The 113102-nt window shown below is 72.0% G+C and carries 109 protein-coding genes and 3 tRNA genes (1 of these 112 running past the window's edge); 45 read left to right on the forward strand and 67 right to left on the reverse strand.

What is annotated here, in order from left to right:
• Positions 1-739, forward strand: the final stretch of a protein-coding gene (locus FBY23_RS23580; protein ID WP_141800362.1) for a sigma-70 family RNA polymerase sigma factor. It extends 965 nt beyond the left edge of the window; only the last 739 of its 1704 coding nucleotides appear in the window; the start codon falls outside the window, past its left edge; it ends in the stop codon at positions 737-739.
• A gap of 165 nt (positions 740-904) precedes the next feature.
• Here FBY23_RS23580 and FBY23_RS23585 read toward each other — a convergent pair whose 3' ends face one another.
• On the reverse strand, positions 905-2104 hold the full coding sequence (locus tag FBY23_RS23585; RefSeq protein WP_141800363.1) for a trans-acting enoyl reductase family protein: 1200 nt from the start codon (positions 2102-2104) through the stop codon (positions 905-907).
• Positions 2105-2171: 67 nt separating this feature from the next.
• Here FBY23_RS23585 and FBY23_RS23590 point away from each other — a divergent pair, with 67 nt between their 5' ends.
• The 5 genes from FBY23_RS23590 (at position 2172) to FBY23_RS23610 (ending at position 6509) form a co-directional block, all read left to right on the forward strand.
• Positions 2172-2690: a SigE family RNA polymerase sigma factor gene (locus FBY23_RS23590; protein WP_141800364.1), complete on the forward strand. Its 519-nt coding sequence runs from the start codon at positions 2172-2174 to the stop codon at positions 2688-2690.
• Positions 2687-4681, forward strand: coding sequence for a beta-propeller domain-containing protein (locus FBY23_RS23595; protein WP_141800365.1), 1995 nt, complete (start codon positions 2687-2689; stop codon positions 4679-4681). Before FBY23_RS23590 ends, FBY23_RS23595 begins: the two co-directional genes overlap by 4 nt.
• Before the next feature lie 32 nt (positions 4682-4713).
• Positions 4714-4980: a DUF2277 domain-containing protein gene (locus FBY23_RS23600; RefSeq protein ID WP_141800366.1), complete on the forward strand. Its 267-nt coding sequence runs from the start codon at positions 4714-4716 to the stop codon at positions 4978-4980.
• Positions 4958-5521 carry a protein-L-isoaspartate O-methyltransferase gene (locus tag FBY23_RS23605; RefSeq protein WP_141800367.1) on the forward strand — a complete coding sequence of 188 codons (564 nt, stop codon included), beginning with the start codon at positions 4958-4960 and terminating at the stop codon, positions 5519-5521. Before FBY23_RS23600 ends, FBY23_RS23605 begins: the two co-directional genes overlap by 23 nt.
• A gap of 157 nt (positions 5522-5678) precedes the next feature.
• A complete protein-coding gene (locus tag FBY23_RS23610) occupies positions 5679-6509 on the forward strand; it encodes a Sir2 family NAD-dependent protein deacetylase (RefSeq protein WP_260806523.1) in 831 nt (276 codons plus the stop codon).
• Here FBY23_RS23610 and FBY23_RS23615 read toward each other — a convergent pair.
• Complete coding sequence (locus tag FBY23_RS23615; protein ID WP_141800369.1) at positions 6496-7182, reverse strand: metal-dependent transcriptional regulator; 687 nt, start codon at positions 7180-7182, stop codon at positions 6496-6498. The two genes, FBY23_RS23610 and FBY23_RS23615, sit on opposite strands and share 14 nt — an antisense overlap.
• A gap of 60 nt (positions 7183-7242) precedes the next feature.
• Between FBY23_RS23615 and FBY23_RS23620 the strand changes: the two genes are divergently transcribed.
• Positions 7243-7971: a hypothetical protein gene (locus FBY23_RS23620; protein WP_141800370.1), complete on the forward strand. Its 729-nt coding sequence runs from the start codon at positions 7243-7245 to the stop codon at positions 7969-7971.
• Positions 7968-9557, forward strand: coding sequence for a glycoside hydrolase family 13 protein (locus FBY23_RS23625; protein WP_313901103.1), 1590 nt, complete (start codon positions 7968-7970; stop codon positions 9555-9557). Before FBY23_RS23620 ends, FBY23_RS23625 begins: the two co-directional genes overlap by 4 nt.
• A gap of 21 nt (positions 9558-9578) precedes the next feature.
• Here FBY23_RS23625 and FBY23_RS23630 read toward each other — a convergent pair whose 3' ends face one another.
• The 3 genes from FBY23_RS23630 to FBY23_RS23640 all read right to left on the reverse strand — a co-directional run bounded on the left by FBY23_RS23630 (position 9579) and on the right by FBY23_RS23640 (position 13031).
• Positions 9579-10040, reverse strand: coding sequence for a MarR family winged helix-turn-helix transcriptional regulator (locus tag FBY23_RS23630; RefSeq protein WP_141800371.1), 462 nt, complete (start codon positions 10038-10040; stop codon positions 9579-9581).
• On the reverse strand, positions 10037-11701 hold the full coding sequence (locus tag FBY23_RS23635) for an MDR family MFS transporter (protein WP_260806524.1): 1665 nt from the start codon (positions 11699-11701) through the stop codon (positions 10037-10039). Before FBY23_RS23635 ends, FBY23_RS23630 begins: the two co-directional genes overlap by 4 nt.
• A 334-nt stretch (positions 11702-12035) precedes the next feature.
• Positions 12036-13031: a LacI family DNA-binding transcriptional regulator gene (locus FBY23_RS23640; protein WP_141800372.1), complete on the reverse strand. Its 996-nt coding sequence runs from the start codon at positions 13029-13031 to the stop codon at positions 12036-12038.
• A 112-nt stretch (positions 13032-13143) separates the two neighbouring features.
• Here FBY23_RS23640 and FBY23_RS23645 point away from each other — a divergent pair, with 112 nt between their 5' ends.
• From FBY23_RS23645 to FBY23_RS23680, 8 genes are all read left to right on the forward strand, one after another.
• The gene (locus FBY23_RS23645; protein ID WP_141800373.1) at positions 13144-14499 is read left to right on the forward strand and encodes an MFS transporter; all 1356 of its coding nucleotides are present in this window, start codon (positions 13144-13146) and stop codon (positions 14497-14499) included.
• Positions 14496-14960, forward strand: a complete 465-nt coding sequence (aroQ, locus tag FBY23_RS23650) for a type II 3-dehydroquinate dehydratase (RefSeq protein ID WP_141800374.1) — start codon at positions 14496-14498, stop codon at positions 14958-14960. The genes FBY23_RS23645 and aroQ overlap by 4 nt, the downstream gene beginning before the upstream one ends.
• Positions 14957-15805 (forward strand): shikimate dehydrogenase, encoded by an 849-nt coding sequence (locus FBY23_RS23655; RefSeq protein WP_141800375.1) that lies wholly within the window; start codon positions 14957-14959, stop codon positions 15803-15805. The genes aroQ and FBY23_RS23655 overlap by 4 nt, the downstream gene beginning before the upstream one ends.
• The gene (locus FBY23_RS26870; protein ID WP_141800376.1) at positions 15802-17616 is read left to right on the forward strand and encodes a sugar phosphate isomerase/epimerase and 4-hydroxyphenylpyruvate domain-containing protein; all 1815 of its coding nucleotides are present in this window, start codon (positions 15802-15804) and stop codon (positions 17614-17616) included. The genes FBY23_RS23655 and FBY23_RS26870 overlap by 4 nt, the downstream gene beginning before the upstream one ends.
• Before the next feature lie 24 nt (positions 17617-17640).
• The gene (locus FBY23_RS23665; RefSeq protein WP_141800377.1) at positions 17641-18609 is read left to right on the forward strand and encodes a MetQ/NlpA family ABC transporter substrate-binding protein; all 969 of its coding nucleotides are present in this window, start codon (positions 17641-17643) and stop codon (positions 18607-18609) included.
• Positions 18606-19652, forward strand: a complete 1047-nt coding sequence (locus FBY23_RS23670) for a methionine ABC transporter ATP-binding protein (protein WP_141800378.1) — start codon at positions 18606-18608, stop codon at positions 19650-19652. Before FBY23_RS23665 ends, FBY23_RS23670 begins: the two co-directional genes overlap by 4 nt.
• A complete protein-coding gene (locus FBY23_RS23675; RefSeq protein ID WP_141800379.1) occupies positions 19652-20329 on the forward strand; it encodes a methionine ABC transporter permease in 678 nt (225 codons plus the stop codon). The genes FBY23_RS23670 and FBY23_RS23675 overlap by 1 nt, the downstream gene beginning before the upstream one ends.
• Before the next feature lie 91 nt (positions 20330-20420).
• On the forward strand, positions 20421-21056 hold the full coding sequence (locus tag FBY23_RS23680) for a hypothetical protein (RefSeq protein WP_141800380.1): 636 nt from the start codon (positions 20421-20423) through the stop codon (positions 21054-21056).
• A 16-nt stretch (positions 21057-21072) separates the two neighbouring features.
• Here FBY23_RS23680 and FBY23_RS23685 read toward each other — a convergent pair whose 3' ends face one another.
• The 5 genes from FBY23_RS23685 to FBY23_RS23705 form a co-directional block, all read right to left on the reverse strand.
• Positions 21073-22209 (reverse strand): hypothetical protein, encoded by a 1137-nt coding sequence (locus FBY23_RS23685; protein WP_141800381.1) that lies wholly within the window; start codon positions 22207-22209, stop codon positions 21073-21075.
• Positions 22210-22213: 4 nt separating this feature from the next.
• On the reverse strand, positions 22214-24187 hold the full coding sequence (locus FBY23_RS23690; protein WP_141800382.1) for an ABC transporter ATP-binding protein: 1974 nt from the start codon (positions 24185-24187) through the stop codon (positions 22214-22216).
• Positions 24184-25923, reverse strand: coding sequence for an ABC transporter ATP-binding protein (locus tag FBY23_RS23695; protein WP_141800383.1), 1740 nt, complete (start codon positions 25921-25923; stop codon positions 24184-24186). The genes FBY23_RS23690 and FBY23_RS23695 overlap by 4 nt, the downstream gene beginning before the upstream one ends.
• On the reverse strand, positions 25923-26507 hold the full coding sequence (locus FBY23_RS23700) for a TetR/AcrR family transcriptional regulator (protein ID WP_141800384.1): 585 nt from the start codon (positions 26505-26507) through the stop codon (positions 25923-25925). The genes FBY23_RS23695 and FBY23_RS23700 overlap by 1 nt, the downstream gene beginning before the upstream one ends.
• Before the next feature lie 150 nt (positions 26508-26657).
• On the reverse strand, positions 26658-28364 hold the full coding sequence (locus tag FBY23_RS23705; RefSeq protein WP_160158348.1) for a CocE/NonD family hydrolase: 1707 nt from the start codon (positions 28362-28364) through the stop codon (positions 26658-26660).
• Between the two features lie 61 nt (positions 28365-28425).
• Here FBY23_RS23705 and FBY23_RS23710 point away from each other — a divergent pair, with 61 nt between their 5' ends.
• From FBY23_RS23710 to FBY23_RS26275, 9 genes are read left to right on the forward strand one after another with little or no spacing between them, the layout of a single operon-like run.
• Positions 28426-29346 carry a patatin-like phospholipase family protein gene (locus tag FBY23_RS23710; protein WP_141800386.1) on the forward strand — a complete coding sequence of 307 codons (921 nt, stop codon included), beginning with the start codon at positions 28426-28428 and terminating at the stop codon, positions 29344-29346.
• A 14-nt stretch (positions 29347-29360) separates the two neighbouring features.
• Complete coding sequence (locus FBY23_RS23715; protein WP_141800387.1) at positions 29361-30359, forward strand: 3-oxoacyl-[acyl-carrier-protein] synthase III C-terminal domain-containing protein; 999 nt, start codon at positions 29361-29363, stop codon at positions 30357-30359.
• The gene (locus tag FBY23_RS23720; protein ID WP_141800388.1) at positions 30350-31189 is read left to right on the forward strand and encodes an MBL fold metallo-hydrolase; all 840 of its coding nucleotides are present in this window, start codon (positions 30350-30352) and stop codon (positions 31187-31189) included. The genes FBY23_RS23715 and FBY23_RS23720 overlap by 10 nt, the downstream gene beginning before the upstream one ends.
• Positions 31189-32442: a F390 synthetase-related protein gene (locus FBY23_RS23725; RefSeq protein ID WP_141800389.1), complete on the forward strand. Its 1254-nt coding sequence runs from the start codon at positions 31189-31191 to the stop codon at positions 32440-32442. The genes FBY23_RS23720 and FBY23_RS23725 overlap by 1 nt, the downstream gene beginning before the upstream one ends.
• Positions 32439-33413: an NAD(P)-dependent oxidoreductase gene (locus FBY23_RS23730; protein WP_141800390.1), complete on the forward strand. Its 975-nt coding sequence runs from the start codon at positions 32439-32441 to the stop codon at positions 33411-33413. Before FBY23_RS23725 ends, FBY23_RS23730 begins: the two co-directional genes overlap by 4 nt.
• The gene (locus tag FBY23_RS23735) at positions 33410-34609 is read left to right on the forward strand and encodes a glycosyltransferase (protein WP_160158349.1); all 1200 of its coding nucleotides are present in this window, start codon (positions 33410-33412) and stop codon (positions 34607-34609) included. The genes FBY23_RS23730 and FBY23_RS23735 overlap by 4 nt, the downstream gene beginning before the upstream one ends.
• The gene (locus FBY23_RS23740; protein ID WP_141800392.1) at positions 34606-35169 is read left to right on the forward strand and encodes a hypothetical protein; all 564 of its coding nucleotides are present in this window, start codon (positions 34606-34608) and stop codon (positions 35167-35169) included. Before FBY23_RS23735 ends, FBY23_RS23740 begins: the two co-directional genes overlap by 4 nt.
• Positions 35169-36413, forward strand: coding sequence for a glycosyltransferase (locus FBY23_RS23745; RefSeq protein WP_141800393.1), 1245 nt, complete (start codon positions 35169-35171; stop codon positions 36411-36413). Before FBY23_RS23740 ends, FBY23_RS23745 begins: the two co-directional genes overlap by 1 nt.
• Before the next feature lie 55 nt (positions 36414-36468).
• Entirely contained in the window at positions 36469-37146 is a 678-nt protein-coding gene (locus tag FBY23_RS26275; protein ID WP_174245164.1) for a hypothetical protein, read from the forward strand.
• Here the strand turns inward: FBY23_RS26275 and pdxH are convergent.
• A complete protein-coding gene (gene pdxH / locus FBY23_RS23750) occupies positions 37098-37757 on the reverse strand; it encodes a pyridoxamine 5'-phosphate oxidase (RefSeq protein WP_141800394.1) in 660 nt (219 codons plus the stop codon). The two genes, FBY23_RS26275 and pdxH, sit on opposite strands and share 49 nt — an antisense overlap.
• 117 nt (positions 37758-37874) lie before the next feature.
• Here pdxH and FBY23_RS23755 point away from each other — a divergent pair, with 117 nt between their 5' ends.
• Positions 37875-38978 carry a citrate synthase 2 gene (locus tag FBY23_RS23755; RefSeq protein ID WP_141800395.1) on the forward strand — a complete coding sequence of 368 codons (1104 nt, stop codon included), beginning with the start codon at positions 37875-37877 and terminating at the stop codon, positions 38976-38978.
• Between the two features lie 95 nt (positions 38979-39073).
• Here the strand turns inward: FBY23_RS23755 and FBY23_RS23760 are convergent, their stop codons facing one another.
• Both FBY23_RS23760 and FBY23_RS23765 read right to left on the reverse strand, forming a co-directional pair.
• Positions 39074-39640, reverse strand: coding sequence for a hypothetical protein (locus tag FBY23_RS23760; RefSeq protein WP_141800396.1), 567 nt, complete (start codon positions 39638-39640; stop codon positions 39074-39076).
• 36 nt (positions 39641-39676) lie between these two features.
• Positions 39677-40549, reverse strand: coding sequence for a LysR family transcriptional regulator (locus FBY23_RS23765; protein WP_141800397.1), 873 nt, complete (start codon positions 40547-40549; stop codon positions 39677-39679).
• A gap of 78 nt (positions 40550-40627) precedes the next feature.
• Here FBY23_RS23765 and FBY23_RS23770 point away from each other — a divergent pair, with 78 nt between their 5' ends.
• Positions 40628-41530 carry an EamA family transporter gene (locus tag FBY23_RS23770; protein WP_141800398.1) on the forward strand — a complete coding sequence of 301 codons (903 nt, stop codon included), beginning with the start codon at positions 40628-40630 and terminating at the stop codon, positions 41528-41530.
• On the opposite strand, the gene FBY23_RS23775 is transcribed toward FBY23_RS23770, so the two are convergent.
• Positions 41517-42182: a FadR/GntR family transcriptional regulator gene (locus FBY23_RS23775; RefSeq protein ID WP_141800399.1), complete on the reverse strand. Its 666-nt coding sequence runs from the start codon at positions 42180-42182 to the stop codon at positions 41517-41519. The two genes, FBY23_RS23770 and FBY23_RS23775, sit on opposite strands and share 14 nt — an antisense overlap.
• Positions 42183-42237: 55 nt before the next feature.
• Between FBY23_RS23775 and FBY23_RS23780 the strand changes: the two genes are divergently transcribed.
• Positions 42238-43449 carry an MFS transporter gene (locus FBY23_RS23780; protein ID WP_160158350.1) on the forward strand — a complete coding sequence of 404 codons (1212 nt, stop codon included), beginning with the start codon at positions 42238-42240 and terminating at the stop codon, positions 43447-43449.
• A gap of 69 nt (positions 43450-43518) precedes the next feature.
• Here the strand turns inward: FBY23_RS23780 and FBY23_RS23785 are convergent, their stop codons facing one another.
• On the reverse strand, positions 43519-44850 hold the full coding sequence (locus FBY23_RS23785) for a PLP-dependent aminotransferase family protein (RefSeq protein ID WP_260806525.1): 1332 nt from the start codon (positions 44848-44850) through the stop codon (positions 43519-43521).
• 71 nt (positions 44851-44921) lie between these two features.
• Here FBY23_RS23785 and FBY23_RS23790 point away from each other — a divergent pair, with 71 nt between their 5' ends.
• On the forward strand, positions 44922-45590 hold the full coding sequence (locus tag FBY23_RS23790) for a pyridoxamine 5'-phosphate oxidase family protein (RefSeq protein WP_141800401.1): 669 nt from the start codon (positions 44922-44924) through the stop codon (positions 45588-45590).
• A gap of 183 nt (positions 45591-45773) precedes the next feature.
• Here FBY23_RS23790 and FBY23_RS23795 read toward each other — a convergent pair whose 3' ends face one another.
• The gene (locus FBY23_RS23795) at positions 45774-46445 is read right to left on the reverse strand and encodes a response regulator transcription factor (RefSeq protein ID WP_141800402.1); all 672 of its coding nucleotides are present in this window, start codon (positions 46443-46445) and stop codon (positions 45774-45776) included.
• A complete protein-coding gene (locus tag FBY23_RS23800) occupies positions 46442-47539 on the reverse strand; it encodes a sensor histidine kinase (RefSeq protein ID WP_141800403.1) in 1098 nt (365 codons plus the stop codon). Before FBY23_RS23800 ends, FBY23_RS23795 begins: the two co-directional genes overlap by 4 nt.
• 131 nt (positions 47540-47670) lie before the next feature.
• Here FBY23_RS23800 and FBY23_RS23805 point away from each other — a divergent pair, with 131 nt between their 5' ends.
• Both FBY23_RS23805 and FBY23_RS23810 read left to right on the forward strand, forming a co-directional pair.
• Positions 47671-48558 (forward strand): ABC transporter ATP-binding protein, encoded by an 888-nt coding sequence (locus FBY23_RS23805; protein ID WP_141800404.1) that lies wholly within the window; start codon positions 47671-47673, stop codon positions 48556-48558.
• On the forward strand, positions 48555-49415 hold the full coding sequence (locus FBY23_RS23810; protein ID WP_141800405.1) for an ABC transporter permease subunit: 861 nt from the start codon (positions 48555-48557) through the stop codon (positions 49413-49415). The genes FBY23_RS23805 and FBY23_RS23810 overlap by 4 nt, the downstream gene beginning before the upstream one ends.
• Before the next feature lie 163 nt (positions 49416-49578).
• On the opposite strand, the gene FBY23_RS23815 is transcribed toward FBY23_RS23810, so the two are convergent.
• Entirely contained in the window at positions 49579-51210 is a 1632-nt protein-coding gene (locus FBY23_RS23815; protein WP_141800406.1) for a helix-turn-helix domain-containing protein, read from the reverse strand.
• Between the two features lie 125 nt (positions 51211-51335).
• Between FBY23_RS23815 and FBY23_RS23820 the strand changes: the two genes are divergently transcribed.
• The 4 genes from FBY23_RS23820 to FBY23_RS23835 are packed head-to-tail and all read left to right on the forward strand — an operon-like array spanning position 51336 to position 55445.
• Positions 51336-52190, forward strand: coding sequence for a transporter substrate-binding domain-containing protein (locus tag FBY23_RS23820; protein WP_141800407.1), 855 nt, complete (start codon positions 51336-51338; stop codon positions 52188-52190).
• On the forward strand, positions 52187-53119 hold the full coding sequence (locus FBY23_RS23825) for an amino acid ABC transporter permease (protein ID WP_141800408.1): 933 nt from the start codon (positions 52187-52189) through the stop codon (positions 53117-53119). The genes FBY23_RS23820 and FBY23_RS23825 overlap by 4 nt, the downstream gene beginning before the upstream one ends.
• Positions 53116-53916: an amino acid ABC transporter ATP-binding protein gene (locus FBY23_RS23830; protein ID WP_141800409.1), complete on the forward strand. Its 801-nt coding sequence runs from the start codon at positions 53116-53118 to the stop codon at positions 53914-53916. The genes FBY23_RS23825 and FBY23_RS23830 overlap by 4 nt, the downstream gene beginning before the upstream one ends.
• Positions 53917-53969: 53 nt before the next feature.
• Positions 53970-55445 (forward strand): NAD(P)/FAD-dependent oxidoreductase, encoded by a 1476-nt coding sequence (locus tag FBY23_RS23835; RefSeq protein ID WP_160158351.1) that lies wholly within the window; start codon positions 53970-53972, stop codon positions 55443-55445.
• A gap of 10 nt (positions 55446-55455) precedes the next feature.
• Here FBY23_RS23835 and FBY23_RS23840 read toward each other — a convergent pair whose 3' ends face one another.
• Positions 55456-55938, reverse strand: a complete 483-nt coding sequence (locus FBY23_RS23840) for a GNAT family N-acetyltransferase (protein ID WP_141800411.1) — start codon at positions 55936-55938, stop codon at positions 55456-55458.
• Positions 55939-56041: 103 nt separating this feature from the next.
• On the opposite strand from FBY23_RS23840, the gene serC reads away from it, so the two are divergent.
• Positions 56042-57157, forward strand: a complete 1116-nt coding sequence (serC, locus tag FBY23_RS23845) for a phosphoserine transaminase (RefSeq protein WP_141800412.1) — start codon at positions 56042-56044, stop codon at positions 57155-57157.
• Between the two features lie 4 nt (positions 57158-57161).
• Here the strand turns inward: serC and FBY23_RS23850 are convergent, their stop codons facing one another.
• Positions 57162-57437 carry a hypothetical protein gene (locus tag FBY23_RS23850; RefSeq protein ID WP_141800413.1) on the reverse strand — a complete coding sequence of 92 codons (276 nt, stop codon included), beginning with the start codon at positions 57435-57437 and terminating at the stop codon, positions 57162-57164.
• 62 nt (positions 57438-57499) lie between these two features.
• Here FBY23_RS23850 and FBY23_RS23855 point away from each other — a divergent pair, with 62 nt between their 5' ends.
• Positions 57500-58006, forward strand: a complete 507-nt coding sequence (locus FBY23_RS23855; RefSeq protein ID WP_141801248.1) for a GNAT family N-acetyltransferase — start codon at positions 57500-57502, stop codon at positions 58004-58006.
• On the opposite strand, the gene FBY23_RS23860 is transcribed toward FBY23_RS23855, so the two are convergent.
• From FBY23_RS23860 to rplJ, 24 genes are all read right to left on the reverse strand, one after another.
• On the reverse strand, positions 57987-58478 hold the full coding sequence (locus tag FBY23_RS23860; RefSeq protein WP_174245241.1) for an O-acetyl-ADP-ribose deacetylase: 492 nt from the start codon (positions 58476-58478) through the stop codon (positions 57987-57989). The two genes, FBY23_RS23855 and FBY23_RS23860, sit on opposite strands and share 20 nt — an antisense overlap.
• On the reverse strand, positions 58478-58783 hold the full coding sequence (locus tag FBY23_RS23865) for a DUF1905 domain-containing protein (RefSeq protein ID WP_141800415.1): 306 nt from the start codon (positions 58781-58783) through the stop codon (positions 58478-58480). The genes FBY23_RS23860 and FBY23_RS23865 overlap by 1 nt, the downstream gene beginning before the upstream one ends.
• Positions 58784-58795: 12 nt before the next feature.
• A complete protein-coding gene (locus tag FBY23_RS23870; protein WP_141800416.1) occupies positions 58796-59749 on the reverse strand; it encodes a DNA topoisomerase IB in 954 nt (317 codons plus the stop codon).
• A 38-nt stretch (positions 59750-59787) separates the two neighbouring features.
• Positions 59788-60738: a hypothetical protein gene (locus FBY23_RS23875; RefSeq protein WP_141800417.1), complete on the reverse strand. Its 951-nt coding sequence runs from the start codon at positions 60736-60738 to the stop codon at positions 59788-59790.
• Positions 60735-61928, reverse strand: a complete 1194-nt coding sequence (locus FBY23_RS23880) for an SAM-dependent methyltransferase (RefSeq protein WP_141800418.1) — start codon at positions 61926-61928, stop codon at positions 60735-60737. The genes FBY23_RS23875 and FBY23_RS23880 overlap by 4 nt, the downstream gene beginning before the upstream one ends.
• Positions 61929-62048: 120 nt before the next feature.
• Entirely contained in the window at positions 62049-63323 is a 1275-nt protein-coding gene (locus FBY23_RS23885; RefSeq protein ID WP_141800419.1) for a hydroxyacid-oxoacid transhydrogenase, read from the reverse strand.
• Positions 63320-64204, reverse strand: a complete 885-nt coding sequence (locus FBY23_RS23890; protein WP_260806526.1) for an NUDIX domain-containing protein — start codon at positions 64202-64204, stop codon at positions 63320-63322. Before FBY23_RS23890 ends, FBY23_RS23885 begins: the two co-directional genes overlap by 4 nt.
• A gap of 189 nt (positions 64205-64393) precedes the next feature.
• On the reverse strand, positions 64394-65632 hold the full coding sequence (locus FBY23_RS23895; RefSeq protein ID WP_141800421.1) for a geranylgeranyl reductase family protein: 1239 nt from the start codon (positions 65630-65632) through the stop codon (positions 64394-64396).
• Positions 65633-65658: 26 nt separating this feature from the next.
• Entirely contained in the window at positions 65659-66123 is a 465-nt protein-coding gene (locus tag FBY23_RS23900; RefSeq protein WP_160158352.1) for a DUF4232 domain-containing protein, read from the reverse strand.
• A 154-nt stretch (positions 66124-66277) separates the two neighbouring features.
• Positions 66278-70156, reverse strand: a complete 3879-nt coding sequence (locus tag FBY23_RS23905; RefSeq protein ID WP_141800423.1) for a DNA-directed RNA polymerase subunit beta' — start codon at positions 70154-70156, stop codon at positions 66278-66280.
• 110 nt (positions 70157-70266) lie between these two features.
• Positions 70267-73776 (reverse strand): DNA-directed RNA polymerase subunit beta, encoded by a 3510-nt coding sequence (gene rpoB, locus FBY23_RS23910; RefSeq protein WP_141800424.1) that lies wholly within the window; start codon positions 73774-73776, stop codon positions 70267-70269.
• A gap of 433 nt (positions 73777-74209) precedes the next feature.
• Positions 74210-75082: a J domain-containing protein gene (locus tag FBY23_RS23915; protein ID WP_141800425.1), complete on the reverse strand. Its 873-nt coding sequence runs from the start codon at positions 75080-75082 to the stop codon at positions 74210-74212.
• Positions 75079-75786, reverse strand: a complete 708-nt coding sequence (locus FBY23_RS23920; RefSeq protein WP_141800426.1) for a hypothetical protein — start codon at positions 75784-75786, stop codon at positions 75079-75081. The genes FBY23_RS23915 and FBY23_RS23920 overlap by 4 nt, the downstream gene beginning before the upstream one ends.
• Before the next feature lie 19 nt (positions 75787-75805).
• Positions 75806-77113 (reverse strand): MCE family protein, encoded by a 1308-nt coding sequence (locus FBY23_RS23925; protein ID WP_141800427.1) that lies wholly within the window; start codon positions 77111-77113, stop codon positions 75806-75808.
• A complete protein-coding gene (locus FBY23_RS23930; protein WP_141800428.1) occupies positions 77110-78576 on the reverse strand; it encodes an MCE family protein in 1467 nt (488 codons plus the stop codon). The genes FBY23_RS23925 and FBY23_RS23930 overlap by 4 nt, the downstream gene beginning before the upstream one ends.
• Entirely contained in the window at positions 78573-79709 is a 1137-nt protein-coding gene (locus FBY23_RS23935) for an MCE family protein (protein ID WP_260806527.1), read from the reverse strand. The genes FBY23_RS23930 and FBY23_RS23935 overlap by 4 nt, the downstream gene beginning before the upstream one ends.
• Positions 79706-80674, reverse strand: a complete 969-nt coding sequence (locus tag FBY23_RS23940) for an MCE family protein (protein ID WP_141800429.1) — start codon at positions 80672-80674, stop codon at positions 79706-79708. Before FBY23_RS23940 ends, FBY23_RS23935 begins: the two co-directional genes overlap by 4 nt.
• Before the next feature lie 16 nt (positions 80675-80690).
• Positions 80691-81734, reverse strand: coding sequence for an MCE family protein (locus tag FBY23_RS23945; RefSeq protein WP_141800430.1), 1044 nt, complete (start codon positions 81732-81734; stop codon positions 80691-80693).
• Positions 81731-82978, reverse strand: coding sequence for an MCE family protein (locus tag FBY23_RS23950; RefSeq protein WP_141800431.1), 1248 nt, complete (start codon positions 82976-82978; stop codon positions 81731-81733). Before FBY23_RS23950 ends, FBY23_RS23945 begins: the two co-directional genes overlap by 4 nt.
• Positions 82979-82985: 7 nt before the next feature.
• Positions 82986-83813 carry an ABC transporter permease gene (locus tag FBY23_RS23955; RefSeq protein ID WP_141800432.1) on the reverse strand — a complete coding sequence of 276 codons (828 nt, stop codon included), beginning with the start codon at positions 83811-83813 and terminating at the stop codon, positions 82986-82988.
• Between the two features lie 9 nt (positions 83814-83822).
• Positions 83823-84605 carry an ABC transporter permease gene (locus tag FBY23_RS23960; RefSeq protein WP_141800433.1) on the reverse strand — a complete coding sequence of 261 codons (783 nt, stop codon included), beginning with the start codon at positions 84603-84605 and terminating at the stop codon, positions 83823-83825.
• Between the two features lie 53 nt (positions 84606-84658).
• On the reverse strand, positions 84659-85621 hold the full coding sequence (locus FBY23_RS23965) for an ABC transporter ATP-binding protein (protein ID WP_141800434.1): 963 nt from the start codon (positions 85619-85621) through the stop codon (positions 84659-84661).
• A 262-nt stretch (positions 85622-85883) separates the two neighbouring features.
• Complete coding sequence (gene rplL / locus FBY23_RS23970) at positions 85884-86276, reverse strand: 50S ribosomal protein L7/L12 (RefSeq protein ID WP_038676935.1); 393 nt, start codon at positions 86274-86276, stop codon at positions 85884-85886.
• An 80-nt stretch (positions 86277-86356) separates the two neighbouring features.
• The gene (gene rplJ, locus FBY23_RS23975; RefSeq protein ID WP_141800435.1) at positions 86357-87034 is read right to left on the reverse strand and encodes a 50S ribosomal protein L10; all 678 of its coding nucleotides are present in this window, start codon (positions 87032-87034) and stop codon (positions 86357-86359) included.
• Positions 87035-87335: 301 nt separating this feature from the next.
• Here rplJ and FBY23_RS23980 point away from each other — a divergent pair, with 301 nt between their 5' ends.
• Both FBY23_RS23980 and FBY23_RS23985 read left to right on the forward strand, forming a co-directional pair.
• Complete coding sequence (locus FBY23_RS23980) at positions 87336-87707, forward strand: nuclear transport factor 2 family protein (RefSeq protein WP_141800436.1); 372 nt, start codon at positions 87336-87338, stop codon at positions 87705-87707.
• 49 nt (positions 87708-87756) lie between these two features.
• Positions 87757-89037 (forward strand): aminotransferase, encoded by a 1281-nt coding sequence (locus FBY23_RS23985; protein WP_141800437.1) that lies wholly within the window; start codon positions 87757-87759, stop codon positions 89035-89037.
• Here the strand turns inward: FBY23_RS23985 and FBY23_RS23990 are convergent.
• From FBY23_RS23990 to FBY23_RS24025, 8 genes are all read right to left on the reverse strand, one after another.
• The gene (locus FBY23_RS23990; protein WP_160158353.1) at positions 89027-89725 is read right to left on the reverse strand and encodes a DUF4232 domain-containing protein; all 699 of its coding nucleotides are present in this window, start codon (positions 89723-89725) and stop codon (positions 89027-89029) included. The two genes, FBY23_RS23985 and FBY23_RS23990, sit on opposite strands and share 11 nt — an antisense overlap.
• A 122-nt stretch (positions 89726-89847) precedes the next feature.
• Positions 89848-90561, reverse strand: a complete 714-nt coding sequence (rplA, locus tag FBY23_RS23995) for a 50S ribosomal protein L1 (protein ID WP_141800439.1) — start codon at positions 90559-90561, stop codon at positions 89848-89850.
• Between the two features lie 63 nt (positions 90562-90624).
• Positions 90625-91053: a 50S ribosomal protein L11 gene (gene rplK, locus FBY23_RS24000; protein ID WP_141004427.1), complete on the reverse strand. Its 429-nt coding sequence runs from the start codon at positions 91051-91053 to the stop codon at positions 90625-90627.
• Positions 91054-91178: 125 nt separating this feature from the next.
• Positions 91179-92096, reverse strand: coding sequence for a transcription termination/antitermination protein NusG (gene nusG / locus FBY23_RS24005; protein WP_260806603.1), 918 nt, complete (start codon positions 92094-92096; stop codon positions 91179-91181).
• A 44-nt stretch (positions 92097-92140) separates the two neighbouring features.
• A complete protein-coding gene (gene secE / locus FBY23_RS24010) occupies positions 92141-92404 on the reverse strand; it encodes a preprotein translocase subunit SecE (RefSeq protein WP_160158354.1) in 264 nt (87 codons plus the stop codon).
• Between the two features lie 59 nt (positions 92405-92463).
• Positions 92464-92536: transfer RNA gene (locus tag FBY23_RS24015), tRNA-Trp, on the reverse strand.
• A gap of 118 nt (positions 92537-92654) precedes the next feature.
• Positions 92655-93338 carry a TetR/AcrR family transcriptional regulator gene (locus FBY23_RS24020; protein WP_260806529.1) on the reverse strand — a complete coding sequence of 228 codons (684 nt, stop codon included), beginning with the start codon at positions 93336-93338 and terminating at the stop codon, positions 92655-92657.
• Positions 93339-93357: 19 nt separating this feature from the next.
• Positions 93358-93768, reverse strand: a complete 411-nt coding sequence (locus FBY23_RS24025) for a hypothetical protein (RefSeq protein WP_141800443.1) — start codon at positions 93766-93768, stop codon at positions 93358-93360.
• A gap of 120 nt (positions 93769-93888) precedes the next feature.
• Between FBY23_RS24025 and FBY23_RS24030 the strand changes: the two genes are divergently transcribed.
• The gene (locus FBY23_RS24030; RefSeq protein WP_141800444.1) at positions 93889-94911 is read left to right on the forward strand and encodes an adenosine deaminase; all 1023 of its coding nucleotides are present in this window, start codon (positions 93889-93891) and stop codon (positions 94909-94911) included.
• Positions 94912-94968: 57 nt separating this feature from the next.
• On the opposite strand, the gene FBY23_RS24035 is transcribed toward FBY23_RS24030, so the two are convergent.
• The 14 genes from FBY23_RS24035 to FBY23_RS24100 form a co-directional block, all read right to left on the reverse strand.
• The gene (locus FBY23_RS24035; RefSeq protein WP_141800445.1) at positions 94969-95970 is read right to left on the reverse strand and encodes a hypothetical protein; all 1002 of its coding nucleotides are present in this window, start codon (positions 95968-95970) and stop codon (positions 94969-94971) included.
• Positions 95971-96131: 161 nt separating this feature from the next.
• Positions 96132-97118, reverse strand: a complete 987-nt coding sequence (locus FBY23_RS24040) for a hypothetical protein (protein ID WP_141800446.1) — start codon at positions 97116-97118, stop codon at positions 96132-96134.
• A gap of 106 nt (positions 97119-97224) precedes the next feature.
• Positions 97225-98307 carry a hypothetical protein gene (locus tag FBY23_RS24045; RefSeq protein WP_141800447.1) on the reverse strand — a complete coding sequence of 361 codons (1083 nt, stop codon included), beginning with the start codon at positions 98305-98307 and terminating at the stop codon, positions 97225-97227.
• Between the two features lie 127 nt (positions 98308-98434).
• On the reverse strand, positions 98435-99463 hold the full coding sequence (locus tag FBY23_RS24050) for a UDP-N-acetylmuramate dehydrogenase (protein ID WP_141800448.1): 1029 nt from the start codon (positions 99461-99463) through the stop codon (positions 98435-98437).
• Positions 99456-99854, reverse strand: a complete 399-nt coding sequence (locus tag FBY23_RS24055) for a MaoC/PaaZ C-terminal domain-containing protein (protein WP_141800449.1) — start codon at positions 99852-99854, stop codon at positions 99456-99458. The genes FBY23_RS24050 and FBY23_RS24055 overlap by 8 nt, the downstream gene beginning before the upstream one ends.
• Positions 99851-100249 carry a MaoC family dehydratase N-terminal domain-containing protein gene (locus FBY23_RS24060; protein WP_141800450.1) on the reverse strand — a complete coding sequence of 133 codons (399 nt, stop codon included), beginning with the start codon at positions 100247-100249 and terminating at the stop codon, positions 99851-99853. Before FBY23_RS24060 ends, FBY23_RS24055 begins: the two co-directional genes overlap by 4 nt.
• Positions 100250-100326: 77 nt before the next feature.
• Entirely contained in the window at positions 100327-100497 is a 171-nt protein-coding gene (gene rpmG / locus FBY23_RS24065) for a 50S ribosomal protein L33 (protein ID WP_028654832.1), read from the reverse strand.
• A 42-nt stretch (positions 100498-100539) separates the two neighbouring features.
• Positions 100540-100613: transfer RNA gene (locus tag FBY23_RS24070), tRNA-Met, on the reverse strand.
• Positions 100614-100663: 50 nt separating this feature from the next.
• Positions 100664-100736, reverse strand: a tRNA-Thr gene (locus tag FBY23_RS24075).
• A 73-nt stretch (positions 100737-100809) separates the two neighbouring features.
• Complete coding sequence (locus tag FBY23_RS24080) at positions 100810-102207, reverse strand: amidase (RefSeq protein ID WP_141800451.1); 1398 nt, start codon at positions 102205-102207, stop codon at positions 100810-100812.
• Between the two features lie 57 nt (positions 102208-102264).
• A complete protein-coding gene (locus tag FBY23_RS24085) occupies positions 102265-103317 on the reverse strand; it encodes a hypothetical protein (protein ID WP_141800452.1) in 1053 nt (350 codons plus the stop codon).
• Positions 103317-104024, reverse strand: coding sequence for an LrgB family protein (locus FBY23_RS24090; RefSeq protein WP_141800453.1), 708 nt, complete (start codon positions 104022-104024; stop codon positions 103317-103319). Before FBY23_RS24090 ends, FBY23_RS24085 begins: the two co-directional genes overlap by 1 nt.
• Positions 104021-104416 carry a CidA/LrgA family protein gene (locus tag FBY23_RS24095; protein ID WP_141800454.1) on the reverse strand — a complete coding sequence of 132 codons (396 nt, stop codon included), beginning with the start codon at positions 104414-104416 and terminating at the stop codon, positions 104021-104023. Before FBY23_RS24095 ends, FBY23_RS24090 begins: the two co-directional genes overlap by 4 nt.
• On the reverse strand, positions 104413-105411 hold the full coding sequence (locus FBY23_RS24100; protein WP_141800455.1) for a pirin family protein: 999 nt from the start codon (positions 105409-105411) through the stop codon (positions 104413-104415). The genes FBY23_RS24095 and FBY23_RS24100 overlap by 4 nt, the downstream gene beginning before the upstream one ends.
• 70 nt (positions 105412-105481) lie before the next feature.
• On the opposite strand from FBY23_RS24100, the gene FBY23_RS24105 reads away from it, so the two are divergent.
• Positions 105482-106597 (forward strand): glycosyltransferase, encoded by a 1116-nt coding sequence (locus FBY23_RS24105; protein WP_141800456.1) that lies wholly within the window; start codon positions 105482-105484, stop codon positions 106595-106597.
• Here the strand turns inward: FBY23_RS24105 and mptB are convergent.
• Positions 106587-108113 (reverse strand): polyprenol phosphomannose-dependent alpha 1,6 mannosyltransferase MptB, encoded by a 1527-nt coding sequence (mptB, locus tag FBY23_RS24110; protein WP_160158355.1) that lies wholly within the window; start codon positions 108111-108113, stop codon positions 106587-106589. The genes FBY23_RS24105 and mptB overlap by 11 nt on opposite strands.
• Before the next feature lie 151 nt (positions 108114-108264).
• Between mptB and FBY23_RS24115 the strand changes: the two genes are divergently transcribed.
• Genes FBY23_RS24115 through FBY23_RS24130 form a run of 4 tightly spaced genes read left to right on the forward strand, consistent with a single transcriptional unit; the run spans position 108265 to position 112990 of the window.
• The gene (locus tag FBY23_RS24115; protein ID WP_141800458.1) at positions 108265-108867 is read left to right on the forward strand and encodes an RDD family protein; all 603 of its coding nucleotides are present in this window, start codon (positions 108265-108267) and stop codon (positions 108865-108867) included.
• Positions 108868-108910: 43 nt separating this feature from the next.
• Entirely contained in the window at positions 108911-109381 is a 471-nt protein-coding gene (locus tag FBY23_RS24120; protein WP_141800459.1) for a nitroreductase family deazaflavin-dependent oxidoreductase, read from the forward strand.
• Positions 109382-109427: 46 nt separating this feature from the next.
• Positions 109428-111980, forward strand: a complete 2553-nt coding sequence (locus FBY23_RS24125; RefSeq protein WP_141800460.1) for an AMP-binding protein — start codon at positions 109428-109430, stop codon at positions 111978-111980.
• The gene (locus FBY23_RS24130) at positions 111977-112990 is read left to right on the forward strand and encodes an iron ABC transporter substrate-binding protein (protein ID WP_141800461.1); all 1014 of its coding nucleotides are present in this window, start codon (positions 111977-111979) and stop codon (positions 112988-112990) included. Before FBY23_RS24125 ends, FBY23_RS24130 begins: the two co-directional genes overlap by 4 nt.
• The last annotated feature ends 112 nt before the right edge of the window (positions 112991-113102 follow it).

Here is a 113102-nt window from a genome sequence, read left to right on the forward strand (position 1 = left end):
CCCGGCGACGAGCAGCTCGCTCCCGACCACGCAGGCGAGCGAGACGACGGCGATCGCCACGGCGACCCCGACGACCGTCGTACCCGCGGATCCGTCGGTTCCTGCGACCACCGACGCGACCCCCACCGATCCCACCAGCGCCACCACCGACGCCACCGTGGCCGCCCCGGGCGACCTCCGCGTCTCGACCCGCACCCTGCGCCTCGGCGCCAGGTCCGGCGGCACCGTGCAGCTGCGCAACGCCGGCGGTACCGCGCTCGACTACACCGCGAAGTCGCGCGTCGCGTGGCTGTCGGTGTCGCGGTCGAAGGGGTCCCTGCAGCCCGGCGCGGGCTCCGGCCTGTCCGTCACGGCCGACCGCGCCACCCTCGCCGAGGGCAGCAGCACCGGCACCGTCGCGATCGCGTGGTCCGGCGGCACGGTCCTGGTGTCCGTGCACGTCACGGTCGACAACCCGCCCGTGATCGGCGCGATCCAGGTCAGCCACGCCGACGACTGCTCGCCGCGTACGGTCACCACCACGGTCGGCGACGCGACGCTCCGGTCGGTCCGGGTCGCCTGGAGCGGACCGAGCGGCAACGGCCAGAAGGCGATGACCGGCTCCGGCGGCGGCTGGACGGCGAGCATCGGCCCGTTCCCGATCGGCGGCACCGTCACCGCGACCGTCACCGCGGTCGACGGGGCCGGCCACACCACAACCCGCTCGACGGGGTTCACCACGCTCCCCTGCCCCGGCTGACCAGCCTGCCCCGGCCGTTCCACCACTGCAGTAACACGCTGTCCACCCGACTACCCGAGCGTTGTCAGCAGCAGCCACGGCGTGTCGTCGGCGTGTCGTGCTGAGAACCGGCGGCCAGTGCGGTGGACAGCGTGTTGCAGCGGGCCGGATCAGCGACGTCGCGGCTCAGCGCCGCTCGAATGTGATCCCCGCCCGCTGCAGCCGACCGAGCAACGCGTCCCCCATCGCGGTGGCGGTGGTGACCTGGCCGGCCACGTTCGGGTTCTCGTCGAGGGCCAGGCACAGCGCGGACTCGGCCAGCATCTTGGCCGTCTCGGTGTAGCCCGGGTCGCCACCCGACACCCTCGTGCGGACCTTCACACCGTCCGTCTCGGCGACGAAGTCGACGGTGAACCAGGACTTCTCCCGCCGGCTCGGCGACGGGCCCTCGCCCTGCGGGACCCGCTTGAGCAGGGCGTTGCGCAGCGGCGGTACCTGGGCGGCGAGGGTCAGGCCGGTGACGCCGACCGCGCCGCCGGCGGCGTACCGCAGGGTCTTGGTGCCGGCGAAGTGGGAGTAGCTGAACGCGGGACCGTACGACGCCAGGTGGGCGCCGCTGCGGGCCACGACGAACGGGTCGATGGTGGGCAGCGGCAGCAGCCAGTAGCCGAGGTCGTGGTCGCGGCGCGGACGTCCGGCGACCGCACGGGAGCGGCGCCCCTCGGGGCGCGGCTCGAGGCGGCGGCGTGCGGTCGAGGCCTCCTTCATCTGCCGGGCACGGGAGAACGCGGTGAGGGCGGAGTGGAAGGTGCCGCCGGAGAAGCCCGCCCCCGCGCGGACGACGCCGCGCATCGTGACCGGGGTCGTGATCTCGCCACCGACCTCCTTGCTCAGCTCCTTGATCGTGAAGTAGGCGCCCAGGTCGTGCGGGATCGAGTCGAAGCCGCACGAGTGCACGAGGCGCGCACCGGAGCCCTCGGCGGCGGCGTTGTGCTCCACGTAGGTGCGGTCGACGAACTCCGGCTCGCCGGTCAGGTCGACGTAGTCCGTGCCGGCGTTGGCGCACGCGGCGACCAGCGGGCCGCCGTACTCGAGGTAGGGGCCGACCGTGGTCGCCACCACCTTCGTCGTCGCCACCACCTCGGCCAGCGCGTCCGCGTCGGCGGCGTCCGCGACCAGCAGCGGCAGGTCGGCGAGCGCGGCGTTCGCCGGGTTGGCGGCGACGAGGTGGTCGCGGACGGCGGCGAGCTTCTGCTCGTTGCGTCCGGCCAGCGCCCAGCGCAGCCCGGCGGGGGCGTGCTCGGCGAGGTAGTCGGCGGTGAGTCCCCCGGTGAAGCCGGTGGCTCCGAACAGGACGACGTCGTACGGGCGCGTGCTGTCAGCCATGCCCCCACTCTTCCATCGCCCCCGAACCCGATGGAACCCTCCCGGTCCCCTCGCCCGTCATAGGCACGTGGAACCCGACACCGAGGCGACGTACGCCGAGTACGTCCGGCAGAGCTGGCCGAGCCTGGTCCGCGCCGCGGTCTTCCTCGGCGCCCGCCCGCACGAGGCCGAGGACCTCGCCCAGACCACGCTGGTGCGCTGCTACACCGGTTGGGGGAAGGTCAGCAGCGCGGACAACCGCGATGCGTACGTCTACCGGATGCTGCTCAACTGCCTGCGCGACGTGCGTCGTACCCGCTGGTGGAAGGACCGGCAGTACGACGCCCCCCTCGACGGGCCGCGCACCGCGGAGCCCGACGCCACCGACCGGGTGGCCGTCGCCGACGCAGTGCACCGCGCCCTCGGCGCGCTGAGCAAGCCCAACCGCGAGGTGGTCGTGCTGCGGTACTTCGTCCAGCTCACCGAGCGCCAGACCGCAGACGCGCTCGGCATCCCCGCCGGCACGGTCAAGAGCCGGCTGTCCCGCGCGCTGGCGCACCTCGCCGCCGACGACCACCTCCTCGACCTCACCGGAGGCACCTGGTGACCGACCTCGAACGACTCTGGGACGACTACCCCACCGACCCCGCGCCGGTGGGCGCGATCCTCGCCGCCACGGCCTCGCGACCGCACCGCCGGCTGCTGGTGCGCCCGGTGCTGACCGCCGCCGCGGTGACGGCCCTCGCCGGCGCGTTCGTCGCCGGCACGCTCGTCGACGGGGGCGACGGGCCGGCCGCGGGACCGGGAGGCCCGGGCACCCTGCCCCGCCACGTCGCCTTCCAGGCCGACCTGGAGCCGGCGACGTCGTGCGAGGACCTGCGGACGTCGTACGTCGACCGGGCACTGCAGGTCGTCGGCCCGTGGGGCTGGGGCGGCCCGATCATGTACGCCGAGGGCGGCGACCTCCTGCGCAAGCAGGTGGAGGTGCCCGAGGTGGCGGACTCGGCTGCCTCGGGCGCTGCCCGGACCCCGCAGACCGAGCGGCAGACCAGCAGCGAGACCGGCACCAACGTGCAGGAGGCGGGCGTCGACGAGCCCGACACGGTCAAGACCGACGGCAAGATCATGGTCGTGGTGCGCCACGAGCGCCTCGACGTGTACGACGTCGCCGGCTCCTCGACCGCGAAGGTCTCCTCGGTCTCCCTCCCCCGCGTCGACGACACCGAGATCCTGCTGGCCGGCGACACCGTCGTCGCCCTCGGCCGTGACGCCGGCAGCACCCCCGAGACATCCGGGACCCGGGTGCTGACGGTCTCCCTCGCCGACCCGGCCGCGCCGAAGGTCGTCGACGACGTCAGCTACGACGCCGACCGGCTCTCGGTGCGCCAGCACGGCGACGCGGTCCGCCTGGTCCTCGCCAGCGGCCTGCCCGACCTCGACTTCGTCGAGCCGACCGGCAAGCGCAGCGAGGACGAGGCGCTCGCCCACAACCGCGAGGCGGTCGAGGACAGCACCCTCGAGGACTGGCTGCCCACCGTCACCGCCGGCGACGCCAAGCCCCGCCAGCTGCTCGACTGCCGCGACGTCGCGCTCGCGCCCGACGAGCTGGCCCTCGGCACCACCAGCGTCGTCGGCTTCGACGCCGGCTCCGCGGACCGGCTCGACGCGATCGGGCTGAGTGGCCTCACCGACATCGCCTACGAGTCGGCCGACCACCTCTACCTCGCCAGCGCGGGCGCCGGCGCGTGGGGCTGCACCGACTGGTGCGGTGCCGCGGTGGACCGGACGATGCGGGTGTTCCCCGGCGGCGGGACCGGCGGGTCGTCGTACCTCTTCGACTTCGCGCTCGACGGCACCCGCGCCACCCACGTCGCCTCCGGCGAGGTCGAGGGCGCGATCCGCGACCGGTGGTCGCTGGACGAGGCCGGCGGCGTGCTCCGGGTCGCCGTCGGGCCGACCAGCGAGACCGGCAACTTCAGCTCGGTGCTCACCTTGGCCCGGCAGGGCAAGGAGCTGGTCGAGCGCGGCCGCCTCGACGGCCTTGGCCGCAACGAGGAGATCCAGTCGGTGCGCTGGTTCGACGACCTCGCCATCGTGGTGACCTTCCGCCGCCGGGACCCGCTGTACGCCGTCGACCTCACCGACACCGCCGCTCCCCGCCTGCTCGGCGCGCTCAAGATCCCCGGCTTCTCGTCGTACCTCCACCCGCTGGGGCGGGCCCGCCTGATCGGCGTCGGCGAGGGCCCTGGCCCCGGCGGCTGGGGCGCCCAGGTCGGCCTCTTCGACGTCCGCGACACCACCCGGGTCTCCCGCCTCGACGTGCTGTCGTACGGCCGCAACACCTCGGCCCTCGCCGGCGCCGACCCCCGCGCCTTCACCTGGCTGCCCGACCACCGCACCGTGCTGACGGTCGTCGAGAAGTGGAGCAGCCGTCGCGTGGGCTACGTGTCGGTGCTCAAGCTCGCCGGCGGGAAGCTGCACGAGCGTCGGATCAAGGTGGAGTACGGCGACGACGTCGACCAGGTGCGGACGGTCCCCCTGCCCGACGGGCGGGTCGTGCTGGTCACCGGGGAGGACGCGCAGTTCCTCGAGCTGTGATCCCCGGCCAGGCCTCGGCGTACGGTGGAGCCATGTGCCGCAACATCCGCCCGCTCAACAACTTCGAGCCTCCGGCCACCCGCGACGAGGTGACCGCGGCGGCGCTGCAGTTCGTCCGCAAGGTGAGCGGTACGACGAAGCCCAGCCAGGTCAACCAGGCGGCGTTCGACCAGGCGGTCGCGGAGATCGCCCACATCACCCAGCACCTCCTCGACGACCTGGTGACGACGGCGCCGCCGAAGAACCGGGAGGTCGAGGCCGAGAAGGCGCGTGCGCGTGCCCGGCTCCGCTACGCCTGATCGCCGTATCGACGACGCGTTCGCGGCGGTCCCGCGCGAGCGCTTCCTGCCGCCCGACCAACGACGGTTCGCGGCGGTCGACCGGGCCCTGCCGCTGGGGTACGACGTCACGAACTCCCAGCCGACCACGGTCCGCGACATGCTCACGCTGCTCGGCGTCGAGCCCGGGGACCGGGTGCTCGACGTGGGGTGCGGGTCCGGATGGTCGACGGCGCTGCTCGCCCACCTGACCGGGCCGACGGGGTACGTCGTCGGGGTCGAGCTGGTGCCCGAGGTGCTGGCCATGGCGCTCGGCAACCTGCGTCCCCGTCGCCCGAACGTCGAGCTGCACCTCGCCGACCCCGCGGTGCTCGGCTGGCCCGCGCAGGCGCCGTACGACCGGGTCCTGGTGTCGGCCGACGCCGCCACCCTCCCCAACGCGCTGGTCCGCCAGGTCCGGCCGGGTGGGGTCCTGGTCGGACCGGTCGCGGGCGAGATGCTGCGGGTGGAGCGGCACGGCCGCTACGTGTTCGTGCCGCTCCTGCAGAGACCACCCGGGTGAAGCCCGACTGCTGCGCGCCGCGATGCAGGCACGCTGGCTACGTTGACGTCGCTCGATGGGCGGCCGAGCACGTCTTCGCTCCGCCGCCTTGCCATCGCACGCGCCTCGCGACGCTCGCGACGCCGCCCTTCACCCGGGTGGTCTCTACGATGGAGCGGTGACGCTCGTCGGCCGACGCGACCCCGCGCTCGAGCGCTGCGCCTCTGGCCCCCTCGTCGTGCTGACCGGTGCCGGCCTGTCCACCGACTCCGGCATCCCCGACTACCGCGGCCCGGGCGCGCCGGCGCGGATGCCGATGACCTACCAGGAGTTCGTGTCCGGGCCGGCGGCACAGCAGCGGTACTGGGCGCGCAGCCACCTCGGCTGGTCCCGGATGCGCCGCGCCGAGCCCAATGCCGGGCACCGCGCCGTCGCTGCGCTCGGCGCCGGCCTGGTCGTCACCCAGAACGTCGACGGCCTCCACGAGGCGGCCGGCACCCGTGACCTCGTCGCGCTGCACGGCCGGATCGCCGACGTGGTCTGCCTGGCGTGCCGTCGTACGACGCCCCGGGCCACGCTCCAGCAGCGGCTCGAGGACGCCAATCCCGGCTGGGCGGCCCGGCACGCGGACGTCGCCGTGCGCCCCGACGGCGACGTCGACCTCGAGGAGACCGCGGACTTCGTCGTTCCCGCCTGCGCGGACTGCGGCGGCCCGCTCAAGCCGGACGTCGTGTTCTTCGGCGAGAACGTCCCGAAGCCGCGGGTCGAGCGCTGCTACGCCGCGGTCGAGGCCCTCGCCGCGACCGGCGGCACGCTGCTCGTCGCCGGGTCGAGCCTGACCGTGATGAGCGGGCTGCGGTTCGTGCGCCGGGCCGCACAGCGCGGCATCGACATCGTCATCCTCAACCGCGGCGCGACGCGCGGCGACGACCTCGCCACCCACAGGGTGGAGGCGGGGACGAGCGAGTGGCTGACCGCGCTCGCCGACGTGCGGCTCAGAGCTTCTTGACGAAGATGTGGTCGGCCGCCTCCGGGAAGATCTCGGCGGTCTCTCCGCCGGCACCCACGAGCACGCCGTCGGCGGTGGCCTGGATCGTGATCGTCTTGTCGGGCAGCGCGCCGACCCGGCGCATCGCACTCATCAGCGAGTCGTCCTTCTGCATCTCCTCGGAGATGCGGCGTACGACGGCGCGGGCGGTCTCGGGCCCGGCAGCCTTGGAGAGCGGCTCGACGTCGGCCATGAAGTTCTCGCCGAGGGCGTCCTGGCCGAGCTCGCCGAGGCCCGGGATCGGGTTGCCGTAGGGCGACTCGGTCGGATGGCCGAGCAGCTCGATCAGGCGGCGCTCGACGGTCTCGGACATGACGTGCTCCCAGCGGCACGCCTCCTCGTGGACCAGCTCCCAGTCGAGGCCGATCACGTCGGTGAGCAGGCGCTCGGCCAGGCGGTGCTTGCGCATCACGCGGGTCGCGAGGCGGGTGCCCTCGTCGGTGAGCTCCAGGTGCCGGTCGCCCTCGACGGTCAGCAGGCCGTCACGCTCCATGCGGGCCACCGTCTGCGACACCGTCGGCCCGCTCTGGTGCAGGCGCTCGGCGATGCGCGCCCGCAGCGGGACGATGCCCTCCTCGATCAGCTCGTAGATCGTGCGGAGGTACATCTCGGTGGTGTCGATGAGATCGCTCACCCGCCTATTCTGACCCATTAAGAGAAAGGCCGCGAACCAGCGGCCTGCAATGCTGGACCGGTGACCGCGTCCTCCTCGCTGCCGCCCCTGATCGTCCCCCACCGCTTCAACGGACCGCCCCGCTCCGGCAACGGCGGCTGGACCTGCGGAGCCCTCGCCGCCACGCTGCCGGCCCAGGGCATCGGCACGGCGGTCACCGTCACGTTGCGCCTGCCCCCACCGCTCGACGTACCGATGCCGGTGCTCGCGACCGCGGCCGGGGCGACGCTCACCCGCGACGGGCAGGCCGTCGCCGAGGCGGTGTACGCCGAGACCCGGCCGGTCCCGGTCGCGCCGGTCTCGGCCGCGGCCGCCGCGGAGGCCGAGACCCGCTACCTGGGCCACCGCTCGCACCCCTTCCCGACCTGCTTCGCCTGCGGGCCGGACCGCCGGGTCGGCGACGGGCTGCGGATCTTCGCCGGAACGGTCGCCCCGGGCGACGCCGACGACCAGCGGGTCGCGGCCACCTGGACGCCGTACGAGAGCGCGGTGCCGATCGCCTGGGCCGCGCTCGACTGCCCGGGCGGCTGGGCCAGCGACCTCGAGGGCCGCCCGTCCGTGCTCGGCCAGATGACCGCCGAGCTGCTCAGCCTGCCGCGGACCTCGGAGCGGTACGTCGTCGTCGGCGAGCTGCGCGGCATCGACGGCCGCAGGACGTTCACCGCGGCGACCATCTACGGCCCCCACGACGAGGTGGTCGCGACCGCCGAGCACACCTGGATCACCGTCGACCCGGAGGCCTTCCGGTGAGCGGCGCCGAGCGGAGCCACCCGTGGTGGTACGACGCCGTCGTCTACCAGGTGTACGTCCGCAGCTTCGCCGACGCGATGCCGGCACCCGGCGACGGGATCGGCGACCTGCCCGGCATCACCTCGCGGTTGCCGTACCTGCGCGAGCTCGGCGTCGACGCGCTGTGGATCACGCCGTTCTACACCTCACCGCAGAAGGACCACGGCTACGATGTCGCCGACTACACCGACGTCGACCCGCTCTTCGGCACCCTCGATGACATCGACCGGCTGCTGGAGACCGCCCACGGGCTCGGCCTGCGGGTGATCGTCGACCTGGTCCCGAACCACACCTCCGACCAGCACGCCTGGTTCCGAGCCGCGCTGGCCGCGGCTCCGGGATCGAAGGAGCGGGCCCGCTACATCTTCCGCCCGGGACGGGGGAAGGACGGCGCCGAGCCGCCCAACAACTGGGACTCGATCTTCGGCGGGCCCGCGTGGACGCGGGTGCCGGACGGCGAGTGGTACCTCCACCTCTTCGACACCTCCCAGCCCGACCTCGACTGGCGCAACCCGGAGGTCGGCGACATGTTCGAGGGGGTGCTGCGGTTCTGGCTCGACCGCGGGGTCGACGGGTTCCGGGTCGATGTCGCGCACGGGCTCTACAAGGAGGCCTCGCTGCGCGACCAGGTCCGGCCGAAGAAGGCGAAGAAGTCGGCTGAGTCCATGGTCGAGCGGGTCCTCAACGACGAGCCGATGTGGGACCAGCCCGAGGTGCACGACGTCTACCGGCGCTGGCGCGAGGTGCTCGACTCCTACCCCGGCGACCGGATGGCCGTCGCCGAGGCGTGGACCCAGACCGCCGCGTCGATGGCGATGTTCATCCGTCCCGACGAGCTGCACCAGGCGTTCAACTTCGGCTGGCTCGGCACCCCGTGGTCGGCCGAGGCGTTCGCCGAGGTCGTCAACGACTCGATCGCCGCCGTCGCCGCGGCCGCATCGGCGCCCACCTGGGTGCTGTCGAACCACGACGTGGAGCGGCACCCGACCCGGTACGGCGGCGGTCCGGTCGGCCTCGCCCGCGGCCGCGCGGCCACGCTGGCGATGCTGGCGCTGCCCGGATCGGCGTACCTCTACCAGGGGGAGGAGCTCGGCCTCGAGCAGGTCGACGTGCCGCCCGAGGCGCGGCAGGACCCGTCCTGGTTCCGCACCGGCAAGCCCGGCCGCGACGGCTGTCGGGTGCCGCTGCCGTGGTCGGGCGACGCGCCGCCGTACGGCTTCGGCGGGCCGGCCGGCACCCAGCCGTGGATCCCCCAGCCCGCCGACTGGGCGCCGCTGACGGTCGCGGCCCAGGACGCCGACCCCGACTCGACCCTGGCGTTCTACAAGCGCGCACTCACCGCGCGACGCGAGGTCTTCGCCGGCGCCGACGAGGAGACGGTCGCGCACGTGGACGGCGACGTGCTCGTCGTACGACGGGCGGGGGTGAGCGTCGTCCTCAACGCCGGGACCTACCCCGCCGCCCTGCCCGAGGGCGAGGTGCTCATCAGCAGCGGGCCGCTGCCCGGCGGCGTGCTGCCGCCGGACACCGCCGCCTGGATCCGCTGAGCCCGCCGCGGGCCTGGAAGGTCAGCGATCGGCGGGGATGCCGAGCGCGTCGTTGTAGCGCCGCAGGGACACCGCGAACTCCTGGAGCTCCTCGACCGGCCAGTCCCCCAACCGCTCGGCGAGCTGCTCGCGGCGCTGCTCGGCGACCGCCTCGAGGCGTCGTACGCCCTCCTCGCTGACGCTGAGCAGCGTCGCCCGGCCGTCCTCCGGGTCGGGCGCCCGGTCGACCAGGCCGAGGTCGATCAGGTGCTGCACCTGCCGGCTGATCGCGCCCTTGTCGATCTCGAAGACCGCGCACATCGCCGAGGCGCGCAGCGGCCCGTGGTCACGGACGTAGCTGAGCATGAGGTACGACGACGGCAGCAGGTCGGGATGGACCGCCCGGGCCCGCTCGCCGATCACCCGGCGTACCCGGCGGATCAGCACGCCGACCTCGATCTCGAGGTCCTTGAGCGCCTCGCCGCGGGCGAGCGTCGCGGTCATCGCCGCTCGCCCTTCGCGGCCGCACCCTCCACCTCGTAGCCCGGGTAGTCGACCGGCTCGCCGCTGGCGACCAGGGCGGCCTCGACCTCCGACTCGGCGACGCTCGGGCCGGTGGAGGTCCGCAGCGGGACCTCCTTGATGAACAGGATGCACAGGAAGGCGACCACGGCGAACGGCACGGCGACCAGGAACAGGTGACCGACCGCGTCGCCGAAGGAGGCCTCGTAGAGGGACCGGATCGGGGCCGGGAGGTCGGCCAGCTTGGGGATGTCGCCGGTGGAGTGCTGCATCGCGGCGAGCTGCTCCTGGCTGATCTTCCCGGCCCGGACGAGTGCCTCGATGCCGTTCGTGACGCCGCTGGTGACCTGGTGGGCGAGCACCGCGCCGAGGGCCGCGACACCGGCGGAACCGCCGATGGAGCGGAACATCGCGACGACCGAGCTGGCCGCGCCGAGGTCCTCGACGGCGACGTTGTTCTGCACCGACAGGACCAGGTTCTGCATGGTGGCGCCGAGGCCGATGCCGACCAGCGCCATGTAGCTGCCGACGACGACCAGCGGGGTGTCGACGTCGATGGTGCCGAGCAGGGCGATGCCGGCGATGACGAAGATCATGCCGCCGACCAGCCAGCGCTTCCACAGACCGGTCTGGGTGATGATCCGGCCGCTGACGATGCTGGAGACGAGCAGGCCGCCGACCATGCAGACCGACATCAGACCGGCCTCGGTGGGGCTCATGCCGCGGGCGAGCTGGAAGTACTGGCTCAGGTAGACGGTCGCGCCGAACATCGCGACACCGATCATCACCGAGGCGGCGGTGGCCAGCGCGGTGGTGCGGTCACGGAACAGGCGCAGCGGGATCACGGGCTCGCTGGCGACCTTGGCCTCGACCCACAGCGCGCCGCCGATCAGGGCCAGGCTGCCGACGACGAGCCCCGCGGACATCCCGGAGATCCAGTCGAAGTTGGTGCCGGCGAGGCTGACCCAGACCAGGATCAGGCTGATGCCGGCCATGATCAGGGTGGCTCCGAGGTAGTCGATCTTGACGTCGCGCTTGATGGTCGGCAGGTGCAGGGTCTTCTGGAGGACGACGAAGGCGATCGCGGCGATCGGGATGCCGACGATGAAGCAGCCGCGCCAGCCCATCGGGCTGTCCACGATCAGGCCGCCGAGCAGCGGGCCGCTGACCGTCGCGGTCGCGAAGACGGCGCCGATGTAGCCGCTGTAGCGGCCGCGCTCACGCGGCGAGACCATCGAGGCGATGACGACCTGGACCAGTGCGGTCAGACCGCCGACGCCGAGTCCCTGGAAGGCGCGCGCGCCGATCAGCACGCCCATGCTGGGCGCCACCGCGGCGACGACCGAGCCGGCCGAGAAGATCACCAGTGCGACCTGCACCAGCAGCTTCTTGCTGAACAGGTCGGCGAGCTTGCCCCAGATCGGGGTGGTCGCCGTCATGGTCAGCAGCGTCGCGACCACGACCCACGTGTAGCCGGTCTGGCTGCCGTGCAGGTCGGTCACGATCGCGGGGAGGGCATTGCTCACCACGGTGCTGGAGAGCATCGCCACGAACATCGCGAGCAGCAGCCCGGTCAGGGCCTCCAGGATCTCGCGGTGGGTCATCTGGCCCGGTTCGGCGGTGGCCGACGGAGCGTTCGTCATCGAGTCGTCATCTCTTCTCGTCATCACCCAAATGGTTGTCGTAGATCAACCATATGCCAGATGGTTGACGACGGCAACTTTCTGTGACGCTGGAGACATCGAGGGCGACGAAATGCAGCGACCCGCAGGTGCGGTCCTCGGACCGGGCCGGGGGACGATCCCGGTTTCACCTGCGGGTCGGGTGGCTGCGTTGGTTTCGCGCGCAGCCCGTCGGAACTGCATGGGCTGCTAGCGGGCAGCCACCTCACGCGTCCTGGAAGAACTCATTCTTCGGACCACCTCCTTTCCCGTGTGCGACAACGGTAGGTCGCCGATCCGCCGCGCACAACGGCATTTACGAAGGCGATCCAGGGCGCGTGCCGGTCGACTCGCGCACCCGCAGCTGCGTGGGTACGACGACCGAGGCCGGCGTACCGGAGGGCGGGCGGAGCAGCAGCTCGACGGCGCAGGCGCCGGCGTCCTCGGTGCGCTCGGCGAGCGTGGTGAGCGCGGGCTGGCAGAAGTCGGCGCCGAACATGTCGTCGAAGCCGACCACGCTGACCTCCTCGGGCACGCGCACACCACGCGCAGCCAGCCGCCGGAGCACGCCGATGGCGAGCATGTCGTTGTGGCACACGACGGCGTGCGCGCCGGCGGCGAGGGCCGCGTCCGCGGCGGCGGGACCACCCTGGAGCGTGGGCAGGTACGGGCCCAGCCGGCGCGCGCCGACGCCCGCGTCCGCGGCGGCGGCCTGCAGGCCGGCCCAGCGCCGGGCGCCGGACCAGGACTCGTGCGGCCCGCCGAGGAACACCAGGGACCGGTGCCCCAGCGAGACCAGGTGATCGACGATCTGCCGGGTGCCGGCGTCGTAGTCGGCGACGACCGAGGGCACCCCAGGGAGGGTGCGGTTCACCAGAGCGAGGCGGTTTCGCGCCCCCGCCGCGGCGAGGTCGTCGTCGGTGCCACGGGCGGCCGCGACCACGATCCCGTCGACCGCCGGCCCCAGCCGGGCGATCAGCTCGCCCTCCTTGGCCGCGCTCTCCTGGGTGTCGCCGAGAACCAGCGTCTTGCCGGCCGCCGCGGCCGCGCGCTCCGCACCCTTGATCGCGCCGGCGAAGTAGGGGTTGGTGATGTCGGGGACGAGCAGTGCGTAGGTGTGGGTGCGGCCCGAGCTCATCGCACGGGCGCTCGGGTTCGGCACGTAGCCGAGCCGGGCGGCGACCTCGAGGATGTGCTCGCGCGTGGTCGCGTTGACGCGGCCCGGGGTGCTCAGCGCGCGCGACACGGTGGAGGTCGCGACACCCGCGGACTCGGCGACGTCGGTGATGGTGACCCGCTTCGGAACTGCCACGGCAGCAGTCTATGGCAAGAAATGGCAACCGATTGCCATGTGACCGGCGCCACTCGTAGCGTCCTGCGCAGTTCGCGTCCACAGTGGAGGCGACGGAGAAAGGCAGTTCGAGATGGCCCAGGACCTCGCCCCGGTCCGCACCCCGCGGAAGGCCGCACTCGCGGCATGGTGCGGCAGCGCGCTCGAGTACTACGACTTCGCGATCTACGGCGCCGCCGCCGCCCTGGTGTTCCCCAAGATCTTCTTCCCCGAGGGCAACGAGACCGCGGCCAGCATCGCCTCCTTCGCGACCTTCGGCGTCGCGTACGTCGCCCGCCCGATCGGCTCGTTCTTCATGGGCCATGTCGGCGACCGGCTCGGTCGCAAGCGGATCCTGATCGGGACGCTGCTGCTGATGGGCGTCTCCACCTTCCTGGTCGGCTGCCTGCCGACGTACGGCCAGGTCGGGATGCTCGCCCCGGCGCTGCTCGTCGTGCTCCGCCTGCTGCAGGGCCTCTCCGCCGCGGGCGAGCAGGCCGGCGCCAACTCGATGTCCTTCGAGCACGCACCCGACGACCGGCGCGGGTTCTTCACGAGCTTCACATTGAGCGGCACCCAGGGCGGACAGATCCTCGCCCCGGCCGTGTTCCTGCCGCTGGCCGCCGTGCTCCCCGAGGACGCGCTGCTCAGCTGGGGCTGGCGGGTGCCGTTCTGGCTGAGCGCCGCGGTCGTGCTGATCGGCTTCCTGATCCGCCGCACCCTCGACGAGACGCCCGAGTTCCACCGCGAGGCCGCCCGAGAGGAGACGCCCAAGGCGCCGCTCGGCGTGCTCTTCCGCGACCACTGGGCCGGTGTCGTCCGGGTCTTCTTCGCGGCGTTCGTCGCGGTCGTGAACACCATGTTCGCCGTCCTCGCGCTCAACCTCGCGACCTCCGAGGACTACGGCATCGAGATCAGCAAGACCACCATGCTGTGGCTCGCGATCGTCGCCAACGTCGTCGCCGTCGGCACCATCCCGCTGTGGGCCTCGGTCTCCGACCGGATCGGCCGCAAGCCGGTCTTCGTCACCGGTCTGATCGGCAGCAGCGTCCTGGTGACGCTCTTCCTCTGGTCGATCACGCAGCACGACGTGCCGCTCGTCCTGATCAGCGGCATCGCGCTGGCCGGCGTCGTCTACAGCATGCCCAACGCCGTGTGGCCCGCGACGTACGCCGAGTACTTCCCCACGTCGGTCCGCCTGTCCGGCATGGCGATCGGCACCCAGTTCGGCTTCGCCCTCGCCGGGTTCACACCCACGATCGCCGGCTGGCTGCTCGACGGCGACGCCGACAACTGGTACCGCGTCGCCGGCTTCGTGGTCGCCGCCTGCACCATCTCCGCGATCGCCGTGCTCACCGGCCCGTCCGGCACGCACCGCGTCCCCACCGCCGAGGTCGGCCGTACGACGACCCGCGGCGCCGCCCTCCCGGTGCCGGAGCCGGCCCGATGAGCGCACGACCCGTGATCGCCGTCCTCAACGGCCCCAACCTCAACCTGCTCGGCGAGCGGGACCCGAGGGCCTACGGCACGACCACCCTCCCCGAGATCGAGAACCTCTGCCACGCGGTCGCCGACCGGCTCGGCTACGACCTCGACTTCCGCCAGACCAACCACGAGGGCGTGCTCGTCGACGCGATCCACGAGCTGCGCCACAGCGCGGCCGGCGTCGTCGTCAACGCGGCCGCCCTCTCCCACACCTCGGTCGGGGTCCGCGACGCGCTCGCCGTGGTCGACGGCCCGGTCGTGGAGGTGCACCTGAGCAACATCCACCGCCGCGAGGCCTTCCGGCACCACTCGTACGTCGCCGAGGTGGCCGACGGGATCGTCACCGGCTGCGGTGCCCGCGGCTACGCGATGGCGGTCGAGCACGTGGCGCACCTGGCCGACGACCGCCTGGCGGAGCAGCGATGAGCGCGTCGTACTGCCTCGGCCTGGTCGGCGCCGGCATCGGCGGCTCGCTGACCCCGGCGATGCAGGAGCGCGAGGGCCGGGCGCACGGCGTGGCGCTGACCTACCGGCGCATCGACGCGGAGGTGCGCGGGTTCGGCGTCGAGGACCTGCCCGAGCTGATCCGGTGGGCGCATGCGTTCGGCTTCGACGGGCTCAACTTCACCCACCCCTTCAAGCAGGCGGTGCTGCCGCTGCTGGACGACATCTCGCAGGCTGCCGACGACCTCGGCGCGGTGAACACCGTCCAGATCCGCGACGGCCGGCTCGTCGGCCACAACACCGACTGGTCCGGCTGGGGGCGGGCGTTCCGCTCGGCCCTGCCCGACGCGGTCACCGACCACGCCGTCGTCGTCGGCGCCGGGGGCGCCGGCCTCGCCGTCGCCTACGCGTTGCTCGACCAGGGTGCCGCGCACGTCGCGATCCACGACGCCGACGCCGAGCGGGCCGAGACGGCCGCGATCCGGCTCGGCAAGAGGTTCGCGGCCGAGCGGATCACGCCGGTCGACGACGTCGCCACGGCCCTCACCGAGGCGCAGGGCCTGGTCAACGCGACCCCGATCGGGATGCACGGCCACGCCGGGCTGCCCGTCGCGCCGGCGCTGGTGAACCCGCGCTTGTGGGTGGCCGATGTCGTCTACTTCCCGCTCGAGACCGAGCTGATCGCGCTCGCCCGCTCGCGTGGCTGCCGGGTCGTCCCCGGTGGTGGGATGGCGGTCGGCCAGGCCGTCGACGCCTTCGAGCTGTTCACCGGCAGGCAGGCCGACGCGGACCGGATGGCCCGCCACTTCGCGGACCTGACGTCATGACCAAGCGCCGCAGCATCGCAACGGTCTCCCTGTCCGGCCTGCTCGCCGACAAGCTCGAGACCATCGCGGCGGCGGGTTTCGACGGTGTCGAGATCTTCGACAACGACCTGGTCGCCTCGCCGTTGGGTCCCGAGGACGTGGCGAGGAGGTGCGCCGACCTCGGCCTGCGGATCGAGCTGTTCCAGCCGGTGCGCGACGTCGAGGGCGTGCGGCCTGCGGACTTCCCGGCCGTCGTACGACGCGTCGCCCGCAAGCTCGACGTCGCCGCTGCCCTGGGCGCACCGGTCGTGCTGCTGTGCTCCAACGTCCAGCCGGACGCGATCGACGACCCCGCCCTGTCGGCCGCCCAGCTGGCGGTCCTGGGCGACCTGGCCGCCGAGCGCGGGCTGGTCCTCGCCTTCGAGGCGCTCGCCTGGGGCCGTCACGTCGACCGGGTCGGCCGGGCCTGGGACATCGTCGAGCGGGCCGGCCACCCCGCCGTCACCCTCGCGGTCGACACCTTCCACCTGCTCTCGCGCGGCGACGACGCCGGCGCGCTGGCCGGCGTACCCGGCGCCCGGATCGGCTTCCTCCAGGTCGCCGACGCCCCGCTGCTCGACATGGACGTGCTCGAGTGGAGCCGGCACCACCGCTGCTTCCCGGGCCAGGGGACGATGGACGTGACCGGAGTGGTCGAGGCCGTCCTCGCCGCGGGGTACGACGGCCCGCTGTCCCTCGAGGTCTTCAGCGACGTCGTGCGGGAGTCCCCTGCGGCCACCACCGCCCGCGACGCGCTGCGCTCGCTGGTCCACCTCGAGGACGACCTGGCCCGCCGCGACCCGACCGCCGTACCCGTCGCGCCGCCGGCACCCGAGCGTGCCGACGCCGCCTTCCTCGAGCTCCCCGCCGGCCCCGCGACCGACGACCTGCTCGCCCGGCTCGGCTTCACGCTGGCCGGCTGGCACCACCACAAGCCGGTCGCCCGCTGGCGCCACGGCGCCGCCGAGGTGCTGGTCGACGCGGGCGCCACCGGCCCCGCGCTCGGCATCGCCACAGCACCGGTCGCCCAGGTGGCCGAGCGCGCGGCCGCCCTGCTCTGGCCGAGCGTCTCCGTGGCGCGGACCACCGGCGACACCCGCCTGCCCGGCATCACCTCCCCGGCGGGTGTGCCCGTCTTCGTCAGCGGCCCCGCGGGCGAGGCCGACGACTGGCGCCACGACTTCGGCGCGGCCCCGCCGGAGGAGCGCGGCTGGCTCGGCATCGACCACGTCGGGGTCGCCGTACCCGCCCGCGCGCTGAACGAAGAGGTCGCCTTCCTGCGCACCCTGCTCGGCCTCGAACCGGCGGCCCTCGAGGAGTTCATCGACCCGCACGGCCGGGTCCGCAGCCGCGCCTTCCGACCCGCGACAGGCGACCTGCGACTGGTCGTCAACGTGCCCGACGTCGCCGCCCCCCGGCTCCCGTCGGGCGTCGTCCAGGTCGCCTTCCGGTGCGCCGACCTGCTGGCGGAGGTACGCCGGCTGCGGGCGGCCGGCGTACCCCTCATGCCGGTACCGGACAACTACTACGCCGACCTCGGCGCCCGCTTCGACCTGGATCCCGCGCTGCTCGCGGAGCTGCGGGAGCACGGCGTCCTCTACGACCGCGCCGGCGACGGCGAGCTGCTGCACGCCTACACACCCGTGCTCCCCCAGGGCTTCTGCGTCGAGCTGCTCGAGCGCCGGGGCGGGTACGACGGCTACGGCGCCGCCAACACCCACGTCCGGCTGGCGGCCCAGGCCGCCTCCCGACCGAGCTGTGACGGAGGCAACGCCCGCCCCGGGAATGTCTAGCAGTTTGGTTGCATTAAGGCAGGCATGTCCGACCAGACTCCCCTCATCGAGGCCCCGAAGTCCCGGCTACCGCTGGTGATCGGTGCGGCCGTGGCCGTGCTCGCCGTCATCGCGGCGGCGATCTTCCTCCTCACCCGCGACGGTGACGACACCCGGCGCGCGACCGGCGGTGACGGCACTGCCGAGCTGTCGAAGAGCGACCCGGTGAAGGTGGTGCTCGGCACCGTCGGCGCGAGCGACCCGTACTGGAAGACGTTCGAGAAGGCCGCGAAGGAGGCGGGCATCGAGCTGGAGATCCGCGACTTCGCGGAGTACCCGCTGCCGAACCCGGCGCTGGCCGAGGGCGAGCTGGACGCCAACCAGTTTCAGCACATCGTCTACCTCGCCGAGTACAACGTCGCCAACGACGACGACCTGGTGCCGCTCGGCGCGACCGCGATCTACCCCCTCGGCCTCTACTCGCAGAAGTACGACGACGTCGCGGACATCCCCGACGGCGAGACCGTGATCGTCCCCGACGACGACTCCAACCAGGCCCGCGGCCTGCTCGTGCTGCAGTCGGCCGGCCTGATCAAGCTCAAGGACGGCGGCTCGATCTTCTCGACCGTCGCCGACGTCGACGAGTCCGCCTCGCGGGTCAAGGTCAAGGCGCTGCAGGCCGACCTGACGCCGACCTCCCTGCCCGACGTCGCGGCCGCGATCGTCAACAACGACTTCGTCGAGGACGCCGGGCTGCAGTTCGACGACGCCATCGCCGTGGACGACGCGAGCGACCCCAAGGCGATCCCGTACGTCAACATCTTCGCCGTGCGCGCCGAGGACAAGGACAACCCGGCGCTGAAGAAGCTGGTCGAGGTCTACCAGCAGACGCAAGGAGTGCTCGACGGCGTCGACGAGGCCGCCGGCGGCACCGCCGAGTTCGTCACGATCGGCCAGGCCGACCTCGAGAAGAGCCTGCACGACGTCGAGAAGCAGATCCGCGAGCAGAAGTGAGCGAGCCGCAGGTCGAGCCGCTCGTCGAGCTGCGCGGCGTCGTCAAGGAGTTCCCCGGCGCCCGCCGCGGCGACCCGGCGCACCGTGCGGTCGACGGCGTCGACCTGCGGGTCGAGGCGGGCGAGATCTTCGCGATCATCGGCTACTCCGGCGCCGGCAAGTCGACGCTGGTCCGCCTCGTCAACGCGCTGGAGCCGGTGACCTCGGGCAGCGTGGTGGTCGACGGCGTCGACGTCACCACGCTTCCCGAGAAGGGCCTGCGCGACCTGCGCCGCGGCATCGGCATGGTGTTCCAGCAGTTCAACCTGATGGAGTCGCGCACGGTGTGGGGCAACCTCGCGTTCCCGCTGACCGTCGCCGGGATCCCCCGCAAGGACCAGCAGCGGCGGATCTCCGAGCTGCTCCACTTCGTCGGCCTCGCCGACAAGGCGCACGCCCGGGTCAGCGAGCTGTCCGGCGGCCAGAAGCAGCGGGTCGGCATCGCCCGTGCGCTCGCGACCGAGCCGCGGCTGCTGCTCGCCGACGAGGCCACCAGTGCCCTCGACCCCGACACCACCCGCGACGTTCTCGACCTGCTCGCGCGGGTCAACCGCGAGCTCGGCATCACGATCCTGCTGATCACCCACGAGATGGACGTCGTACGACGCATCGCGCACCGGGTCGCGGTGATGGAGGACGGCAGGGTGGTCGAGCAGGGCCGCGCGGTCGACCTGTTCGCCGACCCGCAGCACCCGGTGACGAAGCGCTTCGTCGGCACCGTCGTCGACGACCTGCCCGCCCCCGACGTGGTCGCGGCGCTGCGCGAGCGCCACGACGGCCGGTTCGTCCGGCTTGCGTTCCGGCAGCAGGACGTGCGCCAGTCCGAGGTGTTCGCGACCTTCCTGCGCCACGACGTGGCCTTCGAGCTGGTCTACGGCGGCATCGAGGAGGTCCAGGGCACCACCTTCGGCAACCTGACCCTGGCCCTGTCCGGCGAGCCCGCCGCGGTCGACCGGGCGCTGGCCGAGGTCGCTCCCCTCGTCGAGTGGACGGAGGTCGCCTGATGACGACGTACGCGATCGACACCCGCCTCGGCGACCTGCAGCCGGAGTTCTGGCAGGCGGCCGGGGAGACCCTGGTCATGGCCACCACCGCGCTCCTGCTCGGCGGCCTGCTCGGGCTCGCGCTCGGTCTCGGTCTCTACCTCACCCGCAAGGGCGGCCTCTACGCCAACCGCCCGCTGCAGGTCGTGCTCAACGTGGCGGTCAACTTCTTCCGCCCGATCCCGTTCGTCATCTTCGTGGCCGCGCTGCAGCCCTTGGCGCGGGTGGTCGTCGGCACCGGCATCGGTACGCCGGCCGCCACCTTCGCGATCGTCGTCGCCGCGACCTTCGGGATCAGCCGGATCGTCGAGCAGAACCTGGTCACCGTGAACCCCGGCGTCATCGAGGCCGCCCGCGCCATGGGCGCCAGCCGCTCGCGGATCACGTTCACGGTCCTCGTCCCGGAGGCCCTCGGGCCGCTGGTCCTGGGCTTCACCTTCGCGTTCGTCGCGATCGTCGACATGACCGCCATCGCCGGTGTCGTGGCCGGCGGGGGCCTGGGCTCGTTCGCCCAGCGATTCGGCTTCCGCCAGTTCGACGACGTGGTGATGTGGGCCTCGATCCTGGTCCTCGTCGCGTTCGTGATGGTCATCCAGCTCGGCGGGAACCTGCTGGCACGCAAGGTGCTGCGCCGCTGACTGTTGGCGCACCCCATACGTCTTGGTCGCCGATCCGGCGGATTCTCCGCCAGATCGCATGGGGCGCCGTCCACGCGGGTAGGCACGAAGCATGGTCCGCCTGCTCATCGCCGCCGCCGCCCTGCTGATCGCCCTCACCGGGTGCTCGTCCGACGATCCCCCGCTGGACACGACGCCGACGCGGAAGAGCACCCCGACCGCGACGCCGACCACCCCGGCGCCCACCACCCCGGCGCCGACCACCCCGGCGCCCAGCACCGCGCTCCCGGCCCTGGTGATCCGGCCGGGCGCGATCGGCGACGCGCAGGTGGGGATGACCCGCGAGGAGTGGGCGGCCACCGGACTGTTCGCCGACGGTGCGGCGATCTGCGAGGGCGAGCTGATCCACTGGAAGGACGACCCGGACGGCGCGGGGCTGCGGGTGCTCACCGACGAGGACGCGACGATCACCCAGCTCTGGGTGACCGCGCCCGGCCCGGCGACCGAGCACGGCGGGATCCAGGTCGGCTCGACGTACGGCGACCTCAAGGCCGCGTTCTCGCCCCTCACCAAGCCGGTCGAGGACGGCTACGACCAGTCGTCGGTCTACCCGCCGGGCGAGGAGGACGGGCTCCCCTACTTCGGCTTCTTGCTCGACGCGCCCGCCGCCGAGGTCACCGACGACACCCCGATCAGTGCCATCGCCGTCACCGGCGGTGAGCCTGCCTATTTCCAGTTCGACTGCTGAGCCGAGGCAGAGCCCGTCACTCGAGCGGCAACAGCGAACCGGGCAGCGAGACGGTCGGGCAGGCCGTCCAGTCCGTGTCGTCGGTCGGGCACGGGGTCGCCCGGTCGCGGATCACCTCGGCCGGCCCCGAGGACGGGTGCCAGACCAGGTCGTAGGGCTGGTTCGGCTCACCGGTGTCGCCGGCCCAGGTGAGCGTCCCGCCGGCCTGGAACCGGGTGCGGGTGTCTCCCGAGGCGGCCTGGCGGTGCCACGAGCCGTCGTACGTCCAGGTCTGGTAGCGACCGCCGGACTCGCCCTCGCGCACGACGTACTGCACCGCCAGGACCCGGCCGACCTTGTCGAGGGAGCTGATCCGCCAGTCCCGGGTGTAGCCGGGCGGCGTGCCGTAGTCGGCGGCGATCCCCCCGGTGTCCGGGTCGAGCTCGACGACCTTCTGCTCGACCTGGCAGCCGCCGCAGTCCTCGTCCTCGCCGTTGTCCTGCATGACCGCGAGCAGCGCCGACCCGTCGAGGCTGGGCCACAGCCGCACCAGCGGCTCGTTGCGCAGCGCCTGGGTGATCCGCTCCCCCTCGACCCGGAACAGCCCGTGGTCGGTCACGGTGTCGGACTCGCTGTTGACGCCCCACTCGACGAAGGTGACGCCGCCCAGCGTGTACGGCCTCCCGTGCAGCTGGAACTCCGCGTCGGGGCCGTCGATCTGGTCGGACTCGGCCGCCGACTCCGGGATCACGATCTTGCGGGAGGCGGCGAGTGCCGCGTCGTGAACGACGACCCGGCCCTCCCCGCGGCGACGGCCGCCGAGCGTGGTCAGCGCCTCCGGGGTGATGCCGTACTCGCCGATCCGGACGCGTCCCGAGCGCCACTCCCCGGTCGCCGGGTCCAGCACGCGGGCCCAGCGTGAGCCGAGCACGACCACCGAGCCGTCGGGACGCCACACCGCCTCCCAGCCGCCGTCGACCCTGGTGGTGTGGCCGGGCACGTGGATCAGCAGGTGCTGGCGGCCGAGCAGCACCTGCTCGGCGTACGACGGCCCCGGGACCGCCCGCACCTCGACGGCCGGGAGGTCCGGGTCGAGCACCGGTTCCGAGCCACTGCACCCCACCAGCAGCGGGACGAGGAGCGCCGCCCCGAGAAGGGCTCCCCGCGGGCTCACCGGGTCATACCGTCGCGGCCGCGAACTGCGCGGCGTGCAGCCGGGCGAACGCGCCGTCGCGCTCGAGGAGCTCGGCGTGCGAGCCCTGCTCGACGATCCGGCCGTGCTCCATGACCAGGATCAGGTCGGCATCGCGGATGGTGGAGAGCCGGTGCGCGATGACGAACGACGTCCGGTCGGTGCGCAGCGCCGCCATCGCCTGCTGCAGCAGCAGCTCCGTGCGGGTGTCCACCGACGAGGTCGCCTCGTCGAGGATCAGCAGCGCCGGCTGGGCCAGGAAGGCGCGGGCGATGGTGATCAGCTGCCGCTCGCCGGCCGACAGGTTGGAGCCCTCGTCGTCGACCGAGGTGTCGTAGCCCTCGGGCAGGGAGTGCACGAACCGGTCGACGTACGTCGCACGCGCCGCCTCCCGGATCTCCTCCTCCGTCGCGTCCGGCCGTCCGTAGGCGATGTTGTCGCGGATGGTGCCCTCGAACAGCCAGGTGTCCTGGAGCACCATCCCGATCCGGCTGCGCAGCTCGCCGCGGGTCATCGTGGCGATGTCGGTGCCGTCGAGCGTGATCCGGCCGCTGTCGAGCTCGTAGAAGCGCATGATCAGGTTGACCAGGGTGGTCTTGCCCGCGCCGGTCGGCCCCACGATCGCGACCATCTGCCCGGGGTGCGCGACCAGCGAGAGGTCCTCGATCAGCGGCTCGTCAGGGTCGTAGGAGAACGACACGTCGTCGAAGGCGACCTCGCCGCGGGTGTCGACCCGCTCGGGCGTCGCGGAGAGCGACGACGGCGCGACCTCCTCGTCGGCGTCGAGGAGCTCGAAGACCCGCTCGGCCGAGGCGACGCCGGACTGGAGCAGGTTGGCCATCGACGCGATCTGGGTGATCGGCTGGGTGAACATCCGGGAGTACTGGATGAAGGCCTGCACGTCACCGAGCGACAGCGCGCCCGAGGTGACCCGGAGCCCGCCGACGACCGCGATCACGACGTAGTTGAGGTTGCCGACCAGCATCATCAGCGGCATCACGAGACCGCTGATGAACTGGGCACGGTACGACGACTGGTACAGCTCCTCGTTGGCGGAGTCGAACTCGTCCTCCACGGCACTGCGGCGGCCGAACACGGTCACCAGAGCGTGACCCGAGATGGACTCCTCGACCTGAGCGTTGAGCCGGCCGGTCTGGCGCCACTGGTTGATGAACTGGCTCTGCGAGCGCTTCATGATCCGCCCGGTCACGAACATCGCGATCGGGACCGACACCAGCGCGATCACCGCGAGCAGCGGGGAGACCCAGAACATCGCGCCGAGCACGCCGACGACCATCAGCAGCGAGGTGAGCAGCTGGCTCATCGTCTGCTGCAGGTTCTGCGCGACGTTGTCGATGTCGTTGGTGACCCGGCTGAGCAGCTCGCCGCGCGGCTGCTTGTCGAAGTACGCGAGCGGCAGCCGGTGGATCTTCTCCTCCACGTCGGTGCGCATCTGCTTGACCGTCGCCTGGACGATGTCGTTGACCAGGTAGCCCTGCAGCCAGCCGAGCACCTGCCCGCCGACGTACACCAGCAGCGTGATGAGCAGGAGGTGGCCGACCTTGTCGAAGTCGACGCCCTGGCCCGGTGTGATGTCGAGGCCGCGCAGGAAGTCGGCGAGGCCGTCGTTGCCGGACGCCTCCGCCCGGGCGACGGCGTCGGCCTTGGTGCTGCCCTCGGGCAGCCGGCCGCCGATGAAGCCGTTGAACACCGCGTCCGTCGCCTTGCCGAGGAGGTAGGGGCCGACGACGACCGAGGCGACGCTGCCGATGCCGAGCAGGAGTACGGCGATCGCCCGGCCGCGGGCCGGTCGCAGGCGTGCGAGCAGGCGGCGTGCGGAGCTGCCGAAGTCGTCGGCCTTCTGGCCGACCATGCCTCCCATCGGGCCCCGGCCGGGCCCGCCCTGCTGGACGATCCGCTCGGTCTGCTTCATGGTGCCGTTCTTCGGGGTCTCGCTCATGCCATGACCTCCTCTCCCTTGATGCCCTGCGAGGCGGCGATCTCCTGGTACGTCGGGTTGTCCCGCAACAGCTCGTCGTGGGTGCCCTGCCCGACGACCTCGCCGTCCTCGAGCACGAGGATCACGTCGGCGTCGCGGATGGTGGCGATGCGCTGCGCGACGATGAGCACCGTCGCGTCGCGGGTCACCGGCTTCAGCGCGGCCCGCAGCCGGGCGTCGGTGGCGACGTCCAGCGCCGAGAAGGCGTCGTCGAAGAGGTAGATCTCGGGTCGTCGTACCAAGGCCCGGGCGATGGCCAGGCGCTGGCGCTGGCCGCCGGAGACCGTCGTACCGCCCTGGGCGACGGCCGTCTCGAGCTGCTCGGGCATCTGGCGCACGAAGTCGGCGCCCTGGGCGATCTCGAGGGCCTCCCACAGCTCGTCGTCGGTCGCGTCGGGCCGTCCGTAGCGCAGGTTGGAGGCGACGGTGCCGGAGAACAGGAAGGCGCGCTGCGGCACCAGCCCGATCCGGGACCAGAGCAGCTCGGGGTCGAGCTCGCGGACGTCGACGCCGTCGACGCGCACCACCCCGGCGGTGGCGTCGAGCAGGCGCGGCACCAGGTTGACCAGCGTGGTCTTGCCGGCGCCGGTGGAGCCGATCACCGCGATGGTCTGGCCGGGGCGTGCCGAGAAGGTGACGTCGCGCAGCACCGGCGCCTCGGCGCCGGGGTAGGTGAGGCCGACACCCTCGAGGTCGAGGTGGCCCGCGACCGAGACCTCGGTGATCGGGTTCGTGGGCGGTACGACGCTGGTGCCGGTGTCGAGCACCTCGCCGATCCGGTCCGCGCTGACCGAGGCCCGCGGGATCATCATCAGCATGAAGGTGCCCATCATCACCGACATCAGGATCTGCATCAGGTAGGACAGGAACGCCGTCAGCGCACCTACCTCCATCTGACCGCCGTCGACGCGGTGGCCGCCGAACCAGATCACGCCGACGCTGGCGACGTTCGAGACGCCCATGACGAGCGGGAACATGACCGCCATCCAGCGGCCCGCGCGCAGCGAGACGACGGTGAGGTCCTCGTTGGACCGCTCGAAGCGGCGCACCTCCTGCGGCTCGCGGACGAAGGCCCGCACCACCCGGATGCCGGTGATCTGCTCGCGCAGAACGCGGTTGACGTCGTCGAGCCGCTCCTGGACCTGCCGGAAGGCCGGCACCATCTGCGAGACGACGACGCCGATGCAGACGAAGAGGACCGGCACGACCGCGACCACCAGCCAGGACAGCCCGAAGTCCTCGCGCATCGCCATGATGATGCCGCCGACCATCATGATCGGGATCGTCACCGCCATCAGGCAGGTCATCATCGCCAGCATCTGCACCTGCTGGACGTCGTTGGTGGCGCGGGTGATCAGCGACGGGGCCCCGAAGGTGGAGACCTCACGCGCCGAGAAGCTGCCGATCCGGCCGAACACGGCCTTGCGCAGGTCGCGGCCGAAGGCCATCGCGGCCTGGCCACCGAACCAGGCCGAGGTCATCGAGCAGGCGGCCTGCACGAGCGCCACGGCGAGCATGATGGCGCCGAGCTGGACGACCTTGCCGGTGTCGCCGCGGGCGACGCCCTGGTCGATGATGTCGGCGTTGAGGCTGGGCAGGTAGAGCATCGCGGCGGTGCCGGTGAACTGGAGCACGACGATCGCCGAGAGCCAGCCCTTGTAGGGGCGCAGGTAGCTGCGCAGCAGCTGTCGGAGCATCAGGACTCCCTCCTCTCGACACCGTGGAGCACGGTGTCGACGATCCGGGTGGGGGTGAGCAGGTCGTTGTCGGCGATCTCCCGGTGGGAGCCGGCGAAGGTCAGCAGGCGCCACACGTGCAGCACCTGCTCGGGCGGCAGGGTGAGCCGGTCCGCGTCGGGCTCGATCAGGGCGAGCAGCCGGCGGCGTACGTCCTCGAGGCCCTCGACGATCTCGGGCCGGTCGCGCAGGTGGTGCGGCGGGCCGACCGCCCCCAGGGCCCGCATCAGCTCGAAGATCGCCAGGAACCGCTGCTGCAGGATCGAGGTCATCGCCACCATCCTGTCCCGCAGCGGCAACCGGGGGTCGATCTCGTCGAGCCGGCGCAGCACGTCGCCCGGCTCGAAGGCGCGCGCGATGGTCGCGTCGACCAGGTCGTCCTTGGAGTCGAAGACCCGGAAGATCGTGCCCTCCGCGACTCCCGCCGCCTCGGCGATCAGCCGCGTGGTCACCCCCCGACCGTGCTCGTAGAGCAGCGGCCGGGTCGCCCGGATCAACATCTCGCGGCGATCCTCGGCGGACAGCGGGGCGGCACGGGGTGGCATGCCGACCAGACTAAGTGAGTGAGTACTCACTCACAACTGGTTTTATCGTTGACTTGCCGCATCCTCACCGTTGAGTTGCCGCAAGCCAACCGTTGAGTTGCCACATCCTCGCCATCGAGTTCGGCAAGTCAACGGTGAGGATGCGGCAACTCAACGGAGGGCGGAGGCGAGGTCGCTTCCGGGAAGCACGGGCACGCGGAGCCGGGCGCCGTCCGCGCCGCCGACCCGGATCGTGTGCAGCGCGGGGAGGGACAGCGGCGAGAATAGGGAGGTCCCGACAAGCTGGATCCGCAGCCGGTGACCGGCGCGGAAGACGTTGCCGACCGGCCACAGCTCGACCTGGTAGCGCCGCATCTCGCCCGCTCGTGGGCGGTCGGCGGCGCTGTAGTCGCCGTACGGCTGCACGACCGCGCCGCCGCCGTCGGTCAGGGACCTGCCGGGGACGAGGTCCGGGTAGCTCGTGGACAGCCGCCCGACGGTGAGCGGGTGGGAGGAGCCGTTGGGTGCGACGTCGGAGAGGATCGCCCAGATCCCGGAGCCGGGGGTCGAGGTCGCCAGCGGTACGTCGAGCGCCACCGGCCCGGCGAGGGCGACGTCGTCGGACAGCGCCGCGGTCGTGTAGGTCAGGCCGGTCAGGTGGTCGATGGCGACCGCGTCCGTGCGGCCGAGGAGCGGCAGCGCGCCGGTCAGCGCCTTCGCGCCACCGGCCTCCAGCAGCGACCAGGTCGGGACGTCGGACATGGTCGGCAACGTCGGCACGGTGAGGTACGACGCCGTGGAGCGCGTCGCGTCCGGGGCCGTGGCGAGGCGCTTGCCGGTGGCCAGCGCGAGCTCGGTCCAGGTGGTGCCGGGTACCGGCCAGTCCGTGGCGTCGTACCGGACGTGCTCGCCGGCGAGGTACGCGGCGCGGTCGCCCTTCGCGAGCACCAGGCTGACCTCGGGGGTGTCCTCGATGCCGTTGTCGACGCCGCGCACGTAGTGGTCGAGCCAGGCGTGCGCCTCGCCCACTCCGCCGTCGGTGCCTGCGGGAGTGCCGTCGTGCCCGCCCTCCATCACCAGGTGGGCGCCGTCGGCACGCAACGCCTGGAAGGCCTGGAAGGCGCCGCGCGACTCCACGTCGTAGAACCCGTCGAGCATCAGCACGGGGATGTCGTTGGCGTCGCCACGCCAGCCGCGCTCGGCCCACCACGCGTCGAGGCTCGGATGCGCGAGCACGCCGGTGCCGCTGGCGAACAGGCCGCCCAGCACGTCGAGCGAGGACGCCGGGTCCCGCTGGAGGCGGTCGGCGCCCTGCAGCAGGGCCGGGGCACCGATCATCGCGAGCACGCCGGCGCCGGGGGCGAGGTTGAGGATGCCGCCGGGCACGAGCAGGTCGCGGTACAGCTCGTGGGTGCCGGACCGCATGATCGCGGCCTTCACGCACGGCAGCTCGTGGTGCCAGGAGTTGTAGAGCACGATCGCGCTCGCGGAGAAGCCGTTGAGGGCGAGCCGGCCGTCGCTGAACGGCTGGCTGCACGCCCACTGCAGCACCTCGACGACGTCGCGCTGGCTCTGCGGGCCGAGCGCGTCGAACCCGCCGTCGCTGTCGCCGGTGCCGCGGATCTGGACCAGGAGGTAGTTGTAGTCGGGCGTCACGGCGAGGGTCTGGCTGTTGTCGCCGTACGGCGAGAACTCCACGACCGTCGGCTTCGCGGCGACGGGTCCGCTGCTGGTCAGCGTGGTCTGCAGCTCCACGCCGTCGGAGGTGGTGAAGCGCTGGTCGACGACCACGGGCACCGGATCGTCGGCTCGCGCCGCGCTCGGTACGGACGCCAGGCCGGCGGCAGCGAGGCACAGAGCGAGGACGAGACGACCCATGTGAGCACAACGACACCCCCGTTCCCGGGCTATGCGAGGCGTCCCGACACACAATGGAGTCATGGCACGCGTCGCTCTGGTCCTCGGTTCCGGCGGCGCCCGCGGGTACGCCCACCTCGGCGCGGTCCAGGAGCTGCGCGAGCGCGGGCACGACATCGTCGCCGTCTCCGGTACGTCGATGGGCGCTGTCGTCGGCGGCCTGGTCGCCGCCGGCAAGGACGACGAGTTCGCCGCCTGGGCCTCGACGCTGACCGGACGCCGCGTCGTACGACTGGCCGACCCGACCTGGGCCGGCGGCGGCGCCGCGAGCGCCGAGAGGCTGATGGCCGCGCTCGACGAGATCGTCGGCGACGTGCTCATCGAGTCGCTGCCGATCCCCTACACCGCGGTCGCCACCGACCTGGCCGCCCGTCGCGAGGTGTGGTTCCAGCGCGGCCCGCTGATCCCCGCGATGCGCGCGTCCTTCGCGATCCCCGGCCTGTTCACGCCCGCGGTGGTCGACGGCCGGGTGCTCGTCGACGGCGGCCTGCTCAACCCGCTGCCGCTCGAGCCCACCGCGGCGGCGACCGCCGACTTCACCGTCGCGGTCTCGCTGCAGGGCCCGCGCGAGCCGCACGAGCCGACCTCCCCCGCCCGTGGCTTCTCGGTACGCCGCGCGGAGTGGGCGGCCGACCTGCGCCGCCGGTTCCGGCGCGGGGAGGAGGAGCTGGGCGCGACCGCGGCACCCGAGGCACCTGCCGAGGCACCGCCGGCCGAGGCGGTCGACGCACGCCCCGACGTACGGACCGCCGAGGTCGTCTCGCTGTCCTTCGACGCGATGCAGAGCCTGATCACCCGCTACCGGCTGGCGACCCTGCCCCCCGACGTCCTGGTCACGGTCCCGCTCAGCGCCGCCCGCACCATCGACTTCCACCGGGCCGACGAGCTGGTCGACCTCGGCCGGACCCTGACGAAAGCCGCGCTCGACGACGCCGGGCGGTGACTATCCTCGTCGCCATGCCTGCTCTCGGACCCCGCGCACTGCGGATCCTCGGCACGGGTGCCGTGCGCCCCGACGAGGCCGTCACCAGCGCCGCGATGGACGAGCGCCTCGGGCTCCCGCCCGGCACCGTCGAGGAGCGGACCGGCGTACGGGTGCGGTACGTCGAGCGTGGCTCCGCCGCCGAGCTGGGCGCCCGCGCGGCCCGCAAGGCCCTCGCGGCGGCCGGCCTCACCCTCGACGACATCGAGGTGATCATCGGCGCCAGCGCGACGCCCGACCAGCCGCTGCCGTGCAACGCCGCGCTGCTGCACGAGGAGCTCGCGCCGGGCCGGCCGATCGCGGCGTGGGACGTCAACGCGAGCTGCCTGAGCTTCCTGGTCGCGCTCGACCTCGCCGCCACCCTGGTCGACGCGGGCCGCCACCAGCGGATCCTCATCGTCTCCAGCGACCTGGCCTCGGTCGGCCTCGACTGGTCCGACCTCGGGGCGTCCGGGATCTTCGGCGACGGCGCCGCGGCGGCGGTCGTCGGGCACGCGGGCGAGACCGGGTCGGCCGTCCTCGCCGCCGACTTCGCCACCCACAGCGAGGGCGCCCACACCTGCGAGATCCGCGGTGGCGGCTCGCGGTTCGCGCCCGACCGGGTCGAGGGCGAGTACGCCCACTGGGGCCGGTTCCGGATGGAGGGCGGCGCCGTGTTCCGGCTCGCGGTCAAGCACCTGCCGCCGTTCGTCGACCGGCTGCTGACCACGGCCGGCACGACGATGGCCGACCTGCCGGTCGTCGTACCGCACCAGGCCAGCCACCACGCGCTGGCCTGGCTCCGCCACCGTTTCGGCATCGAGGAGGGGCGGCTCGTGGACATCTACGCCGACCACGGCAACCAGGTCGGTGCGTCGCTGCCGTCGGCCCTGCACGCCGCGATCGAGTCCGGCCGCCTGCGGCGCGGCGACCACGCGCTGCTGCTCGGCACCGGCGCCGGGCTCAGCATGGGCGGGGTCGTGCTGTGCTACTGAACGACCAGCCCGAGGTCGGCTTCCACTGGCTGCGCGTCGGCCACTGCAAGGGCCCCGAGGCGATGGCCCGTCAGGGCGGACGGCTCAAGGTCATCGAGTTCCCGTCATACGTCGGCGCACTGCACCACCCCGACCACGGCTGGACCCTGTTCGACACCGGCTACTCCCAGCACTTCATGGACGCCACCAGCCGGCTGCCCGAGCTGCTCTACCGCAACACCCTCCCCGTGACGCTGCGGCCCGAGGAGCACCTGCCGCGACGGCTCGCGGCGCTCGACGTCGACCCCGCCGACGTACGCCGGATCGTGGTCTCGCACTTCCACGGCGACCACGTCGGCGGGCTGCTCGACCACCCGCGGGCCCGGATCATCGCCGGTGCTTCGGGAGCGACGCACGCCCTGTCCCTGCGCGGGATCAACGCCGTGCGCCACGCGATCCTGCCGGCCCTGCTTCCCGACGACCTGCGCGACCGGCTCGACCCGGTCGACGCCTTCCCGGCCGTCCAGGTCGGCGGGCTGCGCACCTGGGACCTGCTCGGCGACCGCAGCCTGCTCGCCGTGGACCTGCCCGGCCACATGCCCGGCCACCTCGGCCTGCTGTTCACCTCCGGCGGCCGGCAGGTGCTGCTGGTCGGCGACGCCGCCTGGACCTCGCGTTCCTTCCGAGACCTCAAGCCGCCGTCCCGGCTGGCGAAGGGCGTCATGCACGACTGGGACGCGACGGTCCGCACCCTCGGCGTGCTGCACGTCCTCGACGCCGCGCACGACGACCTGCTGATCCTCCCGGCGCACTGCCCGGAGGGCCACGCGGCCTGGTACGCCGGGCTCTGATGCCGTCCGGTCAGGCGGCGGTCGCTGCGGCGTTCGCCCGTGAGCGCTGGCTCCTCCCCCGTCGCTACGACGCCGCGCGGGCCCGGGCGCTCGAGCGGTTCCTGCGCGTCGAGCTGCCGAAAGCCCGTTTCTACGCGCCTCTCGCGGGCCGGCCCCTCTCCTCGTTGCCGGTCGTCGACAAGCGGACCGTGCTCGCCGACTTCGCCGCGTTCAACCGGCACGGCATCACGCTCGACCACGCACTGGCGGTCGCCGAGGCGGCCGAGCGGTCCCGCTCCTTCACCGACCGGCTGCCCGGCGGGGTGACCGTCGGGCTGTCCTCGGGAACCTCCGGCACCCGAGGCGTCTTCCTCGTCTCGGAGGCGGAGAGCCGCCTGTGGGCGGGCATCCTGATGGGACAGCTCATGTCCCCGCAGTCCCTGCGCGTGCTGACCCGACGACCCTTGCGGGTCGCGCTCTTCCTGCGGGCCAACAGCAACCTCTACGAGACGCTCGAGAGCCGGCGGGTCTCCTTCTCGTGGCACGACCTGACGATGCCCGTCGCCGCCCACCTGCCGTCGCTGCCGGGCACGGACGTCCTGGTCGCCCCGGCGAGCGTGCTGCGGCAGATCGCCACCACGAAGCCGGCGGGGTTGCGGCCGCTCCAGGTCGTCTCGGTCGCGGAGACCCTCGAGCCCGACGACGAGGCGGTGATCCGGGAGGCCTTCGGGCGGCCGGTCGAGCAGATCTACCAGGCCACCGAGGGCCTGCTGGCGGTCAGCTGTCCCGCCGGCCGGTTGCACCTCAACGAGGCGCACGTGCACGTCGAGCCCGAGTGGATCGACCACCAGCGCTTCCACCCGGTCGTCACCGACTTCACCCGGACCACGCAGTACGTCGTCCGGCACCGGCTCGACGACGTCCTGCTCGCCGCGCCCGGCCCCTGCCCGTGCGGGCGCCCCGGCCGCTCGATCCATGCCGTGCTGGGCCGGGCGGACGACGTGCTGACCCTCGGCGACGTGCCCGTCTACCCCGACGTGCTGCGCCATGCGGTGGCGCTGGCCGGGGAGCTCGGCGACTACCGGATCGAGCAGCACGGCGCCGAGTGGCGGCTGGCGACCACGACCGGTTCGTCAGGTACGACGGAGCGGGTGGCCACGGAGGTCGGGCGACTGGCGCGCCGGTTGGGCGCGACGGCACCGGCCGTCGTACCGATGGCGTGGCCGGCGGAGGCGCCCGACGCGAAGCGACGACGGATCAGGAAGGTGTCATGACCCACCCGATGAGGCTGCTGGTGACCGGGGCGTCCGGGTTCGTGGGCGGACGGCTGTGGGAGCGGGCGAGTGCGGCCGGGCACGAGGTGGTCGGGCTCGGGCGGCGCCGGTTGGACCGGCCCGACTACCTCAGCGTCGACCTCGGCGTCGTGGGTGCCGAGGACCTGCCGGACCTGCCGTGGCGGCCGGACGCGGTGATCCACTGCGCTGCCCGGGCCACGCCGTACGCGCCCCGCAAGGCCTACGAGCGCGACAACATGATCGCCACCCAGACGGTCGTCGACTGGTGCGCGCGGCTCGGCGAGCCGCGCCTGGTGCACGTCTCGTCGTCCTCGGTGCTCTACCGCGACGGCGACCAGCTCGACCTCACCGAGGACACCCCGCTGCCCGGCGAGTTCGCCAACGACTATGCCCGCACCAAAGCCGCGTCGGAGCGGATCGTCCGCACCTACGGGGGTTCCTGGGTGATCGCGCGACCGCGCGCGGTGTTCGGCCCCGGCGACACCGTGCTCTTCCCGCGGATCATCGCGGCCGCGAAGGCGGGGCGGGTACCACGGCTGACCGGGCGCACGACGCCGGCGGTGGGAGACCTGATCTACGTCGACAACCTCGCCGACTACCTGCTCCAGCTGGCCGGCCGGCCCGAGCTCGGCGGCGTCTACAACCTCACCAACGCCGAGCCGGTGGAGATCCAGGCGATGCTGCTCGACGTGATCGGACGCCTCGGGTTCGCCCCGCCCACCCGCGACGTCAGCCTGACCACGGCGATGCGGGCCGCGACCGTGCTGGAGCGGACCTGGCGGATCCTGCACCTGCCGGGCGAGCCGCCGATCACGCCGTACGGCGTCGGGGTGCTCTCGTGGTCCAAGACCTTCGTGCCCGACAGGATGCTGCAGGACCTCGGAGCGCCGGCGGTGTCGGTGGCGCAGGGGGTCGAGGAGTTCGTGGCCTGGCAGAGGGAGCAGCTGTGAGCCGGTGGGTGTGGGGCGCCGCCGCGGGCTACCTCGCGCTGCAGGCCGGGAAGACCGTGGCGTCGCTGCGGGCCGCATCGGCCGCGCCGCCGGCTGTGCCGCCCGCGGACCCGGCCGTCGCGAAGGTCGTCGTGGTGCAGCCGATCCTGTCCGGCGACCCGGGCCTCGAGGACGCACTGCGCGACAACCTGCTCTCCCTGGCCGGTGCGCGGTTCGTCTGGCTGGTCGACGAGGACGACGTCGAGGCCCGGCGCGTCGCGCACCGGATCGTTCGATCGAACGGTTCGGGGGACTTCTCGGCCCCGAACCTCGCTCGAACCGTTCGATCGAACGGTTTGGGGGACCGGTTGCCACGCGTGGAGCTACGACTCTGCCCGCCCGCGCCCGACGGCGTGAACCCCAAGCTGGCCAAGCTGCAGCCGGCACTCGACGACTGCGCCGACGACGAGGTGTTCCTCGTCCTCGACGACGACACCCGGCTCCCCCGCGCCAGCCTGGGCGCGCTCCTCGGCGGGCTCGAGCGGGCGACGCTCGCGACCGGGCTGCCGGCGTACCTCCCCGGGAGGACGCCGTGGGCCCGGCTCGTGGAGCAGTTCGTCGACAACAACGCGGCGTTGACGTACCTGCCGATGGCGCCCGTGACGATCAACGGGATGTGCTGGGCGATGCGGGTCGCCGACCTGCGCGCGATCGGCGGGTTCACGCCGATCCTGCACAACCTCACCGACGACCTCGCGGTCGCGGGGGCGGTCCGGCGCGGCGGCGGGACGATCTGCCAGACCGCGTCGCCGCAGTGGATCACCACGACCGTGGAGTCGCCCGGCCACTACGTGCGGCTGATGCACCGCTGGATGCTCTTCGCCAACCTGCTGCTGCGCCGCCAGCCGCTGCGCACCGTCGCTGCGATCAGCGTCCTGCACGGGACCCACCCGAACCTCCTCTGGGCGGTGCTCGCCGGCTCGGTCCGCTCGCGCCGGCCCGGTCCGCTCGTGGCGCTGCTCAGTGGGCGCTGGCTGCTGCTGCAGGTCGTACACCGCCGCATCTACGGGCGTTCCCTGCACGCCCCGCTGCCCTCGCTGGTCTCCGAGCTGGTGCAGCCGGCGCACCTCGGGCACGGCGCGGTGCAGCGCACGATCCGCTGGCGCACCCGCACCTACCGGGTGCGCTCCGACGACGACTTCTCGCCGGTGCGATGAACCTGCAGGTCCTCCACCTCACCGGCCAGAGCGACCCGCGGTCCTGCGCGCTCTCCCCGGTCCAGGACGCCTTCCTCGACGCGCTGCCGCTGGCGGAGTCCGCCAAGGTCCGGCTGAACTTCCCGTACGACGACCGGCTGGCGCCTCCCCTCGGACCAGCCTGGCGACCCGTGCCCCTGTGGCTCGGGAGCCTGCGCCACCTGGTGCTGTTCTGGCGGATCCGGCTGCTGCGCGGCCGGTGGGCGCGGCGGCACCGGCCGCTGGTCGAGGCGCGGCTGCGGACGGCCGACCGGACCCTGGTGCTGGCCGGGTCGATCGGGCTGGACCTCCTGGGCCGGCTCTCGCTTCCCACCGAGGTCCTGGACCGCCTCACCGTCGTCGCGTACGGCGCGGTCGCCACCCGGCCGCCCGCCTGCCGCACGGTCCGGGTCGGCAGCCGGGGCGACCACCTGGCACGGTGGTGGCCGCACGAGGTGAGCGTCGATGCGGGGCACCTCGACTACCTGGCGGCGCCCGAGCTGGCCGCACTGTGCCGCGACCTCGCGACGGAGCTCTCCTGATGCGCGTCGACCTGGTCACGCCGCCGATGGCGGGCCACCTCCACCCGATCCTCGGTATCGCCGCCCGGCTCGCCACCGAGCCCAGCCTCGACGTCCGGGTGATCAGCACCGCGGCCGCGCTCCCGGCGATCGCCGCCTCCGGCGTGACCGGGCTGGCGCTGCTGGACGGCGCCGACGAGGTGATCGAGACGGTGGTGAACCCGTCGTACCGGATCGGCAGCAACCCGCGCCTGCTCCTGCGCCAGTTCCGCGCGGCGGTCGCGCTGCAGGCGGACTTCCGCCGCGAGCTGCTGCTCGCGTGGGCCGATCACCGCCCGGACCTGGTGATCGCGGACTTCACCATGGGCGCGGTCGGTACGGCGGCCGACGAGCTCGGCGTGCCCTGGTGGACCACCCACCCGTCGCCGTGCGCCATCGAGGGGCGCACCGGGCCGCCGTCGTACCTCGGGGGCTGGCGCCCCGGTCGCTCTGCGCTGGGCCGGGGCCGCGACGCCGTCGGGCGCTCCTGGGTGCGCGGGTTCAAGCGGCTCGCGCCGCGGCTGGCGCGGGTGCGGCTGGCCGATGTCGGCGTCACCCGGCAGTACCGCCCGGACGGCTCGGAGTCGATCTACTCCGCCGAGCGGGTGTTCGCGCTGACCCCGGAGGCGGTGGAGTACCCGCGGTCGCTGCCCGCCGCCGTCCGGTACGTCGGCCCGGTGCTGCACACCCCGCCGTCGGGCACGTCGGCGCCGGTCCTGGCTGCTGGAAGGCGAGCGGTGCTGGTCACCGCGGGGACCCACCTGCCGTGGCACAAGGCGACCCTGGTCGCCTGGGCCGCCGACGCCGCCGACGCGCTGCCCGACGTCGAGGTGCACGTCAGCCTCGGCGGGACGGGGTCCGTAGCCCCGCCGCCGGGCGTCGTGGTCCACGACTACGTCGACTATGCCCGCGACCTGCCGCGCTTCGACGCGGTCGTCCACCACGGCGGCGCCGGCGTGCTCGGCCATGCCCTCGCCGCCGGCCTGCCCTCGGTGGTGTGGCCCGTCGACTACGACCAGTTCGACCACGCGGTGCGGCTGGTCGACGCCGGCGTCGCGGTGCGGGTACGCCGGCCGGGCGACCTCGCACCGGCCCTGCGGCGGGTGCTCGACGAGTCGTCGTACCGCCTCCGGGCGCAGGCCCTCGCCGCCACCATCGCCCGCCGGCCCGCCGTCGAGACGATCGCCGCCGAGGTGCTGGCCCGCCTCCACCCCCGCCCGGAATGACGCGTTCTCGGGCACACGACCCCGATGCCGGGTCCGGATGCGCGAAGATGTCGTCGTGGCCGACGACCGTACCGACCCCCGCGACGCCCTCCGCTCCGACGAGCGGGCGCGCGAGCACGCCGAGTTCCGCTCGCTGCTCATCCCGAACCGCGAGGTGCCCCTCGTCGAGGAGGCCGACGAGGACCACGCCGAGGACCACGCCGAGGACCACGCCGAGGACCACGTCGAAGACCACGCCGAGGACCAGGCCTTCGCGGCCGACCTGCCCGATGACGAGCACGAGGCGCTGCGTCGGGTCGTGGTGACCGAGCACGCCATCCCGCGGTTCGAGCCCCTCGAGGGCGCCGGTCAGGTGCCCGGCCTGGGCGAGGAGATCGTCCGGCGCCGGCGCAGCAGCCGGCGCCGCTCCAGCCACCACCACACCCACCACACCCACCGCACCCGCCGGCCCGAGCCGGCCCCCGAGCCGGCCCCCGAGCCGGCGCCCGAAGCGGCTCCCAAGCCAGCACCGAAGCCAGCACCGAAGGCGGCACCGAAGGCGGCACCGGAGACCCCGTCCCCCACGGCCGGTACCGGCCGCCGCGAGACCTTCATCCTGGTCGCGGTGCTGGCGGTGCTGATCGCGCTGGCGGCGATCTACGCGGCCGCCCAGAAGGCGGACCAGCCCTCCGACAGCGGGCTGCGTCAGGGTGCCAGCCGGGTCAGCTCCCAGCCGCTCGACGTCCGGGCGTAGCGCAGCCGGTCGTGCATCCGGCCCGACCGGCCCTGCCAGAACTCGAAGGACGCCGGCTGCACGCGGTAGCCGCCCCACGCCGGCGGCACCGGTACCTCGGCGTCGGCGAAGCGGTCCTGTGCCTCGGCGTACAGCTGGTCCAGCTCGCCCCGCCCGTCGACGACCCGCGACTGGGGTGAGGCCCAGGCGCCGACCTGGGCGCCGCGCGGGCGGGTGGCGAAGTACGCCGCGACCTGCTCCGCGCCCAGCGGGTGTGCCGTCCCCTCGACCCGGACCTGCCGCTCGAGCGGGTGCCACGGGAACAGCAGCGCACAACGCGGCTCGGCCGCCAGCGCCTCGCCCTTGCGGGAGGCGGTGTTGGTGAAGAACGTGAACCCGTCGTCGGGCCCCTCGGCCGCCACCCCCTTGAGCAGCACCATCCGGGCCGAGGGCGCGCCGTCGGGGTCGACGGTCGCGACCACCATCGCGTTGGGCTCGTGCACGCCCGCGTCCGACACGGCGTCGAACCAGTCCTGCCACAGCGGCCACGGCGAGGGCGGTACGTCAGCCTCGACGAGCCCCTGCTCGCCGTACTCGCGGCGCAGGGCTGCCAGGCGGGGTCCGATGGTCATGGAGCCACCCTAGGGAACCGCACGAGCGAGCCCCGAACGGCCGTGGGGCAGAATGCCGGGTGGCCCGCGGACCGCCCGGCTCGGAGCGTCCGCACCGTCTGACGAAGGAGCACGCCGATGCCTGAGGTACACCACGGACTGGAGGGCGTCGTCGCCTTCGAGACCCAGATCGCGGAGCCCGACAAGGAAGGCTCGGCGCTGCGCTACCGCGGTGTCGACATCGAGGACCTGGCCGGCCGCGTCCCCTTCGAGAACGTCTGGGGCCTGCTGATCGACGGCTCCTTCACCCCCGGCCTGCCGCCGGCCGAGGCGTTCAGCCTCCCCGTCCACACCGGCGACGTCCGCGTCGACGTCCAGGCCGCGATCGCGATGCTCGCGCCGGCCTTCGGCTTCGGCCAGACCTACGACATCTCCGACGAGCAGGCCCGCGCGGACCTCGCCCGGGTGGCCGTCATGGTGCTGTCGTACGCCGGCCAGTCGGCTCGCGACATCCACCTGCCCGTCGTACCTCAGAAGCTGGTCGACGAGGGCACGACCCTCGCCGAGAAGTTCCTCATCCGCTGGCGCGGCGAGGCCGACCCGAAGCATGCCCACGCGATCGACGCGTACTGGTCGTCGGCGGCCGAGCACGGCATGAACGCCTCCACCTTCACCGCCCGCGTGATCACCTCCACCGGCGCCGACGTCGCGGCCGCCTTCTCCGGCGCGATCGGCGCGATGAGCGGGCCGCTCCACGGCGGTGCTCCTTCGCGCGTGCTGCACATGATCGAGGAGGTCGAGAAGTCCGGCGACGCCGAGGGCTACGTCAAGGGCCTGCTCGACTCCGGCGAGCGGCTGATGGGCTTCGGCCACCGCGTCTACCGTGCCGAGGATCCCCGCGCGCGAGTGCTGCGACGTACCGCCCGCGAGCTCGACGCCCCCCGCTACGAGGTCGCCGAGGCCCTCGAGAAGGCCGCCCTCGCCGAGCTCCGCGCCCGCCGTCCCGACCGCGTCCTCGAGACCAACGTCGAGTTCTGGGCCGCGATCGTCCTCGACTTCGCCGAGGTCCCGGCCAACATGTTCACCTCGATGTTCACCTGCGCCCGCACCGGCGGCTGGTCGGCCCACATCCTCGAGCAGAAGAGGACCGGCCGCCTGATCCGCCCCTCGGCGATCTACACCGGCCCCTCCACCCGTCCCGCCAGCGACATCGAGGGCTGGAACCCCGCCTGGGGGAAGTGAGCCTCAGCCGGATCCGCACCGCACCCCATGCGAATTGGTCGAGGAATCGCCGAATTCCCGACCAGAACGTATGGGGTGCGGTGCGTCCGGAGCGGTCAGACCCGGCCGGCGTACCAGGACAGCCTGCCCCGAGCGCCTTCCCGGGTGAGCGAGATGTGCACGTGGTCGCGGTGCCGCAGGGTGCGGGAGCACTCGCGCTTGGAGGGGCACCCGGCGTTGAGGTACGGCGCGGGGGCGAACCGGCGCCAGGAGGACCAGGTGGTGTCGTCCCAGATCACGTACATGACGCCCATCCGCCGGGCCAGCGCGGCGGGATTGCCGGCGGCGTCGGGTGCGAACAGGGCAGCCAGCAGCTGACGGACCCGGCGCCGGTCGGCGGGGCGACGTACGTCGACCGACCAGTCGAACGCGCGGCCCTCGTTGTGCTCCGACGGGCTGCCGCCGCACGCGCGGGAGATTCCGCCCGCGGCGCCGCCGAAGCGACGCACGACCCAGCGGCCGACGGCGATCGTGCCGATCCGGTCGTGCGGCGAGCAGCGGGTGGGCGGCTCGTACGGCGCGTAGTCCTCGATCGGCCCGCCGTCGGCCGAGGCCACCGACGCAGGCAGCATGAGCGCCGTCGCCAGCAGGGCGACGGCGAGCAGGGCGCGCACGACGGACACGCCGGTCCATCGGCCGCCACCACGACGACCTGAGGATCAGACCTCGACGCCGACCTGCTCGAGGAAGGCCGCCGCGGCGGGCGCAGGGCCGAAGGGGCTCCAGACGACGTGCTCGGTGCGCACCGGCGCCCGCGTCACGGGTACGGCCACCAGCCCGGGCAGCTGCTCCACGAACGTGGACGCGAGCAGCGCGACCGCCAGGCCCGCCCGCAGCAGCCGCCCCATCAGCAGCATGTCGGTGGTCTCGAAGCTGACCTCGCGACGCAGGCCGGCGTCGGCGAAGGCGGTGTCGGCCTGCAGCCGGCCGGTGGTGCCCGCCGGGAAGTCGACGAAGGTCTCACCGGCGATCCGGGCGAGGGTCAGCCGCGACCGCCCGGCGAGCGGATGGTCGGGCGCCATCACGGCACGGTGCTGGTCGCGGGCCAGCTGCCGGCCGGCGACCCCGGTGATCTCCCAACCGTCGGGCAGGCCGAGGAAGGCCAGGTCGAGCGCTCCGTCGGCCACCTGCTGCACGTGGGTGTCGCTGTTGCCGCTGGTCAGCCGGACCTGGACCTGGGGGTAGCGCTCGCGGAAGGTCCGCAACGCCTCGGGTACGTCGACCGCGGCCACCGTCGGGATGACACCGATCGACAGCGGCCCCCGCACCTCCCCCGTCGCGGCCGCGACCTCGGCCCGGGCGCGGTCGGCGGCGTCGAGGCACTGGCGGGCGACCGGCAGGAAGGCCTGGCCCGCGGCACTGAGCCGGACCTGGCGGCTGGTGCGGTGGAACAGCCGCACGCCGAGCTCCTGCTCCAGCCGGGCCACCTGGTGGCTGAGCGCGGACTGCACGACGAAGCAGGCCTCGGCCGCCCGGGTGAAGGATCCGTGCTCGGCGACGGCCACGACGTACCTCATCTGCTGCAGCTCCACACATCCATCTTGATCCACGATCGATCCGATGAAAAGCATGTGTTGGACTCATGGACCAGACAGGCAGACGCTGGACTCATGACCACCACGCTCGACCGCCCGGCGCCCCAGACGACCACCACCAGCACCACGAGCACGGCAGGGCTGACCGCCCTCACCGCCCTCGCCCCGGCCGTGTGGGGCACGACCTACCTGGTGACCACCGAGCTGCTCCCGCCCGGCCACCCACTGTTCGCCGGCCTGCTCCGCGCCCTGCCCGCGGGCCTGCTGCTCCTCGCGATCTTCCGCCGGCTCCCCCACGGCGTGTGGTGGTGGCGCGCCCTCGCCCTCGGCACGCTCAACATCGGCGCCTTCTTCCCCCTGCTCTTCATCGCCGCCGAGCGCCTGCCCGGCGGCGTCGCCGCCACGGTCGGCGCGGTCCAGCCGCTGCTCGTGATCGCACTGGCACTCCCGCTCCTCGGCGAGCACCCGACCGCGGCGCGCGTGGGCTGGGCGCTCGCCGGCGTCGGCGGAGTCGCCCTGGTCGTGCTCGGCCCCGACGCGGGCCTCGACCCTGTCGGCCTGCTCGCCGGCCTCGGCGGCGCCCTCTCGATGGCCACGGGCGTCGTGCTGACCCGACGCTGGGGCCGGCCGGAGAGCGTCAGCTCCCCGGTGCTGGTGAGCTGGCTGCTGACGGCCGGCGGCCTGGTCCTGCTGCCGACGACCTTCCTGATCGAGGGCACCCCGCCCGTCGTCGACGCCCCGGCAGCCGGTGGCTACCTGTGGCTGGGCGCGGTCGGCGGGCTGGCGGCGTACCTCCTCTGGTTCCGCGGCCTCGGCTCGCTTCCCGTCGTGGCGACCGCGCTGCTCGGCCTGCTCTCCCCCATCGTGGCGGCCGCGCTCGGGTGGCTGGTCCTGGGCGAGGCGCTGCGGCCGGTCCAGCTGGCCGGATTCGCGCTGGCGCTGGCGGCGATCCTCGGCGGGCAGCTCACCCGTCGCTAGGCACCACGTGGTCGAGCAGGTCGGCGCTGACCGTGGCGGCGAGTGCCGGGTCGCCGGCGCGGACCGCGTCGAGGACGGCGTCGTGCTCGTCGGCGAGCACGTCGGCGGCGCCCGGGTGCTCGATGCTGGCGCGCAGGGTCTCGACCAGGCCGTCGTACAGCTCGACGAGGAGCGGGTTGTGTGCGGCGGCGACGACCGCGCAGTGGAAGTCGACGTCGGCGTCGATGAACGCCGGGCCGTCGCCGTCCAGCACCGCTTGGCGACGGCGGTCCATGATCGCGTCCAGGGCCACCAGGTCCGCGGTGGTACGACGCTCCGCGGCGAGCGCCGCAGCGCGCACCTCGATCGCGTGCCGGACCTCCAACAGGTGGGCGATGTCGACCCGGTCGAGCTGCTTGCGCATCAGCGCCTGCATGTCGGTGGTGGCCGCGACGTACGTGCCGTCGCCACGCCGGACCTGCAGCAGGCCGAGGTGTGCGAGCGCCTTGACCGCCTCGCGCACGGTGTTGCGGCTGACGCCGAGAGCCGCGGCGAGGGCCGGTTCGGGCGGGACCCGGGTGCCGACCTCCCACTCACCACTCTCCAGCAGCGCACGCATCCCCGCGATGGCCTGGTCGACCAGCGAGGCGGGTGCGGTGGGGGCGAGGGGCATGGGAATCCTTCCGGCTATTCGTCCAATGATCGGATGTCTGTCTATGCTAGTCGGCATGTCCGCCGTGGTCCATGATGCCGCCGCACCGTCGCCGCCCGCATCCGAAGGCGCGCGGGGCCGCGCGAGCCTGGGCCTCGCCGTCGCCGTCCTGCTCGTCGCGTTCAACCTGCGCCTGGCGATCACCTCGCTGGGCGCCCTGCTCGACCACCTCGGCGACCTCGGCGTCTCCGCCACCACCCAGGGCGTGCTGACCTCGGTCCCCGTGCTGTGCTTCGCCGCCGTCGGCGCGACCGCGATGGTCGTCACCCGGCGCATCGGCGTCGACCGCGGCCTGATCGCGGCGCTGGCCCTGGTCGCGGTCGGACTCGTGCTCCGCGTCCTCGACGGCACCCCCGCCCTGATCGCCGGTACGGCGGTCGCCTGCTCCGGCATCGCGCTGGGCAACGTGCTCATCCCCGCGATCGTCAAGGAGCACTTCCCCCACCGGATCGGCACCATGACGGGCGCCTACTCCGCCGTGCTCTCCCTCGGCTCGGCCGTCGGCGCCGCGACCACGGTCCCGATCGCCGACGCCGCCGGCTCCTGGCGGGTCGGGCTCGGCGTCTGGGCCCTGGCCGCCGTCGCCGCGGGGATCGCCTGGGCGCCGTACTGCCGCCGTCGCGACCCGCAGCGCGTCCAGGTGCGGCACGCACCGCTGTGGCGCAGCCCGATCGCGTGGGCGGTCACCCTGCTCTTCGCGACCCAGTCGCTGAACGCCTATGTGATGATGAGCTGGCTGCCGAGCGTGTACGCCGACGCCGGCTTCAGCGACGCGAAGGCGGGCCTGCTCCTGGCCACCAGCATCGTCATCGGCCTCCCGTTCTTCTTCGTCGCGCCGATGATCGCGGTCCGGATGCGTCACCAGGGCCACCTGGTCCTCGCCCTGACCGTGTTCACCGCGCTCGGCTGGACGGGCCTGTGGATCGCCCCGGTCGACGGCGCCTGGCTGTGGGCCGCCCTGCTCGGCGCCGGCGGCGCGGTGTTCCCGGTGGCCCTGGCGATGTTCGCGCTGCGCACGACCTCCACTGCCCAGACCGCCTCGATGTCGACCATGGCGCAGAGCGTCGGCTACCTGCTCGCCGCCGGCGGCCCGTTCCTCGTCGGCGTCCTCCACGACGCCACGGACAGCTGGACGCTGGCCTACACCCTGCTGCTCGGCACCGCCGCGGTCCAAGTCGCGGTCGGGTACGTCGCGGGCCGGCCGGTCAGGATCGCCGACCGCTTGTAACTAAGTGTTACAGCGCGGTTATCCACCACACGAGCCCCACCAGCCCCAACTCGAGTACGTAACACTTAGTTACAAGCGGCTGAGGGCCGCCACCAGCACCGCCAACGCCCGGTCGAGCTCGTCGTCGGTCGGGCCGCCGAACCCGACGACCAGGCCGCTGAGCCGGGCCGTGCGGCAGTAGTCGCGCAGCAGGTTCACCCGGAAGCCGGCCTCCTCGGCCGCCGCCCGAACCCGCACGGCGCGGGCCTGGGGCAGTAGCCAGGTGGAGTACATGCCGGCGACGGGCCCCGCCAGCTCGGCGTACGGCGCCAGCGCCTCGACCACCTTCGGCGCCCGCTCGGCGTAGACCCGACGGGCCGAGCGGACCACCGCGTCGACGTACCCGTCGCGCAGCAGCGTCACCAGCGCCCGCTGCACCGGCCACGGCGGCGCGTCGTGGGTGAGTGAGCGGTGGGCGTCATAGGCGTCGAGCAGCCGGTCGGGTACGACGGACCAGCCGAGCCGCAGGGACGGCAGGATCGCCTTCGACGCGGTGCCCAGGTAGGCGACCCGGTCGCGGTCGAGCGAGGCGAGTGCGGGCACCGGTGCGACGTCGTAGCGGAACTCGGAGTCGTAGTCGTCCTCGAGCACCAGCGCTCCGTCGCGGCGCGCGGTGGCGAGCAGGGTGAGCCGGTCGGCGGCGGGCATGACCCGGCCGAGCGGGTGCTGGTGGGCGGGGGTCACGTAGGCGGCGCCGCAGCCGCGCAGGTCCGTGACGGGCTCGAGAGCGGGAAGATCAAGCACCTTGCGCCCCGACTCGCGCACGGTCGCCACCGCGGCGCGGTACCCGGGGTCCTCGACCGCCACCGCTTCCCGCGGCAGGACGGCGAGCAGGTGCCGCAGGCCCGCCCCCGTGCCGCCGGTGACCCGCACTCGCTCGGCGTCGACCGCCAGCCCGCGGGTGCGCCCGAGCCGCTCGGCCAGGAGCGCGCGGAGCTCGGGCAGGCCGCGCGGGTCGTCGTACCCGCGCGGCGGCGTCGCCACCGACACCTCCCGCCAGGCCCGCCGCCACACCGCCTGGTGCCGTGGGTCGATCCACGGGGTGCCCGCGTCGAGCATGACGAGCGGCTGTTCCACGGCAGGCGTACGACGGCGCCGGGGCACCGCCGGGCGGCCGGTCGTGCCGCGGGCGACCCAGGTGCCCGAGCCCTGGCGGGCCTCGAGCCAGCCCTCGGCGAGCAGCTGGTCGAAGGCCTGCTCCACGACCGAACGGGAGACGCCGAGGTCGGCCGCGAGCCGCCGGCTGGCCGGCATCCGGTCGTCCCTGGCGAGCACCCCGTCGTGCACCAGCCGGCGGACCTGGTCGGCGAGCTGGGTGCCGAGAGGGCGTGGGTCGGTGCGGTCGAGGCGAACGGGCAACATCGGAATTGGCCTGTCTGATTGGCGCGGAACTGGCCCGTGTGCACAGGCCACTTCCGGCCCACGATAGACCCATGAGCGTTGTCATGGAGCCGACCGACCGCACCCGGATCCGCCGCGGGCGCAACCGCGCCGTCGCCGAGCGCACCGACCTGCTGGCCCTGCTGTCCGACGCCCTCGTCGCCCACCTGGGCGTGGGCGTCGGCGACCACCCGGTGGTGCTGCCGACGGCCTTCGCGGTCGACGTGGACGGCCCGGACGACGGCGGCACGCTCTACGTCCACGGCTCCGTGGCTGCCCGGTGGCTGCGCGAGTCCGCCGACACCACCGTGTGCGTCACCGTCACCGAGCTCGACGGCCTGGTCGCCGGCCGCTCGGCGTTCCACCACTCGATGAACTACCGCTCCGCCGTGATCATCGGACGCGCTCGGGTGGTGGAGGACGCCGCCGAGCGGCAGCACGCCCTCGACCTGATCGTCGACCACATGATCCCCGGACGCTCCGCGACCCTGCGCCCCAGCACCCGCAAGGAGATGGCCGCGACGGCCGTGCTCGCCGTACCGCTGGCCGAGGCGTCGATGAAGGCCCGCGCCGGCGACCCGGTCGACGAGCCGGAGGACGTCGCGGCCGGCATCTGGGGCGGCCACATCCCGCTCCGGCGCGTGCTCGAGGACCCGGTCGCCGCCGGCGACAACCTGCCCGGAATCGACGTACCCGAGGACGTGCGCGCCCGCACCTCCTGACGCCGACCCGGCACGAACTAGCTCTGAGATCCCGCCGACCCGGCGCGAAAGTGCGCGCAGGATCAGCCGACCCGGCAGAAAATGCACGGACCGAAGCCACGTCCTGCCGGGTCGGCACGAATCCGGGACCACTTTCTGCCGGGTCGGCGGAATCGGGGATCCAGTTGGCGCCGGGTCGGCGCGTCAGGTCCTCCGCAGCCCGGACTCGATGGCGAAGACGACCAGCTGCGCCCGGTCGCGGGCCTGCAGCTTGACCATCGCCCGGCTGACGTGGGTGCGGACCGTGTCGGGGCTGACCACGAGCGCCTCGGCGATCTCGCCGTTCGACATCCCGGTCGCCACCCAGCCGAGGATCTCGCGCTCCCGGTCGGTGAGGTCGCCGATCCGCGGGTGCGGCCTCTCGGCGCGGCTCGCGCCGAAGTGGTCGATCACGGTCCGGGTCACCGATGGCGCGAGCAGCGACCCGCCCTCGGCGACCACCCGGACCGCGTCGAGGATCGCGGTCGGTTCGGCGTCCTTGAGGAGGAAGCCGCTGGCGCCGGCCCGCAGCGCCTCGAAGACGTACTCGTCGAGCTCGAAGGTGGTCAGCATGACCACCTTCACCGCGGCCAGGGCCGGGTCGGCGGCGACCTCGGCGAGCATGCCGAGGCCGTCGAGGACGGGCATCCGGATGTCGCAGAGCACCACGTCGGGCGTCGTACGACGCAGCAGGGCGAGCCCCTCGCGCCCGTCACCCGCCTCTCCGGCGACCTCGAGGTCCGGTTCGGCGGCGACGAGGGTGGCCAGGCCCATCCGGACCAGCGGCTGGTCGTCGACGAGCGCGACCCGGACGGGAGCGGTCTCGGGGTGGCTCATGTGGGGAGCACCGCGCTGACCTCGAACCCGCCCTCCGGCACCGGCCCGGCACGGAAGCTGCCGCCGAGCGCCTCGACGCGGGAGCGCATGCCGCTGATGCCCATGCCCTCATCCTGCACCGCGCCGCCGTGCCCGTCGTCCGAGACCCGCAGCGCGACCGTGTCGGTGCCCCGCTCCCAGACCACGGTGGCGGTCGAGGCGGCGGCATGCCGCAGCACATTCGTCAGCGCCTCCTGCAGCACGGCGTACGCCGCCGCACCACTCGGCGGGGTCAGCTCTCCCGGCTCGCCGATCACCTCCAGCCGCAGCCCGGCGGAGCGGACCCGCTCGACGAGGGCCGGGATCGCCTCGACGCCCGCCGCGGGACGGCGCGGAGCCGGCTCACCGGCGATCGTCGCCAGCTCGCTGCGCAGCGCCTCCAGCGCCTCGCGGCTGGTGGTGCGGATCGCCTCGAGGCTGGTGCGGGCGGCACCCGGGTCGCGGTCGAGGACGTGCAGGGCGACCCCGGCCTGCATCGCGATCACCGCCAGGCCGTGGCCGACGCCGTCGTGAAGGTCCTGCGCCATCCGCAGGCGCTCCTCGGCGGCGGCGCGCGACGTACGGTCGACCCAGGCGGCCCGGCCCTGTTGGAGCATGGTGCCGATCGCGGCGGCCGCGGACACGAGCGCCCCGATGCCGATCGCCTGCCAGGCGCCGACCGCGAGGTGGTCCCAGCGCAGGCCGCGCACCAGCAGGCCGGCCCAGATCAGCACGGCCGCGACCAGCAGCAGCGGGAACCAGGTGGGGAACGGGCGTCGGGTCGCCAGCACGAAGGACGCGACGATCAGCGCGAAGAAGATCGGGCCGTTCTCGCCGCCGACCGCGAAGTAGCCGCCGCTCAACGCGCCGGTCGCGACCAGGAGCACGGGGAACCGGTCGAGCAGCAGCAGCGAGAGCGCCGCGCCCGCGGCGAGCACCACGGCCAGCACCCGCCCGACCACGCCGGCCTCGACCTCCCCGACGTGCCCGAGGTTCACGGCGAAGGAGCCGCCGATGATGATCACCGCGACCGGGATCAGCCACCAGCGCTTCGCGAGCCACATGTTCGTGTTCATGCCCCGAACCTAGGTGAGCGCGCGGTCCTCGTCGTACGACGACGGGAGCCTCCGGCGTACGCAGTTCTGCGTATGCCGCAGCCGCGCTGGAGCGGACGCGCATCGGGCGTCGAGGCGCGAGCGTGGAGCCCATGAACGCACAGGGAACGACGGTGGCCTCCACCGACAACCTCACGAAGGTCTACGGCGACCGGGTCGCCGTCGACAAGGTCACGATGACCGTGCGGCGCGGCGAGGTCTACGGCTTCCTCGGCCCCAACGGCGCCGGGAAGACGACGACGCTGCGGATGCTGCTCGGCCTGATCCGGCCGACCTCGGGCACGACGTACGCCACTGCCTCGGTGGGCGCGCTGATCGAGGGACCCGGCTTCTTCCCCTACCTGTCCGGGCGCGCGAACCTGCGCGTGCTGGCCCGGCACCGCGGCCTGTCCGACGCGGAGGTCGAGCGGGTCCTCGAGCGGGTCGACCTGGCGAACCGCGGGGACGACCGGTTCAAGGGCTACTCGCTCGGCATGAAGCAGCGCCTCGGCGTCGCCGCCGCACTGATGGGCGACCCCGAGCTGATCGTCCTCGACGAGCCGACCAACGGCCTCGACCCGGCCGGCATGGCCGACATGCGGGCGCTGGTCGTCGACCTCGCCCGCGGCGGCCAGACCGTGCTCCTGTCGAGCCACCTGCTCGCCGAGGTGCAGGAGATCTGCCACCGCGTCGGCGTCATCAACGACGGCGTGCTGCTGCGCGAGTCGACCGTCGCCGACCTGCGCGGCGGCGTTTCGCTGCGGATCCGGGCCACGCCCGAGCCCGAGGCTCTCGCCGTGGCGATGAGGCTGGCCGGCGACGACGGCGTACGACGCGACTCCGACGGCGGCCTGCTGCTCACGCTGCCCGCCGACCGCGCCCCCGACGTCACCCGTGCGCTGGTCGGTGCCGGCGTCGACGTCCACGAGATCACCGCTGCCGAGCGCAGCCTCGAGGAGGTCTTCTTCGAGATGACGAGCCAGAAGGAGTCGGTCCGATGAGCACCGTCCTGTCCACCACCCGCAGCACCCGCGCCGAGCTGATGCGCCTGCGCGCCTGGCCGGCCGTGTGGATCACCCTCGGCGCCTGGCTGGTGCTGAGCATGCTGTTCGGCTACCTGTTCACCTACTTGTCCTACACCAGCGGCGACCCCGGCTTCACCGACGAGGGCACCACCCAGGCCCAGCAGCTCGCGCAGATGATGCCGGACGCCGTACCCGACGTCTTCTTGCAGGGCATGCCGATGTTCGGCGGCGCGCTGATGATGGTGCTCGGCGCGCTGGTCGCCGGCAACGGCTACGGCTGGGGCACCTGGAAGACGCTGTTCTCGCAGGGCGTGCGTCGTACGCCGGCGCTCGTCGGCTCGGTCCTCTCCCTCACCGCGATCGTCGTCGGCACCCTCGTGGTCACCTTCGCGCTCGACCTCGGCATCTCCGTGCTGATCGCGACCACCGAGTCCCAGGACGTCGTGATGCCCTCGCTGGGCTCGGTCGGCGAGGCGTTCGGCGCCGGCTTCCTGGTGCTGGAGATGTGGGCCCTCCTCGGCTTCCTGCTCGGCACCCTGGCCCGCGGCCCGGCCCTGTCGGTCGGCCTCGGCCTGGTGTGGGCGCTGGTCGTCGAGAACCTGCTGCGCGGCGTCGGCCAGCTCCTCGGCTGGGTCGAGAGCCTCACCGAAGTGCTGCCCGGCACCTCCGCCGGCTCGTTGATCGGCTCGATCGTGGGCGTCGGGGTCGGCGACGGCACCCCCGGCGTCGTCGACACCGTGCCCGGCACCCAGGCCGCGATCACCGTCGCCGTCTACGTCGCCCTCGCCGTCCTCGGCAGCATCGCGCTGGTCCGGCGGCGGGATGTGACCTGACGCCGACCCGGCCCGGAAAGGCTCCCGCAACCCGCCGACCCGGCAGAAACTGGCCCGGAATTCAGGCCGACCCGGCGCGAACTGACCCACTGAGGAGCGATCTCGCGCCGGGTCGGACGCGATTCAGCGCTGGCTTCTGCCGGCTCGGCGCACAACCCGAGTCTCAGGACTGGTCGTGGAGGCGCAGCTGCAGTGCCAGCAGGAGCCGGTCGTCGGGGTCGGCGAGGTCGTAGCCGGCGAGCGACTCCAGCCGGCCGATCCGGTAGCGGACCGTGTTCTGATGGGTGGTCAGCGCCTGGGCGGCGGGGCCGAACTCACCATGCACACGCAGCCAGACCCGGGCGGTCTCCAAGAGGTCGATGCTGCTCCGGCCGTCGTACTCGACCAGGGTGCGGAAGCGCTCGTCGTCGAGCAGGGCGGCGCGGGGCAGCGCCTCGAGGCACTCCGCCAGCAGGACGGCGGTCCGGTCGCTGTCGAGGGTGACCACCGGGCGCGCGGCCGAGGGTGCGGTCCGGGCGCAGACCCGCTCGATCTCGGCCCGGGCGGCGCGCACCGAGCCCGCCGAGGCCGAGGAGCTCACGGCGGCCCGGAACCCGGCGTGCCGCTGGGCCTGCAGGTGGGCCACGGTCCGCTCCGCCCAGGCGACGTCGCGGGCCGGATCCGCGGGGCCGGGTGCGAGCACGTACAGCCGAGCACCGTACGGCGCGACCAGGGCCTGCTCGGCCAGCGACACTGCGCGCATGCTCAGCAGCGCGACAGCCTCCGAGGACAGCAGCCACTCGGCGGCACGGTCGTCGTCGACGGCCTCGATGCCGATCAGGGCGAAGCTGGCCGGCTCCCGCACCCGCAGCTGAGGGACGTCGTCACCGGACCCGGGCCCCTCGGGCGCGAGCAGTCGCTGCACCAGCTCGGTGCTCACCGAGTGGATCTGCCGGGCCTGGCTGACCAGGCGGGCGGCGTAGCGCGCCGCGCCGACCAGGTGGTCCTCCAGCTCGGGCCCGAACGGGACGTCGGTCTCCTGCGCCCAGATGGTGCCGAGGTAGACCCCGGTGGTCGGGTCAGCCATGCCGATCCCCAACCGGCGGCGCACCTCGCCGGCCTCGGGCAGCTCGACCGTGGCGCCGGGCACCCGGAGCCGGTCATAGACCCGCTCTGAGCGCAGCTGCTCGACATGCCACTGGGGTGGCTCCCTGCCGAGGATGGCCAGCCGGCGGATCGGGTCCGCCTGGTCGCTGTAGGGCGAGAATGCCATCACCCGGGCCCGCTCGTCCTCGATCGAGATCAGCGTGCCGGTCGCGACTCCGAGCGCCTTGGCGACGTCGAAGAGGTCGGTGTGCTCAGCGAGGGCGCGGTTGAGCCGGGCGCTGCCGACGTCGTGCCGGCGCGGCTCGACCACGACCCGGAGCGCCTCGGCGAGCAGCGCGGACCACTCCGGTCCCCGAGGTACGACGACCACCGCCCCCGCGAGCAGCACCTCGGGGACCGGGACCCCCGGGTCGCGGAGCAGGATCGCGCCGGGCGACCGGGCGGCGAGATCGTCGGCCAGCGCGACCAGCTGTCCGGGCGCATCGCCGGTGAGCACGACCAGGCCGGCACCGACCTCCTCGGGCAGCGCCTCCGCGGCCAGCGACGCGGCGTCGAGGATGACGTGGGTGCGCACCGCGAGCTCGGGGTCGGCCGCTCCGAGCAGCCGCACGTCGGTGATCAGCCGCAGGGCGTGGACGAGGTCGCGCAACGTGGCCGACATCGTCGCGGACGGCTCACCGGCCTTCGGAAACACGTCCGATACGGGCATGGACAATCCTCAAAGGAATCTGTCAGTTCTTTGAAGGATCCTACATCGACTCCGCTCGCCGGTGCTCCCTACGGTTGGGGCACCCGGCCAGCCCGACGCCGGACCGAGACCCACGGGAGCCCGCCATGTCGAACACCCCCAGCCTGCGCCGCCGGATCAGTGGGATCGCGCTCGTCGCGCTCGCCGCGACCACGACACTGACGGCGTGCTCCTCCGGCGACGACGCCGGGAAGGACGCCGGCGGCGACGCCAAGACCCTGGTCATCCCGCAGCAGGTCGGCGTGCCGCCGTACAGCTATCTCGACGACAAGGGCGAGCTGACCGGCCTGCTCCCCGACCTGTCCACCGCCCTCGGCGAGGCGATGGGGCTCAAGGTCGACAACGAGCAGGCCTCCTTCGAGAACGGCCTGCTCGGGCTGCAGCGCGGAACCTACGAATGGGTGCCCGGCGTCGACGTCACCGCCGAGCGGCTGGAGAAGTTCGACTTCGCCACCAACCTCGTCGAGAGCTACGGCTTCCGGGTCAAGGACGGCGGGATCGACATCGGCGACTCGATGGACGACCTGTGCGGCCTCTCGATCGCGGTGACCGCGGGCTCCAGCCCGGTGCCGGTGCTGCAGGACCTGTCGAAGACCTGCAAGAGCGACGGCGAGGGCGCTATCGACGTCCAGACCTTCGCCGACCAGGCCACCGCCGACCTCGCCGTCAAGAGCGGCCGGGCCGACGCGGTCACCGCCACCAGCAGCGGACTCGCCTACCAGGTGACCACCGAACCCGGCGTCTGGAAGATCACCGGCCCGATCTACCAGGCGATCGACATCGGGTTCGCCGTCATGAAGGGCGACGACATGGCCGAGAAGCTGGTCGAGGCGACCGACGACATCATTGCGAACGGCACGTACGCCGACATCCTCGCCAAGTACGGAGCCGAGAAGATGGCCGTCGACAAGTCGGTGCTCAACCCCGAGCCGGCGTCGTGACCGAGACGATGGCGGACCGCACCGCGGACAGCGCCGACGACGCCGCGTGGGACGATCACCTTGCGCATCTCGCTGCGATCCCCCACGCGCGACGACTCCATCTGCTCCGGATTCTGCTCGCCGTCGTCCTGGTCGCCGCCGCCGGGCGGCTCGGGTGGAGCATCGTGGAGAACCCGGCCTTCGAGTGGGCCACTGTGCGCTCGTACTTCTTCTCCGACCCGGTGCTGACCGGGCTGAAGAACACGATCACGCTGACCGCGCTGTCGATGGGCCTGGCCCTCGTGGTCTCGGTACTGATCGCCAACCTGCGTCTGTCCGACAACCCGGTGCTGCGCGCCGCGGCCGGCGCCTACGTGTGGTTCTTCCGGTCGGTGCCGCTGCTGGTACTGCTGATCCTCTGGTTCAACATCTCGCTGATCTACCCGACCTTCAGCATCCCATTGCCGGGCGGCGGCTGGACGTGGGAGACCCGTGACCTGATGACGGCGTACTGGTCGGCGGTGCTGGCGTTCGGGCTCCAGCAGGCGGCCTACACCTCGGAGATCATCCGCGCCTCGCTGCTCGCGGTGCCGGCCGGCCAGCGTGAGGCGGCGCTCGCCCTGGGCATGCCGCCCGGACGGATCTTCCGGCGGATCGTCTTCCCCCAGGCGATGAAGATCGCCGTCCCGCCGGTGAGCAACGACCTGATCAACCTGCTCAAGGCGACCGCGCTGGTCGCGTTCATCTCGGTGCCGGACCTTCTCTACTCCGTGCAGCAGATCTACAACCGGACCTTCGAGGTCGTGCCCCTGCTCATGGTGGCCACGGTCTGGTACATGATCCTGGTCAGCATCCTCTCGCTGGGCCAGTTCTACCTCGAGCGATGGCTCGGGCGATCGGCTGCCGCGCGGGTGAGTCCGCGTGGTCGAGCCGGGAGGAGCACGACATGACCACCCTGGCGACGCCCCCGGTCGGCCGACAGCTCGACGGGCCGCTCATCAGCGCCCGAGGGATCAGCAAGTCCTTCGGTGGCCACCAGGTGCTGCACGACGTGTCGCTCGACGTACGCCGGGGCGAGGCGGTCTGCCTGCTCGGTCGCTCCGGCAGCGGCAAGAGCACCTTCCTGCGCTGCCTCAACCTGCTGGAGCGCGCCGAGGAGGGCATCGTGATGCTCGACGGCGAGCTGCTCGGCCATCACGTGCACCGCGGCCGGATCCACCGGCTGCCTGCCCGCCGGGAGGCCGCCCAGCGCCAGCACCTCGGCATGGTGTTCCAGCAGTTCAACCTGTTCGCCCACAAGACCGTGCTGGAGAACGTGATCGAGGCACCGGTGAAGGTGGCCGGCCGCTCGCGGCGCGAGGCGAGCGCGCACGCGCTCGAGCTGCTGGAGCGGGTCGGGCTGGCCGAGAAGGTCGGCGCCTACCCGGGCCAGCTCTCGGGCGGCCAGCAGCAGCGGGTCGCGATCGCGCGGGCACTGGCGATGCGCCCGAAGGCACTGCTCTTCGACGAGCCGACGTCCGCGCTCGATCCGGAGATGGTCAACGAGGTGCTCCAGGTGATCCGGGACCTCGTGGTCGACGGGATGACGACGATCATCGTCACCCACGAGGTCGGCTTCGCGCGCGAGGTCTGCGACCGCTTCGTGTTCCTCCAGGACGGCCGGATCGTCGAGGAGGGGCCGGCCCGCCGGCTCACCGAGGGCGCCGAGCACCCCGCCACCCGGGACTTCCTCAGCAAGGTCCTCTGACCCTTCCCCTTCAGCCAGAGAGGCACCAACCCATGTCATCGGGAGGCGCGAGCATGCCCTCATCCACCCCCACCGGCTTCCGGGTCGCCGTGATCGGCGGCGGTTTCGCCGGGATCGCCGCCGCCCGCGAGCTGCACCGCCGCGGCTACGCCGTCACCGTCTTCGAGTCCGGCGACAGCCCGGGCGGGACCTGGCGCGTCAACCGCTTCCCCGGCGTTGAGGTCGACACCCCCGCAGTCATGTACTCCTACTCGTTCGCGCCCGGCGAGTGGAGCCGCGAGTTTCCCGGCGGCGCCGAGCTGCACGCCTACCTCGGGCAGGTGGCCCGCGAGGCCGGTCTGCTGCCGCTGTTCCGGTACGGCCACCGGGTCACCCGGCTGCACTGGGACGAGTCCGCCGCAGAGTGGTCGGTCACCGTGCGCGATGTCGCGACCGGCGACGAGGAGACCGAGCGGTTCCGTGCGGTCGTCTCCGCGGTCGGTCTGCTCAACGTGCCGCGCCACCCCCAGTGGCCCGGCCGCTCGACGTACACCGGCGAGATCTTCCACACCGCCGAGTGGCCGTCCGGCCTGGACCTGACCGGACGTCGGGTGGCCGTGGTCGGCACCGGCTCCACCGCCGCGCAGGTGGTCGCCGAGCTCGCCGGCGTGGCCAGCCAGCTCACCGTCTTCCAGCGCCAGCCCGGCTGGGTGGATCCCAAGGTCGGCCGCGTGTACGACGACGCCGACCGGGCCCGGCTTCGCCACCCCGTTCACCGCCGGATCGCCCGCTGGCGGCTGTTCCTCGCCCTGGAGCGGCGCTGGCTCGGCGGCCGGATCATCCGGCCAGGCAGCGACGTCGACACCTCCCTGGTCGACGCCTGCCGGAGCTACCTCGACGAGGTCTTCGCCGAGCATCCCGAGCTCAAGGCGCAGCTGACCCCGACCTCGGCGTACCTCGGCAAGCGCGCGGTGCACTCCTCGACCTTCTACCCAGCGCTGCTGCGCGAGGACGTCACCCTGGTGCCGCGCGCCGTGGTCGGCATGCACGAGAAGGGTCTCATCGACGCGAGCGGCGAGGAGCACGTCGCGGAGGTCGTCGTCACCGCCACCGGCTTCCGGGCCGCGGAGTTCCTCGGCGGCATCGAGGTCGTCGGGCGGGGCGGCACCGTGTTGGCGGACAAGTGGGGCGACGACCCGATGGCCTTCCTCGGCATCACCGTCGACGAGATGCCGAACCTGTTCCTGCTCTACGGCCCCAACACCAACTGGTACGCCCCCGTGTTCGGCATGGAGAAGCAGGCGCTGTTCGTCGGTCGCACGCTCGACGAGCTGCGCCGGCGCGGCGCCCGCTCGGTCGAGGTGAAGGCGTCGTACGTCGTTGCGCTCAACCGCTGGCTGAAGCGCCGGCTCGACGCGAGCTCGTTCGCCCAGACCCCGAACTACTTCCGCTCGCCGTCAGGCCGCGTCGTCACCCAATGGCCCGACGGCGCGTCGGTCTACTGGCTGCTCACCCGGCTGCTCTGGAAGCGCTCGGCCCGGTTCCGGTGAGCGCGGCCGCTCACAGCAGCTTGCCGAAGCACCGCGAGAGCGGCGCGTCCTTGTAGAACCCGAAGCCGGGGATCTCCTCGTAGCCGGCGCTGCGGTACAGCCCGATCGCCTCGGGCTGCCGCAGCCCGGTCTCGAGGACGGCCAGGTCGTGACCGGCCTCCCTGGCCGACTCCTCGAGGGCAGCGAGCACGACACGCGCGAAGCCGCGCCCGCGCTGCTCGGCGACCACGAACATCCGCTTGACCTCGACCGCGCTGCTGCCGCCGAGCACCTGCACGGTCGAGCGGCGCCAGGCGCCGGTGGCGACGGGCGACCCGGCGTCGTCGTACCCGACCAGGAAGACGCCCTCCGGGAGGTCGAACACACCCGGGTCGACGGGGCTCTCGTCGGGGTTGCCGTAGCGCTCGACGTACTCCTGCTGGACGCGGGCGACCAAGGCCGCGGCGTCGGGGTGGAGGTAGCTGACGGGGCGCAGGTCGAGGGAGGCTTGCATGGCGAAACCGATTGAACAGGGCCATGAGGGGCCTGTCACAATGGGGACATCTCTGACAGCGTCGTCAGCCTGTCCTCTCTGCCCGTGCCGGAAGGTTGACCACGTGACCGACATCCAGATCCCCGCCGAGCTCAAGCCCGCCGACGGCCGCTTCGGCGCCGGGCCCTCGAAGATCCAGCCCAGCCACCTCGCCGCGCTGGCCGCGACCGGGGACCAGCTGATGGGTACGTCGCACCGCCAGGCCCCCGTGCGCAACGTGGTGGGCCGGGTGCTGCAGGGCCTGGGCGACCTGTTCACACTGCCGGAGGGCTACGAGGTCGTGGTCGGCAACGGCGGCGCGACGGCGTTCTGGGACATCGCGGCCTTCGGCCTGATCGAGACGAAGTCGCAGCACCTGACCTTCGGCGAGTTCTCGGGCAAGTTCGCCTCGTCGGTCAAGGCTGCCCCGTGGCTGGACGCGCCGTCGATCGTCGCGGCCGACCCGGGCTCGCGGCCCGAAGCCGTCGCGGAGGCCGGTGTCGACGTCTACGCCTGGGCCCACAACGAGACCTCGACCGCCGTGATGGCGCCGGTCGTCCGCCCGGCCGGCACCGACGGTGCCCTGGTGCTCGTCGACGCCACCTCGGGCGCCGGCGGCCTGCCGGTCGACCTGGCCGAGACCGACGTCTACTACTTCGCCCCGCAGAAGTGCTTCGCCTCGGACGGCGGCCTATGGTTCGGCATCTTCAGCCCCGCCGCGATCGAGCGGGCCGAGCGGATCGCCGCGTCGGACCGCTACATCCCGCCGTTCTTCAACCTCAAGACGGCCATCGACAACAGCCGGCTCAACCAGACCTACAACACCCCGTCGGTCGCGACGCTGTTCCTCATGGCCGAGCAGCTGGACTGGATGAACGGCGAGGGCGGCCTCAAGGGCATGGTCGAGCGCACCACCGCGTCGTCGGACGCGCTCTACGGCTGGGCCGAGCGGACGTCGTACACCACGCCCTATGTCGCCGACCCGAGCCACCGCTCGCTGGTCATCGGCACGATCGACTTCGACGACGCGATCGACGCCGCCCAGATCGCGAAGGTGCTGCGCGCCAACGGCATCGTCGACACCGAGCCCTACCGCAAGCTCGGCCGCAACCAGCTGCGGATCGCGATGTACCCCGCGATCGACCCGGCCGACGTCGAGGCCCTGACGCGGTCGATCGACTACGTGGTCGAGGCGCTCTGAGGCTTCACGCGTAGAGGTCGACCCGGCTCGCACCGAGCGCCACGAACAGCTCGGTGCGGCCGGGACCACGCACGGCACCCGGGGTGGCCAGCACCTCGGCGACGGCGCGCTCGAGGTCCCGGTGCTCCTGGAAGTGCCGCATCGCCGCGGAACGCCACTCCTCGATGTCCGGCCCCATGCCCGGCATCGAGGCGGCCGCGCCGCGCGACCGCGCCAACCAGCCCGCGCACAGGAGGGCGAACGCCATCAACAGGGCTGCGGTGGTGAGCTCCATCGACATCGTCGTCTCCTCCTCGTCGGTCGGGTGGTTCGGTGCCTGACCAACGACGTCGGGTACGACGGGTGACGACCTCGGCTCGAAATCGGGACCGGGTCCCAGGCCGTCTCCGCGATGATGGGGCGGTGCCCCACGTACGCGCCGCGACCCCTGCCGACGTCGACGCCCTGCTCGCCCTGTGGGCGGTCGCGGCCGAGAACGACGCACGGCCGACGGACAGCGCGGGCGCCGTACGACGCCTCCTCGCCCGGGACCCGGAGGCCTGTCTGGTCGCCGAGGAAGCTGAGGAGGCCGAGGAAGCCGGGCGGCTGCTCGGCTCGGTCATCGCCGGCTGGGACGGCTGGCGGGCGCACCTCTACCGCCTGGCGGTCCACCCCGACGCGCGCCGGCGCGGCATCGGCTCTCTGCTGGTCGACGCGGCGACCACGCGCCTGGTCGCGCTCGGCGCGTCCCGGATCGACGCCATGGTCCTCGAGCACAACGACCTCGGCCAGACCATCTGGCGCGCTGCCGGCTACGCCCGCCAGGACGACTGGCGGCGCTGGGTGCGCCCTACAGCCGGCCCGCGATGAGCTCGTACGCCGAGCGCCCGAACGCCACCAGCCGCGCCAGCTCGACCTCGGTGGGCGTCGAGCGCAGCGTCTCGAGCGCCGCGTCGACGGCGTCGTCCTTCGGCCAGCCGTAGACCCCGGCGCTCACCAGCGGGAAGGCGACCGAGCGGGCGCCGAGCTCGTCGGCCACCTCGAGCGCGCGGCGGTAGCAGGAGGTCAGCAGGGTCCGGTCGGTCTCGCCGGCGTTGCGGTTGGGGCCGACGACGTGGATGACCCAGCGCGCGGGCATCAGGCCGGCGGTGGTCCAGCCGGCGTCGCCGGTCGCCAGGCCGTCGGGGAAGCGGCGCACGCAGTCGGCGAGCACCTCCGGCCCACCGGCCGCGTGGATCGCCCCGTCGACCCCACCGCCCCCGCGCATCCGGCGGTTGGCGGCGTTGACGATCGCATCGACCTGCTGCGCGGTGATGTCGCCCTCGACGACCTCGATCTGCATCACTCGACCGTACGCAGCCGCACCGTGCAGGGTCCACCCTCGACCAGCCCCTCGGCGGTGCGGACCGCCTTCTTGACCGGCAGCACGAAGGTCTTCTCCGCAGCACTCGGGAACACCGACGTGCGCCAGGTGCTGGAACCCACCGTGACCTCGACCCGGACGCTCCCGAATCCCTTGCTGGGCGCGGTCTCGTCGATGAGGTCGGAGACCTCGAACGGCAGGCTGACGAAGAACCAGGCGCCGCCGGACTCCTCGTCGCGCGCCTGCCAGCGCCACAGCTCGGCGGTGAACTCGTGCTCGCTCACGCCCCGATCGTGTCACCGACCGCCGACAAGCCGCAGCGTCGCCCGCTCCAGCTGCTCGCGGGTCGCGCCGGCGCGGACCCGGATGGTGCGACCCTCGGCGTAGGCTTCGACCACGCGCGGGTCGACGTACGCCGACCGGGCCAGGGCGGGCGTGTTGCCGAGGAACTCGGCCACCTCCCGCATCGCCGCAGCGACGGCACGCTTCCGCGCCGTCTTCGACGCCTCCGGGCCGGGCGCCTGCGCGAGCGCCGCTGCCGCGAGGACGGTGCCGTGCCAGGTGCGGAAGTCCTTCGCGGTGATCTCCAGCCCGCTCACCTCGCGCAGGTAGTCGTTGACGTCGGTGCCGGTGACGTCGAGCAGCCGCGGGTCCTTCCGGCGCCGGCGCCGCCGCCGTTCGAGGGCGCGCACCGCGACCGGGTCGTCGATCTCCACGTGGTGCTCGATCCCCGACTTCCCGGTGAACTCGAAGACGAGCACATCCCCGGACCGGTGCACGTGCTGCCGCTCGAGGGTCGTCAGCCCGAACGAGCCGTACTCCTCGGCGTACACGTCGTTGCCGATCCGGAAGCAGCCCAGGTCGATCAGCCGGACCGCCAGGGCGCAGCTCGCCTGCGGTCCGACGTCGTCGTCGAGATCGGCGAGCACCCGCTCGCGGATCCGGGGCAGCCGCCGTCCCAGCGTCATGACGCGCTCGTGCTTCTGCGCGGCCCGCTGCTCGACCCAGTCCGGGTGGTAGAGGTACTGCCGTCGTCCGGCCGCGTCGGTGCCCACCGCCTGCAGGTGCCCGTTGGGTCGCGGGCAGATCCACACGTCGGTCCAGGCCGGCGGGATCACCAGCGCCTTGCACCGGGCCGCGTCCTCGGCCCCGAGCGGACGGCCGTCGAGCCCGAGGTGGACGAAGCCGCGCCCGGCCCGGCGCCGGGTCCAGCCCGGCTCATCGGGAGAGGTACGACGCAGCCGGGCCACGTCGGTCAGGTGCCCGCAACCGGCCGGATCAGACCCGATCAGTCCCGCGGCCGCAGCGAGCGCAGCAGCACGCCCACGACCACCAGGCCGGCCACGCCACCGAGCGCCCACGGCCACCACGACCGCTCGACCTCGACAGGTGCCCGCCCGCTGTCGTCGTCGGCGTCCTGCACCGGCCCGGGCGTCGCCTCCGGCGCGGGTAGCGGCAGGTCCACCCGCAGCACCTCCGCGCCCGCCCCCTCCGAGCAGACCAGCACCTCCCCGGACTCGCTGATCGCGAGCCCCTCCCCCTGCGGCTGCTGCGGCAGGTCGACCTGCGCGACCCGCTCCAGCCCCGGCCACGTGTAGACGGCCGCCTGCCCGTAGTTGCGCAGCACCAGGTGCGCGCCGTCGGGGGTGAACGAGCCGTCGGTGGCGATGCCGAGCACCTCGTCGACGAGGGTCAGCCGGTTCGGTCCGTCGGGGTCGAGGTGCTCGGGCGCGGCGTACAGGCGGCCGATGAACTCCTTGGCGACGACGTACAGCCGGCCGGTCGCGGGGTCGGCGAGCAGCGTCTCGGCGTCGTGCGGGCCGTCGGGATAGACGAGCCGGTACGTCGGCGCGTGGACCTCGCGGTCGCCGCGGCCGAACGGCACCCGCGCGACCTCGACGTGGTCGCGCGAGCCCAGGTTGTCGCCGATGTCGCCGACCCACACCTCGTGGTCGCCCGCCGGGGCGAGCGCCTCGATGTCGGTGGCGTCGCCCTGCCAGCGGGTGACGCCGACGGTGCCCCCGGTGGCCGGGTCGACGGTGAAGACCCGGTTGCGGTCGCCGGAGTCGTTCATGGTGACCACCAGGCCGTCGCGGGCGACCAGGCCGCTGGACTCGGTGATCTCGGGGTCGGTGAAGGCGAAGACCGGGTCGGGAGCAGGCGGCTCGACCGCGGCGCCCGGCGAGAGGAAGCCGATCGCGAAGGGCGCCAGCAGCACCAGCGCCAGGACCTTCCTCACCCGAGCAGCTCCCCGAGCCGCGGGCGGATCCCCCACGCGGCCACGAGGGCGTCGTACTCCCCCTCGTCGGCGACGGTGCCGGTCCGCACCGCCCGCAGCAGCGTGTTGCGCGGCGTGTGCTGGCTGTCGACGAACTCCATCACGTCGACCCGGTAGCCGGCCCGCCGCAGCAGCAGCGCGCGCAGCGTGTCGGTCAGGGTGTCGGCGAACCGCTCGCGCAGGATGCCGTCGCGCACGAGCGAGGCGTACGGCGCCGGCGGTTGCGCGCCGCGCAGCTGCGCCGCGATGTCGTGGTGGCAGCAGGGGGCGGCCAGCACCAGCGGCGCGGACCAGCCGACCGCGCGGGTGAGCGCGTCGTCGGTGGCGGTGTCGCAGGCGTGCAGGGCGAGCACGACGTCGGGCGCCTGCTCCAGCTCGGCGGCACCGATGGTGCCGGCGACGAAGGTCGCGTCGATCCCCAGCTCCCGGGCCACGGAGGCGTTGTGGTCGCGCGACTGCTCCTTCACGTCGACGCCGGTCAGCCGCACCGGCAGGCCGCGGCGCTCGCTGAGGTAGCGCTGCGCGGCGAAGGTGAGGTAGCCGTTGCCGCAGCCGAGGTCGACCACCCGCAGCGGGTCCTCGGCCGTCGGCTTGCGCAGGCGGCTCTTGGCGATCGCCTCGGTGACCGACCGGTCCAGGATCCGCAGGAAGTCCTCGACCTGGCGGTACTTCGCCATCCGGCTCGGCTTGATCCGCCCTTGTGCGTCGGCGAGACCGAGCGCGGCGAACACCGGGTCGTCCTCCGGCAGCAGCCGGTCCTTGGCGCGGTCGTGGCTCCGGTCCGCCGGCGCCTCCCCCGACCGCGCCGCCGTGTGCACCACCGCGGAGCCCTTCTTGGTCACCCGCAGGCTCAGCTGCTGCTCGTCGGTCTCCACGGTCCAGTTGCCGAACGGCTCGGCCAACAGCGCGTCGACGGCCTCCTCGGCCGCCGACCCGCGCGCGTGGTTGGCGGTGTGGGCCTGGGTGGCGTCGTACCGCACGACCTGGAGGTGCCGTCCCGCCTTGAGGTCCACCCAGCGCAGCTCGACCCGCCGCCACGGAGGTACGGCGGCCCTGCGGCGGCCCGACGCGACGGCCCTCACCAGGCGCTCGTCGGCCAGCAGGTCCGCCCGGACCCGCGCCAACCCGTCCTCCAGCGCGAGTGTGCTCACTTGACCAGGGCCGCCACGATCACGATGAGCAGGAGTGCCACCAACGCGGCCGGGATGATCAGGCGGCGGTGGCGGGGGTTCACCCGGCAATCCTACGGTGGCCCGCTCCGCCGGCCGCGATCACCAGTGCTCGAGCGAGGCGGTCATGATCGTGGCCAGGTCCTCGCCGGCCACGTCCTTGGGCGCGGTGGCGAGCAGCCGCTGCTGCTGCAGCGCACCGTCGACGAGCGCGTCGACGTCGCCGGCGCCGTACCCGACCTCGGCCAGGCCGTTCGGGATCCCGATGTCGCGCATCAGCGACGCGATCACCCCGGGCAGCACGGACGCGTCGGAGCCGGAGACGCCGGGCGAGAGCAGCCGCGCGGCCCGCAGGTGTCGCTCGGGCGCCGCGTCGAAGGTGAACCGGAAGGCCTCGGGAGCGGTCAGCGCCACGGCCATGCCGTGCGGCACCATCGCCTCGTCCTGCGGGTAGTCGGCGGGACGGAAGTCGCGGACCCGGCCGGCGATCGGGTACGCGTTGGCGTGCGGGATGTGCACGCCGGCATTGCCGAACCCGAGCCCGGCGAAGGTCGCCGCGAGCGCCATCTGCTCGGCCGCCTCGCCGCCGTCGTCGCCCTCCCGCGCCGCGCGTACGGCGGCCCGGAACGCCCCGGAGAGCATCCCCATCGCCTTCTCCGACCACAGGTCCGCGATCGGGTTCGAGCCGCAGTACGGCACCCGCTGTTGCGGCTCCTTGGCCGGGAACTCGCCGTACCAGCGGGCGGTGTAGCTCTCCAGCGCGTGGCACAGGATGTCCATCCCGGCCGCCGCGATCACGCCCGCGGGCTGGGTCGCCGACAGCGCGGGGTCCACGACGGCCAGCCGCGGACGCAGCGCGGGGTGGCTGATGCCGGTCTTCACCTTGAGCGCCAGCACGTCCATCACGCAGATCGTGGTGGACTCCGCACCCGTCCCCGTCGTCGTCGGTACGGCGGCCAGCGGCAGCACGGGCTGCTCGGGTCCCCGCGCCTTGCCGATGGGCGCGTTGACGTAGTCCATCAGCTCGCCCGGGTTGGTCACCAGCAGCGCCACCGCCTTCGCGGTGTCGATCGACGAGCCGCCGCCGACGGCGACCACCGCGTCGAACGGGCCCTCGCCGCGGGCGAAGGCGACCGCCTCCTCCAGCGAGGCATCGGTCGGCTCGACCCGCGCGCCGGCGTAGGTCACCACCTCGATGCCGTGGCTGCGCAGGGAGGCTGCGACGGTCTCGGCGTGGCCGGCGGCCAGCACGCCAGGGTCGGTGACCAGCAGGGCCCGGCGCGCGCCCCAGCCGCGGACGTCGTACCCGACCTCGGCGGCGGCACCCCGTCCGAACTTGAGGGCGGGCGCGGCGTACGTGAAGACGGTCTCAGTCACGCGTCGACAGTATCGCCGGCTGCCTCGATGGCGGCCCTGACCGAGCCGTAGACCTTGAGCCTGCGCTCGGCGACGTCGGCGAGCGGCACCCACGCGACGTCGTCGGTCGTGCCGCCCTCCTCGACGACGCGCGGCTCCCCCGGCCCGACCTCGGCGCGGTAGATGATCCCGATCGCGTGGAAGTCCTCCTCGCGGCCGTTGGGGGCGGTGCCGGTGAAGTGGTGGTCGAGCACGGTCAGCAGGTCGCCCGCCTCCCCCTCGAGCCCGCACTCCTCCCACAGCTCGCGGCGGATCGTGTCGGCCGGCGACTCGCCGTGGTCGATCCCGCCGCCCGGCAGGTGCCAGGTCCCGGGATCGGGCGCGAGGTCGGAGGTGCGGGTCAGCAGGATCGCGCCGTCCCTGACGACATAGGCGTAGGCGGCGGTGCGCTGCCGCTGGCGCACGGCGTACGACGCCAGCGCGTCGCTCACCAGGCTCACCGTCGGCACGGTCCCGTCGAGCACGGCCGCGATCGGCTTCCATGCCGCCTCGGCGGTCGAGCCGTCGACCTCGGTGACGTGCGGCTCGGGCGCGTCGGCCGGCACCCAGCCCTCGTAGACGATCCGTACCGAGTGGGCGTCGACCCGGCGCCCGCGGCGCCACGAGTCGGCGACGTGGAGGGAGTGCACGTGGGCGGTCTCGCCGACCTCGGCGTGCAGTCCGGTCTCCTCGTAGACCTCGCGCACCACCGCGTCGCGCGGATCCTCCCCGTGGTCGACACCGCCGCCGGGCAGGGACCACAGCTCGCGCTTGGTCACCCGCTCGGCCAGCCGGGAGAGCAGGATCTGGTCGCCGCGGACGATGACGGCGTACGCCGCCAGCCGCTGCACCCGCTGCCCCATCGCCTGCCCCATCCGTTGAGTTGCCCCATCCTCACCGTTGAGTTGCCGCATGCTCACCTTCGAGTTGCCGGTCCGTCACGGATGAGGCCGTGGTCCGAGCCTATGCCGTCGCACGGCTTCGCGAACCAGTGGGAGGCCCGGCAACTCAAGGGCAAGGATGGGGAAACTCAACGGTGAGGATGGGGAAACTCAACTGAAGGGCGGGCGGCTGTCGCGGGCCAGCGAGTGGCGTCCGGCCCAGCGCCAGACGCGTGCGGAGCGGTCCCGGTCCTCGTCGGTGACCAGGTTGCCCATCCAGCGCAGGGCGAGGGTCATCAGCAGGTCCGAGCGCATCCCGACCGGGCCGAGGGCCGGCAGCAGCCGCGGCACGGTGACCAGGCCGGCGAGCCGGCGCGCGATCGAGAAGGACTCGCCGTAGTGCTCGCGCAGGATCGCGGGCCACACCACGGCGAGGTCGGCCTCAGGTGTCGTGGCGAGCAGCTCGGCGACCACCCGGCCGGTCTCCAGGCCGTAGTCGATGCCCTCGCCGTTGAGCGGGTTGACGCACGCGGCGGCGTCGCCGATCAGCGCCCAGTTGCGGCCGGCGACGTGGGACACCGCGCCGCCCATCGGCAGCAGCGCGGAGGTCGGGGCGCGCAGCTCGTCACCCAGGCCGAACTCCTCACGCAACCGGTCGGCGTACAGCTTCATGAGGGGCTTGATCGCCACGTCCGCGGGCCGCTTCGCGGTCGCGAGCGTGCCGGCGCCGAGGTTGACCTCGCCGGTGCCGGCGCCGAGCGGGAAGATCCAGCCGTAGCCGGACAGGATCTCGTCCTGCTCGCCGCGCAGCTCGAGGTGCGAGCTGATCCACGGGTCGTCGGCGCGGGTCGAGGTGACGTAGGAGCGCCCGGCGACGCCGTAGACCGTGTCGCGGTGCCACTCCCGCCCGAGCACCTTGCCCAGCGGCGAGCGCACGCCGTCGGCCACGACCAGCCGCCTGCAGGCGATCTCGCGGCCGTCCTTGAGCACGACCGCGGCGACCCGCTCCCCCTCCATGCGTACGTCGACCGCGCGGGCCCCGTCGAGCGCGGTCGCGCCCGCCTTGATCGCGGTGGTGCGCAGGTGGTCGTCGAGCTCGGTGCGCGCGATGGCGCTGCCCCAGTCGGGCAGGTTGCCGCCGGGCCACGGCAGGTGCAGGGTCTGGCCGAACCCGTGCGCCCGGAGCCCCTGGTTGACGGTGTGCGAGCGGACCCAGTCGCGCAGCCCCAGCCGCTCCAGCTCACCGATCGCGCGCGGCGTCAGTCCGTCACCACAGGTCTTGTCGCGCGGGAACACCGCTGCGTCGGCCAGGACGACGTCGAGGCCGGCGCGGGCCGCCCAGGCGGCGGCCGCGGAGCCGGCGGGACCGGCACCGACGACGAGGACGTCGGTCTGCAGGGGTGCGCTCACCCCGTGATTCTCTCAGGCGACCCGACTCATCCCCGCTTCCGGTACGCCGTGTGCGAGATCAGGTGGACCGCCGGGTCCAGGCAGCCGGTGGTCGGGTGCGCCACGAACTGCGACCGGGTCGCGTTCGGGACGTAGATCCGGAAGCCGTCGACGGCGTGCGGCCGGCAGGCCGCGGCGTCGTAGTTCTCGGCGACGGTCTCGTCGACGCGGCTCACAGCGCGTTGCCCGGGTCGCAGGACGAACGAGCCTCCGGAGCCCTGGCGATCCGCGGGCGCGCCGATCTGGGTGCCGTTGCCGTCACCGACGTACGACAGGCCGCCGAAGCCGCCCGTGCGGCACCGGTGCCCGGACACGTTGCGCAGCACGATCTTCCCGAACCGGTGCCCGGCGCCGTTGTCGGTGGCGCGGTAGCGGGCATGCAGGTCGGCGTCGTGGCAGCGCGGGACGGCCGACGCGGCGGCCGCCGACGGGGTGCCGGCGAGAACCGGCACGGAGAACGACCCCGCCGCCACGAGGAGCGCGACAGCGGGCAGAAGCAGGAACCTGTTCACACCTTGTAGGACGAACGGCAGGCCCCGCGGGTTGCCTCGAAATGGCCGGAGGCCCTCCCGAGCAGTGCTCGGGAGGGCCTCCGGGTGACCGGCGTCAGTTCTGGTAGGAACCGAAGTCGAAGTCGTCCAGCGCCACGGCCTGGCCCTGGTTGCCGAACTCGTAGTCGTAGGACTCGTAGCCCGTGACGGCGTACGCCGCCGCGCGCGCCTCCTCGGTCGGCTCGACCCGGATGTTCCGGTAGCGCTCCAGGCCGGTGCCGGCCGGGATCAGCTTGCCGATGATCACGTTCTCCTTCAGGCCACGCAGGCTGTCGGAGCGGCCGTTGATCGCGGCGTCGGTGAGGACCCGGGTGGTCTCCTGGAAGGAGGCCGCCGAGAGCCACGACTCCGTCGCGAGCGAGGCCTTGGTGATGCCCATGAGCTCGGGACGACCCGAGGCCGGCTTGCCGCCCTCGGACACAACGCGGCGGTTCTCCTCCTCGAAGCGGACCCGGTCGACGAGGTCGGACGGGAGCAGGTTGGTGTCACCCGACTCGAGCACCGTGATCCGGCGCAGCATCTGCCGCACGATGATCTCGATGTGCTTGTCGTGGATCGACACACCCTGCGACCGGTAGACCTCCTGGACCTGGTCGACGAGGTGCTGCTGGGTCTTGCGAACGCCCAGGATGCGCAGCACCTCCTTCGGGTCCTCCGTACCGGCGGTGAACTTGTCGCCCACCTCGACCCGGCCGCCGTCCTCCACGAGGAGGCGCGAGCGCCGGGACACGGGGTACTCCTTGACCTCGCTGCCGTCGTCGGGGGTGACGACGATGATGCGGGCCTTGTCGGTCTCCTCGATCTGCACGCGGCCGGCGGCCTCGGAGATCTGGGCGTGACCCTTGGGGGTGCGGGCCTCGAAGAGCTCGACGACGCGGGGCAGACCCTGCGTGATGTCGTCGGCCGAGGCCACACCACCGGTGTGGAAGGTACGCATCGTCAGCTGCGTGCCGGGCTCACCGATGGACTGCGCCGCGATGATGCCGACGGCCTCACCGATGTCGACGAGCTTGCCGGTGGCCAGCGAGCGGCCGTAGCACTTCGCGCAGGTGCCGGTGCGCGCGTCGCAGGTCAGGACCGAGCGGACCGTGACCTCCTTGATGCCGGCCTCGATGAGCTCGGCGATCTTGACGTCACCGAGGTCCTCACCCGCGGCGGCGAGCACGGCGCCCGTCTCCGGGTGGGTGATCTCCTTGGCGGCCGAGCGGGCGTACGCCGCGGTCTCGGCGTTCTCGTCCTTGACGACCACACCGTTCTCGTCGTCGACGCCGATCACCTTGGGCAGGCCGCGCTCGGTGCCGCAGTCCTCCTCGCGGATGATGACGTCCTGCGACACGTCGACCAGACGACGGGTCAGGTAGCCCGAGTCGGCGGTCCGCAGCGCGGTGTCCGCCAGACCCTTGCGGGCACCGTGGGTGGAGATGAAGTACTCCAGCACGGAGAGACCCTCGCGGAAGTTGGCCTTGATCGGCCGCGGGATGATCTCGCCCTTCGGGTTGGCCACCAGACCACGCATGGCGCCGACCTGGTTGATCTGGTTGAAGTTACCCGAGGCGCCCGAGTGCACCTGCACGTAGATCGGGTTGGTCGGGTTGGCCTCGAAGGTGGCGCGCAGGGCCTTGCCGACCTCCTGGCTCGCCTTCGTCCAGATCTCGATGAGCTCCTGGCGGCGCTCCTCGTCGGTGACCAGACCACGCTCGTACTGCTTCTGGATCTTGGCCGCCGACGCCTCGTGCACGGCCAGGATCTCGGCCTTGTTGGGAGGCGTGATGACGTCGTCGATCGAGACGGTCACACCGGAGCGGGTCGCCCAGTGGAAGCCGTTGTCCTTGAGGGCGTCCAGGGACGCCGCGACGACGACCTTGGGGTAGCGCTCGGCGAGGTCGTTGACGATGGAGCCGAGGCGCTTCTTGCCGACCTCCTCGTTGACGTACGGGTAGTCGGCCGGAAGCGCGTCGTTGAAGATCGTGCGGCCCAGCGTGGTCTCGACCAGGGTGGTCACACCCTCCTCGACGCCCTCGAGCGCGACGTTGGTCAGGCGGATCCGCACCCGGTCCTGCAGCGTGATCTCGCCACGGTCGTAGGCCATGATCGCCTCGGCCGGGGACGTGAAGGTGCGCAGACGGGTCTCACCGTCGATCTCGACCGTCGCCTCGCCACGCTCGGTGGTGAGGAAGAACAGGCCGATGATCATGTCCTGGGTCGGCATGGTCACCGGGCGGCCGTCGGACGGCTTGAGGATGTTGTTGGTCGACAGCATCAGGATCCGCGCCTCGGCCTGGGCCTCGGCGGACAGCGGCAGGTGCACGGCCATCTGGTCACCGTCGAAGTCCGCGTTGAAGGCGGTGCACACGAGCGGGTGGAGCTGGATGGCCTTGCCCTCGATCAGCTGCGGCTCGAAGGCCTGGATGCCGAGGCGGTGCAGGGTGGGCGCACGGTTGAGGAGCACCGGGTGCTCGGTGATGACCTCTTCGAGGACGTCCCACACGACCGGGCGCGCGCGCTCGACCATCCGCTTGGCGGACTTGATGTTCTGCGCGTGCGAGAGGTCGACGAGCCGCTTCATGACGAACGGCTTGAAGAGCTCGAGCGCCATCTGCTTGGGCAGACCGCACTGGTGCAGCTTGAGCTGCGGACCCGACACGATGACCGACCGGCCCGAGTAGTCGACGCGCTTGCCGAGCAGGTTCTGGCGGAAGCGACCCTGCTTGCCCTTGAGCATGTCGGACAGCGACTTCAGCGGCCGGTTGCCCGGGCCGGTGACGGGACGACCACGACGGCCGTTGTCGAACAGCGAGTCGACGGCCTCCTGGAGCATCCGCTTCTCGTTGTTGACGATGATCTCCGGCGCGCCCAGGTCCAGCAGCCGCTTGAGGCGGTTGTTGCGGTTGATGACGCGGCGGTACAGGTCGTTGAGGTCGGAGGTCGCGAACCGGCCACCGTCGAGCTGCACCATCGGGCGCAGGTCCGGCGGGATGACCGGGACGGCGTCGAGGACCATGCCCTCGGGCTTGTTGCCCGTCTTGCGGAAGGCCTCGACGACCTTGAGCCGCTTGAGGGCGCGGACCTTGCGCTGGCCCTTGCCGGTGGCGATGGTCTCGCGCAGGCTCTCGACCTCGGCGTCGAGGTCGAAGGACTGCAGGCGCTTCTGGATCGCCGCGGCGCCCATGTGGCCCTCGAAGTACTTGCCGAACCAGTTCTTCATCTCGCGGTAGAGGACCTCGTCACCCATGAGGTCCTGGACCTTGAGGCTCTTGAACGTGTCCCAGACCTCGTCGAGGCGGTCCAGCTCGCGCTGGGCGCGGTCGCGCAGCTGCTTGAGCTCGCGCTCGGCGCCGTCGCGCACCTTGCGGCGCTGGTCGGCCTTGGCGCCCTCGGCCTCGAGCGTGGCCAGGTCGTCCTCGAGCTTCTTGGTGCGGTCCTCGAGGCCGGCGTCGCGGCGCTTCTCGATCGACTCGCGCTGGAGCTGGATCTTGCCCTCGAGCGAGGACAGGTCGCGGTGGCGGGCGTCCTCGTCGACGGCGGTGATCATGTACGCCGCGAAGTAGATGACCTTCTCGAGGTCCTTCGGGGCGAGGTCGAGCAGGTAGCCGAGGCGGCTCGGGACACCCTTGAAGTACCAGATGTGGGTGACCGGCGCGGCCAGCTCGATGTGGCCCATCCGCTCACGGCGGACCTTCGAGCGGGTCACCTCGACGCCGCAGCGCTCGCAGATGATGCCCTTGAAGCGGACGCGCTTGTACTTGCCGCAGTAGCACTCCCAGTCCCGGGTGGGACCGAAGATCTTCTCGCAGAAGAGGCCGTCACGCTCGGGCTTGAGCGTGCGGTAGTTGATGGTCTCCGGCTTCTTGACCTCGCCGTGGCTCCACGTGCGGATGTCGTCCGCGGTGGCCAGGCCGATCTGAAGCTGGTCGAAGAAGTTAACGTCGAGCACGATGGCTGCTGTCCTTCGTTAGTTCTGTGAAAGGTGAGGCTGGGGACTGAGGGCCGCCGGAGGTCGAGGAGGTTGCGCAGCAACCGTCACGAGACCCCCGGCGGGGACGCTCAGACTTCTTCGACGGAGGGGTTCTCGCGACGGGACAGGTCGATGCCCAGCTCCTCCGCAGCGCGGAAGACGTCCTCGTCGGCGTCGCGCATCTCGATGGTGGAGCCGTCCTGGGACAGCACCTCCACGTTGAGGCACAGCGACTGCATCTCCTTGACGAGAACCTTGAACGACTCCGGGATGCCCGAGTCGGGGATGTTCTCGCCCTTGACGATCGCCTCGTAGACCTTGACGCGACCGGGCACGTCGTCGGACTTGATGGTCAGCAGCTCCTGCAGGGCGTAGGCGGCGCCGTACGCCTCCATCGCCCAGACCTCCATCTCACCGAACCGCTGGCCACCGAACTGGGCCTTACCGCCCAGCGGCTGCTGCGTGATCATCGAGTAGGGGCCGGTCGAACGCGCGTGGATCTTGTCGTCGACCAGGTGGTGGAGCTTGAGGATGTACATGTAGCCGACCGAGACCGGGCTCTTGAACGGCTCGCCGGAGCGGCCGTCGAACAGGCTCGCCTTGCCGGTCTCCTTGACCATCCGGACACCGTCGCGGTTGGGCAGGGTCTGGCCGAGCAGGCCGGTGATCTCGTCCTCGCGGGCACCGTCGAAGACCGGCGTGGCCAGCTTCGTGTTCGGCTCGGCCTTGTCGGCGCCGATCGCGGTCAGGCGCTTGGCCCAGTCCTCGTCGGCGACGTCGGCACCGAGGTGCCAGCCCTGCTTGCCGAGCCAGCCGAGGTGCAGCTCGAGGATCTGGCCGATGTTCATGCGTCGCGGCACACCCAGCGGGTTGAGCACGACGTCGACCGGCGTGCCGTCCTCCATGAACGGCATGTCCTCGATCGGCAGGATCTTGGCGATGACACCCTTGTTGCCGTGACGGCCGGCGAGCTTGTCACCCACGGAGATCTTGCGCTTCTGCGCGACGTAGACGCGGACCAGCTGGTTGACGCCCGGCGGCAGCTCGTCGCCCTCCTCCCGGTCGAAGACGCGCACGCCGATGACCGTGCCGGACTCACCGTGCGGCACCTTCATCGAGGTGTCGCGGACCTCGCGCGCCTTCTCACCGAAGATCGCACGGAGCAGCCGCTCCTCGGGGGTCAGCTCGGTCTCGCCCTTGGGCGTGACCTTGCCGACCAGGATGTCACCGGTCGAGACCTCGGCGCCGATGCGGATGATGCCGCGCTCGTCGAGGTCGGCGAGCATCTCCTCGCTGACGTTCGGGATGTCGCGGGTGATCTCCTCCGGGCCCAGCTTGGTGTCGCGGGCGTCGACCTCGTGCTCCTCGATGTGGATCGAGGTGAGGACGTCCTCCTGCACCAGGCGCTGGCTGAGGATGATCGCGTCCTCGTAGTTGTGGCCCTCCCACGGCATGAACGCCACGAGCAGGTTGGTGCCCAGCGCCATCTCGGCCATGTCGGTGCACGGTCCGTCGGCGATCGGCGAGCCGACCTCGACCCGGTCTCCGGCCTCGACCAGCGGGCGCTGGTTGATGCAGGTGCCCTGGTTGGAGCGCTTGAACTTCGCGAGGCGGTACGACGAGTAGGTGCCGTCGTCGTTCATGGTCTCGACGAGGTCCGCGGAGACCTCCTTGACCACACCGGCCTTGTCGGCCACGACCACGTCACCGGCGTCGACGGCGGCGCGGTACTCGATGCCGGTGCCGACCACGGGCGAGTCGCTCTTGATGAGCGGCACGGCCTGACGCTGCATGTTGGCGCCCATGAGCGCGCGGTTGGCGTCGTCGTGCTCGAGGAACGGGATCAGGGCCGTCGCGACCGACACCATCTGGCGCGGCGAGACGTCCATGTAGTCGACCTCGTCGCCCGGGATCTCGGAGACCTCGCCCTGGCGCAGGCGCACCAGCACCCGGTCCTCGACGAACTTGCCGTTGGCGTCGAGCACGGCGTTGGCCTGCGCGATGACGTAGCGGTCCTCGTCGTCGGCCGTGAGGTAGTCGATCTGGTCGGTGACCCGGCCACCCTCGACCTTGCGGTACGGCGTCTCCACGAAGCCGAACGGGTTGATCCGGCCGTAGGAGGCCAGCGAGCCGATCAGACCGATGTTGGGGCCTTCCGGCGTCTCGATCGGGCACATGCGGCCGTAGTGCGACGGGTGGACGTCACGGACCTCCATGCCGGCGCGGTCACGGGAGAGACCACCCGGGCCGAGCGCGGAGAGGCGACGCTTGTGCGTCAGGCCCGCGATCGGGTTGGTCTGGTCCATGAACTGCGAGAGCTGCGAGGTGCCGAAGAACTCCTTCAGCGCCGCGACCACGGGACGGATGTTGATCAGGGACTGCGGCGTGATCGCCTCGACGTCCTGGGTCGTCATCCGCTCGCGGACCACGCGCTCCATGCGGGCCAGGCCGGTGCGGAGCTGGTTCTGGATCAGCTCGCCGACCGTGCGCATGCGGCGGTTGCCGAAGTGGTCGATGTCGTCGGCGGAGACCGGGAGGTCCTTGCCGTCGGCGTCCTTGCGGATCTCGCCACCGATGGCGGTGACGAACTCGTCGCCGTTGTGCAGCTGAACGATGTACTTGATGGTCGCGACCATGTCGGCGATCGTCATCGTCTGCTGGTCGAAGGCCTCGTGCGAGCCGAGCTTCTTGTTGACCTTGTAGCGGCCGACCTTGGCCAGGTCGTAGCGCTTCGGGTTGAAGTAGTAGTTCTTCAGAAGCGTCAGCGCGGCCTCGCGCGTCGGCGGCTCGCCCGGGCGGAGCTTGCGGTAGATGTCGAGCAGCGCGTCGTCAGGACCCTGGGTGTTGTCCTTCTCCTCGGTCAGCTGGATCGACTCGTACTGACGCAGGTCGGCCATGACGGCCTCGTAGTCGTACTCCTCGCCGGTGTCCTCGGCGATGGCCTGGAGCGCCTTGAGCAGGACCGTGACGTTCTGCTTGCGCTTGCGGTCGAGGCGGACGCCGACCATGTCGCGCTTGTCGATCTCGAACTCCAGCCACGCGCCGCGGCTCGGGATCAGCTTGGCCGTGAAGATGTCCTTGTCGGACGTCTTGTCGGCGGTGCGCTCGAAGTAGACACCCGGCGAACGGACGAGCTGCGAGACGACGACGCGCTCGGTGCCGTTGATGACGAAGGTGCCCTTGGGGGTCATGAGCGGGAAGTCGCCCATGAAGACCGTCTGGCCCTTGATCTCACCGGTCTCGTTGTTGGTGAACTCGGCGGAGACGTAGAGCGGAGCGGAGTAGGTGAGGTCCTTCTCCTTGCACTCGTCGACGGTGTACTTCGGGTCGTAGAAGACCGGGCTCTCGAACGAGAGCGACATGGTCTCGGAGAAGTCCTCGATCGGGGAGATCTCCTCGAAGATCTCCTCGAGGCCGGACTTGAAGGTGGCGTCGATGCCGGATGCGATCCGGGCCTCGATGCGAGCCTTGTGGGCCTCGTTGCCGACCAGCCAGTCGAAGCTGTCGGTCTGGAGCGAGAGGAGCTGCGGGAGTTCCAGCGGCTCGGTGATCTTCGCAAAGGAGATGCGGGACTTACCGGGGGTGGTGCGCGCGGCCAAGAGTTGTCCTTCGACGGGTTCGACTCTTCGAGAGCGCCCTGACCCACCACGTCATCGGCCACCGGGCAGGCCGAAGCGCATCTGAGGGCAGGCGCAAGGAGCCACGATACACGACACACGAGCGCTCCACAATGTCGGCTGCGCAACTTCACACAGCCGAGGAGCGGCACCGTCGGAGGCCGGCGGAATCCGGTGCGCCGATCATGCTCGGCGCGGGCGCCGAGGTCAAGGCCGCCGCGCGTGAGCGAAGCGAACGCGCGGATGAAGGCCGCAGGTCGAGGAACGCCGACGACCTCGCGCAGCGAGGCCAGCGAGGTCGTGGCGCGTCACGAGACCAGGCGTGGTGCTGCCGGGACCGTCGGTGGACGGGTGGCGAGAGCATGGTCGGGGGTCTCGAGACGGTCGCGGCGCGACCTCCTCGACCACCGGTCGGTCACTTGTCGCAGCGGTCGTCGGTGCACAGGTCGTCGAGGAGCCACTTCGAGTCGCTCCCCGCGGCCCTGACCAGCAGGAACGTGGCCCACATCCGCAGCACGAACGGCTCCTGGCCGGCCTTGGTGACGTACTGGTCGATGAAGACCACGACCGTCGCCCGCTTGCCGTTCGAGCTCACCCGGGTCAGCGCGGCGCCGGCCGACTTGGCCTCGACCTCGACCTTCTGGGTCTCGGCCTCCTTGGTGATCTCCGGCCAGCTGCGCTCGGTCTTCGCCTGGAACGCCTTGGTCATGTACTGCGCCCGCCGGTCGAGGTCGGCGGCCATCGACTTGTGGCTGTACGACAGCACCGGCGCGACCATCTGCTCGGCCGCCGCCTCGGCGTCGACCGCGGCCCGCTCGACGCGCACGTTGCCCTGCGCCAGCTGCTTGGCCGAGTGCTCGCCGCGCGCGCCGGGCGTCAGCACGAGGACGACCGCCAGGGCGACGGAGAGCACCGCGGCGACGGCGGCCGCGACCAGGGCGACCCCGCCCGGGCCGTCCCCGCGGGTGGCGGTTGCGGCCGGAGCGGGAGTTTCACCGGCCGGCCGGTGAAACTCATGGTTGGACGAGGAAGCATCCTCGTCCAAGCGCGAGTTTTCTCGTCCAGGCTTGTCCGCGACCTCCTCGGCGGCGGCGCGCTCGGCGGCCAGCTCTGCGTCGTACGCCGCCCGCTTGTCGGCGTCGAGCAGCACTCCGGCCGCGTCGTTGAAGGCACGGAAGCGGCGCTCGGTCGGGTCCAGGTCGGCGATCGCGGTCTTCCACGCGGCGCGGATCTGGTCCTCGGTGGCGTCCTCCTCGACGTCGAGGAGGTCGTAGAGGTTGGTGCTCACTGGCCCTCCCCCGTGCTCGGCGACGGCTGGCCCGACGGCTGGCCCGACGGCTGCCCCGACGGCTGGCCCGACGGCTGGCCGCCGGTGGCGCCGCCCTCGGGGATCGAGGCCTCGCCGAAGGACGGGAGCTGGTCGTCGAGGTCGTCGAGGTCGTCGACCAGCCAGGTGCCGTGCTGCTTGACCAGCGACACCTCGTAGCGGAACCGCAGCGGCTCGAGCTGGACCTGCTCGCTGCCGTCGGCGGGCGAGGGGTAGGCGAACTGCACGACGCCGGCGACGAGCAGCTGGGCGGAGTCCTCGTCGATGCTGGCCACGCCGACGGCGTAGGGCGTGCCCTTGCGGTCGATCTGGGTCTGCTTGACCGTCTCCTCGGCGTAGCCGACGTTCTTGTCGAACACGGTGCGGAACTTCGCGGTCATCAGCTTGCCGACGGCGGCGTACTCGGGCATCTTGCCGGCGCTGTCGAGCAGGTCGGGGCCGTAGGTGTTGAATCGCTGCACGAAGGTGCGCCCGGCGGCCAGCACCTTCTCGCGGTCGGCCGTCTCGTCGCGGGGCGGGTCGAGCAGCGAGTCGAGCTTCTTGCCGGGGTTGCCGGCGACGCCCTTGTCGGCGAGCGTCCACACGCTGACGCCGAGCGCGGCGACGACGACGCCGAGCAGCAGCCCGATCACGCTCCAGCGGAGCGTGGCACTGGTGCCCTTCACGCGATGCGCCTCGACGTGCTCACCGGGTGGACGGGTCGAGCAGCGGTTGGAGGTAGAGCCACTTCCACGAATCCTTCCCCAGCGACGGCGGCGCCACGTTACCGCGCGCGTCGGACCACGCCTGGTCCTGGGCCGTCACGCCCCACTCCAGCTCACCGGTCGTGGGGTCCACCCGCACGCCCACGTCGTAGCCCTGCACGCCCGGGGCGACCCGGGGCAGGTTCTGCGGTCCACGCGGGTTGCTCTTGGTGATCGGCTCGGTGCAGCCGACGTCGTCGGGCATCGGGGCGTTGCCGCGGTCGGACTCCGGGTTGCGGCGGGTCTTGAGGTAGCCGGCGTAGCAGGGGGTGCTGGTCGGCGACAGGATCAGGCCGAAGTGGGCGTCCCAGAAGCCGCTGCCGCCGTCCTGCTTGGACTTGCGACCCACGACGACCTGGCCCGCGCCGACGGCGTACGGGTAGACGACCAGCATCTGCTTGAGCGCGTCGAGGTGCTGGACGACGACCTCGCCGGTGGCGACCAGGTTGGCGAGCAGCTCACTGAGCTCGACGCCGTTCTGCTCCAGGAAGGTCCGCAGCTGGGTCGCGGCGACCGAGCCGGAGTCGATCACCTTGCGCAGCGCGGGGTCCGCGCCGGCGAGCGCCGAGCTGAACAGCGAGAGCTGCTGGGCGAAGGTCCGCAGCGACGACTCGGAGGCCACCTGGCCCTGCAGGACGGTGTTGCTGTCCTTGATCAGGGCGGTGGTCAGGTCGAAGTTCTCGTCGGCGGTCTCGATGAACGAGTTGCCGGTGTCGATGATCCGCTGGAGGTCGGGGCCGGTGCCGGCGAACGCCTCGCCGAGCTCGTGGACCGTGGTGCTCAGGGCCTCGCGGTCGACGCTGGAGACGGTGGCGGACAGGTCGCCGAGGAGCTTCTCGGTCGCGATCGGGGTCGCGACGTCGGTGATCTGGGAGCCCTCGCGCAGGTAGGGCCCGCCGTCCTTCTGCGGCTGCAGCTCGACGTACTGCTCACCGACGGCGGAGCGGTTGCCGACCAGCGCGCGGGTGTCGCTGGGGATCTTGTCCCACTTCTTGTCGATGTCGAGCTTCACGTCGACGCCCTCGTCGGTGAGCACGAGGTCGCCGACCGTGCCGATGCCGACGCCGCGGTAGGTCACCTCGGCGCCGGTGAAGATGCCGCCGGACACCGGGTAGTGGGCGGTGACCGTGTAGTCGCCGTCGACGACCATCCGGTCGAGCTTGGCATAGCGGGCGCCCACGAACGAGACGCCCAGCAGCGTGATGATCGCGAAGACGATGAGCTGGATGCGGGTACGACGGGTGATCACTTCGCCGGCCTCCCCTTCTGCTGCAGCTCGGTCTGCCGGCTCGCGACCAGGGGCGCGGCGTACAGGCCGACCAGGCTGGCGTCGTACGTCGTGTCGAAGTCGCGCCACATGTCGTCGGCCTCGCTGTGCCCGCCCGGGGCCGCTCGACCGAGACCGCCTCCGGTGAGCACGCTCGAGAGAAGGGTGCCGAGCGGGTCGCCGGCCGCGGCCGGGCTGCCGGCGGTGGCACCGGTCTTGGCATCGGCGGCCTGGCGGCAGAGCAGCTTGACGGCCTGGCAGACGTTGTCGATCAGCGCACCGGGCAGCTGAAGGCAGGCCGACGGGTTCGGCGGCGTCTGCAGGCAGCTCTGCAACGTCTGCGTGGCACCGGCACACAGCGTCTTCAGGTCGATCAGGACGTCGAGCGGCAGGTCCGGGAGCTCGTTGATCGGGATGCACGCGAGGTCGGGCAGCTTCAGGTTGCCGACGTCGAGCGCGAGGTCGATCGACAGGTTGACGTAGTCGCCCATGTGGAGGTTGCGGGCGACCTGCGGGTCACGGCCGACGGACTCGTCGATGAACGGGTAGGTCAGGAAGGTGCTGAAGCCCTTGGCGAAGTCGTCGCCGGCCTGGGAGATCTGGAAGAGCACCGGGTCGAGCATCTTGAGGGTGTCGACGGTGGCGGTCTTCGTGGTCTTGATGACCCGGACGCCGACGTCGCTGAGCTGGGTGAGGCCGTCGAGCATCTTGACCAGGTCGGCGCGCTGCCGGTCGAGCGACTCGAGCGCGCTGGGCAGCTCGTCCAACGCCCGGTCGATGCTCGCCTGGTGCTGCTTGGCGGTGACCGCGAGCCGGTTGACCGACTCGATGGCGCGGACGATGTCCTGCTTGCGCTGGTCGAGCTGGCCCATCAGCGACGAGACCTGGGTGAGCACCGACTTGGCGGAGTCCTCCCGGCCCTCGAGGGCGAGGTTGAGCTCGGTCGAGATGGTCTTGAGCTGGGCGATGCCGCCGCCGTTGAGGACCAGGCTGAGCGCGCCGAGCACCTCCTCGACCTCCGGGTTGCGTCCGCCGTCCTTGATCACGTCGCCGTCGGAGAGGCGACCCTGCGCGCCCGTGGTCGGGGGCGCGAGGGAGACGAACTTCTCGCCCAGGAGGCTGGTCTGGCGGATCGAGGCGACGGGGTTGTCGGGAAGGTCGACGTCCTTGCGCAGCTCGAGGGTGACCACGGCCTGGTAGCCGTCGAGGCGGACCTCGGTCACCTGGCCCACCGCGACGTCGTTGACCTTGACCGACGACTTCGGGACCAGGTCGAGGACGTCGTCGAAGCGGACGCTGACCGTGATCGGGTCCTTGCCGGTGTCAGCGCCACCGGGCAGCGGCAGCTCGTAGACGTCGAAGTCGCAGCCGGTGAGCAGCAGCGCGCCCGCGAGCAGCGCGACACCGGCCCGCAGGCGGGCGCGGAGGCCGGAGCGGCGGGTCATCGGTCCACCTCCACCAGTCCGTTGAGCGTCGGGTCGTACGCCTGGCCGTACCAGGAGCCGGTGCCGAACGGAGCGCTGCGCGGCAGCAGCTTCTCGACCAGGTCGCAGATGTTGCCGTTGGCGTCGGCACCCGACACCAGGGCGCACACCACCGCCGACGGGTTGGACGTCAGCTCGTGCAGGATGTTGCCGAGGTTGGCGTTGGTGTCGAGCGTGGCGTCCTTGGGGTTGTACGTGTGGTACAGGTTCGTGATCGCCAGCGGACCGGCCTGCAGCAGCTCGTCGAGGGCGCCGCGCTGGCGGACCAGCACCTTGGCGACCCGGTTGACGTCGCGGATGTTGCGGCCCAGCACCGCGCGGTTGCGCTTGACGAACCGGGCGACCTGGTCGAGCGCCGTACCGAGGTTGGACAGGGCGGTGGTCAGCTCCTGGCGCTCGTCGGCCAGCAGCGTAGAGACGTCGCCGAGCGACTTGCTGAAGTCGCGCACCGTGGTGTCGTTGTCGGCGAGCGTCTTGAGGAAGGACTCGAGCTGCTTGGCCGACTCGAACAGGTCGTCCTTGTTGTTGTCGAGCGTCTCGCTCAGGCGCCCGAAGTCCTCGATCGTCTGGTGGAACTGGGCACCCTGGCCGCCGAAGTTCTTGGCGGTCTGCTCGAGGAGGTCGCTGAGCGCACCGTCCTTGTTGGCGCCCTCGGGACCGAGCGCGACGGTCAGCTTGTCGATGCTGCCGTAGATCTCGTCGAGCTCCAGCGGGATCGCGGTCTTGGTCGCGTCGATGACCGTGTTGTCGGCCATCACCTTGTCGCCGTCCTCGAAGGCCGGCGAGAGCTGGATGTAGCGGTCGCCGACCACGGAGGGCGACACGATGACGGCGTCGGCGTCGGCCGGCACCTTGATGTCGGACTTGTAGGCCATCACGACCTTGACCTTGGTGCCCTCGGGCACCACCTCGCGGACCTGGCCGACCGGGATGCCGAGGATCCGGACCTCGCTGCCCTCGTAGACCGACACGGCTCGCGGGAAGTACGCCGTCACGGTCTTGTCGTTGCCGCCGCTGCCGAGCATCCAGACCAGGCCGGTGACGACCAGGACCCCGATGACGGCGAGCGGCAGCCAGCGCCGCACCCCGTTCACTGGCCCACCGTCCCGGGCACCGGCGGCAGGTTGAAGATGTAGGTGTCGAACCACGGCCCGTTGCCGAGCGTGCTCGCGAACACGCGGTAGAACGGCGCCATCAGGTGGATCGAGTCCTCAAGGTTGTCCTCGTTCTTCTTCACGACCTGCAGCACCGAGTCGAGGTGGTCGAGCGCGGGCTTGAGGTCGGCGCGGCTCTCCTTGATCAGGCCGGTCAACTTGGTGCTGAGCGTGCTCGTCGACACCAGCAGCCGGTGGATCTGCTCCTTGCGCTGCAGCAGCGCGGTGAACAGCGTGTCGGCGTCCTTCATCAGCGCCACGATGTCCTCGTCGCGCGAGTCGAGCACCGTGGAGACCCGGTTGAGGTTCTTGAGCAGCGAGTTGATCTCGTCGTCGCGCGAGGCCACCGTCTTGGCGAGCGCCGAGAGGCCGTCGAGCGCCGAGCGGAACTCCTCGGGCGTGTTGCGGGTCAGGTCGGCCAGCGTGGTCAGCGCGCCGGCGAGCTGGTCGGTGTCGATGTCGGCCGAGGTCTCGGCGAGGCCGGAGAACGCGTCGACGACGTCGTACGGCGAGCTGGTGCGGTCGACCGGGATGACCGAGCCCTCGGCAAGCTGGCCCTGACCGGCCGGGTCGAGCGCGAGGAACATCGAGCCGAGGATCGTCTTGACCTTGATGTCGGCGCGGGTCTCGTCGCCGAACGGGGTGTCGGTCTTGATCTTGAAGGCGACCTTGACCGAGTTGCCGTCGAGCTCCATCGAGGTCACCTGGCCGACGCGGACACCAGCGATGCGGACCTCGTCCTTCGGCTTGAGCCCACCGGCCTCGGAGAAGGAGGCGTAGTAGGTGTCGCCGCCGCCGATCAGCGGGAGGTCGTTGGCCCGGAAGGCCGCGACCAGGCCGAGCAGGAGCACGGCGATGCTCACGGCACCGATCACCACGGGGTTGCGCTCGCGGAAGGGCTTCATGTCGTCAGTCCTCCCCTCATCCGAGCGTGCAGCGGTCGGCGGTCGCGCCGTAGGTGGCGCTGACCGGGTTGTTGAGTCCGGGGACCTTGATGGTGGCCTTGAAGTGGCACAGGTAGAAGTTGAACCAGGAGCCGTAGGTCGCCGTGCGGCCGATCTTGGTGAGCTTGATCGGCAGTACCTGGAGCGCGCGGTCGATCTCCTGCCGGTTGTCGTCGAGCGTGCCGGCCACCTTCCGCAGCTCCTTGATGTCCTTGACGAACGGGTCCTTGATGTCGGTGACCAGCGCGGCGGTCTGCACCGACAGGTCCGAGATCGAGTCGAGCGAGCCGAGGATCGCCTCGCGGTCGTCGTTGAGGCCGCCGACCAGGCTGCGGAAGCTGTCGATCAGGTTGGTGAGCTGCTTGTCGCGGTCGGCCACGTGGTCGAGGACGTAGTCGAGGTTGCTCAGCAGCTCGCCGATCACCTTGTCGCGGTCCGCGAGGGTCTGGGTGACCGACGCGGTGCTCGACAGCAGGCCCTCGACGGTGCCGCCCTCGCCCTGGAAGACCTGGACGATCTCGTAGGACAGCTTGTTGATGTCGTCCGGCGAGAGCGCCTGGAAGAGCGGCTTGAAGCCGTTGAACAGCACGGTCAGGTCGAGCGCCGGCTTGGTGCGGTCGACCGGGATCGCGGCGTCCTCCTTGAGCTGCGCCCCGCCGTCGCCCTCCTGGGTCAGCGAGATGTAGCGCTGCCCGATCAGGTTGCGGTACTTGACCGTGGCGTGCGTCGCGTCGTCGAGCTTGGTGTCGGCGTCGACGGTGAAGGTGACCCGGGCGCGGTCGGCGTCGACGATCGCGACCTTCTGCACAGTGCCGACCTTGACGCCCGCGATCCGGATGTCGTCGCCCTTGTTGACGCCGGTGGCGTCGACGAAGTCGGCGGCGTACTCCTTCGTGGAGCCGAAGGACAGGTTGCCGATGGTGATGATGAGGACGCTCGTCGCGAGCGCCGTGGTCACCATGAACACGACCAGGCGGATCAGGTCGCCGCTGGTCTTCTTGTCGAGGCCGCGCACGCTCATCGGGCGCCTCCCGCGACGAGCGGACCGGTCAGCAGGACGGTGAGGTCGGCGTCGGTGCCGTACTCCTGGTCGAGCGCGCCGCGCAGGGCGGTCACGTCGTCGGGGCTGCCGGTGTAGCCGGTCGGCGCCGGGCGCAGGTTGCCCTTGCCGGTGTTGCCGTTCATGCCGTCGTTGAGGTGCGGCAGCGGCGGGAACGGGTTGTCCTGGCTCCACGGGATGTCCGGCAGGCCCAGGCAGTTGGGACCGCGGTCGTCGCCGAAGATCGGCCGGTCCGCCGGCGTGTACTTGCGCGGCTGGTCCTGCAGCGTCTCGAGCACGATGTGGAGCTCGAAGCCACGGAACGCCTCGGCCAGGCGGCCCTGGGCCTTGACGATGCCGGCCGACATGCAGGGGATGGTCGGCGCGTAGCGGGCGACGACCGTGAGGACCTGCGTGCTCAACTCGCCGGCCCGCTTGAGGCGCTCGGCGTTGGCGTCGAGGAAGGAGCGCGCGGTGTCGGAGAAGCTGCGGATGTCGCGCAGCGTGGCGGTCAGCGCCGCCTCGCGCTCCTCGATGGTGCCGGTGGTCTTCACGGTGTCGTCGAGGATCTGGGCCACCTGGGGAAGGATGTCGGCGTACGTGTCGGACACCTCGGCGGTCAGCTTGAGGTCCTCGAGCAGGGCCGGGATCTGCGGGTTGAGCCGCTTGAGGTAGCCGTCGAGGGTCTCGAGGTTCTTGCCGAGCAGCTCGCCCCGGCCCTCGAGCGCGGTGGCGATCGCGGTCAGCGTCGCGTTGAGGTCGGCCGGCTGAACGGTCCGCAGCAGCGGGTAGAGGTCGGAGAGGACCTCCTCGAGCTCGGTCGACACCTCGGTGCGGTCGATGGTCGCGCCGGCGCGCATCGTGCCGCTGGGGCCGGTGTCGGGGACGACGAGCGAGACGTACTTCTCGCCGAACAGCGTCTTCGGCACGATCGAGCCGGTCACGTTGGCCGGGATCACGCCGATCTTGTCGGGGTAGATGCCGAGCTTGAGCTCCGCGCCGTCCACACCGGAGCTGGCGTCGAGCACCTCGCCGACGATCACGCCACGGACCTTGACGTCCGCGCGCGTGGGGAGCTGGAGGCCGATCGACGACGTCTTGAGGGTGACCTCGTCGTAGTCGGTGAACTTCTTGGTGAAGGTCGCGTAGGTGAGCCACACGCCGAGCACCAGCAGCGCCACGAAGATGACGCCGAGCGCCTTGTGGGCGGAGAGGATCTTGTCCATCAGCCGATCACCCCGCGAGCCTGACGGTGGTCGAGGCGCCCCAGATGGCCATCGACAGGAACAGGTCGATCACGTTGATCGCCACGATGCTGGTCCGCACCGCCTTGCCGACCGCGACGCCCACGCCCGCGGGCCCGCCCGAGGCGGTGTAGCCGTGGTAGCAGTGGATCAGGATCACGACCACCGCGAACACCAGCACCTTGCCGAAGGACCACAGCACGTCGCCGGGTGGCAGGAACTGGTTGAAGTAGTGGTCGTAGGTGCCCGACGACTGGCCGTAGAACTTCGTCACCACGAGCCTGCTGGCGACGTACGACGACAGCAGGCCCACGACGTACAGCGGCACGATCGCGATCAGGCCGCCGACGACGCGGGTGGTCACGAGGAACTGCATCGAGGGGATCGCCATCACCTCGACGGCGTCGATCTCCTCCGAGATCCGCATGGCGCCGAGCTGGGCGGTGAAGCCGCAGCCGACCGTGGCCGCGAGCGCGATGCCGGCGACCAGGGGGGCGATCTCACGGGTGTTGAAGTAGGCGGACACGAAGCCGGCGAACGCGGCCGTGCCGAGCTGGTTGAGCGCGGCGTAGCCGGACAGGCCGACCTGGGCGCCGGTGAAGAAGGTCATGCCGATGATGACGCCGACGGTGCCGCCGATGACCGCCAGCGCGCCCGACCCGAGGGTGACCTCGGCCAGGATCCGCAGGATCTCGCGCGGGTAGCGCTTGACCGAGCGCGGCAGTGCCAGCAGCACCTTGATGTAGAAGGACAGCTCGTGACCGAGGTTGTCCAGGCCCTTCATGGGCTTGTCGTAGATCGCCTTGATGCTCGCCATGTCCGCCCCCTAACCCGTCTTCGGGGGCACGACCTGCAGGTAGATCGTGCTCAGGGTGAAGTTGACGACGAACAGAAGCAGGAAGGTGATGACGACGGACTCGTTGACGGCGTCACCGACGCCCTTCGGTCCGCCGCCGGCGTTCATGCCCTTGTAGGCGGCCACGACCGCGGCGATGAGGCCGAAGACCAGCGCCTTGATCATGCCGATCCACACGTCGGGCAGCTGGGCCAGGGCGGTGAAGCTCGAGACGTAGGCGCCGGGCGTGCCGTCCTGCAGGATGACGTTGAAGACGTAGCCGCCGGCGACGCCGACGACGCTGACCATGCCGTTGAGGAACACGGCGACGAGCATGCAGGCGAGCACCCGAGGCACCACGAGGCGCTGGATCGGGTCGATGCCCAGCACCATCATGGCGTCGAGCTCCTCGCGGATCTTGCGCGCGCCGAGGTCGGCCGCGATGGCCGAGCCGCCGGCTCCCGCGATCAGCAGTGCGGTCGCGATCGGGCCGGCCTGCTGGATGACCGCGAGGACCGAGGCGGATCCGGTGAAGGACTGGGCGCCGAACTGCTTGATCAGGCCACCGACCTGCAGTGCGATGACAGCACCGAACGGGATCGCGACGAGGGCGGTCGGGATGATCGTGACCGACGCGATGAACCAGGCCTGCTGGATGAACTCCCGGCCCTGGAACGGACGACGGAACAGCCCGCGGCCCACGTCGAGCGCGAAGGCGAACAGCTTGCCGGCGGTCCCGAGCGGGGCGACCACGCGCGCAGCAGTGAGCGACACCTACCGCCCCTTTCCTTGTCCTTGTGTGCCGTTCCTCCGGGTGTGCTGCTCGTTCAGTGCTGCTGGCTGCCCGACGCGTGCTCGGCCTCGCGGGTGAACGAACCGGGGGGCGGGGTGACGCCGTTGGCCCGGCACCAGGCGCCGGGCGCGGCCTGCGCACGGCGTGGGATGCCGTTGGAGGGCTCCATCTGCAGCGGGATCGGCGGCAGCGGCGGCAGGTCCATGTCCTTCTCGGCTGCCAGCTGGTCGGCGTCCTTCTCCTCCGACATGCCGATCGGCCCGATCGTCTGCGCGTTGAGGAACTGGCGCACGACGGGCTCGTCCGAGGACAGGAGCATCTCGCGCGGGCCGTACATGGCCAGGTGCTTGTGGTAGAGCAGGCCGATCTGGTCGGGGACCACGCGGACGCTGTGGATGTCGTGCGTGACGATCAGGAAGGTCGCGTCGATCTGGGCGTTGAGGTCGACGAAGAGCTGGTTGATGAACGACGTGCGCACGGGGTCCAGGCCGGAGTCGGGCTCGTCGATCAGCAGGATCTCGGGGTCGAGGACCAGCGCGCGGGCCAGGCCGGCACGCTTGCGCATACCGCCGGAGATCTCGCCCGGGAGCTTCATCTCCGCGCCGAGCAGACCGACCATGTCCATCTTCTCCATGACGATGTCACGGATCTGGGACTCGCTCTTCTTGGTGTGCTCGCGCAGCGGGAAGGCGACGTTGTCGTAGAGGTTCATCGAGCCGAACATCGCGCCGTCCTGGAACAGCACGCCGAACAGCTTACGGATCTCGTAGAGCTCCTTCTCGGAGCAGGAGGCGATGTCGGTGCCCTCGATGACGATCGAGCCCTCGTCGGGCTTGATCAGGCCGATCAGGGCCTTGAGGAAGACGGACTTTCCAGTGCCCGACGGGCCCAGCATCACGGAGATCTCGCCTGCCGGAAGGGTCAGCGTCACACCCTTCCAGATCAGCTGCTTCCCGAACTGCTTCGTCAGGTTGGTGACCTGTACGTCGACGCCCATGTTGAACCCTCTCCCTACGTCCGCTCGCCGGCCCCGGCTGCGAAGGAACAACGCAACCGCGTGGCGCACGTTACGCGGCAACCGTGGCATGCGTCACGCGTACCCGGACACCGAGACCCGAAAGGTACTGGCGAGTAGCACCTAGCGTCCAACTCGCGAGTAGTGGTAGCGGGGCGGTCCGCACGGACGAGAAATGGCACGAGGCCGGCAGAGCAGCTGCTCTGCCGGCCTCGTGACCGGAGTGAGTCGTCTCAGGGACGGGTCACTTGAGGGTGACGGTGGCGCCGGCGCCCTCGAGGGCCTCCTTGGCCTTGTCAGCGGCCTCCTTGTTGACCTTCTCCAGGATCGCCTTCGGGGCGCCCTCGACGAGGTCCTTGGCCTCCTTGAGGCCGAGGGAGGTCAGCGCGCGGACCTCCTTGATGACGTTGATCTTCTTGTCACCAGCGGCCTCGAGGATGACGTCGAACTCGTCCTGCGCGGCGGCCTCCTCGGCACCGCCCGCGGCACCGCCGGCGGCGGGGGCAGCGGCAACGGCAACGGGGGCAGCGGCGGTGACGCCGAAGGTCTCCTCGAACTGCTTCACGAACTCGGAGAGCTCGATGAGGGTCATCTCCTTGAACGCGTCGAGGAGCTCGTCGGTGGTGAGCTTCGCCATGGTGGCGGTTCCTTTCTCAGGTGGTCGGCGTGCGTACGTCGCGCGCCGGCCGGGTTTCAGGTGGTGGTGACGCCGGGGCCTCAGGCCTCGGCGGTGTCGCCCTCGTCAGAGGCGGCCTCGGCGGCGGGCTCCTCAGGAGCCGCCTCCTCGGCGGGTGCCTCGTCAGCGGGGGCCTCGGCCTCAGCGGCCGGAGCCTCCTCGGCGGCGACCGGCGTACCGGCACCACCTGCGAGGATCGAGGGGTCCTCCTGGGCCTTCGCCTCCAGGGCACCGGCGAGCCGGGCAGCCTGGGCGAGCGGGGCGTTGAGGAGGTAGACGGCCTGGCTGAGCGAAGCGAGCATGGCGCCCGCGAGCTTGCCCAGGAGCACCTCGCGCGACTCGAGATCGGCCAGCTTGGCGATCTCCTTCGCGTCGAGGAGCGCGCCGTCGAGAACGCCACCCTTGATGACCAGGGTGGGGTTCGCCTTGGCAAAGTCACGCAGACCCTTGGCGGCCTCGACGACGTCGCCCTTGATGAAGGCGATCGCGGTCGGACCGGTGAGGAGCTCGTCGAAGCCCTCGATGCCCGCCTCCTTGGCGGCGAGCTTGGCCAGCGTGTTCTTGACCACGGCGTAGTTGGCGTTCGCACCGAGGGAGCGGCGAAGGTCCTGCAGCTCCTTGACGGTGAGACCGCGGTACTCGGTCAGCACAGCGCCTGCGGACTCGCTGAAGGACTCAGCGATCTCCGCGACGGCGGCCTGCTTGTCTGCCCGCGCCATGGGTCTCCTTCCGGATGGAAGACCGCTGCGAAGTCTCCGCCAAATGACGGACGCCCCGAGCGCAGGCGCTCAGGGCGTGGACCTCGCGCGTGACGCGCTCGGTGTTGCTCTGATCCCCTGCGCAGGCCGTCCGCCTCTCGGCGGAACCTTCGGTCAGGGCTCGGAGCCCGGACGACCGGCGGTCTAAAGGTTTCAGTGGACAACGGTACGGCGGCAACCCGCCCGCGGCCAAATCGGGGAGTGGTCCCGGCGATCGGGACCGGCCGCCCGTCCTCCACCGTGCTCGGCCGACGATGCGGGCATGACCGCAGACATCCGCGCCACCGTCGTCCGCTACCTCGACCTGGTCGCGAACGCGACCAGTGGCGCGCAGATCGCCGCCCTGTACGCCGCCGACGCCACCCTCGAAGACCCGGTGGGCTCGCCGGCTCGCAAGGGCACCGACGAGATCGCGGCGTTCTACGAGGTGCTGACCACCCGGCAGCGCAGCACCGAGCTGCTCGCGATCCGGGTCGCCGGCAGCGAGGCGGCGTTCACCTTCCGGGTCGTGTCGGGCGCCGGCGCGGAGCAGTCGGTGATCGAGCCGATCGACGTGATGACCTTCTCCGAGGACGGCCTGATCACGAGCATGCGGGCGTTCTGGTCGCCGGCCGACGTGCACCGCGGGGCTTGAGTCGCGGACCGGGCGCGCGTGTCGCGCGCGGACTTGGCACGATGGTCCCGTGACCTCCTCCGCGACGCCGCTGTCCGCCCTGTCCGCCGACGACCTCGCCGCGCGCCTGACGACGGTGCGCGCCGCCTACGACGAGCTGAAGGCGCGGGGTCTCAAGCTCGACCTCACCCGGGGCAAGCCCGGCGCCGACCAGCTCGACCTGTCCAACGACCTGCTCGGCCTGCCGTCGTCGTACCGCGACCGCTCGGGCGCGGACGTGCGCAACTACGGCGGGCTCGAGGGCCTGGTGGAGATGCGCGAGATCTTCGCCGACCTGCTGGGCGTCGACGTCGCGAGCGTCGTGTGCGGTGGCAACTCCAGCCTCACGATGATGTACCAGGTGCTCACCGCGCTGCTGCTCAAGGGCGGCCCCGACTCGCCGCGGCCGTGGTCGCAGGAGCCGGTCGTCAAGTTCATCTGCCCGGTGCCCGGCTACGACCGTCACTTCACGATGCTGGCCGAGCTCGGCATCGAGATGCTGAGCGTCCCGATGAACGCCGACGGCCCCGACGTGCAGGCCGTGCGCGCCCTCGTCGACGACCCGGCCGTCAAGGGCATGTGGATCGTGCCGACGTACGCCAACCCGACGGGGGCGGTCTGCTCGGCCGAGGTCGCCGCCGAGCTGATGGCGATGCCGACCGCGGCGCCCGACTTCCGGATCCTGTGGGACAACGCGTACGCCGTGCACCACCTCACCGACGAGGAGACCAAGAGCGCCGACGCGCTGGGGCTGGCCGCCGCCTCGGGTCACCCGAACCGACCGATCATGTTCGCCTCGACCTCGAAGATCACCTTCGCCGGCGCGGGCGTGGCCGCGCTCGCGGCCTCGCCCGAGAACAAGGCGTGGTACCTCGAGCGGCTCGGCTTCGCCGCCATCGGCCCCGACAAGGTCAACCACCTGCGCCACGTCGAGTTCTTCGGCGACGCCGACGGCGTGCGCGCCCACATGCGCAAGCACCGCGACCTGATCGCGCCGAAGTTCGCGGCGGTCGAGGACGCCCTGTCCTCGCGGCTGGGCGGCCTGGGGATCGCCGAGTGGACCGTCCCCACGGGCGGCTACTTCGTGAACCTCGACGTCCTCGACGGTACGGCGACCCGCGTGGTCCAGCTCGCCAAGGAAGCCGGCATCGCGTTGACGCCCGCCGGCTCGGCGTTCCCCCACGGCAACGACCCGCGAGACCGCAACATCCGCCTCGCGCCGACCTTCCCCGTCCTCGACGAGGTCGAGGCCGCGATGGCCGGGGTGGCCGTGTGCGTCGAGCTGGCCGCGCTGGAGAAGCTCACCGCCTGAACGGGGTCAGCCGCACGGTCGTCAGCGGCCCGATGTCGAGCGGCGGGGCGTCGGCGGCGTCCCCGGCGAGACGCGCGGGCAACGCGACCGGTACCTGACCGCGCGCCAGCTGGAGGACGAGCAGCGACACGTGCTCGGACTCGGCGCCGGCCAGGTCACCGGTCCACTCGAGGTCGCTGGTCGCCTGCTCCCCCGGCGCCAGCCGGACCGGGTCGGCCGGCGCGCCGGAGGCGCCCGGCCCGATCTCGTTGACGAAGGTCGTGCCCCACGCGCCCCGGGCGCCGACGCCGGGCACGCCCTCGACCACGCACGGCTCGTGGCCGCTGTTGCGCACCACGAGCCGGCTGTAGCGGTGGCCCGCCGCCTGGTCGAAGCCCTCGAGGGTGACCGCGACCTGGTCGGCAGTGCAGTGGTCCGGCCCGGCGGCCGTGGCCCGGGTGCGCAACAGTGCCGTGAGCGCCGCGTCGTCGAGCTCGACGTCGGGCGTCGGCGTGGGCCCGTCGGGGCTCTCGTCCCAGCCCGGCGCGAGCTCCTCGTGCCCCGGCGCGGCGGTCGTCGCGGAGGGTTCCGGCACCGGCGCGCGGGTCGTCCCGGGCACCGGATCGGGCTCGGCCCCGGACTCGGCGGTGCAGGCGGAGAGGACCGACAGCACGGCCGCGAACGCGAGCGACCCGAGAACACGCCTCACGCCGCACACCCTAGGCCGGCACCGGAAATGCCGACGCCCGCCGTCCCCGAGGGGTGCGGCGGGCGTCGGGTCTCGAGACGGTCGCTGCGCGACCTCCTCGACCACCGAGTCTCAGAGAGGAATCAGGCCTCGTCCTCGACCGCGACGTTCTTGACGCGGTTGGGGTCGACCTGGACTCCGGGGCCCATGGTCGTGGAGACGGTGACCTTCTTCAGGTAGCGGCCCTTGGAGCTGGCCGGCTTGAGCCGCAGCACCTCGTCGAGGGCGGCGGCGTAGTTCTCGGCGAGCTGCTGCTCGGAGAAGGAGGCCTTGCCCACGATGAAGTGGAGGTTGGCGTGGCGGTCGACGCGGAACTCGATCTTGCCGCCCTTGATGTCGGTCACGGCCTTGGCCGGGTCCGGCGTCACGGTGCCGACCTTCGGGTTCGGCATGAGGCCACGGGGACCGAGCACGCGGCCGAGACGGCCGACCTTGCCCATCAGGTCCGGGGTGGCGACCACGGCGTCGAAGTCGGTCCAGCCGCCGGCGACCTTGTCGATCAGGTCGTCGCTGCCGACGAAGTCGGCGCCGGCCTCGCGGGCGGCGTCGGCCTTGTCGCCGTTCGCGAACACGAGGACGCGAGCGGTCTTGCCGGTGCCGTGGGGCAGGTTGACGGTGCCGCGGACCATCTGGTCGGCCTTGCGCGGGTCGACACCCAGGCGCATGACGACGTCGACGGTCTCGTCGAACTTCTTCTTGCTGGCGGCCTTGGCGATCTTGATCGCGGCCAGCGGCGCGTAGAGCTCGTTCTTGTCGAACGTCTCGGCAGCCGCGCGGTAGGTCTTGCTGCGCTGCATGGTGATTCCTTAAGTCGGAGAGGAGGTGTGGTCAGCGGGCCAGCGCGGCCCTTCCACGGTCTTTCAGTCGACGGTGACGCCCATGGAGCGCGCAGTGCCCTCCACGATCTTCATCGCGGCGTCGATGTCGTTGGCGTTGAGGTCGGGGAGCTTGGTCGTCGCGATCTCGCGCACCTGGTCCTTGGTCAGCTTGCCGACCTTCTCCTTGTGCGGGACGCCCGAGCCCTTCTGGAGGCCGGCGGCCTTCTTGATCAGCTCCGCGGCCGGCGGGGTCTTCGTGATGAAGTCGAACGTCCGGTCCTCGTAGATGGTGATCTCGACGGGGATGACGTTGCCGCGCATGGACTCGGTCTGGGCGTTGTACGCCTTGCAGAAGTCCATGATGTTGACGCCGTGCGGACCGAGCGCGGTACCGACCGGCGGAGCCGGGGTGGCCGAACCGGCCTGCAGCTGCACCTTGACCAGTGCGGCGATCTTCTTCTTGGGAGGCATTCCTCTATCTCTTTCTTCTCGTGGTCATGACGAGACGCACGTCGTACGTCTCTGCCACCTGCGCTGCCGGCGCGTCGACCGGGCAACCCAGACATTCTTCCCCGCCGAGGCGGGGACGGCGAAATTCAGACCCGCTGGATCTGGGAGAACGAGAGCTCGACCGGGGTCTCGCGGCCGAAGATCTCGACGAGCGCCTTGACCCGCTGGGCCTCGGCGTTGATCTCGGTGATCGTCGCGTGGAGCGTGGCGAACGCGCCGTCGACGATGAGGACGGAGTCGTTGACGTCGAAGTCGGCGACCTCGATCGGCTTCTTGGCCGGCGTCACAGCGGAGCCGGGGGTGCTGGCCGCGGCGGCCTCGGCCTCGGCGGCAGCAGCGGTGACCACGGCCGGGGCGAGCATCTTCTCGACCTCGTCCATGCTCAGCGGCACCGGCTGGTGGCTGTGACCGACGAAGCCGGTGACCGACGGGGTGTGCCGTACAGCGGCCCAGGACTCGTCGGTGAGGTCCATCCGGACCAGGACATAGCCGGGGAGAACGGTGCGCTTGACCATCTTGCGCTGGCCGTTCTTGATCTCGGCGACCTCCTCGGTGGGGACCACGATCTCGTGGATGTAGTCCTCCATGTTGAGGGAGTGGATCCGGTTCTCGAGGTTCTGCTTCACCCGGTTCTCCATGCCGGAGTAGGTGTGCACCACGAACCAGTCACCGGGCTTGGCCCACAGCTCACGACGGAACGCCTCGAGCGGGTCCTCGTCGGCCTGCTCCTCGGCGGGCTCGTCCTCGTCGGCGTCGTCGGCGTCGTCCTCGTCGGCGTCGTCGGCGTCGTCCTCGACAGCGGCGATCTCGTCGGCACCCTCGACGTCGACGGTCTCGTCGATCTCGACGTCCTCCTCGACGTCGTCGGCCAGGTCGGCCTCGACGGTCTCCTCGAGGGCGGTGTCCTCCGCGTCCTCGACGTCGGCGACGTCGTGGGCCGCCTCGGCGAGCGCCTCGTCAGCCTGGGCCGGGTCGTACTGCTCGGACACGTGCTGCTCCATCAGTTGAGAGAAAAATCAGGTCAGCCGACGCGGGTGCGCGCCGGCGCTCAGATGTCGTCGGCGCCGGTGAAGATCTCGAACGCGAGCTTTCCGAGCGCGAGATCGAGGACCGACACGAGGGCGATCATCACGAGGACGAAGGCGATGACGACGACGAAGTAGGTGCCGAGCTGCTCCCGCGTCGGCCAGACGACCTTGCGGAGCTCGGCGACGACCTGGCGGTAGAAGGTCACCGGCCCGGTGCGGTTCTCGGGCTGCTTGCCACCCGAGGAGTCCTTGCGGCCTCCACGGACTGCCGGAGCATCCGCCACGCTGCTCACCTTCTCCTTGTCAGCAGCCGACCGTCCGGCCGGCTGGTCGTCACGTCTTGCAGGGCACGAGGGACTTGAACCCCCAACCTTCGGTTTTGGAGACCGATGCTCTGCCAGTTGAGCTAGTGCCCTCCGCGGCTTCTCCCCGCCCACGCCGTCCGGCCGAAGGGCGCGACCGAGCATGGGGGAAAGATCCACCGGGGAGCACTCTACAGATGCACCGGGTGCCGACCAAAGTACGGACCGGTTCCTAACCGGGGCCCGGGCCCTGGATCGCGTCGAGCAGTCCGAGGACGTCGTCGACGACGCCGCGCAGCACCGGCAGCCGGCTCATCCGGACCAGTCGGTCGACGAGCGGTACGACGCCCCGGGCCAGCGTCCGCGAGCGCTGCTGGCCCGGGCTGCCGTCGTACACCCAGAACAGGACGACGCCCATCTGCAGCAGCCAGAGCAGCTCGGGCAGGCGACCCTCGAGGCGGCGCGACACCTTCGCGTCCGAGCCCGCCAGCAGGCGGCGCATCAGGGCGATGCTGCCGTCGCGGGCCGGCGCGGACTCGGGACTGAACGGGGACAGCGGGCTGGCGGGGTCGGCCGCGTTGCGGAAGAACTGCGCCGCGAAGGCGTGGTGCGGCTCCGCGATGTCGAGCCAGGCCTCGAGGCTGCCCCGGAGCCGGCCCGCGAAGCCGGACTCCTTCGCCAGCACCGCCTCGACGGCCGCCTCGTGCTCGGCCAGGAGCTCGTCGTAGAACGCTTGGACGAGGTGCTCCTTGGAGGCGAAGTAGTAGTACGCGCTGCCGAGCGAGACGCCCGCGCCCTTGGCGACGGCCCGCATCGTGGTGCGGTCGTAGCCGTCCTCGCGGAAGAGCTGCAGCGCCGTCGCGAGGATCGTCGCGCGGGTCTGGGCCGCCTTGGGCGTCAGCGGGGAGTCCGGCACGATGCCCACCCTAGAGACCTCAGCGCGGGGACATGGGGTACGCCGGGACGCCGTACTGCGTCGTCGGGGGCATCGGCGGCATCTGGTCCAGGCGGTGCCGGCGGCGCAGCCGGTTGAAGACGTAGACGTTGAAGAAGTGCAGCACGCCGAGGGTCAGCAGCACCACGCCGACCTTGACGCTCAGCACGTCGAACACGTCCTCGGCGCTGTTCGAGACGCCGCTGCGCAGGTAGAGGGAGACGAAGCCCAGGTTGAGCAGGTAGAAGCCGACGACGAGCAGCCGGTTGACCGCGTCGGCGAGGGCGTCGTCTCCACCGAAGACGTCGGCCAGGAACACCCGGCCGTTGCGCGAGAGCGTGCTCGCGACCCAGATGGTCAGCGGGACGGTGATGACGAGGTAGCCGACGTAGCCGGCGATGGTCCAGCTCATGGCGGACCCCTTTCTTGAACGTGTTCAAAACCCTGACGGGATGGACTCTAGGTCATGTTTTGAACGTGTTCAAGTCTTCCCTCCGGACGGCCCAGACGGGCGTCCTCCTAGGATGTCCGCGTGCGGGATCTCAAGGCGTTGCCCAAGGCGCACCTCCACCTGCACTTCACCGGCTCGATGCGCCACGCGACGCTCCTGGAGCTGGCCGCCCGCGACCGGATCCACCTGCCCGACGCGCTCGTCGAGGAGTGGCCGCCGCAGCTGACCGCGGCCGACGAGAAGGGCTGGTTCCGCTTCCAGCGGCTCTACGACGTCGCGCGGTCCGTGCTGCGCACCGAGGCCGACGTACGCCGGCTCGTGCTCGAGGCCGCCGAGGACGACGTGGCCGACGGCGGCCGGTGGCTGGAGATCCAGGTCGACCCGAGCGGGTACGCCGCCCGCTTCGGCGGCATCACCGCCTTCACCGACCTGGTGCTCGACGCCGTGCACGACGCGTCGGCCCGCACCGGCCTCGGGATCGCGGTGGTCATCGCCGCCAACCGGACCCGCCACCCGCTCGACGCCCGCACCCTGGCCCGCCTCGCGAGCCAGTACGTCGACCGCGGCGTCGTCGGCTTCGGGCTCTCCAACGACGAGCGCCGCGGCCGTACCTCCGACTTCGCGGCCGCCTTCGCCATCGCCGAGCGCGCCGGCCTGCTGCTCGCGCCCCACGGCGGCGAGCTGCGCGGGCCCGAGCACATCCGGGTGTGCCTCGACGACCTGCATGCGGGCCGCCTCGGGCACGGCGTACGCGCGGCCGAGGACCCCGCCCTGCTGGCCCGCATCGTCGACGCCGGCGTGGCCCTCGAGGTCTGCCCGGTGTCCAACGTGGCCCTCGGCGTCTACAGCGACCTGACCTCGGTCCCGCTGCCCACCCTGCTGGAGGCCGGAGCCACGATCGCCCTCGGCGCCGACGACCCGCTGCTGTTCGGCTCGCGCCTCGCGGGGCAGTACGCCACGATGCGTGCCGCCCACGAGCTGAGCGACGAGCGGCTCGCCGAGCTCGCGCGGATGTCGTTCCGCGCCAGCCGGGCGCCGAAGGACGTCGTCGACGCGGGGATGGCCGGCATCGACGCCTGGCTCGCCGAGGAGTCGGCGAGCTGACCTGGACGCACTGCGGGCCCGGCCGATGGCCGGGCCCGCAGCAGGGTCAGTGGTGTGTCAGCAGGCCTTGTAGGAGCGGGTGACCGTGACCTTCTTGCCGTTCTTCAGGGTGATCGTCGCGACGATGGTGGCGTCGCTGGCGGGCGGCGCCGCGATGGCGACGGTGCGCTTCTTGAGCTTCTTGCCCTGGAACTTCTTGCCCTTCTTCGCGCCGTTGACCTTGATCTCGACGAGCTTGGCCTTCTTCTTGGCCTTCTTCGTGAGCGAGACCGCCACGGTGCCCGTCGGGCAGGAGCGGGCGTCCAGGCTGACGTAGGACTTGCCCTTGCCGGCGACGGCGGAACCGTTGCCGAGCGGCTCCAGCACCGCGGTGAAGGTGCTGCTGACCGACCGCGACCGCGCCGTCGGCGTCTGCGCGTCTAGGTAGGCGTTGGTGCTCACGTAGTAGTAGAGGCTGATCGGACCAGCGGGCAGCAGGGCGGTCACCGTGCCCGCCGAGCGGTCGGCCGTGTTGAGCTCGATGTAGCCGTCGACGGTGTCGATCTCCAGGTAGCTGGAGCCACGGCCGGTGCCGGTGCCGGTGATCGTCACCCACATGGGCGCGGGGAGGGTGGCGTCGCCGCGGACGTAGCCGCTCGCGTAGGCGTAGGGGCTGCATCCCGAGCTGCCGAGCCGCGGTGCGACCGAGGCCGACGCCGTGCCGGTGGCCTGGATCGTCGCCGGCCCGCTGGTTCCCAGCGGCGTCGAGGTGACGGTGGCCTTGCTAGAGACGGCGACGTCCGTGATGTCGGCAGCGTTGTCGTTGTTGGAGATGGTGCCCGACTTGGCGACCTGGTTCGTCACCGGGACCCCGTTGTCACTCCACGGCACGTCCGCCGGGTTTGCGCCGTCGCCGGCCTCAGTGCAGGTGCCGGCCTGAGCGTAGAAGCCCCCGTCGGCCTCAACGTACGCGTTCGTGGCGACCGCAGAGGCGGGCGAGGGGACAGACGCCAGTCCGGTCACGGCGAGCGCGCCCAGGGCGAGTCCGACGGCGCTGCGCCGGACGAGAAGTCGCTTCATCAATAGCTCCTCGAGAGGGGTTCGACGGCGCCTCGGTCCGGCGTCGTCAGGGAGTCATCTCGGGACGCTAGTGATCTGCGCGAGCCGGCGACGGGCCATTCGCGCTTTCTTTACCTTCACCGGCACCCTCGGATCCGAGGGTGCCGGTGAACATGAGCAGGTCAGGAGCAGGCCTGGTACGACCGCTTGATCGTGGCCTTCTTGCCGTTCTTGAGCTTGACCTGGACAGTGACCTCGGCGGCGGCGCCGCGGGCGGCGGGTACGACGAGCGTGCGGGGCTTGAGCTTCTTGCCCTTGAGCTTGGCCACCTTGGCGCCGTTGACCGAGACCCGCACCTGCTTGGCCTTCTTCTTCGCCTTCTTGGTCAGGTCGACGGCGATGCCGCCGCTCGCGCAGTCGCGGGCCCCGAGGACGACGGTGCCCTTGCTCGAGCCGGAGATCCCGGAGGCCGCGCCGAGGGGCTGGAGCTCGAAGGTGAACGACGCACCGTAGCTGCGGCTCTTGACCGCGTCGTCGGCCTCGGCCCGGGCCTGCCCCTGCACCTGCACGGCGGCGGGGCCGGCGGGCAGCAGGATGGACGTCGAGCCCGCGCCCCGTGTCCCGAGAACCAGCGCGGCGGCAGTGCCGTCGAAGTCACCGATCGCCGCCTGGGCCGCGCCGTTGCCGTCGCCGTTGCCGGTGATGGTCACCCACATCGGTGCGGGCAGGTCGAACTCGGCCTGCATCCGGGGTGTGGCCTCGGCCGTACCCGAGCAGGCGCTGTCCGCAAGCGCCGGAGCCGTGCTCGCCGCGGCGGTCACGTCGACCTTGATGGTGCTCGGACCCGCACCGATAGGCGTCATCGAGGCGGTGACCCGGCTGGAGGCGGAGAGTGTGGTGACATCGGCCGGGTTGGCGTGGGTCCCGGTCGCCGTGGCGCTCCAGGTCTGGGAGACGGGTACACCGTTGTCGAGGACGGCGAGGGCCGACGGACCGTCCCAGGCCGTGACCTGGCAGTCGGTGCCCCAATTGTCGAGGTCGACCTCCGCCGTCACCTCGCCGTCCTGGATCGTGGCGTGTGCCGGGGCGGCCAAGCTGGCGAGCCCGGTGAGGGTGAGTGCTCCGGCGGCGATGCCGACCGCGCCGCGGCGTACGAGCTGGTTCTTCATGGGGTGCTCCTCGAGATCTGGGGGGATACCCGTGCAACGGAAGCGGGCCCGGTCGGTCTCGACCGGGCCCGCTGGAACGCCGAATGTCACCCGGCGAATCACCCGCTCACTTGCAGGGGAGGTACGACCTCGTCGCCTGCACCCGCCGGCCGTTGGCCAGCATGACCTTCACCTTCACCTTGACGGTGCCCGTGATGGAGGTCGGGACCGAGATCGTCTTGGCCTTCGGGTGCTTGCCCTTGAGCTTCTTGCCCTTGAGGACCGGGCCCTTGGCGCCGTTGATGCGGACCGCCACGCGCTTGGCCTTCTTCACGGTCTTCTTGCTGAGGTTGACCGCGATGTTGCCGCTGGCGCAGTCGCGCTCACCGAACTGGACCTTTGACGCTCCCTTGCCGGTGACCGGGCTGGCCGTGCCGGGCTTGGAGAACTCGATCCTGAAGTCACCAGAGTACGACGCACTCGCGGCCGTGCGTTGGGGGTCGATCTCTTCGTCGACGTACGTGAAGGTCCGTGCGTGGGCGAGAGATCCGAGCGCAACCACGTATTTGCCGGGCTGAAGCAGGGTGCTCGACGTCGCCGAACCGCGGTCGCCGGCCGCCACCATCAACGCGTCACCTCCGAAGAGGAAAAGGCTCTCCAACGAGGTCCCGAACTCGTCGGCGTTGCCGATCCCGACCATGCTGGTGCCGAAACTCCGGCCTTGACGCTGACCGTGACCGGACGCGGTCACGCTCACCCAGGTCGGCTGGGTCAGAGTGAACGCTCCCCTCGCCAGCGCCATCGTCTCCGCCCTCACGTCGCAGGCGGTCTGCTCACCGCTCGGCGCGACCGACGCCGTGGCCGCCGACGTGCCGGTGATCGTCGCGGGGCCGCTGCCAAGCGGCGTGGAGTTGATGGTGGCGGCGGTAGAAGTCTTCGCCCCGACGGTGTCGCCCTCACCGCCCGTGAACGTCCCGGACATCGACGAGGTCTTGGTGACCGGCACCCCGTTGTCGGACCACGGCACGAAATCCTCGTCGTTGTAATAGTCGTCACCGGGGCACCCACCTCCGGACATGCTGGCGTAGCTGCCGATGCCGGCCGTCTCGACCGCGGCGTGGGCGGCGGTGGGCACGCACACGAGGCCGAGGCCTGCCAGCGCACCGAGGGAGATGCCGGCGACAGCGCGCCGGGCAGACAGAGATTTCATCCGAGACTCCTCGAAAACACGACGGCACGGGGGGAGCACCGCCTCGTAGTTCGCAGGCTAGGACCAAAGTCCCGAGTTCGTGGACGGTTTGCCAACTTGTCGCCCGGGACGTCACCCGGGCGCGACGTCAGAGCGAGCAGCCGACCAGCACGGGCTCGTTGACGAGCTCGATCCCGTACCGCTCACGGACGCCGGCACGCACCTCGCGCGCGAGGTCGAGCAGTTCCGCGGTGGTGGCGCCGCCCCGGTTGGTGAGGGCGAGCGTGTGTTTGGTCGACAGGGAGACCCGGGCTCCGTCGCGGTCGAGGCCGAACCCCTTGCCGAAGCCGGCGTGCTCGATCAGCCAGGCGGCGCTGGTCTTCACGCTGCCGTCCGGCTGGGGGTACGACGGCGCGCCGTCGGGCACCCGGTCCAGGTCGACGAACGGGTTGGTGAAGAAGGAGCCCGCGCTCCAGGTGTCGTGGTCGGCGGCGTCGAGGACCATCCCCTTGCCGCGGCGCAGCCCCAGCACGGCGTCGCGGACCTCGGCCAGCGGGGCCTGCTCCCCCACCGCGACGCCGAGGGTGCGGGCCAGCTCGGCGTACGCGACGGGCGCGGACAGGTCGCCGCGGTCGAAGTCGAAGGTCACGTCGAGCACGAGGTGGCGGCCGGGGTCGGCCTTGAAGCGGGAGTGGCGGTAGGAAAAGCGGCACTCCTCGCCGGAGAAGGTCCGCGTCCCGCGCAGCATCCGGTCCCACACGGTGACCGAGGTGATCGTGCGGGAGACCTCCTGGCCGTAGGCGCCGACGTTCTGGACGGGGGTGGCCCCCGTCGTACCGGGGATGCCGGAGAGCGCCTCGATGCCGACCCAACCCTCGGCCACGGCGCGCGCGACGAGGGCGTCCCACCGCTCGCCGGCGGCGACGGTCACGGACACGCCCTCGGCGGACTCCTCAACCCGGATGCCGCCACCGCTCAGGTGGACGACGGTCCCGGCAAAGCCCTCGTCGGCGACGACCAGGTTGCTGCCGCCACCCACGAGGAGCACCGGCTCGCCGGCCCGGTCGGCCTCGGTGACCGCGGCGACCAGCGACTCGGAGTCGGATGCGGCGACGTAGCGGCGCGCGGGTCCGCCGAGGCGGAGGGTGGTGAGGTCCGCGAGAGCGGGATCAGGCACGGACCAGGACCTTGGGTGCGCCCAGCACCTTGGTGCCGTCGGCGGTGATCTCCAGGGCGAGGGTCAGTCCGGCGTCGGTGCGCTCGCCGACGGTGCCGGCGACGGTGACCCGCGCCGCCCCCTCAGCAGGTACGACGACCGGAGCGACGAACTTCGCGCCGAGCTCGATTACCTCGGCCTCGTCGGTCCAGTTCGCGACCGCGCGGCCGACCAGGGCGAGGGTGTACATGCCGTGGGCGATCACGCCGGGAAGGCCGACCGCGAGGGCGATCTCCTCGTCCTGGTGGATCGGGTTGTGGTCGCCGCTCGCGCCGGCGTACGCGACGAGGTCGGCGCGGGTGATCTCGTAGGTGAGCGGCTCGAGCGGGGCACCGGGGGTCAGGTCACTCATGCGGCACCTCCGCGGTGGACGAGGGTGGCGGTGGCGGTGGCGACCACGGCGCCGGTCGCGTCGGTGATCTCGCTCGACGTGGCGATGATGTCGTTGCCGCCGATGGAGCGGACCCCGGTGACGGTGAGGGTGGCGGTCAGCTCGTCGCCGACGACGACCGGGCGCGCGTAGCGGAAGCGCTGGTCGCCGTGGACGATCCGCGACAGCTCGATCTGCTCGGCCGCCAGGAAGTCCTGCAGGGCGGCGAAGGTGACCACGATGGGGTACGTCGGCGGGACCGGTCCGTCGGCCCGACCACCGACGGAGGTGGCGAAGGCGGCCACGGAGTCCGCGGTCACCTCCACGGGCGCGGTCGGCGGGAAGGCCCGCCCGACCAGGTCAGCGTCGATCGGCATGGCTCAACACTACTGGCCGGAAAACGACAACAGCCCGCGGTCCCCTGGGGGGACGGCGGGCGGTCGACGGCGCAGCGTCAGCGGGTCTCGCGGTGCGCGGTGTGCTTGCGGCACCGCGGGCAGAACTTCGACAGCTCGATGCGGTCGGGGTCGTTGCGCCGGTTCTTCTTGGTGATGTAGTTGCGCTCCTTGCAGTCCACGCACGCGAGCGTGATCTTGGGGCGAACGTCGCTGCTCTTGCTGGCCACAGAAAGTCCTTCAGTTGCTGGTGGTGGTGCCGGGGTACTCGGTAGCGGGAACGGGGATCGAACCCGTGACCTCACGATTATGAGTCGTGCGCTCTAACCGTCTGAGCTATCCCGCCACGTGAGGAGGGCGCCTTCCGCGTCTCCCGCGGGCGGCGCCCCATCTCAGAGCCCCTTTACGGAATCGAACCGTAGACCTTCTCCTTACCATGGAGACGCTCTGCCGACTGAGCTAAAGGGGCAACGACGGAGAACGATACACGCGCTCCCGTACGGTCAGAAATCGGCGCCGCATTTCGGTGTTGCCGACCTGGATCAGCCCTGGATCCGGGCGAACGGAGAGGCCTGCTCGAGCTCGTAGGCGAGCTCGATGAGCACCGCCTCCTGGCCCGGGGCGGCCCCCAGCATCATGCCCTGCGGGAGCCCCGCGGCGGTGGTCGCAAGGGGCAGCGAGATCGCCGGCGCTCCGGTGACGTTCTGCCACGGGGTGAAGGCCACCCAGTCGAGCAGCCGGTCGATGATCGTCGCGTAGTCCTGGGTCGGGTCGAGGTGACCGACCTTCGGCGTCGCGGTGGCGAGGGTGGGGGTGAGCGCGACGTCGTACTTGTCGTAGTAGAGCTCGGCCTGCGCGTTGGCGCGCTTGAGCCGGGTGATCGCACCGGGCACCTTGTGCAGGTTGCGTCGGGCGTGCCGGGCCAGGCCGAGGGTGAGGTTGTCGTGCTTCGACGCGTCCCAGGTGCGGCCGTGGAACGCGCGCCCCGTCGTGAGCATGACCTGCGCGAGCAGCGCCCAGTAGAGCAGGAAGTCGTCGACGAAGCTCGGGGCGACCGGGGCGTCGGTCTCGGTCACCGTGTGGCCCAGGTCCTCGAGCAGGCTCGCGGTCTGCTCGGTCAGCGCCCGGGTCTCGGCGTCGGCGCTGCGGCCCACGCCGCTGGTGTTGAGCGCGACCCGCAGTCGGCGCTTGATCGGCCGGGTCAGGTCGCCGATCGGCGGCAGGTGCAGGTTGCGGTAGTGGCGCTCTGCCTCGCGGTAGAACACGGCCGTGTCGCGCACGGAGCGGGTCACGACGCCGTCGGAGATGATCCGGATCGGCATGTCGCGGAACATCTTGTCCTGCGCCAGCCGGCCGCGGGTGGGCTTGAGCCCGACCAGGCCGTTGACCGCGGCGGGGATCCGGATGGACCCGCCGCCGTCGTTGGCGTGCGCGATGGGTACGGCACCCGCGGCCACCAGCGCCGCGGAGCCGGAGCTGGAGGCACCGGCGGTCCGCTCGGTGTCCCAGGGGCTGCGGACGGCACCCAGGCGCGGGTGCTCCGCGGAGGCGCTGAAGCCGTACTCCGAGAGCTGGCTCTTGCCGAGCGGCACCAGCCCGGTCGCGAGGAACATGTCGGCGAAGTCGCCGTTGCGCCTGGCCGGCCGCGGCTCCCACGCGTCGGTGCCCGACCGGGTCGGCATGCCGGCGACGTCGACGTTGTCCTTCACCAGCGTCGGCACGCCGGACAGGAAGCCCGGGCGCGGGTCCCGGGCGTCGCTGCGGGCGCGGTCGAAGGCGGCGTACGCCATCGCGTTGAGCTCCGGGTTGACCGCCTCGATCCGGGCGATCGCGGCCTCTGTGGCCTCCGCCGCGGAGACCTTCCCGGCGGCGAGGTGCTCGGCGAGGCCGACCGCGTCGAGGTCGGCGAGGGCGTCGTCGGTGAAGGCGTGCACGCGCATGCAGGGAACCTAGCGCTTCGTCGGGCGCCGAACGTCCGACCAGGGTCGTAAGTCCGCTCAGCCGTTGAGGTACGCCGACGCCTCGAGGTTCCACGGCGTCCGGGCCCGCTTCGGGAGGTGCTCCCCGCGGGTCACCTCGACGAGCGGGCGGCTCTCGTCGTACGCGATCCCGCCGGGGCGGGTGAACTGCAGGGTGATCCACAGGTGCGAGCCGACCGGCTGGTCGCGCAGCACGTCGAGCTGGGCGCGGACCATCGGCCACAGCGGGTCGTCGGAGAGCCGCGGCTGCCGGGTACGTGGACCGGCACCGTCGGGGAGCCGGACGTCGACCTGCACCTGGAAGGTCCCGACGGGCTGCTCGACGACATTGCCGGCCTCGTCGTACTCCTCCCCCAGCGCGCGGCGGCTGGGGTTGCCGACGAACAGCAGGGAGGCCTCGCCCTCGGGCACCAGGCGCGTGCTGTCGACGACGCGGTCGTAGGCCGTCAGCAGCTCGGGGGTGAGCCGGGGCGACGCACCGATCGAGCCGGTCCGCCCCCACCAGTCCGTGTCGGGCGGCGGGTACGGCCGACGGACCACCAGGTCGGGGACCGCGGCGAGGTCGGGCATGGTCACGATGGCGGCGGCGGTCTCGCGGGGCGTGGGGGTGACCACGTCCCACTCGCCCTCCTCGATCGTGACCGGCAGCCCCAGCGCGGCGGTGGCCCGGACCAGCAGCTCGGCGTCGGCCCGGTTGCCGGCGTGGTCGCGGACCCGGCCGACGCCGGCGGCGGAGCCGTCGAGCCAGGCGGCGTCGTAGAGCTCGGTCGTGCCGGCGCCGAGGAACACCGCGGTGGTGACCTCCTCGGCATCGCGGGTGCTCTTCCAGCGGCCCAGCTCGTCGAGGACGTCGGCGACCTGGTCGGGTGTCGCATCCGGCTCCATGTCGACGACGCCGTGGTAGCCGTAGTAGTCGGTGTCGAGCGCGACCCGATCGAGTGCGACGTCCCGCACCCCGGGGAGGTGGCGCAGGTCGGACGCCGGGCCGGGCGGACCGGCCGTCCCACACGCCGCAACGAGGCCGAGGAGCACGACGCCGGCGACCGCCGCCCCGAGCCTGCGCAGCCCCATCAGAACAGGACCAGCGCCAGCAGCGGGACGAGCATGCTGATCGCGAGCGCCGAGAGCCCCATGCCGAGGCCGGCGAAGGCGCCCTCCGTCTCGTCCTCCCTCAGCATCCGGGAGGCACCGATGCCGTGCGACACCGCGCCGACGGCGAGCCCCCGGGCCCGCCGGTCGCGGATGCGCAGCAGGTTCAGGGTCGCCGGCGCGATGACGGCGCTGACGATGCCGATGCCGATCGCGAACACCGCCGCCAGTGGCGGGATCCCGCCGAGGGTCTGGGTGAGCGCGATCGCGACCGGCGTGGTCGCGGCCTTGGTGGCGAGGGTCTTCTCGAGGACCTCGTCGGCGCCCAGCGCGCGGGCGATCAGGACCGCGGTGACGATCGAGGTCACCGCCCCGGCGACGACCGCCACGAGCAGGGGGACGACGAAACCAGCGAGCCGGTCGGCCTGGCGGTGCAGCGGTATCGCCAGCGCCACCGTCGCCGGGCCGAGCCAGAACGCGATCAGCTCGGTGGCGCTGCGGTAGTCGGCGTAGTCGACGTCGAGGACGGTGATCGCCACCGCCGCCACCGCGATCGCGGGCAGCACCGGCTGGGCCAGGGCGTGCCCGCCGGTGCGGGTCCGCAGCCAGCGGCCGGCCTGGTAGCCGACCAGGGTGACCAGCAGCAGCGTCACCGGCGAGCGGGCGAGGTCGAGCAGGTCGTCCCTCACACCGCCTCCCCCGCACCGTCCGGGCGGGCGCCGAGGTCGTCGCGGGGCTTGCCGAGCAACCGCTCCAGGCCGACCGCCGTCCAGGCGACCACCACGAGCCCGAGCAGCCAGGAGCCCAGGACCGCGGCCGCGATCGGCAGCGCGTCGTCTCGCAGCACCGCGAGGTAGACGACGATGCCGACGCCCGCGGGGACGAAGAACAGCTGCAGGTGCCGCAGCAGCGCGGTGCCGGCGCGGACGATGGCGCCGTCGTCGCCGTACCGGCGCACGCGCAGGAACACGAACAGCAGCAGCATCCCGGCGACCGGACCCGGCACCGTGACGTCGAGGACGCGGACGACGACCTCCCCGAGCACCTGGAACGCGACCAGCCAGGTGAGGCCTGCGATCACCGGCGTTCCCTCAACCGGGCGTTGGGCAGCCCGGGTGCGGGGATCGGGCGCAGGGGCTGGTCGGGTACGACGCCGAACCGGCCCGGCGCGACCTGGCGGCTGTCGGGGACGAGGTTGCCGTCGGGGCCGGTGATCTGCTGCTGCCAGGCGGCGCGGTACGCGACGATCTCCTCGTGGGTGCGGCCCACGAAGTTCCACCACATCACGATCGACTCGCCGAACGGCGGCCCGCCGAGCACCAGCAGCCGCGCCCCCTCGTCGCCGGCGACCAGGACCAGCTCGTCGCCGCCGGGGGGGACGAACGCGAGGTCGGCGACCTTCGCGTCCACCTCACCCACCGACACCGAGCCGAGGTCGACGAGGACGCCGAGCTCGAAGGCCGGGTCGACGGGCACGCGCAGCGTGGTGCCCGGGTCGAGGACCAGCTCGGCGCCGAGCAGCGGGGTGAAGGTGGTGACCGGTGAGCTGTCGCCGAGCAGCGAGCCGAGGAAGACGTGGGCCCGCCAGCCGTCGCCGGCGACCTCGGCCGGGGCGTAGTGCTGGAACCCGGGGTCGGTGTCGCGGGCGGCGTCCGGCAGCGCCACCCAGAGCTGGGCGCCGTGCAGCACCGTCGTGTCCGGCGTCGACACCTCGGAGTGGCTGATGCCCTGGCCGGCGGTCATCAGGTTGACCTCCTGGGGCCGCACCATCGCCACGTTGCCCGCGCTGTCACGGTGCTCGATCTCGCCGGTGAACAGCCAGCTCACGGTCTGCAGGCCGGTGTGCGGGTGCGGGGCGACCTCCATGCCGCCGCTCTCGCTGACCAGGTCCGGGCCGTAGTGGTCGAGGAAGCACCAGGCCCCGATCAGCGAGCGGTGCCGCTGCGGCAGCGTGCGTCGTACCGGCATCGCGCGGGGTCCGCCCAGCGGCACCTCCCGCGGCTCCATCAGCTCGATGCCGGCGGCCTGCCGGCCCTCGCAGATCACCTCGTCGGGCTTGGCTTCCGGGTTGCTCATGCGTCCATCCTTCCGCCCCCGTCAACCGGCAGGTGGGCGAGGGTTCACCCGTTCCGGCGATGGTGTGCCCGTGCGGATCGCCCAGCTGGCCAACTTCGTCGGCGCGACCTCGGGAGGCATGCGGACTGCGATCGAGCAGCTCGGCCAGGGGTACGTCGCCGCCGGTGCCGAGCGTCTCCTCGTCATCCCGGGACCGGTCGACGCCGTACGGACGACGCCGTTGGGGGACGTCGTCCAGGTCCGCGCGCCGCGAGTGGGCGGCGGGTACCGGCTGATCGTCGAGCCGTGGCGGGTCACCGAGGTCCTGGAGCGGTTCGCGCCGACCAGCGTCGAGTGGAGCGACAAGCTGACCCTGCTGCCGGTCGCATGGTGGGCGCGACGCAACGGCGTGCGCTCGGTGCTGCTGTCGCACGAGCGGATGGGCGACATGTTCGCGATGCGCACCGGTCTCGAGACCACCTCGAAGGTCTCGATCGGGCTGCTCAACCGGCTGATCGTGCGCAGCTTCGACACGGTGGTCGTCACGTCGGCGTACGCCGAGGGTGAGTTCCGCTCGGTCGCCGACGCCGCCGGCTGCCCGGTGTCGCGGGTGCCGCTCGGGGTCGACCTGGCGACCTTCCGTCCCGTTCCTCGTCCGGTCGGCGGCAGTGGGGAGCTGCGACTGGTCCACGCCGGCCGGCTGTCCCGGGAGAAGTCCCCGCACCTGGCCGTCGCGACGGCCGTGGAGCTGCACCGGCGCGGGATCCCGCTGCGCCTCGACGTGTACGGCGAGGGCCCGCACCGCGACGAGCTCGAGGCCCTCGCCGCCGGGGCGCCCGTCCACTTCCACGGGTACGTCGACGGCCGGGCCGCCCTGCGCGACCGGCTCGCCGCCGCGGACGTGTCCTTGTCCGTGTGCCCCGGCGAGACCTTCGGCCTCGCCGTCCTCGAGGCCCTCGCCTGCGGCACCCCCGTCGTGACCGCCGACCGCGGCGGCGCCCGCGAGCTCGTCGACGCCTCGTGCGGCGCGTGGGGTGCGCCGACGCCCGAGGCGCTGGCCGACGCCGTGCTGCGGCTCCTCTCGCTGCCCGAGTCGCGTCGTCGTACCGCTGCCCGGGTGCGGGCCGAGCAGTTCGGCTGGGACCGCACCGTCGCCCGGATGCTGGCGCTGCACGCCGGCGACCGGGTCGGGGTACTCAGCGCCTGAGCGCCTCCCCCCGCTCTCCCTCGATCGCGGGAGGGGCGAGCGGCGCGACGATGCGGGCCAGGCGTTCGCGCGCGGGCGGGGTGAGCAGCAGGACCGGCAGGAGCAGAGCGACGGTCATGCAGCCGATCACGATCGCGTAGTAGGCGCCGTGCAGCGAGGAGTCGAGCGGCGCGACCAGGCCGAGAAGGACCGAGACGGCGACGAGGGCTCCGGTGGCGTGGCGCGGGAGGCGTTGGGTGGCGAGGAAGGGCGGCAGCAGCAGGAAGTACCAGAGGTGGACGACCGGCGAGAGCAGCACGAACGCAGAGCCCACGGTGGCGACGGCCGCGAGCGCCGTACGCCGGGAGCCGGTCGGCCAGCGCAGCCCGACCCAGGCGCCGACGCCCAGCGAGGCGAGCAGGCCGAGGGCACGGACCAGGTCGCGGAACAGGGCGGGCTCGGTGCCGAGGCCGAGATGCAGGGCCAGCCAGTCGAGGACGCCGCCGACCAGGGTGGTGGCGGACAGCGGGGTGTTGACCTCGCCGGGGACGGTGAGCGCGCGCAGCCAGCCGTTGCCGATGCCGGTGGCGACGCCGAGCCCGACCAGGGTGCCGACGGACACCGCGCCGACGGCGCCGAGCCGCCGCAGCCGGGCGACCAGGTCGGCGCCGACGGGCAGCGAGACCAGCACGATCCCCACCGCCACCAGGCCTCCGGGCACCTTGACGCCCGCCGCCACGCCGGCGAGCACCGCGCCCCAGGCCCAGCCGCGCTCGACGGCCACGACGAGGGCGGCGGCCATCAGACCGACCATGAGCAGGTCGTTGTGCAGGCCCGCGACACCGTTGGCCATCATCAGCGGCGACACGATGACCAGCGCGGTCGCGACGGCCGGGTTGGCGCCGCCCCACGCCGCCAGCCGCGGGACCGCCCAGGCCAGCAGCACGAGGCCGATCAGTGCGAACCCGCGGTGCGCGATCACCAGGATCCACGGGTTGCCGGTGATGCCCGCGACGATCGCGCCGAGGAACACCGGCACCGGCCCGTACGGCGTGGCGGTGTCCCACCACAGCGGGTCGACGGCCTGGACGATCGGCGGGCCGGTGATCCAGCCCGGTAGCGGGAGGAAGGTGTCGGGGGCCAGCGCCCCCGGCCCGACGACGTACGGCGAGAGCCCCACCTCCGCGAGCTTGCCCTGCGCGGCGTACGACCAGCCGTCGCGGGAGAACAGCGGCGGGGCGAGCATCAGCGGCGCGGTCCACACGATCGCGGCGAAGCGCGCGAGGGCCACGCCCTCGACCGGGTCGGTGGTCTCGCGCTCGCCCACCGCGACCGTGCGGCACAGCCGCAGCCAGGCGTTGGCGAGCAGGCCGAGGCCGACCAGGACCACCACCAGGCCGGTCATCCGGCCCACCTCGTGGGCCCGCAGCGCCTCGAGGGTGCCGATGCGCAGCACCGGGGTGGAGGCGGGGAGGGTGGCGGTGACGAGTCCGCCGAGCAGCACGAGCAGGCTGCCGAGCGTTCCGCGAGCGATCACGGTCGCAAGGTAGGGGCGCGCGACGGCAGTGGGTTGAACGTCGGGACAACGGGGCAAGAACGCTCGCAATGCCGACTCGGAGGCGCCTTTCCGCACTACATTGCTGCCACCCCCGGGTGCGCACGCGCACCCCATGACCCGAGGAGCTCGCATGTCCCAGAACCAGCCGCCCCCGCCGCCCCCGCCGGGCGGTACGCCGCCGCCCCCGCCGGGTGGGTACGGCGGCCCGCCGCAGCCCCAGCCGGGCGGCACCGCCGCCGGCGTGCCGCGTCCGGGCGAGCTGCTCAACCGGTTCCTGGCCCGCCTGATCGACCACGTGCTGCTCGGCGTGGTCTACGCGATCATCTACGCGGTGTTCAGCGGGATCTTCCTGACCGGCTTCATCCACTCCTTCGGCGAGTATTTCCTGTTCTGGACCGTGACCGCGATCCTCCAGGCCGCCATCTACCTCGGCTACTTCGCCTTCATGGAGTCCAACTCCGGGCAGACCGTCGGCAAGATGGTGCTGAAGCTGCGGACCTACGGCCCCGACGGCGTCAGCAAGCCGACCATGGAGCAGGCGATCAAGCGCAACGCCTACTCGGCGCTGGGCCTGCTCAGCATCATCCCGTTCATCGGGTGGTTCTTCCTGGGCTGGGCGGTCCCGCTCGCCGCGGTGATCTACATCGCGATCACACTCAACAACGACCAGCCCAACCACCAGGGCTGGCACGACAAGTTCGCGGGCGGCACCCGCGTCATGCAGGTCGGCTGACCCGATCGTCGCACCGGGGGAGAACAGGTTCTAGGGTTCGCCCATGGGCCTGTTCACCCCCGTCGCGATCAAGCTCGGCTCCCAGCCGTGGATGCCGGGGCTGCTCCCCCAGATCACCTGGACCGACAAGCACCTGCAGCGGCTCACCGGCCGCCGGGTGAGCCTGGTCGGGCTCGCCGGCCTGCCGAGCCTGCTGCTCACCGTGAAGGGCCGCAAGTCGGGCATCCCCCGCTCCACGCCGCTGCTGTGCGTGCCCTGGCAGGGCGGCTGGCTGATCGCCGGCTCGTCCTTCGGCGCCCCGAAGCCGCCGGTCTGGTCGGCGAACCTGCGCGCGGCGGACACGGTGGAGGTCGACTACCGGCGCCGTCACCACACCTGCGCCTGGCGCGAGCTGACCGGCGAGGAGAAGGCCAGGGCCTGGGCGCACATGGTGACCATCTGGCCCAACTACGACAAGTACGTCGAGTGGACCGACCGGGTGATCCCGGTCTTCCTCCTCACCCCATCTCAGTAAGGGCAGGCTTTCCGCAGGAAGGGCAGCCTTGCTTTAGCCTTCCCCCATGGGGGTCGGCACAGGAGGGGCACAGGTCGCGGCGCGCATCGCCGGCGACCTCGCTCGCCACGGCGACCACCCCGCGCTGCGCACGCCCACCCGAACCCTGACGTACGCCGACCTCGACCGCCGGGTCGCGACGTCCCGCGACCAGCTGGCCGCCCTCGGCGAGGCCCACCTGGTGCGGCTCAGGCCGGCTCCGACGGCTGAGTTCGTGGTGGCCTGGCTGGCGGCCCTCACCGGCGGGCACGCCACGCTGCTCACCCACGACGACGGCCTGGCCCGTGCGTACGGCGTCTCGGTCGAGCACGCCGCCGGCCACTGGCAGCCGACCGGAGCCACCGCGCCGGGGCTGCACCCCGACCTGCGGCTGCTGCTGAGCACCTCGGGCTCGACCGGGTCCCCCAAGCTGGTGCGGCTGTCCGCGGACAACCTCGACGCCAACGCCACCGCCATCGCCTCCTACCTCGGGCTCACCGGCGACGACGTCGCGCTGACGACGCTGCCGCTCGACTACTGCTACGGACTGTCCGTGCTGCACAGCCACCTGCTGGCCGGCGCGAGCGTGGTGCTCGACGACCGCTCGGTGACCGACCCGGCCCTGTGGGAGCGGGCCCGGGCGGAGGGCGTGACGTCCTTCGCGGGCGTGCCCTACACCTTCGACCTGCTCGGCACCGCCGGCTGGCCCGAGCTGCCGACGCTGCGCCAGGTCACCCAGGCCGGCGGCCGGCTCGCGCCGGACCGGGTGCGTGCGCTGGCCCGCCAGGGCGCGCGCGAGGGCTGGGAGCTGGTCGTGATGTACGGCCAGACCGAGGCCACCGCCCGGATGGCGTACCTGCCGCCCGAGCGGGCCACGACCCACCCCGGCACCGTGGGCGTCGCGGTGCCCGGCGGGGCGTTCCGGATCGACCCGGTCGCGGGCGCCGGGGACGGCGTCGGCGAGCTCGTCTACCGCGGACCCAACGTGATGATGGGGTACGCCGAGGCGCCGGCCGACCTCGCGCTCGGCTCCGGCCCCGGCGAACTGCGCACCGGCGACCTCGCCCGCTTCACCCCCGAGGGCCTGGTCGAGATCGTGGGGCGGCGCTCGCGCTTCGCCAAGCTGTTCGGCCAGCGGATCGACCTCGACCGGGTGCAGACGCTGCTCGGCCTGGGCGGCCACGACGTCGGGTGCGCGGAGTCGGTCGACGGGCGACAGCTCGTGGTCGCCGTACCCGGCCGCCCGGACGGCGACCACCTGGCCGACGTCGCCGCGGCGACCACCGCCGCGACCGGGCTTCCCGCGCACGCGGTCCGCGTCGTCGCGGTCGCCGAGCTCCCGCGGCTGCCCAACGGCAAGCTCGACCAGCAGGCCGTCGCCCGGCTCGAGAACGCGCCGACGCCGGTCGCCGACCCGCCCGAGGCGTCGATCGCGCGGCTCTACGCCCGCGTCCTCGGCCACCCCCACGTCGGCCCGGACCAGTCCTTCGTCGGGCTCGGTGGCGACTCGCTGTCGTACGTCGAGCTCTCGCTGCGCCTGGAGAGCCGCCTGGGCCGGCTGCCCGCCGACTGGCCGAACCGGACCGTGGCCGAGCTCGCCGCCCGCCTGGCACCCGGCGCTCCCGCGCCTCGTCGCCATCGGGTCTGGGCGCGGGTCGACGTCACGATCGTGCTGCGCGCGCTGGCGATCGTGCTCATCGTCGGCTCCCACACGAACCTGTGGGTGGTGCTCGGCGGCGCGCACGTGCTGCTCGCCGTCGCCGGCGTGAACTTCGCCCGCTTCCACCTCGCCGACGACGGCCCGCGCGAGCGCGTGGGGCGGGTCACCCGGGCCGCGGCGCGGGTCGCCGTCCCGTCGGTGCTGTGGATCGGTGCGGTGGCGCTGCTGACCGGCGAGCCCGGGTGGCGCACCGTGTTCCTGCTCAACGACCTGCTCGGCTCGCGCGACTGGTCCGAGCCCGCCTGGTACTACTGGTTCGTCGAGGTGGTCCTGATCCTCACCGTCGGCGCCGGGCTGCTCACCGCCGTGCCGCGGGTCATGGCGTTCGAGCGCCGCCACCGGTTCCCGCTGGCGCTGGTCCTGGCCGCCGTCGCACTCGTCCCGCGCCACGCGGCCACGCTGGCGTCGTACGACGGCGACGTCATCCACTCCACGCTCTTCGTCGCCTGGCTCTTCCTCGCCGGCTGGGCCGCCGCCGTCGCGCGCGGCCCCCGCGACCGCGCGGTGGTCACCGCGGTGCTGCTCGCGGGCTGCTGGGGCTTCACCGGCGACACCGCGCGGGACCTGCTGATCATCGCGGGCGTGGTCGTCCTGGTGTGGGTCCGGACGGTGCCGTGGCCGCGACTGCTGGTCGGCCCGACCGGCGTGGTCGCGAGCGCGTCACTGTACGTCTACCTGACCCACTGGCAGGTCTATCCCTGGTTCGAGACCCGCTGGCCGCTGGGCGGGCTGCTCGCCTCGCTCGCTGTCGGCGTCGTGGCGTGGCAGGTCGTCAACCGCGCCTCCGCCCGGGTCTCCGCGCCCCTGCGCCGACCGTCTCACTACGCTCCCGTCCATCCGATCGATGAGGAAGTCCGATGAAGAACAAGCTCCTCCGCACGGGTCTCGCCATCGCGGGCCTGACCCTGGTCGCCCCGTTCCTGGCGGCCTGCGGCGACGACGAGCCGACGCTGGTGGTCTACAACGCCCAGCACGAGCCGCTGCTCAAGGAGCTCGCGCCGGAGTTCACCAAGGAGACCGGCATCAAGGTCGAGCTGCGCAACGGCAAGGACCTGGAGATGTCGAACCAGATCATCGCCGAGGGCAAGGCCTCGCCCGCCGACGTGTTCCTCACCGAGAACTCCCCCGCCATGTCGCAGGTCGAGGCCGCCGGCCTGTTCGACAAGCTGCCCGCCGACGTCCTCGGCGTGATCCCCGAGCAGTACCGCCCGCACAGCGGCCTGTGGACCGGCTTCGTGGCCCGCTCGACGGTCCTGGTCTACAACACCGACCAGGTCCAGGACTCGCAGCTGCCCGCCTCGCTGCTCGACCTCGCCAAGCCGGAGTGGAAGGGGCGGATCTCGTTCTCCCCCACCGGAGCGGACTTCCAGGCCATCGTCGCCGCCGTCCTCGAGCTCGAGGGCGAGGAGGCCACCAAGGCGTGGCTCGAGGGGATCAAGGCCAACGGCAAGGTGTACGACGGCAACAACCTCGTGCTCGAGGCGGTGGACTCCGGCCAGGTCGAGGTCGGCATCGTCTACCACTACTACTGGGAGCGTGACCGCAAGGAGAACGGCGACGTCAGCGACCACTCCGCGCAGCACTACTTCACCGGCGGCGACCCCGGCGCATTCGTGAGCGTCTCCGGCGCCGGCGTCCTCAAGTCGAGCGACATGAAGCCCGAGGCCCGCAAGTTCGTGAAGTTCCTGGTGGACCGCAAGGGCCAGCAGATCCTCGCCGACAGCTACGCGCTGGAGTACCCGCTCAACCCGGACGTCCAGCTCGAGGGCGTCACCAAGCCGTTCAGCGAGCTGCAGCCGCCGCAGGTCAACGTGTCCGACCTGGACGCCGAGAAGGTCGTCGACCTCCTCGAGGAGGTCGGCTTCCTCTGATCGTCCGTACGTCGAGCCGCTCGACCCCCGCTCTCCTCCTCGTCGGGCTGGCGATCGCCGCCCTGGCGCTGGTTCCACTCGGCTACGTCCTGTGGACCACGGCCGAGCTCGG

The sequence above is a fragment of the Nocardioides sp. SLBN-35 genome (assembly GCF_006715725.1).
Taxonomy (GTDB): domain Bacteria; phylum Actinomycetota; class Actinomycetes; order Propionibacteriales; family Nocardioidaceae; genus Nocardioides.

What these genes read in the sequence shown, in the direction of transcription:
- FBY23_RS23585 (WP_141800363.1), bottom strand. Translation starts at nt 2,104, where the DNA reads ATGGCTGACAGCACGCGCCCGTACGACGTCGTCCTGTTCGGAGCCACC.
- FBY23_RS23600 (WP_141800366.1), top strand. Translation starts at nt 4,714, where the DNA reads ATGTGCCGCAACATCCGCCCGCTCAACAACTTCGAGCCTCCGGCCACC.
- FBY23_RS23630 (WP_141800371.1), bottom strand. Translation starts at nt 10,040, where the DNA reads ATGACCGCGACGCTCGCCCGCGGCGAGGCGCTCAAGGACCTCGAGATC.
- FBY23_RS23635 (WP_260806524.1), bottom strand. Translation starts at nt 11,701, where the DNA reads ATGACGAACGCTCCGTCGGCCACCGCCGAACCGGGCCAGATGACCCAC.
- FBY23_RS23645 (WP_141800373.1), top strand. Translation starts at nt 13,144, where the DNA reads ATGGCCCAGGACCTCGCCCCGGTCCGCACCCCGCGGAAGGCCGCACTC.
- aroQ (WP_141800374.1), top strand. Translation starts at nt 14,496, where the DNA reads ATGAGCGCACGACCCGTGATCGCCGTCCTCAACGGCCCCAACCTCAAC.
- FBY23_RS23655 (WP_141800375.1), top strand. Translation starts at nt 14,957, where the DNA reads ATGAGCGCGTCGTACTGCCTCGGCCTGGTCGGCGCCGGCATCGGCGGC.
- FBY23_RS26870 (WP_141800376.1), top strand. Translation starts at nt 15,802, where the DNA reads ATGACCAAGCGCCGCAGCATCGCAACGGTCTCCCTGTCCGGCCTGCTC.
- FBY23_RS23665 (WP_141800377.1), top strand. Translation starts at nt 17,641, where the DNA reads ATGTCCGACCAGACTCCCCTCATCGAGGCCCCGAAGTCCCGGCTACCG.
- FBY23_RS23675 (WP_141800379.1), top strand. Translation starts at nt 19,652, where the DNA reads ATGACGACGTACGCGATCGACACCCGCCTCGGCGACCTGCAGCCGGAG.
- FBY23_RS23680 (WP_141800380.1), top strand. Translation starts at nt 20,421, where the DNA reads ATGGTCCGCCTGCTCATCGCCGCCGCCGCCCTGCTGATCGCCCTCACC.
- FBY23_RS23690 (WP_141800382.1), bottom strand. Translation starts at nt 24,187, where the DNA reads ATGAGCGAGACCCCGAAGAACGGCACCATGAAGCAGACCGAGCGGATC.
- FBY23_RS23695 (WP_141800383.1), bottom strand. Translation starts at nt 25,923, where the DNA reads ATGCTCCGACAGCTGCTGCGCAGCTACCTGCGCCCCTACAAGGGCTGG.
- FBY23_RS23700 (WP_141800384.1), bottom strand. Translation starts at nt 26,507, where the DNA reads ATGCCACCCCGTGCCGCCCCGCTGTCCGCCGAGGATCGCCGCGAGATG.
- FBY23_RS23705 (WP_160158348.1), bottom strand. Translation starts at nt 28,364, where the DNA reads ATGGGTCGTCTCGTCCTCGCTCTGTGCCTCGCTGCCGCCGGCCTGGCG.
- FBY23_RS23710 (WP_141800386.1), top strand. Translation starts at nt 28,426, where the DNA reads ATGGCACGCGTCGCTCTGGTCCTCGGTTCCGGCGGCGCCCGCGGGTAC.
- FBY23_RS23715 (WP_141800387.1), top strand. Translation starts at nt 29,361, where the DNA reads ATGCCTGCTCTCGGACCCCGCGCACTGCGGATCCTCGGCACGGGTGCC.
- FBY23_RS23725 (WP_141800389.1), top strand. Translation starts at nt 31,189, where the DNA reads ATGCCGTCCGGTCAGGCGGCGGTCGCTGCGGCGTTCGCCCGTGAGCGC.
- FBY23_RS23730 (WP_141800390.1), top strand. Translation starts at nt 32,439, where the DNA reads ATGACCCACCCGATGAGGCTGCTGGTGACCGGGGCGTCCGGGTTCGTG.
- FBY23_RS23740 (WP_141800392.1), top strand. Translation starts at nt 34,606, where the DNA reads ATGAACCTGCAGGTCCTCCACCTCACCGGCCAGAGCGACCCGCGGTCC.
- FBY23_RS23745 (WP_141800393.1), top strand. Translation starts at nt 35,169, where the DNA reads ATGCGCGTCGACCTGGTCACGCCGCCGATGGCGGGCCACCTCCACCCG.
- pdxH (WP_141800394.1), bottom strand. Translation starts at nt 37,757, where the DNA reads ATGACCATCGGACCCCGCCTGGCAGCCCTGCGCCGCGAGTACGGCGAG.
- FBY23_RS23755 (WP_141800395.1), top strand. Translation starts at nt 37,875, where the DNA reads ATGCCTGAGGTACACCACGGACTGGAGGGCGTCGTCGCCTTCGAGACC.
- FBY23_RS23770 (WP_141800398.1), top strand. Translation starts at nt 40,628, where the DNA reads ATGACCACCACGCTCGACCGCCCGGCGCCCCAGACGACCACCACCAGC.
- FBY23_RS23775 (WP_141800399.1), bottom strand. Translation starts at nt 42,182, where the DNA reads ATGCCCCTCGCCCCCACCGCACCCGCCTCGCTGGTCGACCAGGCCATC.
- FBY23_RS23780 (WP_160158350.1), top strand. Translation starts at nt 42,238, where the DNA reads ATGTCCGCCGTGGTCCATGATGCCGCCGCACCGTCGCCGCCCGCATCC.
- FBY23_RS23785 (WP_260806525.1), bottom strand. Translation starts at nt 44,850, where the DNA reads ATGTTGCCCGTTCGCCTCGACCGCACCGACCCACGCCCTCTCGGCACC.
- FBY23_RS23790 (WP_141800401.1), top strand. Translation starts at nt 44,922, where the DNA reads ATGAGCGTTGTCATGGAGCCGACCGACCGCACCCGGATCCGCCGCGGG.
- FBY23_RS23795 (WP_141800402.1), bottom strand. Translation starts at nt 46,445, where the DNA reads ATGAGCCACCCCGAGACCGCTCCCGTCCGGGTCGCGCTCGTCGACGAC.
- FBY23_RS23800 (WP_141800403.1), bottom strand. Translation starts at nt 47,539, where the DNA reads ATGAACACGAACATGTGGCTCGCGAAGCGCTGGTGGCTGATCCCGGTC.
- FBY23_RS23805 (WP_141800404.1), top strand. Translation starts at nt 47,671, where the DNA reads ATGAACGCACAGGGAACGACGGTGGCCTCCACCGACAACCTCACGAAG.
- FBY23_RS23810 (WP_141800405.1), top strand. Translation starts at nt 48,555, where the DNA reads ATGAGCACCGTCCTGTCCACCACCCGCAGCACCCGCGCCGAGCTGATG.
- FBY23_RS23815 (WP_141800406.1), bottom strand. Translation starts at nt 51,210, where the DNA reads ATGCCCGTATCGGACGTGTTTCCGAAGGCCGGTGAGCCGTCCGCGACG.
- FBY23_RS23820 (WP_141800407.1), top strand. Translation starts at nt 51,336, where the DNA reads ATGTCGAACACCCCCAGCCTGCGCCGCCGGATCAGTGGGATCGCGCTC.
- FBY23_RS23830 (WP_141800409.1), top strand. Translation starts at nt 53,116, where the DNA reads ATGACCACCCTGGCGACGCCCCCGGTCGGCCGACAGCTCGACGGGCCG.
- FBY23_RS23835 (WP_160158351.1), top strand. Translation starts at nt 53,970, where the DNA reads ATGCCCTCATCCACCCCCACCGGCTTCCGGGTCGCCGTGATCGGCGGC.
- FBY23_RS23840 (WP_141800411.1), bottom strand. Translation starts at nt 55,938, where the DNA reads ATGCAAGCCTCCCTCGACCTGCGCCCCGTCAGCTACCTCCACCCCGAC.
- FBY23_RS23850 (WP_141800413.1), bottom strand. Translation starts at nt 57,437, where the DNA reads ATGTCGATGGAGCTCACCACCGCAGCCCTGTTGATGGCGTTCGCCCTC.
- FBY23_RS23860 (WP_174245241.1), bottom strand. Translation starts at nt 58,478, where the DNA reads ATGCAGATCGAGGTCGTCGAGGGCGACATCACCGCGCAGCAGGTCGAT.
- FBY23_RS23890 (WP_260806526.1), bottom strand. Translation starts at nt 64,204, where the DNA reads ATGGGGCAGCGGGTGCAGCGGCTGGCGGCGTACGCCGTCATCGTCCGC.
- FBY23_RS23930 (WP_141800428.1), bottom strand. Translation starts at nt 78,576, where the DNA reads ATGACCCGCCGCTCCGGCCTCCGCGCCCGCCTGCGGGCCGGTGTCGCG.
- FBY23_RS23940 (WP_141800429.1), bottom strand. Translation starts at nt 80,674, where the DNA reads ATGAAGCCCTTCCGCGAGCGCAACCCCGTGGTGATCGGTGCCGTGAGC.
- FBY23_RS23945 (WP_141800430.1), bottom strand. Translation starts at nt 81,734, where the DNA reads ATGAGCGTGCGCGGCCTCGACAAGAAGACCAGCGGCGACCTGATCCGC.
- FBY23_RS23950 (WP_141800431.1), bottom strand. Translation starts at nt 82,978, where the DNA reads ATGGACAAGATCCTCTCCGCCCACAAGGCGCTCGGCGTCATCTTCGTG.
- FBY23_RS23955 (WP_141800432.1), bottom strand. Translation starts at nt 83,813, where the DNA reads ATGGCGAGCATCAAGGCGATCTACGACAAGCCCATGAAGGGCCTGGAC.
- FBY23_RS23965 (WP_141800434.1), bottom strand. Translation starts at nt 85,621, where the DNA reads ATGGGCGTCGACGTACAGGTCACCAACCTGACGAAGCAGTTCGGGAAG.
- rplL (WP_038676935.1), bottom strand. Translation starts at nt 86,276, where the DNA reads ATGGCGAAGCTCACCACCGACGAGCTCCTCGACGCGTTCAAGGAGATG.
- rplJ (WP_141800435.1), bottom strand. Translation starts at nt 87,034, where the DNA reads ATGGCGCGGGCAGACAAGCAGGCCGCCGTCGCGGAGATCGCTGAGTCC.
- FBY23_RS23980 (WP_141800436.1), top strand. Translation starts at nt 87,336, where the DNA reads ATGACCGCAGACATCCGCGCCACCGTCGTCCGCTACCTCGACCTGGTC.
- rplA (WP_141800439.1), bottom strand. Translation starts at nt 90,561, where the DNA reads ATGCAGCGCAGCAAGACCTACCGCGCGGCTGCCGAGACGTTCGACAAG.
- rplK (WP_141004427.1), bottom strand. Translation starts at nt 91,053, where the DNA reads ATGCCTCCCAAGAAGAAGATCGCCGCACTGGTCAAGGTGCAGCTGCAG.
- FBY23_RS24025 (WP_141800443.1), bottom strand. Translation starts at nt 93,768, where the DNA reads ATGAGCTGGACCATCGCCGGCTACGTCGGCTACCTCGTCATCACCGTC.
- FBY23_RS24035 (WP_141800445.1), bottom strand. Translation starts at nt 95,970, where the DNA reads ATGAAGCGACTTCTCGTCCGGCGCAGCGCCGTCGGACTCGCCCTGGGC.
- FBY23_RS24040 (WP_141800446.1), bottom strand. Translation starts at nt 97,118, where the DNA reads ATGAAGAACCAGCTCGTACGCCGCGGCGCGGTCGGCATCGCCGCCGGA.
- FBY23_RS24045 (WP_141800447.1), bottom strand. Translation starts at nt 98,307, where the DNA reads ATGAAATCTCTGTCTGCCCGGCGCGCTGTCGCCGGCATCTCCCTCGGT.
- FBY23_RS24055 (WP_141800449.1), bottom strand. Translation starts at nt 99,854, where the DNA reads ATGAGTGACCTGACCCCCGGTGCCCCGCTCGAGCCGCTCACCTACGAG.
- FBY23_RS24060 (WP_141800450.1), bottom strand. Translation starts at nt 100,249, where the DNA reads ATGCCGATCGACGCTGACCTGGTCGGGCGGGCCTTCCCGCCGACCGCG.
- FBY23_RS24080 (WP_141800451.1), bottom strand. Translation starts at nt 102,207, where the DNA reads ATGCGCGTGCACGCCTTCACCGACGACGCCCTCGCCGACCTCGACGCG.
- FBY23_RS24085 (WP_141800452.1), bottom strand. Translation starts at nt 103,317, where the DNA reads ATGGGGCTGCGCAGGCTCGGGGCGGCGGTCGCCGGCGTCGTGCTCCTC.
- FBY23_RS24100 (WP_141800455.1), bottom strand. Translation starts at nt 105,411, where the DNA reads ATGAGCAACCCGGAAGCCAAGCCCGACGAGGTGATCTGCGAGGGCCGG.
- FBY23_RS24115 (WP_141800458.1), top strand. Translation starts at nt 108,265, where the DNA reads ATGTCCCAGAACCAGCCGCCCCCGCCGCCCCCGCCGGGCGGTACGCCG.
- FBY23_RS24120 (WP_141800459.1), top strand. Translation starts at nt 108,911, where the DNA reads ATGGGCCTGTTCACCCCCGTCGCGATCAAGCTCGGCTCCCAGCCGTGG.
- FBY23_RS24125 (WP_141800460.1), top strand. Translation starts at nt 109,428, where the DNA reads ATGGGGGTCGGCACAGGAGGGGCACAGGTCGCGGCGCGCATCGCCGGC.
- FBY23_RS24130 (WP_141800461.1), top strand. Translation starts at nt 111,977, where the DNA reads ATGAAGAACAAGCTCCTCCGCACGGGTCTCGCCATCGCGGGCCTGACC.